Source organism: Cystobacter fuscus (assembly GCF_044360685.1).
GTDB classification, from domain to species: domain Bacteria; phylum Myxococcota; class Myxococcia; order Myxococcales; family Myxococcaceae; genus Cystobacter; species Cystobacter fuscus_C.
This window is the reverse complement of record NZ_CP043491.1, coordinates 8,614,470-8,729,812: the sequence shown is the minus strand read 5'-3', so window position 1 is coordinate 8,729,812 and position 115,343 is coordinate 8,614,470. Positions and strand designations below refer to the sequence as shown.

77 protein-coding genes, 2 tRNA genes and 2 pseudogenes (2 of these 81 cut by a window edge) are annotated in these 115,343 nt (G+C 67.2%); 35 read left to right on the top strand and 46 right to left on the bottom strand.

The window, feature by feature from the left end; translation table 11 throughout:
* The 6 genes from F0U63_RS35685 to F0U63_RS35660 all read left to right on the top strand — a co-directional run.
* Positions 1-1,504, top strand: partial view of a methyl-accepting chemotaxis protein gene (locus tag F0U63_RS35685; protein WP_395837095.1) — the 3' portion only. Its footprint begins 506 nt before the window's first position; the window shows 1,504 of its 2,010 coding nt (coding positions 507-2,010); its start codon lies beyond the left edge, outside the window; the stop codon is at positions 1,502-1,504.
* A 271-nt stretch (positions 1,505-1,775) separates the two neighbouring features.
* The gene (locus tag F0U63_RS35680) at positions 1,776-3,299 is read left to right on the top strand and encodes a hypothetical protein (RefSeq protein WP_395837093.1); all 1,524 of its coding nucleotides are present in this window, start codon (positions 1,776-1,778) and stop codon (positions 3,297-3,299) included.
* Between the two features lie 267 nt (positions 3,300-3,566).
* On the top strand, positions 3,567-4,499 hold the full coding sequence (locus tag F0U63_RS35675) for a transposase (RefSeq protein WP_395837091.1): 933 nt from the start codon (positions 3,567-3,569) through the stop codon (positions 4,497-4,499).
* 317 nt (positions 4,500-4,816) lie between these two features.
* Positions 4,817-5,707, top strand: coding sequence for a subclass B3 metallo-beta-lactamase (gene bla, locus F0U63_RS35670; protein WP_395837089.1), 891 nt, complete (start codon positions 4,817-4,819; stop codon positions 5,705-5,707).
* A 547-nt stretch (positions 5,708-6,254) separates the two neighbouring features.
* Complete coding sequence (locus tag F0U63_RS35665) at positions 6,255-6,566, top strand: hypothetical protein (protein WP_395837087.1); 312 nt, start codon at positions 6,255-6,257, stop codon at positions 6,564-6,566.
* A 20-nt stretch (positions 6,567-6,586) separates the two neighbouring features.
* Positions 6,587-7,057, top strand: a complete 471-nt coding sequence (locus tag F0U63_RS35660) for a GTP pyrophosphokinase (RefSeq protein WP_395837085.1) — start codon at positions 6,587-6,589, stop codon at positions 7,055-7,057.
* A gap of 7 nt (positions 7,058-7,064) precedes the next feature.
* On the opposite strand, the gene F0U63_RS35655 is transcribed toward F0U63_RS35660, so the two are convergent.
* Positions 7,065-7,319, bottom strand: a complete 255-nt coding sequence (locus tag F0U63_RS35655; RefSeq protein ID WP_395837083.1) for a hypothetical protein — start codon at positions 7,317-7,319, stop codon at positions 7,065-7,067.
* Between the two features lie 271 nt (positions 7,320-7,590).
* Here F0U63_RS35655 and F0U63_RS35650 point away from each other — a divergent pair, with 271 nt between their 5' ends.
* Positions 7,591-9,498 carry an endo-1,4-beta-xylanase gene (locus tag F0U63_RS35650; RefSeq protein WP_395837081.1) on the top strand — a complete coding sequence of 636 codons (1,908 nt, stop codon included), beginning with the start codon at positions 7,591-7,593 and terminating at the stop codon, positions 9,496-9,498.
* 288 nt (positions 9,499-9,786) lie between these two features.
* Here the strand turns inward: F0U63_RS35650 and F0U63_RS35645 are convergent, their stop codons facing one another.
* From F0U63_RS35645 to F0U63_RS35635, 3 genes are all read right to left on the bottom strand, one after another.
* On the bottom strand, positions 9,787-10,683 hold the full coding sequence (locus F0U63_RS35645; protein ID WP_395837079.1) for a DJ-1/PfpI family protein: 897 nt from the start codon (positions 10,681-10,683) through the stop codon (positions 9,787-9,789).
* A gap of 86 nt (positions 10,684-10,769) precedes the next feature.
* The gene (locus tag F0U63_RS35640; protein WP_395837077.1) at positions 10,770-11,372 is read right to left on the bottom strand and encodes a transposase; all 603 of its coding nucleotides are present in this window, start codon (positions 11,370-11,372) and stop codon (positions 10,770-10,772) included.
* Positions 11,373-11,687: 315 nt separating this feature from the next.
* Positions 11,688-13,523 carry a hypothetical protein gene (locus F0U63_RS35635; protein WP_395837075.1) on the bottom strand — a complete coding sequence of 612 codons (1,836 nt, stop codon included), beginning with the start codon at positions 13,521-13,523 and terminating at the stop codon, positions 11,688-11,690.
* A gap of 591 nt (positions 13,524-14,114) precedes the next feature.
* On the opposite strand from F0U63_RS35635, the gene F0U63_RS35630 reads away from it, so the two are divergent.
* The 3 genes from F0U63_RS35630 (at position 14,115) to F0U63_RS35620 (ending at position 18,003) form a co-directional block, all read left to right on the top strand.
* Complete coding sequence (locus tag F0U63_RS35630) at positions 14,115-15,710, top strand: hypothetical protein (RefSeq protein WP_395837073.1); 1,596 nt, start codon at positions 14,115-14,117, stop codon at positions 15,708-15,710.
* Between the two features lie 809 nt (positions 15,711-16,519).
* Complete coding sequence (locus tag F0U63_RS35625) at positions 16,520-17,422, top strand: LysR family transcriptional regulator (RefSeq protein WP_395837071.1); 903 nt, start codon at positions 16,520-16,522, stop codon at positions 17,420-17,422.
* A gap of 119 nt (positions 17,423-17,541) precedes the next feature.
* On the top strand, positions 17,542-18,003 hold the full coding sequence (locus F0U63_RS35620; RefSeq protein ID WP_395837069.1) for a DoxX family protein: 462 nt from the start codon (positions 17,542-17,544) through the stop codon (positions 18,001-18,003).
* A 24-nt stretch (positions 18,004-18,027) separates the two neighbouring features.
* On the opposite strand, the gene F0U63_RS35615 is transcribed toward F0U63_RS35620, so the two are convergent.
* Together F0U63_RS35615 and F0U63_RS35610 are read right to left on the bottom strand one after the other, a co-directional pair.
* A complete protein-coding gene (locus F0U63_RS35615; RefSeq protein ID WP_395837067.1) occupies positions 18,028-18,318 on the bottom strand; it encodes a bestrophin family ion channel in 291 nt (96 codons plus the stop codon).
* 291 nt (positions 18,319-18,609) lie between these two features.
* A complete protein-coding gene (locus tag F0U63_RS35610; RefSeq protein ID WP_395837065.1) occupies positions 18,610-19,875 on the bottom strand; it encodes a hypothetical protein in 1,266 nt (421 codons plus the stop codon).
* Between the two features lie 363 nt (positions 19,876-20,238).
* On the opposite strand from F0U63_RS35610, the gene F0U63_RS35605 reads away from it, so the two are divergent.
* Positions 20,239-20,799 carry an AHH domain-containing protein gene (locus F0U63_RS35605; RefSeq protein WP_395837063.1) on the top strand — a complete coding sequence of 187 codons (561 nt, stop codon included), beginning with the start codon at positions 20,239-20,241 and terminating at the stop codon, positions 20,797-20,799.
* Entirely contained in the window at positions 20,796-21,368 is a 573-nt protein-coding gene (locus F0U63_RS35600) for an imm11 family protein (RefSeq protein ID WP_395837061.1), read from the top strand. The genes F0U63_RS35605 and F0U63_RS35600 overlap by 4 nt, the downstream gene beginning before the upstream one ends.
* Before the next feature lie 228 nt (positions 21,369-21,596).
* Here F0U63_RS35600 and F0U63_RS35595 read toward each other — a convergent pair.
* Both F0U63_RS35595 and F0U63_RS35590 read right to left on the bottom strand, forming a co-directional pair.
* Positions 21,597-21,695: pseudogene (locus F0U63_RS35595) on the bottom strand (transposase); the annotation flags it as partial.
* Between the two features lie 78 nt (positions 21,696-21,773).
* On the bottom strand, positions 21,774-22,196 hold the full coding sequence (locus F0U63_RS35590; protein WP_395837059.1) for a MarR family winged helix-turn-helix transcriptional regulator: 423 nt from the start codon (positions 22,194-22,196) through the stop codon (positions 21,774-21,776).
* 71 nt (positions 22,197-22,267) lie between these two features.
* Between F0U63_RS35590 and F0U63_RS35585 the strand changes: the two genes are divergently transcribed.
* The 3 genes and pseudogenes from F0U63_RS35585 to F0U63_RS35575 form a co-directional block, all read left to right on the top strand.
* Positions 22,268-23,305, top strand: coding sequence for an alcohol dehydrogenase catalytic domain-containing protein (locus F0U63_RS35585; RefSeq protein WP_395837057.1), 1,038 nt, complete (start codon positions 22,268-22,270; stop codon positions 23,303-23,305).
* On the top strand, positions 23,302-24,186 hold the full coding sequence (locus F0U63_RS35580) for an alpha/beta hydrolase family esterase (RefSeq protein ID WP_395837055.1): 885 nt from the start codon (positions 23,302-23,304) through the stop codon (positions 24,184-24,186). Before F0U63_RS35585 ends, F0U63_RS35580 begins: the two co-directional genes overlap by 4 nt.
* A 363-nt stretch (positions 24,187-24,549) precedes the next feature.
* Positions 24,550-24,912 (top strand): annotated as a pseudogene (locus F0U63_RS35575) (helicase-related protein); the annotation flags it as partial.
* A gap of 30 nt (positions 24,913-24,942) precedes the next feature.
* Here F0U63_RS35575 and F0U63_RS35570 read toward each other — a convergent pair.
* The 4 genes from F0U63_RS35570 to F0U63_RS35555 are packed head-to-tail and all read right to left on the bottom strand — an operon-like array spanning position 24,943 to position 29,337.
* Positions 24,943-25,200 carry a hypothetical protein gene (locus F0U63_RS35570; protein ID WP_395837053.1) on the bottom strand — a complete coding sequence of 86 codons (258 nt, stop codon included), beginning with the start codon at positions 25,198-25,200 and terminating at the stop codon, positions 24,943-24,945.
* Positions 25,201-25,208: 8 nt separating this feature from the next.
* Positions 25,209-26,198: an FAD binding domain-containing protein gene (locus F0U63_RS35565; protein WP_395837051.1), complete on the bottom strand. Its 990-nt coding sequence runs from the start codon at positions 26,196-26,198 to the stop codon at positions 25,209-25,211.
* A 17-nt stretch (positions 26,199-26,215) separates the two neighbouring features.
* A complete protein-coding gene (locus F0U63_RS35560; protein ID WP_395837049.1) occupies positions 26,216-28,696 on the bottom strand; it encodes a xanthine dehydrogenase family protein molybdopterin-binding subunit in 2,481 nt (826 codons plus the stop codon).
* Positions 28,696-29,337: a (2Fe-2S)-binding protein gene (locus F0U63_RS35555; RefSeq protein ID WP_395837047.1), complete on the bottom strand. Its 642-nt coding sequence runs from the start codon at positions 29,335-29,337 to the stop codon at positions 28,696-28,698. The genes F0U63_RS35560 and F0U63_RS35555 overlap by 1 nt, the downstream gene beginning before the upstream one ends.
* Before the next feature lie 102 nt (positions 29,338-29,439).
* On the opposite strand from F0U63_RS35555, the gene F0U63_RS35550 reads away from it, so the two are divergent.
* Entirely contained in the window at positions 29,440-30,357 is a 918-nt protein-coding gene (locus F0U63_RS35550; protein WP_395837045.1) for a hypothetical protein, read from the top strand.
* Positions 30,358-30,364: 7 nt separating this feature from the next.
* Here F0U63_RS35550 and F0U63_RS35545 read toward each other — a convergent pair whose 3' ends face one another.
* On the bottom strand, positions 30,365-32,227 hold the full coding sequence (locus F0U63_RS35545) for a M4 family metallopeptidase (RefSeq protein ID WP_395837043.1): 1,863 nt from the start codon (positions 32,225-32,227) through the stop codon (positions 30,365-30,367).
* A gap of 142 nt (positions 32,228-32,369) precedes the next feature.
* Here F0U63_RS35545 and F0U63_RS35540 point away from each other — a divergent pair, with 142 nt between their 5' ends.
* Both F0U63_RS35540 and F0U63_RS35535 read left to right on the top strand, forming a co-directional pair.
* The gene (locus F0U63_RS35540) at positions 32,370-33,341 is read left to right on the top strand and encodes a zinc-binding alcohol dehydrogenase family protein (protein ID WP_395837041.1); all 972 of its coding nucleotides are present in this window, start codon (positions 32,370-32,372) and stop codon (positions 33,339-33,341) included.
* A gap of 85 nt (positions 33,342-33,426) precedes the next feature.
* Positions 33,427-33,843 carry an ExbD/TolR family protein gene (locus F0U63_RS35535; RefSeq protein ID WP_395837039.1) on the top strand — a complete coding sequence of 139 codons (417 nt, stop codon included), beginning with the start codon at positions 33,427-33,429 and terminating at the stop codon, positions 33,841-33,843.
* Between the two features lie 56 nt (positions 33,844-33,899).
* On the opposite strand, the gene F0U63_RS35530 is transcribed toward F0U63_RS35535, so the two are convergent.
* The 3 genes from F0U63_RS35530 to F0U63_RS35520 form a co-directional block, all read right to left on the bottom strand.
* The gene (locus tag F0U63_RS35530; protein ID WP_395837037.1) at positions 33,900-34,187 is read right to left on the bottom strand and encodes a hypothetical protein; all 288 of its coding nucleotides are present in this window, start codon (positions 34,185-34,187) and stop codon (positions 33,900-33,902) included.
* A gap of 81 nt (positions 34,188-34,268) precedes the next feature.
* Positions 34,269-39,566, bottom strand: a complete 5,298-nt coding sequence (locus tag F0U63_RS35525) for an AAA family ATPase (protein ID WP_395848478.1) — start codon at positions 39,564-39,566, stop codon at positions 34,269-34,271.
* Positions 39,567-39,844: 278 nt separating this feature from the next.
* Positions 39,845-40,507 carry a hypothetical protein gene (locus tag F0U63_RS35520; RefSeq protein ID WP_395837036.1) on the bottom strand — a complete coding sequence of 221 codons (663 nt, stop codon included), beginning with the start codon at positions 40,505-40,507 and terminating at the stop codon, positions 39,845-39,847.
* A 402-nt stretch (positions 40,508-40,909) separates the two neighbouring features.
* On the opposite strand from F0U63_RS35520, the gene F0U63_RS35515 reads away from it, so the two are divergent.
* A complete protein-coding gene (locus F0U63_RS35515) occupies positions 40,910-42,325 on the top strand; it encodes an ELWxxDGT repeat protein (protein ID WP_395837034.1) in 1,416 nt (471 codons plus the stop codon).
* Between the two features lie 49 nt (positions 42,326-42,374).
* On the opposite strand, the gene rsgA is transcribed toward F0U63_RS35515, so the two are convergent.
* The 15 genes from rsgA to F0U63_RS35440 all read right to left on the bottom strand — a co-directional run bounded on the left by rsgA (position 42,375) and on the right by F0U63_RS35440 (position 69,747).
* Positions 42,375-43,463, bottom strand: coding sequence for a ribosome small subunit-dependent GTPase A (gene rsgA / locus F0U63_RS35510; RefSeq protein ID WP_395837032.1), 1,089 nt, complete (start codon positions 43,461-43,463; stop codon positions 42,375-42,377).
* A gap of 257 nt (positions 43,464-43,720) precedes the next feature.
* On the bottom strand, positions 43,721-43,939 hold the full coding sequence (locus F0U63_RS35505) for a hypothetical protein (protein ID WP_395837030.1): 219 nt from the start codon (positions 43,937-43,939) through the stop codon (positions 43,721-43,723).
* Positions 43,940-44,205: 266 nt separating this feature from the next.
* Positions 44,206-44,826 (bottom strand): hypothetical protein, encoded by a 621-nt coding sequence (locus F0U63_RS35500; protein WP_395837028.1) that lies wholly within the window; start codon positions 44,824-44,826, stop codon positions 44,206-44,208.
* Between the two features lie 53 nt (positions 44,827-44,879).
* On the bottom strand, positions 44,880-46,520 hold the full coding sequence (locus F0U63_RS35495) for a P-loop ATPase, Sll1717 family (protein ID WP_395837026.1): 1,641 nt from the start codon (positions 46,518-46,520) through the stop codon (positions 44,880-44,882).
* Positions 46,521-47,509: 989 nt separating this feature from the next.
* Positions 47,510-48,991, bottom strand: coding sequence for a DUF4340 domain-containing protein (locus F0U63_RS35490; RefSeq protein ID WP_395837024.1), 1,482 nt, complete (start codon positions 48,989-48,991; stop codon positions 47,510-47,512).
* A gap of 18 nt (positions 48,992-49,009) precedes the next feature.
* Complete coding sequence (locus F0U63_RS35485; protein ID WP_395837022.1) at positions 49,010-50,638, bottom strand: GldG family protein; 1,629 nt, start codon at positions 50,636-50,638, stop codon at positions 49,010-49,012.
* 8 nt (positions 50,639-50,646) lie between these two features.
* Positions 50,647-51,366: an ABC transporter permease subunit gene (locus tag F0U63_RS35480; RefSeq protein ID WP_395837019.1), complete on the bottom strand. Its 720-nt coding sequence runs from the start codon at positions 51,364-51,366 to the stop codon at positions 50,647-50,649.
* A gap of 41 nt (positions 51,367-51,407) precedes the next feature.
* Entirely contained in the window at positions 51,408-52,409 is a 1,002-nt protein-coding gene (locus tag F0U63_RS35475) for an ATP-binding cassette domain-containing protein (RefSeq protein WP_395837017.1), read from the bottom strand.
* 174 nt (positions 52,410-52,583) lie between these two features.
* Positions 52,584-52,925 carry a hypothetical protein gene (locus tag F0U63_RS35470; RefSeq protein ID WP_395837015.1) on the bottom strand — a complete coding sequence of 114 codons (342 nt, stop codon included), beginning with the start codon at positions 52,923-52,925 and terminating at the stop codon, positions 52,584-52,586.
* Positions 52,926-53,354: 429 nt separating this feature from the next.
* On the bottom strand, positions 53,355-55,136 hold the full coding sequence (gene sppA, locus F0U63_RS35465) for a signal peptide peptidase SppA (RefSeq protein ID WP_395837013.1): 1,782 nt from the start codon (positions 55,134-55,136) through the stop codon (positions 53,355-53,357).
* Between the two features lie 163 nt (positions 55,137-55,299).
* A complete protein-coding gene (locus F0U63_RS35460) occupies positions 55,300-59,388 on the bottom strand; it encodes an ELWxxDGT repeat protein (protein WP_395837011.1) in 4,089 nt (1,362 codons plus the stop codon).
* A gap of 75 nt (positions 59,389-59,463) precedes the next feature.
* Positions 59,464-64,773 carry an AAA family ATPase gene (locus F0U63_RS35455; RefSeq protein ID WP_395837009.1) on the bottom strand — a complete coding sequence of 1,770 codons (5,310 nt, stop codon included), beginning with the start codon at positions 64,771-64,773 and terminating at the stop codon, positions 59,464-59,466.
* 288 nt (positions 64,774-65,061) lie between these two features.
* The gene (locus F0U63_RS35450; protein WP_395837007.1) at positions 65,062-65,916 is read right to left on the bottom strand and encodes a tol-pal system YbgF family protein; all 855 of its coding nucleotides are present in this window, start codon (positions 65,914-65,916) and stop codon (positions 65,062-65,064) included.
* Positions 65,917-65,947: 31 nt separating this feature from the next.
* Positions 65,948-67,714, bottom strand: coding sequence for a protein kinase (locus tag F0U63_RS35445; RefSeq protein ID WP_395837005.1), 1,767 nt, complete (start codon positions 67,712-67,714; stop codon positions 65,948-65,950).
* Positions 67,715-68,238: 524 nt separating this feature from the next.
* Positions 68,239-69,747 carry a DUF4214 domain-containing protein gene (locus F0U63_RS35440; RefSeq protein ID WP_395837003.1) on the bottom strand — a complete coding sequence of 503 codons (1,509 nt, stop codon included), beginning with the start codon at positions 69,745-69,747 and terminating at the stop codon, positions 68,239-68,241.
* Positions 69,748-69,967: 220 nt separating this feature from the next.
* Here F0U63_RS35440 and F0U63_RS35435 point away from each other — a divergent pair, with 220 nt between their 5' ends.
* Positions 69,968-72,652, top strand: coding sequence for an ATP-binding protein (locus F0U63_RS35435; RefSeq protein WP_395837001.1), 2,685 nt, complete (start codon positions 69,968-69,970; stop codon positions 72,650-72,652).
* Positions 72,653-73,019: 367 nt separating this feature from the next.
* Positions 73,020-74,000 carry a Kelch repeat-containing protein gene (locus F0U63_RS35430; protein ID WP_395836999.1) on the top strand — a complete coding sequence of 327 codons (981 nt, stop codon included), beginning with the start codon at positions 73,020-73,022 and terminating at the stop codon, positions 73,998-74,000.
* A 21-nt stretch (positions 74,001-74,021) separates the two neighbouring features.
* On the opposite strand, the gene F0U63_RS35425 is transcribed toward F0U63_RS35430, so the two are convergent.
* A complete protein-coding gene (locus F0U63_RS35425) occupies positions 74,022-75,500 on the bottom strand; it encodes an ATP-binding protein (RefSeq protein WP_395836997.1) in 1,479 nt (492 codons plus the stop codon).
* Positions 75,501-75,680: 180 nt separating this feature from the next.
* Between F0U63_RS35425 and F0U63_RS35420 the strand changes: the two genes are divergently transcribed.
* The gene (locus tag F0U63_RS35420) at positions 75,681-76,358 is read left to right on the top strand and encodes a B12-binding domain-containing protein (RefSeq protein WP_395836995.1); all 678 of its coding nucleotides are present in this window, start codon (positions 75,681-75,683) and stop codon (positions 76,356-76,358) included.
* A 256-nt stretch (positions 76,359-76,614) separates the two neighbouring features.
* Positions 76,615-78,213 carry a multicopper oxidase family protein gene (locus F0U63_RS35415; RefSeq protein ID WP_395836993.1) on the top strand — a complete coding sequence of 533 codons (1,599 nt, stop codon included), beginning with the start codon at positions 76,615-76,617 and terminating at the stop codon, positions 78,211-78,213.
* A gap of 415 nt (positions 78,214-78,628) precedes the next feature.
* On the opposite strand, the gene F0U63_RS35410 is transcribed toward F0U63_RS35415, so the two are convergent.
* The 6 genes from F0U63_RS35410 to F0U63_RS35385 all read right to left on the bottom strand — a co-directional run bounded on the left by F0U63_RS35410 (position 78,629) and on the right by F0U63_RS35385 (position 85,585).
* A complete protein-coding gene (locus F0U63_RS35410) occupies positions 78,629-79,933 on the bottom strand; it encodes an aspartate kinase (RefSeq protein WP_395836991.1) in 1,305 nt (434 codons plus the stop codon).
* 11 nt (positions 79,934-79,944) lie between these two features.
* Positions 79,945-80,808 carry a class I fructose-bisphosphate aldolase gene (locus F0U63_RS35405; RefSeq protein WP_395836989.1) on the bottom strand — a complete coding sequence of 288 codons (864 nt, stop codon included), beginning with the start codon at positions 80,806-80,808 and terminating at the stop codon, positions 79,945-79,947.
* 50 nt (positions 80,809-80,858) lie between these two features.
* Positions 80,859-82,109, bottom strand: a complete 1,251-nt coding sequence (locus F0U63_RS35400) for a 3-dehydroquinate synthase II (protein WP_395836987.1) — start codon at positions 82,107-82,109, stop codon at positions 80,859-80,861.
* A gap of 123 nt (positions 82,110-82,232) precedes the next feature.
* On the bottom strand, positions 82,233-83,450 hold the full coding sequence (locus F0U63_RS35395) for a phenylacetate--CoA ligase family protein (RefSeq protein WP_395836985.1): 1,218 nt from the start codon (positions 83,448-83,450) through the stop codon (positions 82,233-82,235).
* Positions 83,451-83,472: 22 nt separating this feature from the next.
* A complete protein-coding gene (locus F0U63_RS35390; RefSeq protein ID WP_395836983.1) occupies positions 83,473-84,225 on the bottom strand; it encodes an amidohydrolase family protein in 753 nt (250 codons plus the stop codon).
* Positions 84,226-84,253: 28 nt separating this feature from the next.
* Positions 84,254-85,585 (bottom strand): phenylacetate--CoA ligase family protein, encoded by a 1,332-nt coding sequence (locus F0U63_RS35385; RefSeq protein ID WP_395836981.1) that lies wholly within the window; start codon positions 85,583-85,585, stop codon positions 84,254-84,256.
* A 426-nt stretch (positions 85,586-86,011) separates the two neighbouring features.
* Here F0U63_RS35385 and F0U63_RS35380 point away from each other — a divergent pair, with 426 nt between their 5' ends.
* Positions 86,012-86,338: a hypothetical protein gene (locus F0U63_RS35380; RefSeq protein WP_395836979.1), complete on the top strand. Its 327-nt coding sequence runs from the start codon at positions 86,012-86,014 to the stop codon at positions 86,336-86,338.
* 104 nt (positions 86,339-86,442) lie between these two features.
* Here F0U63_RS35380 and F0U63_RS35375 read toward each other — a convergent pair whose 3' ends face one another.
* Complete coding sequence (locus F0U63_RS35375) at positions 86,443-87,150, bottom strand: Coq4 family protein (protein WP_395836977.1); 708 nt, start codon at positions 87,148-87,150, stop codon at positions 86,443-86,445.
* A gap of 525 nt (positions 87,151-87,675) precedes the next feature.
* Here F0U63_RS35375 and F0U63_RS35370 point away from each other — a divergent pair.
* The 4 genes from F0U63_RS35370 to F0U63_RS35355 are packed head-to-tail and all read left to right on the top strand — an operon-like array spanning position 87,676 to position 98,077.
* Positions 87,676-93,348 carry a hypothetical protein gene (locus F0U63_RS35370; protein ID WP_395848477.1) on the top strand — a complete coding sequence of 1,891 codons (5,673 nt, stop codon included), beginning with the start codon at positions 87,676-87,678 and terminating at the stop codon, positions 93,346-93,348.
* Positions 93,349-93,359: 11 nt separating this feature from the next.
* Positions 93,360-95,399 carry a YncE family protein gene (locus F0U63_RS35365; RefSeq protein WP_395836975.1) on the top strand — a complete coding sequence of 680 codons (2,040 nt, stop codon included), beginning with the start codon at positions 93,360-93,362 and terminating at the stop codon, positions 95,397-95,399.
* A complete protein-coding gene (locus F0U63_RS35360) occupies positions 95,380-96,495 on the top strand; it encodes an SCO family protein (protein WP_395836973.1) in 1,116 nt (371 codons plus the stop codon). Before F0U63_RS35365 ends, F0U63_RS35360 begins: the two co-directional genes overlap by 20 nt.
* A gap of 13 nt (positions 96,496-96,508) precedes the next feature.
* A complete protein-coding gene (locus tag F0U63_RS35355) occupies positions 96,509-98,077 on the top strand; it encodes an ABC transporter substrate-binding protein (RefSeq protein ID WP_395836971.1) in 1,569 nt (522 codons plus the stop codon).
* Here the strand turns inward: F0U63_RS35355 and F0U63_RS35350 are convergent.
* Positions 98,025-99,233 carry an MFS transporter gene (locus tag F0U63_RS35350; RefSeq protein WP_395836969.1) on the bottom strand — a complete coding sequence of 403 codons (1,209 nt, stop codon included), beginning with the start codon at positions 99,231-99,233 and terminating at the stop codon, positions 98,025-98,027. The genes F0U63_RS35355 and F0U63_RS35350 overlap by 53 nt on opposite strands.
* 205 nt (positions 99,234-99,438) lie before the next feature.
* Between F0U63_RS35350 and F0U63_RS35345 the strand changes: the two genes are divergently transcribed.
* Positions 99,439-100,428 carry a LysR family transcriptional regulator gene (locus tag F0U63_RS35345; protein ID WP_395836967.1) on the top strand — a complete coding sequence of 330 codons (990 nt, stop codon included), beginning with the start codon at positions 99,439-99,441 and terminating at the stop codon, positions 100,426-100,428.
* Between the two features lie 10 nt (positions 100,429-100,438).
* Here F0U63_RS35345 and F0U63_RS35340 read toward each other — a convergent pair whose 3' ends face one another.
* Complete coding sequence (locus tag F0U63_RS35340; protein ID WP_395836965.1) at positions 100,439-101,281, bottom strand: helix-turn-helix domain-containing protein; 843 nt, start codon at positions 101,279-101,281, stop codon at positions 100,439-100,441.
* A 133-nt stretch (positions 101,282-101,414) separates the two neighbouring features.
* Here F0U63_RS35340 and F0U63_RS35335 point away from each other — a divergent pair, with 133 nt between their 5' ends.
* A complete protein-coding gene (locus F0U63_RS35335) occupies positions 101,415-102,152 on the top strand; it encodes an SDR family oxidoreductase (RefSeq protein WP_395836963.1) in 738 nt (245 codons plus the stop codon).
* A gap of 33 nt (positions 102,153-102,185) precedes the next feature.
* On the opposite strand, the gene F0U63_RS35330 is transcribed toward F0U63_RS35335, so the two are convergent.
* Both F0U63_RS35330 and F0U63_RS35325 read right to left on the bottom strand, forming a co-directional pair.
* On the bottom strand, positions 102,186-104,276 hold the full coding sequence (locus F0U63_RS35330; protein WP_395836961.1) for a methyl-accepting chemotaxis protein: 2,091 nt from the start codon (positions 104,274-104,276) through the stop codon (positions 102,186-102,188).
* 159 nt (positions 104,277-104,435) lie between these two features.
* Complete coding sequence (locus F0U63_RS35325) at positions 104,436-106,547, bottom strand: 7TM diverse intracellular signaling domain-containing protein (RefSeq protein ID WP_395836959.1); 2,112 nt, start codon at positions 106,545-106,547, stop codon at positions 104,436-104,438.
* Between the two features lie 410 nt (positions 106,548-106,957).
* On the opposite strand from F0U63_RS35325, the gene F0U63_RS35320 reads away from it, so the two are divergent.
* Entirely contained in the window at positions 106,958-107,176 is a 219-nt protein-coding gene (locus F0U63_RS35320) for a hypothetical protein (RefSeq protein WP_395836957.1), read from the top strand.
* Positions 107,177-107,314: 138 nt separating this feature from the next.
* On the opposite strand, the gene F0U63_RS35315 is transcribed toward F0U63_RS35320, so the two are convergent.
* Both F0U63_RS35315 and F0U63_RS35310 read right to left on the bottom strand, forming a co-directional pair.
* Positions 107,315-107,391, bottom strand: a tRNA-Asp gene (locus tag F0U63_RS35315).
* A gap of 23 nt (positions 107,392-107,414) precedes the next feature.
* Positions 107,415-107,486, bottom strand: a tRNA-Val gene (locus tag F0U63_RS35310).
* 194 nt (positions 107,487-107,680) lie between these two features.
* Between F0U63_RS35310 and hemE the strand changes: the two genes are divergently transcribed.
* The 3 genes from hemE (at position 107,681) to fadJ (ending at position 112,424) form a co-directional block, all read left to right on the top strand.
* On the top strand, positions 107,681-108,718 hold the full coding sequence (hemE, locus tag F0U63_RS35305) for a uroporphyrinogen decarboxylase (protein WP_395836955.1): 1,038 nt from the start codon (positions 107,681-107,683) through the stop codon (positions 108,716-108,718).
* Between the two features lie 161 nt (positions 108,719-108,879).
* The gene (fadI, locus tag F0U63_RS35300; RefSeq protein ID WP_395836953.1) at positions 108,880-110,184 is read left to right on the top strand and encodes an acetyl-CoA C-acyltransferase FadI; all 1,305 of its coding nucleotides are present in this window, start codon (positions 108,880-108,882) and stop codon (positions 110,182-110,184) included.
* Positions 110,184-112,424: a fatty acid oxidation complex subunit alpha FadJ gene (gene fadJ, locus F0U63_RS35295; protein ID WP_395836951.1), complete on the top strand. Its 2,241-nt coding sequence runs from the start codon at positions 110,184-110,186 to the stop codon at positions 112,422-112,424. Before fadI ends, fadJ begins: the two co-directional genes overlap by 1 nt.
* Before the next feature lie 62 nt (positions 112,425-112,486).
* Here the strand turns inward: fadJ and F0U63_RS35290 are convergent, their stop codons facing one another.
* Entirely contained in the window at positions 112,487-114,412 is a 1,926-nt protein-coding gene (locus F0U63_RS35290; protein WP_395836949.1) for a CocE/NonD family hydrolase, read from the bottom strand.
* A gap of 120 nt (positions 114,413-114,532) precedes the next feature.
* Between F0U63_RS35290 and F0U63_RS35285 the strand changes: the two genes are divergently transcribed.
* Positions 114,533-115,343, top strand: the 5' portion of a protein-coding gene (locus tag F0U63_RS35285; protein WP_395836947.1) for a hypothetical protein. It continues 320 nt past the right edge of the window; the window shows 811 of its 1,131 coding nt (coding positions 1-811); the start codon lies at positions 114,533-114,535; the stop codon falls past the right edge of the window.

The window sequence follows — 115,343 nt, the reverse complement described above, 5'->3', positions numbered from 1 at the left end:
GAGGGAGACGATCGTCAACCCCTACCTCTACCCCGTCGCGGGGAAGCCCACCCTGATCACGAGCATCACCGTGCCCATCCTGCTCGAGGGCAAGTTCGTCGGGACCGTCGGCGCGGACATCTCTCTCGAGCAGATCCAGAAGCACATCTCGGAACTCACCCCCTTCGGCACGGGGTACGCGTTGCTCGTCTCGAACAATGGCGCGTTCGTCGCGCACCCCTCGGCGGAGCGCCGCGCGAAACCGCTCGGCACCTCGTCCGCGGATACCCTGGTGAAGACCGCCCTCTCGAGCGACAGCGCGTTCTCCGGCCAGGTCGACTCGGAGGTGCTCGGGGCCCGGGCCATCGAGGTGGTGGTTCCCATCCGTATCGGTGAGACCGTGACGCCCTGGGCGCTCGCCGTCATCGCTCCCCTCGACAAGGTGCTCGCGCCGGCTCATGAACTGCGCCAGTTCACGATCGGATTCGGGGCGCTCGCGCTGCTCGCGCTCGGCGGCGCCGTCCTCCTCATCATCCGCCGCGTCACCAGGCCGCTCGAGACGATCTCCAGCGTCGCCACCCGCATCGCGAACGGCGATCTCACCGGAGCGCTCGACCACCGCTCCGAGGATGAGGTCGGTATCCTCGCCGACGCGTTCCGCTCGATGCGCGACCGGCTGGCGCAGGTGATCGGCGAGGTGCGCGAAGGAGCCGCGGCCCTCTCGTCGGCCGCGTCACAGCTATCGGCCACCTCCCAGTCGCTCGCGAGCCGTGCGAGCCAGCAGGCCGCCACCTTCGAGGAGATGACCACCAGCCTCGATGGCATGAGCGCGTCCATCATCAAGAACGCCGACAGCAGCCGCCGGGTGGAAACGATCGCGTCCAAGGGCGCGGCCGACGCCCAGAAGAGCAGCCGGGCGGTCGCCGAGACGGTGGAGGCGATGAAGCAGATCGCCTCGCGCATCTCCGTCATCGAGGAGATCGCCTATCAGACGAACCTCCTGTCCCTGAACGCGGCCATCGAGGCCGCGCGCGCGGGCGACCACGGCAAGGGGTTCGCCGTCGTCGCCTCCCAGGTCCGCAAGCTCGCGGAGGGAAGCCAGAGCGCCGCGAAGGAGATCAACTCGGTGGCCTCCAGCAGCGTGAAGATCGCCGAGCAGTCCGGCCAGCTTCTCCACGCGCTCGTCCCGTCCATCGACACCACGTCGCAGCTGGTGAGGGACGTCGCCGCCACGTCGAGCGAGCAGTCGTCGGGCGTCGGGCAGATCAACAAGGCGATGCTCGGGCTGAACGATGTGACGCAGCAGAACGCGGCGGCCGCCGAGGAGCTGTCGAGCACCGCGGAGGAGATGGCGGCGCAAGCGGCGAGTCTGCTGTGCCTGGTGAGCTTCTTCCACCTGGGCGAGGCCGAGGTCCATGGCCGGGGGCGCGGCCGTCACGGAGCGCGGGCTCTCGGGAGCACGCGTCCCGGTCTCGGGCTGCTGCCCGCCGCCATCGTGGCGGAGAAGCACGACCACCGCGTCTGAGGTTACTTCCCCGAGCACGCCGGCAAGGACTACGAGGACAAGCGCCCAGGTGAGCGCTACGTCGCCGAATCCAAGGACGTAGACGTACCCCTTGAGCAACCCGGGGCGGGCATGGGCGGCAGCATGAGGTGTTGCATGGGCGCCGCGCATCTCCCTCTGGAAGACCGTCAACGCCATCCAGTCACAGTCGACGGAAAGTTGCATGTGTCCTCTCTTTCCACGCCCGCATGCTGGATGGCTCTCCTGGGCTCTTCCGGGGTAAGTAGCAAGAATGATCCGAGCCTTTCTTCTTGGAGCAGTGCTCTTGCCGCTGCCCGTGCTCGCCGAGATGCCTGTGCTCACGCGGACGGCCTCGGCGGATCTGGATGGAGATGGCAAGCCTGAGTCCATCACGCTCGACGTGAAGGACTCCACGTTCGTGCTGAGCGCCGGCAAGGCACGGGCGGAGGGACGTTTCGAGGGGCCGGTGGAGGGCTTCACCGTGGTGGATCTCGCGAGCGATGACCCTCGCCGCGAGGTGTTGCTCAAGGGTCAGGGCGCAGGGGGCGTCCCCGCGTACCGTCTCTTTCGCCTGACGGGTGGCGCTCTCCGGGAGCTGGCACTGCCTCCGGGCCAGCCAGGCATCTCCGGAAACCGCATCCTCCTGGCCGATGTCCCCATGGCCTTCTGGGTGCGGCGCGACAAGTACCTCTATGACGCGGCGAAGCCAGGCTTCACCGAGGTGCCCCAGCCGCTGTACTTCGTCGGCAAGGGAGTGGTGCCGCAACAGGCTCTGAAGCTGCTCGTGTCTCGTGAAGGCAACAGCGTGGTGACCGAGGTGGCGGCGAAGACTCCGGTGGTGGTGCTCGCCTTCAGCCCCGCACCGGACGCCGCTCGGGATGACGACTCCCAGGGCTGGTACGTCGTCCTCACGCGCCAGCACCTGCTCGGCTGGGTGCGACGCACGGCCCTGGGAGCCACTCCGCTGGTCCAGGACACGCCCGACTTCCCCTTCATCAAGCCAGGGGCTTTCCACGAGGAAACCGAGCTGAAGGAACTTGCCAGCAGCCTCGATGCAGACCTGAACGGCGACGGGCAGGCGGAGACCCTCCGCATCGAGAAGCTGCCAGAGATGGCCCACGCGCCATCCCGTGATTCGGAGGAGGCCGCCTGCTGGCAGGACGACAACGCCTTCAAGGTCTCCATCGGAAAGGCGAGCCTGAAGACAGACAGTGGCCCCTGCCTCACGGTGTCCTATGCCGGCATCGTCGACCTCGACACACGAGATCCACTCAAGGAACTGGTGGTGGTCGCGGATGGACGCCCCTCGTTGGAGAACCAGTACTTCCTGTTTCGCTGGACGGGACGAGCGCTCGAGCCGGCCTTCAGGCCATGGCCGGGCCCGGACCAGCTGGGCGCGTTCCCGGGAAACGGCACGGTGCTCTTCGACGCGGACGGCTTGCGCTGGCGGAGCATGGAGCGCTGGGTCTACGGCGCCCAGCAGAACAAACTGCTCTCCCCGCCCCAGGAGTGGACCTACATCGGCTGGAACCACACCGTGAAGCAGTCCTTCGCGCTCTCGTTCGCGCCCGCGAAGGGCAGTGCGGTCATCGCCAATGTCCGCGTTGGCAGCACCGTCACCCTGCTCGCCCGAGCGGAGGTGGGGGCGACGGAGAAGACGCCTCACCGGGTCTCCGGGAGCAACGCGGCTCCCCGTGGCGGAGAGATCTGGCTGCTCTTCAAGTCGGAGACGGGCCTGGTGGGATGGGTGCTCGACAAAGGCCTCAAGCTCATGCTGGAGCCTTCGTTGGGCTGAGCGCGGCGGCCCCCCAAGAAGCCGCGGGCCTTCATCGACTTCGTCGGCCCGCTGTTCCCCTCGCCGCTAGGGCCCCCGAGACGGCCGAGACGGTGTCAAAGGATTCCCCGAGACGGTGTCAAAGGATTCGAAACGAGGGATTCGCGCCCCCGAGACCCCGAGACGGTGTCAAAGGATTCGAAACGAGGGATTCGCGCCGGAACGGAGGACTTGGAGTTGGCCCACGGGGTGCATCCGGCCCGGCGGAGTGCACGAGGGGGGAGGGGGATGGGCTGGCCGTTGAGGATGTTCCGGGAAGAGGGTGTCTATTTCGTCACGTCCAGGTGCTTCCAGGGACGGCTGTTGCTGCGTCCCAGCGCGGAGATGAACGAGGTGGTGGGAGGCGTGGTGGCACGAGCCGTCCAGCACAGCGCCGGTACCGTCCGGCTGCACGCCTTCACCTTCGCTTCCAACCACTTCCACCTGCTGGTGTGGGCGCGGGGCGCCGCGCTCGCCTCCTTCATGCAGTATTTGCGCTCCAATCTGTCCAAGAAGGTGGGCCGACTGGTGGACTGGAGCGGCAGCTTTTGGGAGAGGCGGTACTCGGCGGAGCCGGTGCTGGACGACGTGGCGCTGGTGGGCCGGCTGCGCTACGTGCTGGCCCACGGAGTGAAGGAGGGGCTGGTGGAGAGGAGCGCCGAGTGGCCGGGCCTGACGTGTCTGCCGCAGTTGCTGGGGCCGGCGCGGCGGGTGTTCCGGTGGTTCAACTGGACGAAGCGCTGGAGCAAACGGGGAAGCGAAGAGCAGGCAGTGGGGGAGGGGCGCTTCGCGGAGGAATGGGCCGAGCTGGTGGAGTTGGAGCTGGCGCCCCTGCCGTGCTGGAAAGGACTGGGGGAGGAGGAGAGGCAGCGTGCGGTGCGGGCACTGGTGGAGCAGGTGGAATCCGAGGCTCGCGAACGGGACAAGCCCGTCCTCGGGGCAAGCACCGTGAGGGCCCAGCACCCGCATACTCGGCCCGAGCATCTCAAGCGCAGCCCGCGGCCATTGGGGCATGCCTCCACGCGTCAGGCGCTGAAAGAGTTGCGTGAGCAGTACCGGACCTTCGTCGCGGCGTTCCGAGAGGCGGCAGCTCGGTGGGGACGAGGGGATTTCGCAGCGCCCTTTCCGCCTTTCTCCTTCCCGCCGCGGGTGGTGCCAGAGCGCGTCGCTCGAGTTCTTTGACACCCTGGGCTGGGCTGCACTCAAGGAGCGCGGAGGCTCGGGCTCGGCGGTCCGGCCCGTTTCCTACGGCCCGCCCCGGGGCTGAGGCGTCCTGGCCTCACGGAGCCCGGATGCACCCCGCCGTGCATCCGGTGCACCCGCGCGGATCGCGTCCACGAAGCCGCGCCGGGTGCGGTCGAGTGGAGGCGCTCTGTGGTGTCCGGCACACGGACCCGCTGCGACCTCGGAAGGAAGAAATCCGGGCGGACGGCCTGGAGCTCGCGGCAGGCTCCTTGCACGGGGGGCGGCCTCTCCCTCCCCTTTCGGAGCCAACCCCGATGCGACTGCTCGCCTTGCTCATCCCGCTCGTCACCGCTGCAACCCCCTCCGTCCCGCCCGACACCGCGCCCATCGAGTGCGGCGACTGCGCGGAGTGGAACCGGCCGCAGGCGCCGTTCCGCGTGTACGGGAACACGTACTACGTCGGCGTCGCGGGGCTGTCGTCGGTCCTCATCGACAGCGGGGAGGGCCTCATCCTCGTCGACGGCGCACTGCCCCAGTCCGCGGAGCGCATCGCGGAGGGCGTGCGCGCCCTGGGCTTTGAGATGCGTGACGTGAAGTGGATCCTCAACTCGCACGCGCACTTCGACCACGCCGGGGGCATCGCGGCGCTGCGGCGGATGAGCGGCGCCAAGGTGGCGGCGAGCCCGGCCGGGGCCAAGGCGCTGCGCCTCGGGTCGGTCACCCCGGATGATCCCCTGGCAGGCTACGGGGCCTCCACGCGCTACCCGGCCGTGCGGGACGTGGTGACGGTGGCCGACGGCGGGACGGTGACGCTCGGCAAGGTCGTCGTCACCGCGCACCACACGCCGGGGCACACCCCCGGCGCGACGACGTGGACGTGGCGCAGCTGCGAGGGGGAGCGCTGTGTGGACGTGGTGTATGCCGAGAGCCTCACGCCTGTGGCCGCACCGCGCTTCCGCCACGGCGCCGACGCCGCCCGCGTGCAGCGGTTCCGCGGCAGCATCGAGAAGATCCGAACCCTGCCGTGTGACGTGATGATCCCCACCCACCCGGGGGCAGGCCGCTTCTTCGAGCTGCGGGCCCGGAGCGAGCGCGAGGGGCGACAGGCCTTCATCGACCCGGGGGCGTGCCGCGCGTACGCGGACCGGGCGGACCAGGGGCTCACCGCGAGGCTGAAGAAGGAGGCGGAGGGCAAGGCCGAGTAGCGGCTGACTGGGCACAAGACGTGGCTGTCTTGCACCCCTGTCCCCTCACGGAACCCGGATGCGCACCACCGTGCATCCGGGTTCGGGGCCCGCCGCGAGCCTGTCGCAACGCAGCCGCTCGCGCCTATGCGTTGTGTCCTTCAGACGCCTCCAGCGCGGTCGGAACCCGTCAACGTGGGCCCACCGGGGATCCAATCCGCCGAGGTGTGACCAGAGGGGTGGCACCGCCTCTGCTCCGGCCCGGCGCACAGCCCGCCCGTCACCCTCCAGCGGCCCTTCTCAACCCCTTTGCACCAGCCCTCCCACTCAAACAAGGCCCCCATTCCGCCTATAGGCGCATGCGCCCGACCTCTCGTCCGCCCCCTGCCAAGTCGCGCGTGCGACGGGCTCGTGGATGTTGCGCCGGAAGTGAGCATCCAGCGACATGACCTCGTCGGCAAGCATGTCCATCGGGATGAGGAGCAGCATATCCGCGGAGACCTCGTGGATATGCATCCAGAACAGGGCGTTGTCCCTCCAGCGACGCAGCGTCCTGCCGTCCTGAGCGATGCAAGCCTTCGCTTGTACCCTCAAGCGAGGGCGGCCAGGGCAGGGGTGTGCCCCAAGGGGTTGTACCGTCCCATGTACCGGCGCGGCGCGCGGCCTTGCTGGCCCCGTCAGCGGCCCTCCTCGGCTCCTCCGCTCCAGCCCTCACCCTCCACATGGCTTCTCTCCCGCCTATACGCTGCGGCGCCTGGCGGCCAGCAACGCACCGGAAGGCTGGGCGGCGATGGTGCGCGACGTGGTCGAACTGGACCAGGCCAGCGCCACCCGCATGTACGGCGACGCCCTGCCGCCGGGCCTAACGCTACTGCGCTGATGAAGACCTCAAGGAAAACCATGAACCAACCCATCCCACTCGAGCGCCTTCTCGAACGCGCGATCTCGATAGCAGAGCAGCAGCACGCCGGACAAACGGACAAGGCAGGCCGCCCTTACATCGAACACCCGAAGCGCGTCATGCAGGCCATGGAAAACGATGCCGAGCGCATTGTGGCAATCCTGCACGACGTCATCGAAGATACGGACCTGACGCTCGACCAACTCGCGGCCGAAGGCTTTCCCGGCCACCTGCTCGAAGCGCTGGATTCGGTGACGCGCAGGGATGGAGAAACCTACGAAGCTTTCATCGCCCGCGCGGCGGCGAATGCGATTGGCCGCCGCGTCAAGTATGCGGACCTTCGGGACAACGCCGACTTGTCCCGCATTGCGGCCCCCACGGCTGCCGACGTGGCAGGACGGAAAAATATCGTCGCGCGCTGGCCCAGTTGGATGCCGCATAAATACGGCAACCTCGCCTGGACGCGATAGCCGGGTATCAGGCAGGCGCCACGTCTGGCGCCGCCGTGGCGGCACTGGCAAGGGCCGCCTGGTCAGTCCACCCCCGCCGCTGCAGGTGGCACACGCTGACGCACGCCAGCGCCGGCACCACCAGATTCAGTACCGGCACCATCATCATGAGCAGTAACAGCAGGCCGAGCATGAAGATGGCCGGCTTTTGCGCCGCAGCCAGGTCGCCCCGCTGTTCCTTCGACAGCACGCCCGCAGCCGCCGGTGCGTACAGGAAGCGCACATTCCAGGCGGCGAGCAGGCGCAGCAGGAGTACGACGCCCCAGACAGAACACTTAAGGGTCGTAAAACGAATGGCAAAGGCGCCCTACATCGAAGAAGGCAGACTACGACATCTGCTCAAGGTTCGAGTATGCCTACATTAAATTCAAGACTCCTTGGGAATTAGGAAAGGCGCCGCGTGCGCCCGATTCTGACTGGTCGAGCAGCGAATGATGTGCAACTGTGGAGGAAGTGAAGATGGCTGAAACAAGATCGACAAGGAGATGCCTGCAATGGCCATGAAACTGTTGCCAGCCCTGGGTTTGGCGTTCCTTCTAAGCGCGGCGCTGGCGGCTTGCGGGGGGAGCGCGGCTGACTCGACCGCGGTCCAGTCTCGTAAGCTCACCCGAGTCAACGATGCCGCCACCGCGAAGGTGGAGTTGCTGCAAGCGCCTTACAACTGGAGCCAGTTCTCGGGCACGGGCTGGGACGGCAAGACCCTCACGGTCGTTCCCCTCGACCGCAAGATCCGCCCGAAGACCAGCGGCAAGTGGTATCTGAATCCGCCGATCAACCTGATGGGGCCGCGCCTCGATTTCACGGCGAATTTCTCCGTCGAGATCGAGGTCGACGCAGCCGTCCATCCGGACAAGGGCGCCTTCGTCGACCTTTACGGCAGCCTGCCGATCGGCTACGACGAATGGCGCATCGACGGCCGCAACGTGCGCCTGGGCCTGACTCGTGGCGTGGCCCAGGTGTGGGTCGACATGATCAAGCAGGACTTCAGCGCCCAAGGCCTGGGCCCGCGCGTCACCTTCGGCGTTAACCGGCAGGGAACGGCGCTGATTTTCAGTGTCAACGGCAAGGAGATCGGCCGCTTCAAGGAATCCGACAACCACCCGGTGTTCAGCAAGGGCAAGCTGTATTTCGGCGCTGACGCCGAATTGGGGGGCGGCTTCTCGATCACCAGCATCAAGGCGCAAGACGCGCAGATCGCCGACAACGGCGCCGATATGCTGCGGGCCTACACCCCGCCTGCGGACTCGCTGCGCTCGCTGGCGCAAGGTCTGCCCAAGCCTTTGTGGATCGGCGCGGCCGCGAACGCCGACGCGCTGCTGTCGGATGCGAAGTACGGCCAGGTCCTGGCCGAGAACTACTCGATGATCACGCCGGAAATGCACTTCAAGTTCCAGGCCATCCACCCACAGCCTGACCAGTACGCGTTCGCCGAGGCCGATGCGCTGGTGGCGTTTGCGGTGAAGAACAACATGCGCGTGCACGGCCACACGCTGGTGTGGCACGAGGCGCTGCCGCAGTGGATCTGGAGCCTGTACGACGCCCGCAACTACCCGGCGCTGCGGCAAGCGCTGATGGACCACATCACTACCCTGGTCACGCGATACAAGGGCAGTGTGCACGAATGGGACACCCTGAACGAGATCTTCTCGTACGAAAGCGACGAACCCTACGGCCTACGCAGTGGCGCCGAAGACGAGAACAACCTCTCGGTCTGGTACAAGGCGTTCGGCCTGCAGATCTACATCGACGCGCTGCGCAAGGTGAAGGAGATCGATCCCAGCGCCGAGAACTGGATCAACGAGTTCGGTATCGACCAAGCCGGTTCGGCTGACAAACTCGACAACATGATTGCCTTCGTGCGCTACATCAACGGCCTGGGTTATGGCAAGCTGGTTGACGGCATCGGGTTCCAATCACACAACTACGACCCCGACGACGATCCGTCCCTGGCCGCCGATCTACGGGCGGCCATGCAGAGGGTGATCGCGCAGGCGCATGTCAAGGTGCGCGTGTCGGAGCTCGACGTATCGGACGCTTCCAGTCGGCCCACGCTGTTCTCCGACAAGCTCGCCGTGTGCCTGCAGTTCCAAGCCAGCCCGGGTTGCGAGAGCTTCGGCACGTGGGGCTTCACCGATCGCTACGGCTCCATGTCCGGCCCGGTAAACGCAGGTGGCAAGACGAACTACCTGTCGCCCAACTGGGGCGCGGAACTGGCGGACTCACTGCCCTTCGACGAATCGTACGGGCGGCGCTCCGCGGTGGACTACATGCGCAGGGAGCTGAAAAAGGCTGGTCCCCCAAGCCGGAGCGGAGGAGAGGAGAGTGGCGCCCCAGGCCGAGGCCAGCACGGAGCCGATGAAGGAGAAGACGCCGCGAGGAGACCAGGCCGAGTTGCTCAGTAGGACGTTCGCGCTGGACGTGTTCGCCTGCGCCCGCTGTGGAGGCAGGCGAAAGGAGCTGGCGGATGTGACGGCCCCGGCAGGGGTGCGCTCGATAGTGGAGCACCTGGGACTTGCCACGCAGGCTCTGAAGCGGGCCCCGGCCCGGGGACCACCCCAGCAGGCGTGGTGCTGAACCTGGCGCAGCCGCTGTCCATACGCCCCAACTCCCTGCCTCTCTGCTCAAGCGGGGGCGGCCAGGGCAGGGGTGTGCCCCAAGGGGTTGTACCGTCCCGTGTACCACCTGCCTCGTTACTTCGGCATCGCCTGGCTCACCTCTTGGACGAACTGGGCATGTTGGACACTCATCGCCCCCAGCCACTCCTTGGCCCGCTTCACGATCTCCGGGTCCGCCGTCTTCGGCGACCCGGAGTTGAAGGGAGGCGCTGGATCGTACTCCATCGCGAGCTGGCTCAGCTTCGCGACATCCTCTCCGACAAGCTTCGCCAGGAGAGTCAGTCCGAAGTCGATACCCGCCGTCACGCCCCCCCCCGACATGCGGTTGCGGTCCACGACGACCCGTGCGTCAACAGGCTTGGCCCCGAACAGGGGCAGGAGGTCGCGTGATGCCCAGTGGCTCGTTGCTTCGTACCCCTTGAGGAGCCCCGCCGCCCCGAGCACAATCGAGCCCGAGCACACGGAGGTGACGTACTTCGCCCGCGCACCGCGGTCCGCGATGAAGCGGAGCATCGCTTTGTCCTTGAGGACCAGAAAGGAGCCCCCACCGACGAACAGCACGTCGAGATCCTTGGGACACTCGTCGAATGTCGTGGTCGGCAGGATGGCGTTGCCCGTGTCCGCGATGATCGGGTCCTTCGTTTCGGCCACGAGGTACACCTGCGTCGCCGCGTTGAGGGCCGTCATGGGGCCGATCGTGTCGAGCAGGGTCATTCCGTTGTAGAGGACCATCGCGATCTCTGGCCTCCTCCCGCTGTGCATGGGCGGGTGATCGCCTGGCGGACCGGAACCGACCTGCCCCGCCGGTATGGGCTGTCCGGTCCGCTGCCCCTGGGACGCGCAAGCCATGGAGGCCAAGGCTGGGAAGATCAAGGAGGTGGCGAGCAGGCCGCCGAACCGCCTCCGGTCCATTGCCTGCTCGGTCTTGGTGTCAAGCGAACCAACACAACCGTTGACTTCGTTCTCGTTCATGATGTCTTTCTTTGAGAAAGGAGAACACTTCACGCGAACATGCGCTTGCGTTGAGCGGCGATGGTGTCCGCTCCAGGTGTCTGCAATTATTCACGAAGGTTCCAAGGCCGCAAGCGGTCGAGCGGACAGTTTTCGACGGGTTCTGGCCACCCAGGACCCCCGGTGAGGACCTGAGCGCTCCTTTCCCTTTTGTTCCAGCGTTTTGTCCAATTGAACCACTGGAACACTCGCCGAGCCGACCCCAGCAATTGCGGCAAACACGTCAGGCCCGGCCACTCGGCGCTCCTCTCCACCAGCCCCTCCTTTACCCCGTGGGCCAGCACGTAGCGCAGCCGGCCCACCAGGGCCGTGTCGTCCAGCACCGGCTCCGCCGAGTACCGCCTCTCCCAGAAGCCGCCGCTCCAGTCCACCAGCCGCCCCACCTTCTTGGACAGATTGGAGCGCAAATACTGCATGAAGGAGGCGAGCGCGGCTCCCCGCGCCCACACCAGCAGGTGGAAGTGGTTGGAAGCGAAGGTGAAGGCGTGCAGCCGGACGGTGCCGGCGCTGTGCTGGACGGCTCGCGCCAGCACGCCTCCCACCACCTCGTTCATCTCTGTGCTGGGACGCAGCAACAGCCGTCCCTGGAAGCACCTGGACGTGACGAAATAGAGCCCCTCCTCCTGGAACATCCTCAACGGCCAGCCCATCCCCCGCCCCCGCGTGCACTCCGCCGGGCTGGATGCACTCCGTGGGCCAACTCCAAGTCCTCCGTTCTCGCGCAAGTCCCTCGTTTCGAGTCCTTTGACATCGTCTCGAGAGTCCTTTGACACCGTCTCGGCGCGCAAGTCCCTCGTTTCGAGTCCTTTGACACCGTCTCGGCGTGAGCCATACGCTCCACCGTCAGCGCCAAGTGCTCGCGGAGCGGGGCGGGGCCCCGGGGGCACTATGCCTCCAGGGTCTTGCGCCAGACGTCAGCCATGAGCGCGTCCAGACGTTAAACCGGGGCAGGCTCAACTCCGGCGTCATCCGCCCGCGTGGACGGCGAAGACGTCTCGCAGCCCCGCGACGAGCGCATTGCCAGGATCCGGTTCGCCGAGCGGCCCCAGCGCGTCCCGCAGGGCCGTGAAGAGCGCGTGGACGTGGCGGGCGTTCGAGCCATGCCAGTTCAGGTCCCAGACGATGTTCTCGCTTCCCTTCCGGAAGTTCTCCAACGCCGTGTCATAGGGCGCGGCCGTGGGAATGTTGATGCGCAGCAGCAGTCGCAACAGTGCGATGACCTCCGTGAAGTCATACTGGCCCGACTTCGCGTCGTGGAAGGACTCGAGCCGGACGTACTCCGAACGGAACCAGTAGCCGATGTAGGCAGCGGCCTTCCCCGCGCTGTCCTCCACGCTCACGGTGAGCTGCGAGTGGAGGTCCGGGTCCACCTCGGTCACCAGGGACTTGCGGACGGTGACTGTCCGCAGGGAGGTGCTGTCGAAGCGGCGCCTGGGCAGCGTGCGCAGCGGTGTCCCCTCGAAGGTCACCACCTCCAGCTTCGGCAGCCGCGTGAGGACCTCCGGGAAGTCCCACATGAGCTGGACCCGACTCCAGCCCCCGAAGGCCCTCCAGACGTAGGAGTATGGGTTGTTGACCAGGTTCACCGTTCGCAGCTCGACGCATTCCGCGAGCGAGTCCGGCAGTCGCCAGAGGCAATTGCTCTCAAGGTCGAGCACCCGGAGCTTCTTCAGCGCGCCGATGGACTCCGGCAACGTCCGCAAGCCATTGCTGCGTACATCCAACTCGCGCAGCTCCGTGAGCTGCCCCAGGGCTTCCGGGAGCGTGCGCAATTCATTGCTCCGGAGGTTGAGTTTCTCCAGGCGGCGGAACTGGAACAGGTCGTCCGGCAGCGACGTGAGCCCCTTGCCCTCTAGCGTCAGGCTCTTCACCTTGTCGGGCTCCGCCATCTTCTTGGAGACCAGCTGACGGAACGCGTCCCGGACGCTCGTGAAGACAGGGCGGGAGATGGGCTTGCCCGCGCTCAGCAGGTTCCGTGCCTTGTCGAGCAGGACGCGCTCGTCGGCCACCACCGCCGGAACGAAGACGCCCTTGGCGTCGTAGGGGTCGTCCGACGCCTCCACGCCGGCAGACACCGCGAAGACCTTCGAGCCCCGGCCCCGGTAGCACCAGGCATCGACGGGGCCCTCCACCTGGAGGGTGTACTCCGAGGCGACGGTGCGGGCCACGAGCGCGCCCCCCACGGAGACACTGCCGTGGTTGTAGACCGCCACGAGGTCCCCGGTCATGACGTCACCGGTGACGCGCAGCCGCGAACCGCCGATCGCGATGCTTGTCGCGACAAGGTTGCCGTGGACCTGGAGGAACGGCCCGAAGTCGTTCTCCCCGTTGAACAGACAGCCTTCGACGGTGAGGTTGCCGCGCACGATGAGCCCGACGAAGGGCGACGCGTCCGGGTCGTCCAGCGCGAAGATGCCCCGGCGGAAATCGAGCCACAGGCCGTGGGGCACGACGATGTCACCGGAGAGGACGAGGACGCGGTCCTCATCCTCCTCGGAGTTGCCCGGGACCTGCACCGAGTCCTTCACCTGCGCCCAGGTGGTGGACTCGAAAGCGAGGTCGCTGGACCAGGCGCCCTTCGCGACCCGGGCGGTGACCTGCTTGCGTACGAAGGCTCCGGCTTCCTCGGTGGAAGCGAAGGTCCGCGACTCGCGCTTGCCGTCCGTGCCGGCTTTGCCGTGGTGCAGCTCCAACTGCTCGCCGTGCCAGGCATAGGACCAGAACCCACGCGTCTTGCCTTCCAGCCCCTCGAGTCGCATCGACAGGCGGGGCGGGGCCACGGGGAGTAGGGGAGTCTTCATGGGTCCCGGCTTCTATCGTGAATCCCTCCGGCTTCGTGGCCTATATGCTGCGCGGCCATGAGCCTTTCCAAAGAGGAGTTCCTGCCCCGAGCTCACCCAACGCCGTGCGCGCCCTTGTGGAGCACCTGTCACTGCCCACGCGGACTGCTTGCGCTGGCGGCAGCGCAGAGGCCACCCCAGCACACGTGGTGTTGAGCCTCGAGCCGTCACGCTGCCAAAGACGCCCACACCCCTGTGGCCGCCCCCTGGAGGGGCCCTCTGGGCCGGCGTGTGCCCCATGGGGCTGCACCGCGTCTCCTCTGGTCCGGCACACAGCCCGCATCACACCCGTCCGCAGCCCTCCTCGCCCCCTCGGCTCCAGCCCTCTCCCTCCACTCGGCCCCCATTCCGCCTATACGCCAACATGTTTTTTCGGGTTTTTGTGCAAGAACTGCGAACAGCCTGCGTCCCACGGAGAGAAGGCGAGCGGGGCCATGGGTGGCCGTGGTCGAGGTGCGCGCTCGCGCTTGTCTGCCTGCGTCCATCCTTCGCACGCGGGGAGACAGGCATGGCCAAGAGCCGCCTACGGGTGGCAACGCTGGAGCGTTCGACATGAAGCCTGGTTTGAAGTGCGACGTGGTGGTCTTGAGGGTGGCGCTGGTGTGCCTCGCCTTGGTGGGCTGTGGTGGCGGAACGGCCGACAGCGGCACGCCTTCTGGCTCGGAGCCACTCCCCGAGTCCGCACCGCCAGCAGCGCAAGCCGTGCCCGACTCCGAGTCGGCTGACTCCGCACTCGCCGCGGAGGGATGGGAGACGGTCGCGAACCAGTATCAGACCTTCACGTTGGACAAGCCGTCGACCGTGAGATTCGGGCTGGGTGATACCTGGGTCACTCGGGAGTTGGCCGCGGGCCGCGTGTACTGCTTTTTCGACCCGGACCCCGCGCCCGGCAAGTTCAAGACGTGCCAGCGCAGCACGCAGCCGGCTCCGGTGAGCGAGCCGGCGCTCAGCCCCGCGTGTGCCTCGTTCTATGCACCCGACTTCGCTCTCACCAGCACCCGTCAGGCCTCGCCGATCCCCACGGTGGCGAAGCCCGCCAAGGGCGTGGCGGTTTCGGAGCCCACCTACAAGACATGCGTCGTGCGCGCCACCGACCACACCGCTGACGGCGTATCGGGCTTTGCCCGAAACGACTATTCGCGCCGGCAGGCCTTCAACGCGAACAGCACGAAACAGCTGGTGGCCGCCCTCGATGGGTATTGGCATGTGTATGACGCCAACACCCACGTGCGCCTGAAGCAGCTGTCGGGCCCGGGTGGCGACGCGGAGCCGCAATGGCACCCGACGAATCCGGACCTGCTGTACTACCTGCCCACCGTTGGCATCGGCATGAAGCTCCACGAGCTGAACGTCTCGACCGGGGCCTCCCGCGTCGTGGGCGACTTTGGCGCACGGTTGAAAGCCAGGTGGCCGGCCGCGATGGCGGCATGGACGAAGTCGGAAGGTTCCCCCTCGGCGAACGGACGCTACTGGTGCTTCATGGTCGACGCGAACGACTGGATCAGCGCTGGGGTGTTCACCTGGGACCGCGACACCGATACCATCCTGGGCACGTACGACACCCAGGGCGAACGTCCCGACCACGTGAGCATGTCCCCCAGCGGTAACCACTGTGTGGTGTCCGGCGATGGTGCGCGGGGCACGGTGGCGTTCTCGCGGGACTTCAGCACGAAGACCCAGCTGCTCGCGACGTCCCAGCACTCGGACCTCGCGCTGGACGCCAATGGCGACGATGTCTACGTGGCCATCGACTATGGCTCCAACGCGGGCGACGTGTTCATGGTGAACCTGCGCACGGGCGTGCGCACGGCGCTGTTCTCGACGTACCTGAGCGGCACCGCGACAGCGTTGCACGTCTCGGGCAAGGCGTTCGCCAGGCCCGGCTGGGTGGTGGTCAGCACCTATAGCGACGGTGGCGGCTCGCTGCAGTGGCTGCACCGCAAGGTGATGGCCGTGCAGCTGAAGGCCAACCCGACGGTCTACACGCTGGCGCACCACCGCTCCACGCCGAACGGTTACTGGACTACGCCGGTCGCCAGCGTCAACCGCGACTTCACCCGGGTTGTCTTCAACTCCAACTGGGGCAGTGGCAGCGACACGGACGTCGACACGTACGTGGTCGAGATTCCGGCGGGCGCGTTGAAGTAATGCCGCGGCACGTTGCCAATGCATGAGGGCCCCTCGGGGCCCTCTTTGTTCGAGCGGCGCGCCTTGGGGCCACGCCCCAGATGTGGCGCCGCGTGCGTCCCCGAACGCCTCGGACGCGGCGGCGCTGGTGGCCAACGACGTCGCAACGCATAGGGCGAATAGAAGGACTGTTGAGGGGAAGGGCTGGTGCGGAGGGGCCGAGGAGGGCCGCGGACGGGTGGCGCCGAACTGTGCGCCAGGCCGGTGGACAGGCTGTGCAGCTCCCTCTGGGCACACGCCTGCTCAGGCGGGGCTCCCCCCCAGAGGCGAGGCAGAGGGATTGGGCCTGTGGGCATGCGGCCCGGCGCTCAACACCCCGCGCTCCGAGGTGGCCCCCGCGCTGCAGCCCGCTGAAGGCGAGGTGGGTATTGATTGCGGCCCCCCCAGCCAGGCAAGCGCCGGGTATTGGCATACCTGACGGAACCCAACGCCGTGCGCGCCCTTCTGGAGCACCTGTCACTGCCCACGCGGCCTGCTGCCGCTGGCGGCAGCGCGGGGGCCACCCCAGCACACGTGGTGTTGAGCCTCGAGCCGTCACGCTGCCAAAGACGCCCACACCCCTGTGGCCGCCCCCTGGAGGGGCCCTCTGGGCCGGCGTGTGCCCCATGGGGCTGCACCGCGTCTCCTCTGGTCCGGCACACAGCCCGCATCACACCCGTCCGCAGCCCTCCTCGCCCCCTCGGCTCCAGCCCTCTCCCTCCACTCGGCCCCCATTCCGCCTATACGCAGGTCCTGTCCTTCCTATACGTCTCCGTGGCAGCCTCCCACGGGTGAGCGAACCCCTCTTCGATGACCTGCTCGGCCTCGCGTGCTTCGCTCGCGTCGTCGAGCATCGCTCGTTCACCCAGGCGGCGCAGGCGCTCGGCGTGTCCAAGTCCGTGGTCAGCGCGCGGGTGGCCCGGCTGGAAGCCCGCGTGGGCGAACCGCTGCTCATCCGCACCACGCGCAAGCTCACCGTCACCGACGCGGGCATGGGCGTGTACGCGCACTGCGCGCGGATGCTCCAGGAGGCTGGGGCCGCCACGCGCGGGGCTACCGACGCGGGTCGGGGCACGCTGCGCATCAACGCGCCCGTGAGCTTCGCGCAGATGTACCTCGCCGGGCCCATGGCTCGCTTCCTCGCCACGCACCCGGACACCCACGTGGAACTCGTGCTGAGCGACCGGCTGGTGGACCTGGTCGAGGAGCGCGTGGACGTGGCCATCCGGATCACGCGCCTGCGCGACTCCAACCTCGTGGCGCGCAAGCTGGCCACCACGTCGCTGCACGTGTGTGCGGCGCCCGTGTACCTGGAGCGCCGGGGCACTCTGGAGCGGCCCGAGGACCTGCTCCACCACGACTGCCTGCGCTACACGCACCTGCGCGCCGAGGACGAGTGGCGCTTCTATGGCCCACAGGGCCGCATCCGCGTGCCGGTATCCGGCTCGCTGTCCACCGGAAATGGCACCATGCTTCGCGAGGCCGTGGCCCAGGGCATCGGCCTCGCCATGCTGCCGCGCTTCATGGTGGACGAGGACCTGCGCTCGGGGCGGCTCGTCACCGTGCTCGACGACTTCGCGCCCCGGCCCATGGGCATCCACGCCATCCATGCAGCCGGCCGGACTCCCGCCCCGCGCCTGCGCGCCCTGCTCGACGTGCTGGCCGCGGAGTTCCGCTCCGCGCGCTGGGGGTGATTGTCCGGCACGCAGAACAATTCGTTCTCGGCGCACCCCTTCCGGCCGGCCGGTGCGGAAGGCATTTCATGGGGCGTGTGAGGGGAACGCATCCCCTCCCGTTCCAAGGAGTCGCCGTCATGAGCCGCATCGAGTCCGTCCTGTCCTCTCCCGCCGCCCGCGACGTGGGGCCCACCGTGCTGCGCGTGGCCCTGGGTGCGGTGTTCCTCGCGCACGCGGGGGCCAAGGCCTTCATCTTCACGTTCGCGGGTACCGTGCAATTCTTCGCGGCCCACGGCTTCCCCGGGTGGACGGCGTGGCCCGTGTTCCTCGCGGAGCTGCTTGGCGGGCTCGCGTTGGTGGCGGGCTTCCGCACGCGGTGGGTGGCGCTCGGGCTGGTGCCGGTGATGCTCGGCGCACTCAAGCCTCACCTCGCCAACGGGTGGATGTTCACCAACTCGGGTGGCGGCTGGGAGTACGTCGCGTTCCTCCTCCTCGCGCTGGTGGCGCAGGCGCTGCTGGGGAGTGGGCCATACGCGCTCGATGGCGCGCGAGCGCGGCGCGTGGCCCCGTCCGGCCGCACGGCGAGCGCGGTGGGGTGAAGCCCAACGGAAGGAGCAACTGGGCTACTTGAGGATGAAGTCCTGGGGGCGCAGCGGCTCGGGCTGGGGCTCACCCAGGGCCTCCAGCAGGTTGATCTCCCCCGTGCGGGCGAGCGCGAGCACGGGCAAGTCATTGGGGGCATCCCCGAAGGGCTCCTCCAGCTCGTCGCTCAGCCGGTCCAGGCCGAAGAACGTATAGGCAATCATGGCCGCGAGCACCGGTGCGAACCATCCCATTGCCTCGGCGAGGCCGAAGGGCAGCAGCAGGCAGAAGAGGTACGCGGTGCGGTGGAGCAGCACGGTAGGAGGGGGCAAGTGGAAGCCAAGGCTCGAACCCGGGGCACGCCTGCGCTGGGGGCGCGAGCCGTGAAGGCGCAGCACCCGCATACCCGGCCCGAGCACCGCAAGAGAAGCCCGAGGCCGTTGGGCCATGCCTCTACGCGGCAGGCATTGAAGGAACTCCGCGAGCAATATCGGGCCTTCGTCGCGGCATTTCGAGAGGCAGCGGCGCGGTGGAGTCGGGGAGATTTCCTGGCCTGCTTTCCTCCCTTCTCCTTTCCGGCGCGTGTCGTGCCTGCTCGAGTTCTTTGACACCCTCCCCGCGACTCAGGGCGTCCCGGTCCGGGAGATCCGCTCGATCACCAGGGAGGTCTTGCCCGCGGGGAGTTCCTGACGCTCGATGAAGCCGTGGTCGTCCAGCTCCACGTGGGTGCTCAGCGAACCCATCTCCATCGTGGCGGACCGCGGTCCCGCTCCGGTGCGCGGCTTCATCACCACCGGGGTCGGCGAGGAGGGCTGGTTGGCGGGGATCCACATTGCCGCCTCCACGGGCGTGCCGTTCTTGAGCAGGCCCTCGCGCACCCGCTGGGCGAACCCCACCACGCTCAGCAATTCGCCGCCCATGCGCGTGTGCACGTCCTTGCCGTCCAGTTGGCCCTCGAGGACGTAGCTGCCGTCCTGCTCGCGACGCACCCGCGCCTGTTCGGCGGGCGCGTCACCGAGCCGCTTGGAGTAGCTCTTGCTCACGACGGCGCCGGTCTCGTTCGAGTGCTCCTGGCGGGAGGTGTCCTGGTAGCGAACCTGGGGAGGAGCACCAGGACTCACCAGGGTGGAGTTCTCCTCGAAGAGGATTCCTCCCTCCTGCGCCTTGAAGAGGGCGAAGGTCTGAAACCCGATGACCTGCTCCCCCACGCGCGCCACCTGTACTTCGCTGTAGTAGGGCGGGACCGGCTGCTCCTGCGCGGTGGAGAGCACTCCGGTGGCCACGGACTCGGTGACGCGCTGGAAGGTCTGGCTGTAGCCCAGCGCGTCGTGGACGCACGCCTTGGCCAGCACGGGGTCGGCGTGCACCATCACCTTGAGGCGGCCCACCTTGCCCTGGTGGGAGTAGTCGGCATCGAGGTAGAGCGCCGGGCTCCCCGCGTAGGCCTTCACGTCGGTGGCGCGCACGCTCTCCAGCTTGACCTTCTCCAGGAGCGACTCGATGAGCAGCCGGGCCGCGGCCCCCGCGTCGATGGGGTTGGGATAGAGGAAGCAGGAAATGGGAACGTGGCTCCCCATGGGCAGGGTGAGCAGGGAAACCCCATTGGACTGCGTCTCCACGGTGGGCTCGCTGACGGCGAGCACCTCTCCCCGGAAGGCGGCTTCCTGGGACTCCACCCTCGTGCGCGTCAGGGGTTCCTTCACCTCGCGGGTGAGCGCCTGCCGGGGGGAGAGCCCCTGCGCGCCCGTGGGCTCCGAGGCCGCCGCTGCGGCGGGAGTCGAGGGCGCCGCCTGGGAGTTGCGGGCCTGGGCCTCCCTCAAGCGGATGGCGGGAGGATGTGATGCACAGCCAGCGGACAGCACGAAGCACAACGGAATCAGTCGTTTCATGGTGGGCATGCCGCCCCTCACGCGGGGTGTGGGCGCGGCCTGACGACGGACTCTCTCATCTTTCAATACCGACTGCGTCGCCTTCATGTGTGGCACGCGCACGCCGGAGTTCGGCGACGCCGAGTCAAGTCCCTGGATTTCCTGTGGTTTCCATCTTCCGAAAGTGGCCTTTTCTGGTTTCTGGACCCTGCTGTGTCCCTCGGGGGAATGGAGATTCAGCCGCTCGACGCCGAGGCGGCTGAGACGCCGCCAACAAGGTCCACCCTGGCGCTGTCTGAATGCTCAGCACGCGCGGCGGTTTCGTGCACACTCGAGCCGTCGGCGTCAGCGCCGGGAGGAGGTGGACTGTGGACACGGCTCGGCATGCCCCGGTACGCCCTGACGAGAAATGTCACACTGCAGGGGGCGCCGGTCGTGCAGGGGGCCGATGCGCAGGTGCTGGTCGTGGTCGGAGAGGCAGCGGCTGCGGAGACCTCTGTGGCGAACGGGACGGTCCTGCTGATGGGGGCTCTGCTGGGCACAGAGGCCTCCGCAGCCAAGGCAGCCATCAAGGCGGTCCGGACAACGGGAGGCTGCCGGGAAGACAACAGCAAGGGTGATGCTCCAGAACACCACATGGCCACCGACAAGAATGGAAAGGCCGAAGTCAGAGGTGGCCCCTGGACACCACAGTTCGAATCTCTCTTCGAACGAGCCGGCATGAGCCTCAATGATCCAGCGAACAAGCTCTTTGTTATTGGCCATAAGGGGCCTCACCCCGAGCAGTACCATCAAGAGGTTTATGACCGTCTGACTGACGCAATCAAGCTGTGCGCAGGGCCAGACGAATGCAGGCGCAAATTCACCAATGCGCTTGATGAAATTGCTGGCGACATCTGCAGGTCTGGATCACGACTCAATAAATTCGTTACAAAGAATCCATGAGCAATCAGGATAGATATTTCCGTCTAACGGGCGACGTACACATTCCGGGGCGTTGGTATGTTCAAGGCCCATGGGACGCTGATGGAAGGAGGATCATTCCCGGGCGGCTACAAGAGGGAAATGCTTTGAGCGTGGACTGGATGCCCTTCTTCTCTGTGCGTTACCCCGGGCAGGCACTCGATTATACAGAAACAGAGGCCACTGCTGTTGTAAGCCATCGCTTTGTTTCCCTGTGCGAGCAGCTAGGCATCCAGAACGACGTGCAATTCATCCCGGCACGAGTGGAAAATAAGTCCGAGCAGTATTTCATCCTCAACACACTCCGCATCATCAGGTGTATTGATGAGGCTCGATGCGAGGAGGTTTCATTTTGGGAGCCCAGGCATGGAGAGCCAGAAAGGGTGGGCGAATACCGGAACGTCGCCGGCCTGAGGATAGATCCGACGAAGGTGGGCGGCGCTCATATCTTCCGTCCTTGGGGCTGGACGGTGGTGCTGATCGTCTCCGAGCGCGTCAAGCTGGCCATGGAGGAAGAAGGCCTTTCCGGTGCCAAGTTCATCGAAGTGTGACTGGGCGCCTTCCGCTCGTCGCCTCCTGTGGGAGACACTCCTGTTCCGGTAGCGACACTCTGGGCCTTGGGTTCCCCCTGCGCACGCACAGCGTCCGTGGAGGCGGACCCCCCCGTGTTCCAAGCGGCGGCGGCTCGGTGGCGGCGGGGAGACTTCTCGGTGAGTTTCCCTCTTCACTTCGTCCCGCCGCGTGCCAGATCGCTTCGCTCGAGTTCTTTGACACCCTCTCCGGGCCACTTGGGGGACGCTCTTGCCTCCCTCGCGCACCAGCCGGACCGCCTCGGCCTTGAACTCCGCGTTGAAGCTCCGTCTTTTTCTTCGCTCCATGGACACTACCTCCCGTGTAGCCGACTTACGAGGTATGTCCACAAAAGCGGATCAGTCCCAATGTCCTCAGAACGTGTACTACTGAATCAGGCGCGTCAGCAGCGCGAGCAGCTCGGCGCGCTCGCGCTCGGTGAGTCGAGCGAGCGGTGAGGCATCGCTCACGACCCGCATGAGCCGGTCGCTCACCTGGCGCCCGAGGGGCGTGAGGCGAAGCAATCGCTTGCGGCCATCTCCCGGGTCGGGGACGCGCTCGGCGACGCCCGACTGCTCGAGCTGCCTCGCCAGGAGGGTCACGTTCGACGCGTCACAGGTGAGCTGCTCGGCCACCGCGCTCATGGAGAGGCCCTGGTCGCTCCGCCTCAACGTCCAGAGCACACCGGAGGCGAACTCCGTCAGGCCGACCTCCTCCAGAAGCCGTGCCGCTGCGGCGCGGTGGATGGTGGTGAGCTGGTTCATGAGTGCCGCGATCTCCGGGATCGCTTCGCGGTCGCGCGCTGCCATGCTCTCTTCTCCTTGAGTCACTCAAGTATCTCTGTTACTCCTTGAGTCACTCAAGCATACCGGAGTGAGGCATGAATCGGTACATTGATGGCGAAGTGGTGATTGCGTCGAAGCGGGGTGGTCCCGAGACGCTCGCGGTGAGGCCGCGCCGTTTTGCCGAGCCCCGCGCGGGGCGGGTCCTTGTCGCGGTGGAAGCCGCGGGCGTCGCGTACGGAGATCTGCTGCTGCGCGAAGGGCTGGTACCGGGGGCGGCTTTCCCGGTGATTCCCGGATACGACGCGGTCGGCGTGGTCGAGGCCCTGGGGGCGGACGTGACCGGGGTGTCGGTCGGCGACCGCGTCGCCGTGCGGACGGACGGAACGGGCGGTTACGCGTCGCACGTGGAGGCCACGCCGGCCTTGATGGTGCCGGTCCCGGCCGCGCTGAGCGGGGAGGTCGCGGTGGCGCTGGTGCTGAACTACACGACCGCCTGGCAGATGCTCACCCGGGTCGCTCCGGTCGGGGCGGGCGGAACGGTCCTGGTCCACGGCGCCTCCGGTGGCGTGGGCGGCGCGTTGGCGGAGCTCGCCCGGCTGCGGGGACTGCGGGTGCTGGGGACCGCCTCGCCGAGCCGGTTGAAACGGTTGGAAGACCGGGGAGTGGTTCCACTCGATCGCTCGGGCGATTGGGCGGCGCGGGCGCGCAAGCTGACCCCGGCCGGACTCGATGCGGTGTTCGACGCCGAGGGAGGGGCCGTCGCGAGGCGCTCGCTCGGCCTCCTCGGACCTGGCGGCCACCTGGTGGTGTACGGAGCGTCGGGGAGTCTTCGGGGCGGAAGGAGGAGCCTGCTCGGCCTCGTCCAGATGGCGCTCACCTCCCCACTCCTGTCCGCGCTGTCCCTCTTCATCCGGGGCGTGGGCGTGAGCGGCTATCTCTCCTCGTCGTTCGTGCCGGCCCGCCCGGCTTGGTTCCGCGAGGATCTCACGCACCTGCTCGAGCTGGCCGCTCGGGGGGAGATTGCTCCGGCGATGGGTGCACGGCTGCCGCTTCGTGACGCGCCGGAGGCCCATCGCCTCCTCGCCACCGGGACGGCCGGCAAGCTGGTGCTGCTGCCGGGAAGTGCGGCATGAGCGGCGCATCCCGTTCGCGCGTGACGGCGCACCGACGTGAGCGGGTCGTGGACGGGCGCGCTCGTTCACTGCTCGAGGTCACGTCCGCCGGGAAGACGGCTCCCCCGACACGCCTGCTGATCGCCGTCCATGGTTCGAACCAGACCGCGGCGAGCTTCCGGGACTTCACCGGCCGGACACTCGACGACTGGAGCGGCCACGGTGAGCCCGTCGTCTATCCCGAATCGTGGAAGCGGGGCTTGTGGAACGACGCCCGGGTGAGCACGAAGAGCCGCGCCCGGCACGAGGGCGTCGACGACATCGCCTTCCTGCGAGCCCTCGTGGACGACTACCGGGCGCGTGGGGTCGAGCACGTGTATGCCCTCGGGTTCTCGAATGGCGGTCAGCTCGTGATCCGCGCGCTCCACGAAGCGCCGACCTTGTTCGACGCCGCGGTCCTCGTCGGCGCGACCCTGCCGGCGCCGGGCAATCTCCTGCCGATGCGGGAGCCCGCGGTGAGACCGGTGCCGATGCTGCTGGTGCACGGGACGCGGGATCCGATCGTGCCCTATGCGGGGGGCATGGCGAGCCTGTTCGGCTTCCGCCCTCGCGGGTTGATGAGCTCGTTCGACGACAGCGTGAAGTACTGGGTCGAGCGCGCCGGGATCCGCCACGAGCCGCGGGTCGTGAACCTTCCCCGGAGCGACGCCACCAGAACCACCGTGGTCCGGCGCTCGTTCATCCAGGACGGGCACGCCGCCGTCCTCGCGGTCACCATTGAGGACGGCGGTCATGTCTTTCCGAACCGGCACCGTCCGGCATTTCGCCTCATGGGACGGACGAGCGCCGACCTCGACATCGCGCGAGAACTCGTCGCACTGCACCGGGCTTCCCCGGAGTGAAGCCGGGGGCCGCTGAAGACGAACCCACTGAAGCGGGGGGAGTTCGACGAGTTCGTTGTCTGTTCCAACGGGACAGGGTGAGCCTGGACATCTTCTGGCTCAAGGACGAGTCATTGGAGGACTCAGCGAACCTTCCTGAGCCGGATGTCGTTGCCGGAGAGATCGTGGACGACTTGCGTGCGGCCCTGGAGCCGTGCGAGGCGAGCCGGAGAAGGTGTCAAACGACTCGATCGGCACGTCCTGGAGCCGGGAGCGCGGGGGACGGGAGAGGGCCAGTTCGCTCTGTCCCACCTCGTTCTCGACGGGGACTCGCCGTACGAGGTGCCTGACACCTTCCCGACACCTTCCCGACACCTTCCCGGGCTGGATGGGAGCACGGCCAATCGCGGCGGCGTGGCCGAGCGGTTCCAGGCTCCGGAGGGCCCACCGGTGATGTTGATTTCGCTCAAGGCGGGCGCCACGGGACTCAACCTCACGGCGGCGGACCACGTCTTCCTGGTGGACCCGTGGTGGAACCCGTCGGTGGAGGCGCAGGCGGCGGACCGCGCGCACCGCATCGGCCAGCAGCGGCCGGTGATGCTGTACCGGCTGGTGTCCCGGGGCACGGTGGAGGAGAAGATCCTCACCCTGCAGGAGAAGAAGCGGGCGCTCTTCGAGTCCGCGCTCGGTGGCGCCTCGGGAGGGGCGGCCATCACTCGGGCGGACCTTATGCAACTGCTCGACTGAACTAGGGAGCAGCCCCGTGCGGAACGGGGCTCACTCCAGGATGCGAGCCTCCTCCTCCGGCTCGTCCGTGGGAGGGCGGAAGCAGACGCGCCCCTCTCCGCAGGCATGCGGATGGACCAGGTCGTCATCGGGCCCCACGCACTCTCCCGTCGAGACGCACCAGAACGTCGCGGTCGACTCGAAACCCGTCTCCCACGCCACCGCCGCGTCGTAGCGCACGCCCGGAGTTCCCTTCGAGCGCACACGCCGGCAGACGCGCGGTGGTTTCTGCTCGGTGTTCGAGTCCATGGGCTCCCTCATGCCTTCGACGCGGCGACCACCGTCCTGCGGATCACCGCTTCGAGGATCGGCACCTTGTAGGCGTTCTTCGACAGGGGCGTGGCGCCGCTCACGGCCGCCTTCGCCGCCTGCCGCGCGAGTTCCTCATCGAGCTTCTTTCCCACGAGGAGCTTCTCCGCCTCCGCCGCCCGCCGGGGCGTGGGCGCGACCCAGCCCAGGGCGATGGCCGCCTGCCGGACGACCTGGCCATCCATCTGGAGCACCACCGCGACGTCGCAGATCGGCCAGTCGTAGCTCTCCCGCTCGCCCTGCTTGTGGTACGCCGCCTTCGTTCCCGCGGCCGGCGCCGGGATGCGCACGCGCGTCAACACCTCGTTCGGCGCGATGACCGTGTCGCTCGGGCGCTTCGCGTCCGGTGGCAGCAGGAAGTCGGACATGGGGACCACGCGCGTCTTGCCTCCGGGTCCGCTCAACTCGACCGAGGCGCCATAGGCCACCAGGGCCGTGGCCGGGGTGGAGGCGTGCACCATCGCCGTGCGCTGGTTGTCGAAGATGGCGTGGTACTGGTTCTCCCCCGCGCGGATCCGCTCGAGTTCGTTGCCTCCCACCTGGTGGAAGTACTCGTTGCGGAAGTACCAGCAGCGGGGCCGCTGGAGGATGTTACCGCCCAGGGTGGCGGCATTGCGCACCTGGGGCGTCGCGGCATGCTCCGCCGCGTCCGCGAGCGCCACGAAGCGGCGGCGCACCTCGGACTCCCGAGACACCCGGGTCAACGTCACCAGGGCGCCGAGCTCCAGCCCCTGTTTCGCGTCGAAGCGCACCCCGTCCAGGCCCTTGATGGTCTTGAGGTTGACCACCCGGCGCGGGGACACCACGCCGCCCTTCATCAGATCCAGCAGATCCATCCCGCCGGCCTTCGCCACGACCGGCGCGCGCTCGCTGCCTTCACCCAGCAGCGATATGGCCTGCTCCACGGATTCAGCATCCACCCATTCGAAGCTCTGCATGCGTCCTCCGGTCCGGTTCAGCCGCGCAGCGCCGCGAGCACGTTCGCGGGCGTCATCGGGAGCGCGCGGATGCGCTTGCCCGTCGCGTTGTAGAAGGCATTGGCCACCGCCGCCGCCGTGGCCACGTTGGCGGGCTCGGCGACTCCGCGTGCATCCGTCGAGGACTGTGCCCCGAGCTGCTCGAGCAGGATGACCTCGATGTTCGGCACCTCGCGCGCGCCGACGATCTTGTATTGATCGACGTTGGCGTTGAGCTGGTGGCCGCTCGCGGCGTCCAGGTGCCGCTCCTCGTAGAGCGCGTAGCTCACGCCTTGAATCACCCCTCCGAAGATCTGGCTCTCGGTGAGCTTGGGATTGATGGGACGCCCGCAGTCGTGCACCGCGACCATCCGCACCACCTTGACGATGCCCGTCTCGGTATCGACCTCGACCTCGGCGAACTGGACGCCCCCAATGCCATGCCGGCTGATGCCCAGCTCCGGGGTCACGGCCATGTACCCTTCGTAGTCGTCCCGGCGCTCGGCCCGGTGGGAGATCTCCTGGAACCGGGCCTTCTTGACCGCCTCCCGGAACGGCATCGCCGACGAGGGCTTGCCCTTCACCATCACCTTGCCCCCCGCGAAGACGATGTCGTCCGCGTTCGCGTCGAGGACGGGGGCGAGGCGTGTGGCCAGATCCCGGGCACAGTGCCAGGCGGCGTTCCGGGCGGCGGGAGTCAGGGAGCTGGTGACCCGGCTCCCACCGGAGGCGGGCCCTCCTGGATAGCGGGAGTCGCCGATATGGGAACCGACCTCCTCGGGGCGCAGGCCGAACTCCTCCGCCACCACCTGGGCCAGGATGGTGCGCGTCCCCGTGCCGATGTCCTGCGTGCTGCTGAAGGCCTCGACGGAACCATCGCCCATCACCCGCACCTCGCACGCGGCGTTCCGGTGGACGAGGTAGAGCCACTGGGACTGGGCCACTCCCATGCCCCGCTTGATGGCTCCCTTGTCCGAGCCCGCGGGCCGCCGCTTGCTCCAGCCGAACCGTTCGGCGCCCACGCGGCGCTCATGGGCCCGGGCCACGCAATCATCCGTCCCGGAGATGTCGATCTTCTCCCGGAGCGCGAGCGGATCCATCCCGAGCTTCTCGGCCAGCTCGTCCACGGCCTGCTCCAGGCCGAAGATGCCCTGGACCTGACCGGGTGCCCGGAAGGCGGCGCAGGGCCCCGTGTTGGTGAAGACGTCGTACTGCTCCACGTGCACGTTCGGGCAGGAATAGAGGGTGGAGTGGGCGAAGCCGACCCCCGCGCCTCCGGCCACGCCTCCGCTGCCATACGCCTGGAGCTGGAGCGCCACGAGGGTGCCGTCGCGCTTCGCGCCGAGCTTGAGCCGTTGAATGCTGTTGGGACGATTGCCGCCCGAGACATGCTCGTCCCGGCGATCCAGGATCATCCGCACTGGCGCTCGGGCCTTGCGCGACAGGTGGATGGCGAGCAGCCCGAAGTTGCCAATTCCATACTTCGCGCCGAAGCCGCCGCCGGTGAAGTCGCTGATCACCCGGACCTTGTTCTTCGGCAGATCGAAGTGCTCGGCCGCCTCGTCCCGGACGCTGGCGATGTATTGGGTGGACGCGTAGAGGGTGAGCCCCTCGTCCCGCCAATCGGCGACGATTCCGTGCGGCTCCATGGGCACGTGGGTCTGCACCTGCGTCCGGTACTCCGCTTCGACCACCACGTCGGACTCGCGAAACCCCTGGGCGACATCCCCGCGTGGGCCCACACCCCGGGGCTTCGTGTCGGGACCTCGCACGTTGCCCTTCTGGGGCAGACCCGGAGGCGCCCCGCCACCTCCCGCCGTCGCCGGCTGCTCGGTGGGGCCGGGGAAGACGCGAGGCGCGTTCTCCTTCATCGCCTCCTCGATCTGGGTGACGTGGGCCTGGGGCTCGTACTCCACCTTGATCAGCCGCGCCGCGGCCTCGGCGTCGCGGGGGTTGTCGGCCGCGATCGCCGCGATGGGCTGGCCCGCGTAGCGGACCGTGGGGTAGCGATTGCCTTTTTCCGCCTTGGGGTCGCGCAACTGCGCGGTCGAGAGCACGCGCTCCAGGATGTGAATGGCCCGGACCCCCGGGGCACGCTCGGCCGCCGTGGTGTCGATGGACTTGATGCGCGCATGGGGCAGCGGCGAGACGACCCACTTGCCCCAGAGCATTCCAGGAAGCTGGATATCGAAGGTGTAGCGGGCCCGGCCGGTGACCTTCTCGACTCCGTCCAGACGGGAGACGGGCTTGCCAATGGACTTGAGCTTGGAGTTCTCGGGGAGGGGAGGGGGCTCGTCCTCGGGGACGCGCCGGGTGACCTCCTTCAATCCCTGGCCGACAATCCCATACGGGAGTGCCTGCTGCCTCGAGGGCCCCGGGTTCGGTGGCGGCGGCGGCTGGGGACCCGCTTTCGGGCCCTTCTGTCCGTCGGTGGAGGGGCCAGCGCCCTGGGTACCCGTGGTATCCTTGACGTCTTGCATCAGCTGTTCCCCTTTGTCTTTCCACCCGCCTGGGCCGCCGCGAGGGTTGCCTTGAAGACGTTGGGATAGGTGCCGCACCGGCACAGATGACCGCTGACCGCCTGCTTCACATCCTCGAGCGTGCACTTGGGATTGCGCTCGACCAGCGCGGCGCAGCTCATCACCATGCCGGGCGTGCAGAACCCGCACTGAAGCGCATCGTTCTCCACGAAGGCGCGCTGGACCGGGTGGAGCTCGTCACCCCGGGCGAGTCCCTCGATGGTGGTGACCTTCCGGCCCCGGGCGTCCAGGGCAAGTGTCATGCAGCTCGCGGCGACCTCGCCATCGAGCCACACCGTGCAGGCCGAGCAGGCGCCGCGGTCACAACCAATCTTCGTCCCCGTCATGCCGAGGTGGTTGCGCAGCACCTCGGCCAGCGTCGTGGCGGGGTCGGCCTGGACGGCCACGGTGCGGCCATTGACGGAGAGGGAGAGTGAGGCGGGCTCGGGGCCCAGCACCGGCGGAGCGGATGCTGCCGCCTGCGCGGTGGACTGGGCCAGCGTGGCGGTCAGCGCGGACGCGCCCGCACCAGTGAAGAAATCCCGCCGGCTGAGTCTGGGCAGGGCGGGCTTGGGGTCGGAGTCATCATCGGATGGGGCCAATGTCGAACGCTCCTCTCGCGCATGAAACTACCGGAGTCCTTCTCGCGCGGCCCAGCGGGAATCCGCACCTGGCGTGAAGGGAGTCATGTTAAGGACAGTCACATGCGACGTCCCTCGCTCTCTTCCAAACGCTTCATGCTCCAGGCCCGTCGGCGCGGTGCTCGTTTCACGCCCGTGTTGCTCTTTGTGTTGAGTGCCTGCCAGGAAAAGGCACCGGTGGCTCCTCGGCCTCCCGTCGAGGCTCCTCCCGTGGCACCCGTGGCCGAGGCCGCTGCTCCCGACGCGGGTTCAACCGGTGCCCCGGCCAGCCCCCGGCCCGAGGCGCCCGCCGAGGCGAGCCGCACCTTCTCGCGCCTGAAGGGCTCGCCGCGTCCCGCCTGGTTTCTCTGTGATGGGACGAACCGGCCCCGGATCGCCGTCGTCGAGCGCGACGAGGGGGGCTCCACCGCCACTCTCACCTGGGTGGAGAAGCGCGAGGGCGCTCCGTCCACCCAGCAGACCTACGCACTGGGAGAGGTGTCTCCCGGAGCCGGTCAGCGCTTCTACCCCCTGCTCCAGGGCGGCAAGGAGGTGGGCCATCTGCATGCGGTCAACCCTGGCATGTTGCCCGAGCCCGACCGCGCGCTGATTCCTCCCTTCGTGAGTCTCCAGGCGGGCGGGGTGGACCTGTCCTGTCGTTGGATGCTGGGCGTGCGGGTGCTGGGCTTCGATGGCACCCGAAGCGTGCTCGTCACCCAGGAGGGCAATGGGTTCACCTACCAGTCCTTCGACTTCGCCGCCGCCGCCAAGGCGAAGCAGACGCGGGTCGAGGGTTATGGCCAGACGACTCCAGCCTCGCGGACCGTCTCGGGGGGCACGGAGGAGCGCAACCCGGACGGGTCCACCTTCACCTTCCGCAACGAGGGTTACACCTATGTCCTCCGGGCGGGTGGGGAGGCGTCATTGGAGGTCTTGAAGGACGGGCGCTCCGTGCAGCGCACCGACCTCCTCGCCTGGACCTACGCTCCGCCTCCTCCCTGAGCCCGGGTCAGTAGGAGCCCGTGAGCGACACACCCGAGAAGGTGCTGTAGGCCCGCAGCATCACGTAGATGCGGGTGGCCGCGGTCTTCGCCGGGATGCTGCACGTCTCGGCATTACCCGCCTTGTACGGGCGGCAGTCGTACGAGGTCGTGGTCGGGGTGGCGCCGGCCTTCACGTACAGGTCCGAGTCTCCCGTGCCGCCACTCACGACGAACGAGGACGCCGTGTTGGCCGGAACGTCCAGGTAGTAGTGCAGCTCGCTGCCCGTTGAAGCAGTCAGGCCCGTCTTCGCCACGCCGTTGGTCAATGGGCTGGCGGTTGGGGGCGGCACCACGACTCCCACGCCCACCGCGGTCCAGGCCGCCGCCACGGAGGCGATCTCCGCCGAGGTGTAGCCGAGTGCCGTCGCGGCCTGCCCGGTGTACGCCTTCGCCTGGGCGAAGGTGGTGGAGGCCGTGAAGTAGTCCGTGTTGGCCTTGTAGAAGATGCGTCCGGCCTTCTCCACGCCAATGCCCGTCACGACCGTGTTGCTCTTGCCCCGCGGGTGCGTGCCGCCCTTGGTCAGGAGCGCATAGGCCAGGTTGCTGATGCCCGAGCTGTAGTGCACGTCCTTGCTGCCCGCGCTGCTCGTCCAGTAGTCGAGCGAGACGCCGTCCTTGGCCGGATCGTCCAGGTAGCGGAGCGCGTCACCCGGGGTCCCCGGCGTCCAGATGTCCTCGCCAATCTTGTAGATGTCCGGGGCCGTGGACCAGGTGCCCGAGGCCCAGCTCTCGCACACGCTGGCGAAGATGTCGGACAGGGACTCGTTGAGCCCGCCGGACTCGCCCGAGTAGGTGAGGTTGGAGGTGTGCTCGGTCACCGCGTGGGTGAGCTCGTGCGTGGTCACGTCCTTGTCCAGACCGAGCGCGAGCGAATTCACCCCATCGCCATCGCCGTACACCATCTGGGTGCCGTCCCAGTAGGCGTTCACGTAGTTGGTGCCGTAGTGGACCGTGGCCTTCAGCGTCGCGCCCGCGTTGTTGTACGAGTCGCGGTTGAACAGGGTCTTGTAGCAGTTATAGGTCTCGCCCAGGTTGTCGTAGGTCGTGTCCACGACCACGTCTCCCGTGGGGGGATCTCCCTCCTTGCGCACGACGGTGTTGGTCTTCGCCGAGTAGATGATGCGATTGAGCGCCGTGTGGACGTCCGAGTCGCGCCGCTCGATGGCTCCGTTCACCGCGTTGACGAACACGTGATCCCGGATGGGCAGCGTCGCGCCCTCGCCCGTCACCACCACCTCGTAGACCAGCTTCAGCGTGTCGTCCTGGCCGGAGCGCACGTACACCAGACGTGGCTCGCCCTCGGTGGCGAGGTGAAGGCCCGCGGTGGCGCTCAGGGCGGCGCTCCTCGCGGCGTCGCCGGCGATGCTCGGCCGGGTGGGGGCCTGTTCCCCATCACGCGCCGAGCCGTTGGCCGCGTAGACGAGGCCGCTGGCGTCCTGGTGGAGGATGAACTCTCCGCCAATCACCGGCAGTCCATTCTTCGTCTGGCCATAGCGGGTATGGGTGTGGCCCTGCTCGTCCCGGTGCGAGCGCGTCCGCACCAGGTCGGAAGCGTGCAGACGGAACACCGCGGCGATGTTCGACAGCGACGAGCCCGCGGCGAGCCCCTGAGGGGCGCCCAGCCGGCCCTTGATCATGAACGGAACGCCATCCTCGTGCGAGCCCACGACCTCGGCGGAGGGAAGCGCCGCGAGCGCCGCCTGGACGTCTCCGGTCGAACCGAAGCCGGCTTCATTGGCACGCGCTTGTCCGGCGGGCGCTTCCGACAACTCCGTTCCACAACCCGAGACGGCGAGCGAGAGGCAGGCCGCGAGCATCCGAGTACGCATCTGGTGTTTCCCCCTTGAGAGCCATGGCGGAGCGCCACGGTGAAGCAGTATGACGGAACGTGAAATCAGTTATCAATGGAATAACATTTACTTCAGTGAAATCCCGTTCGAAGCCGCGGGAGGGCTGTTACGAGGACGCGCCATGAAAGCGATTCGCTACCACCACATCGGGGGCCCCGAGGTCCTGCGGCTCGAGGACGTGCCGGAGCCCGAATTGGGGCCAGGGGAGGTCCGGCTCCAGGTCCACGCGGCCGGCGTGAACTTCGCGGACACGGAACGGCGCCGAGGGCTCTATGACACGAAGGTTCCCCTGCCGAGGATCCTCGGGAGCGAGGCGGCTGGAGTGGTCCGCGCGGTGGGGCCGGGGGTGGACGAGGCCCTCCTGGGGCGGCGGGTCGTCACGCTGACGACGGGCTGCTACGCCGAGTTCGTGAAGGCCCCCGCGAGTGGTCTCGTCGCCCTGCCAGACAAGGTGTCCTTCGAGGAGGCCGCCGCGGTGCCGGTGCAGGGCCTGACGGCGTACCATCTGCTGCACACGGTGGCCCGGGTGCGGAAGGGCCAGTCCGTGCTCGTCCATGCGGCGGCGGGGGGCGTCGGGGTGCTGGCGGTGCAACTCGCCAAGGCGCTGGGGGCGCGTGTCTTCGGCACGGTCTCGAGCGAGGCCAAGGCCCAGCTCGTCCAGGAGCTGGGAGCCGACGAGGTCATCCGCTACGACCGCGAGGACGTGGTGGCCGAGGTTCATCGGCGCACGGAGGGCGGGGGCGTGGACCTCGTGCTGGACGCGGTGGGCGCGAGCACGTGGGAGGCGAGTCTCCGGGTGCTGGCTCCCTTCGGACACCTGGTGAGCTATGGCTCGGCGAGTGGCCGGCCTCCCGCCGTGGACGTGGAGTCCCTCTATGAGAAGTCACTGAAGGTGAGCGCGTACTGGATGCACACGCCGCATCCACCGGGGGCGCATCACCGGGCCCTCGAGTCGCTCATCCGCGATGTCGCGGACGGGAGGCTTCGGATCCTCATTGGCCTGAAGCTCCCGCTGGCCGAGGCGATCGAGGCCCACCGGCGGCTGGAGGGTCGGGAGACGGTGGGCAAGGTGGTGTTGACCGTGGCGGGGTAGGGCCGCACGGGGCCATGACGAAACGGTGACGAACACATGGACGGGCGTCGGCCAACGCCCTCCAGCGTCCACGTACGGTGGCCCCATGGGAATGAATGTCGGCGGTGGCCCGGGTGGCATCAAGAGTGAAATCAATGTCACTCCACTCGTGGACGTGGTGCTCGTGCTGCTCATCATCTTCATGGTGGTGATGCCCGAGATGCGGAAGAACAAGGGCGTGTTGCTGCCCGTGGCCAAGAACGCCACGGAGGAGAAACTGGGAAAGCCCCTCATCCTCTCGGTCACGCCGGACAAGAAGATGTACGTCGAGGACGAGCACTGCGCGGATGCCCCGGCACTCCAGACCCGGCTCCGCGGGGCCCTGCGCGAGCAGCCCTCCCGCCGGCTCCTCCTCAATGCGGACCGGAAGCTGGACTTCGGGGTCGTGCGCGAGGTGATGGACGTGGCCCGCGCCGCCGGGGCGAAGGGCGTGGCCATCGCCGTGGTGGATTCCTCGGAATGAGGACCGCGCCACCTTGAATCTCACGCGGATGTGCCTTCACCTCCGCCAGAAGGGCGTTACGCGGGCGGTGCCTGCGTTCGCCCCGCGCGGCGGCTCACGAGCGACGCCACGCCCCACCACACGGCCGCCCAGAAGGCGACAACCAGGATCCACCCCAGCGGTGATGGCCCGGGCCATCCACCCGACTCCGCCTGTCCGAAAACGGGGAGGCCCACCGCGCGCAAGGCCATGAGGGGCAGGTAGATCGAACCGGCCATCGCGGGCGCGAGGGCCTCGGGAGCAAAGGCGGTCACGAGGACTTGCAGCGTCATCAGCGAACCCCACAGCACCAGGCGCAGTCGCATCGTTTCACGGCCTCGACATTCGGGTGGCTGGCGATCTTGTCGCGCTCCCACGGGGACACTGGGCGAGCCTCGGCGAGGTTGTCAATCCTCCTCTTTCCTCCCCAGGGGAAGCTCGAGCGTGGCGGTGGCGCCCTTGCCGGGGCCGTCGCTCTCCAACGTGAGGTGCCCGCCCAGCATCTGCGCCGCCAGCGCGCTCGAGTGCAGGCCGAAGCCATGGCCATGCTTGCGCGTGGTGAAGCCGTGCGTGAAGAGCCGCTCGCGCGCCTCGGGAGCGATGCCCATGCCGTTGTCCACCACCTCGATGCGGGCCTTGTTGCCCTGGGCGGTGAGCCGCACGTGCAGCCGCCGCTGGCTCTCGGGCAGCACGTCCAGCGCGTGCTTGGCGTTGCTGATGAGGTTGATGAGGATCTGCAACACCTTGTGCTTGTCCACCTGCACCTTGGGCAGCACGGCCAGCTCGCGGGTGATGGTGATGCCATGGCGCTTGAGCGAGGCCATCTGGATGCGCAGGGCATCCACGACGAGCTGGGCGAGGTCGCACTCCACCGCCAGGACGGCGGTCTTCGCGTAGGTCTGTTGCACCTGGACGATGGCGCGGATGTGCTCGATGTTCCGGCCCATCTCCTCCACGTCTCCCAGCAGCTTCTCCTGCTCGCGCAGCAGCTCCTCGGACAGCTCGGCGAGGTAGTCGGGGATCTGCCGGCCTCGTGAGTCGTCCGTGAAGAAGTCCGCGAGTTGCGCGCGGTGCTCGAGGATCATCGAGGAGATCTGCTTCACCCGGCTCACGCGCGAGGAGCCCACGGCCCGGCGCAGCATCTCCACGTTGATGACGGCGCTGGTGAGCACGTTGCCCACGTTGTGCAGCACGTTGGAGGCCACCTCGCTCATGCCCACCTCGCGCGCCGTGTCCACGAGCTGGGCCTGGGCCTCCTTCAACGCGCGCGTGCGCTCCTCCACCCGCTGCTCGAGCGCATCGTTGGCCCGGCGAAGGGCCGTCTCGCCAAGCTTCACGTGCTCGTACAGCCGCGCGTTCTCGATGGAGATCGCCGCCTGCGAGGCGAGGTGGCTCAACAGGACGAGCCGCTTCGGGTTGAAGGCATTGGTGACCAGGTTGTTCTCCAGATACAGCGCTCCGCAGAACACCTCCTGACGCATCAGCGGCAGGCACAGCACCGAGCGGGCCTCACGGCCGCGCAGGTACTCGTCGGAAGAGAACGGATGGGGTTGGGCGGCGTCGTCGATGTGGACGTGCTCGTGGGTGCGCTTGACGTAGCCGATGATCGTCCAGGGCAGCTCCGGGGCCGCGTCTTGTGCCCCGGCCAGCACGGCGCTGTCCTCCGGCAGGCCGCCGGAGATGGCGGCCACCGAGAGCGTGTTCCCCTGGGGCAACAACAAGGCGCCGCGTTGGGCCCCGGCGTTCTCGATGGCCACCTGCAGCAGGGTCGTCGCCAGCTGCTCCAGGACGATCTCCCGGGAGATGGCCTGCTGTGCCTTGACCACCGTGAGCGCGTCGAGCTGGGTGGCGTCCGTGGTGGCGGTGGTGGCGTCCCCGACGTCGGTCGGGGAGGGCTCGAGGCCAGGCCACTGGGACTCCAGGTGACGCACCTTGCCCAGGGCTCCCCATTGTTGGTACGCCGCCCGGGCATCGCGCGCGAAGGAGAGGGCCGCGGTCGTCGCCCGCCGCGCGCGCCAGAAGTTCGCCGCGAGTTCGGCCGCGATGCCGGTGTTCTGGGTGAAGCCGTTGTCGCGCGCCGAGCGGATGGCGTCCTCATAGGCGATGATCGCGTCATCCAGCTTTCCCGTGAGCCGGCACAGCTCCGCGAACACCATGCGCTCGGGACCGCGGAAGGTCTCGGGGCAGCTATCCGCCCAGGCCGCGAGCTGCCCGTGGTGCCGCTGGATGGCCTCGAGGGTCTTCTCCCGCGCCTCGGTCGCCTCGCTCTCGCAGGTCGCGGCCAGCGTGAGGGCGCGGTAGAGGTGGAAGTCCATGATGTTGATGCTTCCCCTCATGACCCAGATGTACCCGGCCACCTGGTTCGCGGCCTCCAGCGCTTCCCCGTAGGCGCCGCACATGAAGCGGGACTTCATCTTGGTGAGCCAATAGGTGCTGCGGGGGCCGTTGCGCGAGGACACCAGTGACGCCTCGACCTCCTGCTCGTCGAAGTCATCCCCGCTCAGCGTGTCGAACGAGCGCGAGTGCCCGCGCAGCTGCTGCACGTAGCGCTGATGGAGGCGGATCATGTCCCGGGCATCCGCGACCCCCGTCCTGTGCGCGAAGTCGCCTCGTACGACCGTCTCCTGGTAGACGTCATCCAGGTGGTGCCCCATGACGAGCCGGTTGATGACGCTGGAGGAGCCGCAGTAGCAGGCGACATAGAACTCTCCCTGCTGGACCGCATGCTGGAAGCCCTCGAGGACGAGCTGATGCGTCACGGCCAGGGGCTGGGCCCAGTAGTTGATGAACTGAAGGCTGAAGAGCACCTTGGCCCGTTGATCGGACAGCTCGTGGCGCTCGAGGTGCTGATGGGCGAGCAATCCCAGTGCATAGCCCTCCCGGTAGTGGTTGAAATGGGCTCCGGCCATCACTCCCAGCCAGCTGAACCCGGACAGGGCGGCCTCCGTGAAGCCGTGCCGGAGCGTCAGCGCGACCATCTGGCTCAGGTTGATGATGAGCAGGTGGGGATCGGTGAAGAAGGTCGACGAGAAGAGGTACAGGAGGGCCTTCATCGCCAGCTTCATGTCCGGATCCGTCATGCGGGGAAGCGCGTCGAGGCTCTGGAGGGGACGTTCCCTGAGCAGTGCCCGCACCTCCTCGTAGGCGGTCGTCGCCTCCTGGGCGGAGGGAGCCGCGGGCAGCGGCATGCCCAACAAGGCCAGACACTCCAGGATGCAGGCGCTGGCTTGCTTCATCTGGGCCATGCCCACGTAGAGGTCACTCAGCAGCAGGTATGTGGCCACCTTGTCCGCGCGGGTGGGCGCCCGGGCGAGGAGACCCTCCAGCAGCCGGCCCGTCTCGGCGGGATTGCCGCTCATGAGCTCGCACTGGGCCCATGCGAGCCGCACCTGGAAGGCCAGCGCGGCGTCCATCTCCCACGGGTCCCCGGGGATGAGCGAGAAGGCCCTCGTGAAATAGGAGATGGCGGGGCGATGCGCGATGGAGGCCTTGGCCTTCATGCCCGCCTCGGCGTTCAGCCGCGCGAGGCGGTGGCGCTCCGCGGGTTCATGGATGAGTTCCACCGCGTCGTTGAGCTGGCTCACCACGTCGAAGAGCTTCTGGCGCAGCTCCTCTGGCGGGAGGCTGGCGAGCAGCGTCCGGCCGATGCTCAGGTGGATGGCCTTTCGCTCCTCCGCGGAGATGAGGGCATGGGCCGCCTGGTGGATGCGATCATGCAGGAAGCGGAACTGCTCCGGGCCGTCGAGCATCAACAGGCCCTCCTGCATCGCGGGGCCGAGTCCCCGCTCCACCTCGTCTTCGCCTTGTTGCCCCGTCAGGGAGTTCAACATCGAGAGGGAGAAGACGTTGCCCACGCACGCGGCCAGGCTCAGCAGGCGTTGGACCCGCGTGGGGAGCTGGCGCAGCTTGGCCACCATGAAGTCGACGACATTGTCCGAGTAGCCCTTGGCCTGGACGCGCTCGGCGTCCCACTCCCAGGTGTCCTGGGGCGTGCGGGTGAGCAGGCCATCCTGGTCGAGCGCCAGCAGGAGCTGGTTGATGAAGAAGGGGTTGCCGCCCGTCTTCTCGCGCACCAGCGCCGACAGGGGGACGACGAGCTCCGGACCCGCTCCGGGCAGCGCATCCGTGACGAGCTGCTGGACCTGTTCCTCGCTCAGCGGCTCGAGCCGGAGGTCCGTCACCCGGGCGCCTGACTTGTGTGCCGCGTCCACCGTCAGCATCAGCGGATGCGAGGGCGTGACCTCGTTGTCCCGGTACGCTCCGAGCAGCAGCAGGGGGGGCGTCTCCGGATGGGTGAGCAGGTGTTGGAGCAGCTGGAGGCTGGCCAGGTCCGCCCACTGCAGGTCATCCAGGAACAGCACCAGGGGGTGCTCCGGCGTGGCGAAGACGCCGAGGAACTGGCGGAACACCCGCCTGAAGCGGTTCTGTGCCTCGGAGAGCGTCAGCTCCTGGACCGGGGGCTGCCGGCCCACGATGCGCTCCAACTGGGGGACGAGCTCCACCAGCACCTGGCCATTCTCCGCCCAGGCCGCCTGGAGGCGCTCACGCCACCGGGCCAGCTCCTCGTCGCTGCCCGCCATCAACTGATGCACGAGCCCGCGGATCGCCTGGGCCAGCGTCGCGTAGGGGATGTCGCGCTGGAACTGCTCGAACTTGCCGCTCAGGAAGAACCCACGCCGCTGCACCACCGGCTTGTGCAGCTCCCGCACCACCGAGGACTTGCCGATGCCGGAATAGCCGTGCACCAGCATGAGCTCGGCCGCTCCTCCCCGCGCGACGCGCTCGAAGCCCCGCAGCAGCGTGGAGACGTGCGTCTCGCGCCCATAGAGCCGCTGCGGCAACTGGAAGCGTTGGGGGAGGTCCCGGGTGCCCAGGGGGAACGCCTCGAGCGCTCCGTCGCGGCACTTCTCCAGGTCGATCCGCAGCCCCTCGGCGCTCTGGTAGCGCTCCTCGGCCGTCTTGGCCAACAGCTTGAGCACGACGGCCGAGACGGCGGGCGGCACGGCGGGGACGAGTTCGTGGGGAGGCTTCGGACGTTGGGCGATGTGGGCGTGGAACCACTCGAGCGCGTCCCGCCCGTGGAATGGACGGATCCCGGTGAGCAGCTCGTAGAACGTGACCCCGAGCGAGTAGAGGTCCGTGCGGTAGTCCACCTGGCGATTCATCCGCCCGGTCTGCTCGGGCGACATGTACGCGAAGGTCCCCTCGATGAGGGAGGCGGGCGCCGCCTCCTGGTGCTCCACGCGTTGGAGCGTGGCCACCCCGAAGTCGATGAGGCGGGCGCCGCCCTCGGGCTCGGCGATGATGTTGGCGGGCTTGATGTCCTTGTGGATGACGCCGTGGCGGTGCACCTGCGCGAGGGTGGAGGCCAGCGAGAGGGCCAACTCCAGGAACCGGGGCACCTCCATGGGTTGGCCCACGAGCTCGGCCAGGGGCTCGCCCCGTAACCGCTCCATGAGGATCACGGGACGGCCGAGCAGGTCCTCCTGCGAAAAGGCGCGGACCACGCCGCCCACCTCCCGCAGCCGCCGCAGGATGCCGAACTCCCGGCGGTAGCGCTCGCGCTCACGCAGGCTCGGGGATTGGACGGCGGGGGTCTTGATGATGACCGGCAGGCCATCCGACTCACGCACCGCGTGGAAGAGCACGCTCGCGCTGGTCGTGCGCAGCGTACCGAGGAGCTTGTACCCTGGGATGTCGAGCATCATGCGTCGGCCGGGGCGCTGACACGCTTGGGCGCAACAGTATGGGGTGTAACAGGGTCGGAGGGACTCCGTCATGCGCATCCACTCCGCTGGCTCGTTCCCCCCCCGCGCGACCCGGACTGCTGGCATCTCCAGGGACAGACCCCGAGTTCAACCCCCAGGAGGTGGCCGTGACGGCGATACGCGCAGCGGGACTCCTCGCCGGGATGCTCCTCCTCCTGCTGCCCTGGCCCTCGTGCGGGCGTTCGCCCTGGAGCCGCCCTGGCAGGTCGGGCGGCTCAGAAGTCGAAGGTCGCGAGCGCCTGCGCCACCACTCCGGTGGGGGCGGTGCCGCGCGGCGAGCTCCAGCCCACCAGGCCCTGCAACTGGAAGCCCTTCCACACGTAGGACGCGGTCGGGCCGACCACCAGTCCGAAGGGCCGCCCCACGTCCTCGGGCGTCTTGAACTCGTCGACGAGCTCGAAGTGCACGCGCCCCTCGATGCCCGTGCGGAAGGCGGAGGTGAGCCGGTACGACGCGAGCGAGGACGCCTCGAAGTCCACGTCGCCCCGGTGGCCCAGGCCCTTGCCGACGAGCAAGTTTCCCGTCAATCCGGCGCGTCCGAGGGTCCTCCCGAACGCCAGTTTGGCATCCAGTTCGGAGCCCGTGGATTCCATGCCCACCGCCCTGAAGCGCACGAGGGCCGTCAGGTTCACCGGCGCGACGGCCTCGGAGAGCAACTGCCAGCGCACGGAGGCCGTGGGCGTGAACGAGCCTCCCTGCCATTGGGAGGAGACGCCCAGCGCGAGGTTCGTGACGGGGGACCACAGCAGCGATGCGCCCAGGCTCGTCACGGAGGAGTCCGCGCCATCGTCCGACTGATCGAGTCCGCCCCCGGCGCTGACCCGAACGGTGCCCGCGTCAGGCACCGCGGCGGCCTCGGTGAGGAGCGTATCCCGCATGTTCCAGTCGTCTTCGGCGGCGCGAGCGAGCACGGGGAGCCCCAGTGCGAAGGTCACAAACGTCCGCGAGATTGTCTTCATTCAGTATGAAAGCGCTCATTGCTTCGTGGCGGACAAGAAGGGTGGAACCCCGCAGGCGAGGACTGTTCATTCGCGAGCACCTCGTCGAACCCCGCGGCAGTCCCAGACCGTCGAAGCGAATGAGGCTCCAAGCAGGCGAGCTGGGCCGTCCCTTGGGAGCACTTGGCGCAAGGCTTGACGCATCCCACCCTTGCCTCCCAGGCAGCGGAGGGGTGGAGCATGGCGATGTGGCGTGAAGGAATGGGGTTGTTCCTCCTGACATTGGGTGTGGGTTGTGGCGGTCCGCTTCCGGACGAAGGGGAGGAGGCCGCGACACGGGAAGTGACTTCCGCGCTCCTGTGCTCTCCGGACGAGGCGAGCACCCAGCGGGTGCGCACCATTTTTCCCCCCACCGAGTTCATCCCTCGCTTGTCGTCGGCCCCGGAGTCCTTCGAGGAGTTCCGTGGCCAGCTCTACTTCGCCGCGAACTTCGATGACGGCCGCAGGGCCCTGTGGAAGAGCGACGGCACGGAAGCGGGGACCGTCCTGGTGAGGGAGTTCCCGGTCACCGAGGCGCACATGACTCCCTCGGTGCGCGATCTCACGGCCTCTCCGTCCCTGCTCTTCTTCGAGGCGGCGGATGTCGAGCACGGGTCGGAGTTGTGGGTGAGCGACGGGACGAGCGGCGGAACGCGGCTCCTGAAGGATCTGACGCCCGGAGTGGAGAGCTCGTCCCTGTCGCAACTGACGGCGCTGGAAAGCCGGCTCGTCTTCTTCCGGAATGTGTATGACCCGGAGTCCTCGTCGTCACGCGGCGAGCTGTGGTCGTCGGATGGCTCCGAGGCGGGCACGGTGCGGGTGCGCAACCTCCCCGAGGGGACCGAGGTGAGCAACGCGGCGGGCCGGTTGGGCGGCGCGCTGCTCTTCTTCGCCCGGGACATGTTGGGCACGGCGCTGTGGAGCACGGACGGCACGGTGGGGGGGACGGTTCGCCTCAAGCGCCTGGATGCCGGACCCGACAGCGCGTACGCCAGCGAGCTGCGCATCTCCGGCGGGCACGCCTTCTTCTCCTTGGTTGAACCGACCGGCGACACCGAGGTGTGGAAGACGGACGGCACGGCGGCCGGGACGGTGCGTCTGAAGACCTATGGCCCCACGCGCGGCGTGCGCCTGCTCGACGTGCTGGGCTCCTACCTGTACCTGACGACGGCCTCGTACAGCACCCAGTACATGGTCCTGAACCGCCTTCCGGTGGCGGGGGGTGACTCCACGAGCATCTTCACCTTCCCCAACCCCTACGTGAGCCAGGGGGCGGCGTTTCCGTACGTGACGGACGTCAGTGTCGCTCCCCAGGGCACGAAGATCTTCTTCTCCTTCTACATTGGCAGCGAGGGTCCCGCGCCCCGCGACACGCAGCTCTGGGTGACGGATGGGACGGCCTCGGGCACGACGCTGTTGCGCCGGCCGTTGAGCCTGTCGGACGAATACGGCTCACCCGTCTACGCCGTGAGCGACGAGCTCGTCTTCTTCAGCGCCTACGAGCAGGAGTCCGCGGGCATCGAGCCCTGGGTGTCGAACGGCACGCCCGGGGGAACGCGGCGGTTGGAGGACATCGCGCCCGGCATGGAAAGTTCCTACCCGCGGGAGTTCTTCCGCTTGGGGGATCGCGTCTTCTTCAGTGCCTTCGACGAGACCCAGGCCAACCAGTTGTGGTCCACGACCCTGCGTGACGCGTGCGTGGCCCCGGTGCGCGAATAGAAAAGGGAGGGGGGCCCACACCCGGAACGGTCCGGGCCCCCTTCCGTCCTCAGTCCCCTCGCCGCTTGGAGCGTGAGTGCTCCCTTCCGGCCCGGGTGAGGATCTTCATGTGGCGCTGGTGCTCGCGCCGCGCGGCGGCGTCCGACTGCCGGGCGTGGTAGGCCTGCTCGCGCCGCAGCTTCTCGAAGCTCTCGAGCCGCTCCACGTCGAGCGCTCCCTCGTCCATGGCGGCACGCACCGCGCATCGCGGCTCGCCCCGGTGGGTGCAGTCCCGGAAGTGGCAGTGGACGGCCAGCGCCACGATGTCCGCGAACGCCTGGCCGAGCCCCTCTTCCTCTCCTCCCCACAACCCGAGCTCGCGCATCCCGGGCCCATCGATGAGCAGCCCGCCGTGCGGCAGGAGGAACAGCTCACGGTGGGTGGTGGTGTGGCGGCCCCTGTCGTCCGCGGAACTCACCTCCCGGGTGGCCAGACGCTGCTCGCCCAGGAGGTGGTTGACGAGGGTGGACTTGCCCACGCCCGAGGAGCCGAGCAGCGCTCCCGTTGCCGCGGGGGGCAGGTGGGCGCGCAGTGCCTCAAGGCCCTCTCCGGTGTGGGCGCTCAACGCGAGCACGGGGACTTCGGGGGCGAGCGCCTCGACCTCACGGACGCGCTCGGCCACCTCGGGGGTGAGGTCCGCCTTGCTGAGGACGACCACGGGCGAGGCCCCACTGCTCCACGCCAGGGTGAGCGCCCGCTCGATGCGGCGGGGATTGAAGTTGCCATCCAACCCCGTCACGAGGAACACCACGTCGAGGTTCACGGCGATGAGCTGCCCCTCGTGCTCGCTGTCGGCTTCACGCCGCATGAGGACGCCGCGGCGCGGGAGCACCTCGTGGATCAGCGCCTCGCCCGGGCCCGAGGGGGGTTGCAGCGCCACCCAGTCCCCCACGGTGGGCAGGGCCTGGGCGCCGGAGGCGTGGTGGAGGAGCCGTCCCGAGGGGCGCGCGAGCAGACGATGCTCGGAGGTCTGGACGGTGAGCAGCCCGCGCTCCTGGCGCACGACGCGGCCGGGGACGAGGGATGGGGAAGAGCTGTCGAGGACAACGGAGAACGTGTGGGCGAGGGATGGACCCCAGCCGAGGGATTCGAGGAACACGGTGAAGGACTCCGGGCAGAGCGGTGCCTGCGGCGCACCTGAGGACTCGAGGGCACCCAGCAAGGAGCGGGACCGCGCTGCGTCGGACCTTCGGGGCCTACTCGGCGGCCCGCGCCCCCTGGGCGAACAGGACAGCGACCGCGGCAAGATCAAGGGCGGCGTTCATGGTTTCCTCCAGGAGGTTCATGGGGCGGCGTCCATCGCCACCCCGAAGTTCAACATACCGTGGGCGCGCTTCCCTTGCCCAGGCCCCACGCTCAGGGCCCTCCCGGGTGGGGATGCCTGCGCGTGGTGGGAGGTGCCCTGTCGTGCCTACTGCATCTGCCGTGCGCGCAGCTGGGCCTCGAGCTGGGGCCTCCCCGAGGCATCTCCGGCTTCTTGAAGAGCTGGAGTCCCTGGGCGAGCCGTGTCGTCATGTACTCGGACAGCGCGTAGGCCAGTGGGTCGATGGACGTCCGGGCGTACAGCTCCTTCACGCCGGCCGCGCTCCCGGGCGCCTCGGTGCGTGCAGTCGCGGATGTGGCAGTGGGCATCCAGCGCCACGAGGTCTGTGACTGCCTGACCCATCCCCTCTTCTTTCCTTCCCACCACCCGAGTTCGCGCACCCCGAAGGCCCAAGGCAGGTAGCTGGTTAGTATAGGCAGAAGATTGAGGTGCGCTCGAACCTAGGCAATACATCTCGGTGTGGATGTGTCTTGAATTTTCTACCAATGTCTCTTGTATTTTTTTCGTCCAGGGTTTTTTACACTTGTTTGTTAGATTGTGCTGGCCGCTTCTTGATGAACGCACCGTACATGGCGATGCCGGCAAAAGCCAAAATTAGTATTATAAAGCAAATTAAGCATCTCAAATACCAAGGAATTTCTTCGGGGAGCCATAAAGACAAGGCGGAGCCCAGAAAAAAGAACCAGACACCAGCGTAAATAGGCACTGTCCAGGCTTGTTTTTCCTTTCCCCGTCGATATTCGATAGCGCCGATCAGCAAGAGCAATATTCCCAGAGGCGTTCCGGCTAAGGAACGGCCGATAATTCCGGCCCAGCTCAAGGCTCCATCAAAGGTCTTCGGCCAGTCAGGAGCATATGCTGAAATTGGAACCAATTTGTGTTCCGTGACGCTTGCTACTAGAGAATCATATGCAGGCAGCAGTTCGGGGTTCGAAGAGATGCCATCTTTTTTGAGTTCCTGTAGTTCTTTGAGTAGAGCAATTTTCCGTTCGGTGGAATTCAGGAAAACATGCCCGCTCATTGATTCAAAAAGGTAAAAGCCGAGCATTGCAGCAAAAATGATGAACAAGAAAAACAATAGCCTGCCGAAACTTGGCTTGAGGAAGACAGCTTCTAGGCTTGAGAATATCTCATTCATTAAGCGGTTTTCGTTGATGGGGGTGGTGTGTGCCTATGTTGTTGATTTCGTGGCTACTTTGATCTTTGTCTGTGCTGGACGATTAATGCGCGCCAAAATGCTGGATGGATGTTGATCTTCACTTCTTCATGAATTTCCGCAGTGGATATGCTTCTTCTTCCACCCGAAGACCATGTTATTCCTTCGTAGGTTTCAAGCTTTAGGCCGACAACACCTACACGAAAGAAAACTTGGATTAATATTGGCCTGAACTCAGCGGAAGACAGCTCTGCATTGGCTACCTTTTTGGCTGCCTCAGACAAAACATCGTCGGTAGTAAGTTTTTCATCGGCTGCCACGTCAAGGCAAATTTGCTCGATTTCTCCGCTCTCAATATCCTCAAGGGCAAAGCGCTCAGGTTTTCCCTTGATTAAGTCGACGAACTTTAAAAAGTTTGGGTAGTCTGAACTCCATTCGTCAGCCAGCGCACGCAACCTCAGCCGAGAATATTCGCCTTCGGCCTCGCGTACTTCATCTGCCGAGATAGAGGAACGGTTGTCTACTCGTTTGATGCATTGATTCAGAAAAAGGATGGCGTCTCGCGGACGCATTAGCGTGCGGTTCAAGAAATACTCGACAGATGATTCTTTTTGGATCCGCTCCGGTAGTATGTCTGCGAGAGTGAGACTCTGGTTTAGGTAGCGACGCTTCCCAAGTAATGTAATGCGCTTGTCTAGAAGTTCTACGAGTTGAGCTTTGTTCCACTCTATGTCAAGGAAGAGCGATTGGTATTTTTCCTCCTGGAACCCAGAGTCCCTGGTCTCTTGAAAGACCTTTTCACAAAGGTCTCGGCGGAGGGCCACTACTATTTTGGCATTCTTGACTTTTCTGAAGTCACGAACGGTTTCGATTAGAGCTCGAATCAATCTGTGGCGCAGGTTGTCTTCAACCCAGTTTTCATCCAGGCGATCAATTATTATGTAGTACTTTCTCATTCCCTCTTCGAGGGCTTCAGCTAGCAAGTCCATTACATCGGAGAGCTCCCTTATCTGAACTTTGTTGACAATCGCCTGTGCTCGGGCTGCTGCTTCAATTCTCTCTTCTTCGGACATCGTGTTTTTGCCCTTGATGCCGAGTTGCACGATATCGCTTTTTATTCCAAGTGCGCCCTGTAGCTCCTTTTCTAGTTTTGATGTCGTTTCTTTGATCCGATAGTCGGTTTCTTCCCAGAATTTTTCTCCCCATGCCTTGAGGTAGTCGAGCGCTTGCTGATGGCGTTTGTTGTTGCCAAAATAGGATTTCAGCCACTCCCAGACATTTGTCGGCGGGGATGCTTTGTCGCTAAAATGCCGTTTAAGCAACTCTACGGCGAAAACATGTCGCCACAATAGACGAAAAAATATATCGAATTTTACACCGAGTCCTCCAACAAGGGCCAATATTGGCGAACTCGATATGTAAGATAGAGACAAACTTTCAGGGGATATTTCTATTGACTCGGCATTGTCCGACTGAGCGCTTCCAGCGGCAAGTAGAGATAAGAGGGCCGATTTCCCTGTCCCGGTATTGCCGACAACAATTCTTCGGCTGTCGTCAATGTTTTTTAGTGTTGATAAGTAGCCGGTGTCAATAAAGCACTCGACCAGATAGTCTTGATCCTCGATTGCGTCTGCGCATCCAATGATGTCTAACGATTTGAATTTGAAGGGACCCATAAAGTTCTTTGGTCTGATGGTCTTTTTTTATATGAGTGTTTATATGAGCGCAGCCAGTGCTAGGCGATAGAGTGGACTATTTACCCATGCGATGAACGTTAGTACCAGCCAAGCACGCAACCAAGCCAAATTGCTTCTCGCGTATGCATTCTTATTACCTACTTGGTGGTGGAATTTTCTTGATGCTCTGCGTCATCGCTGGTCGAACTCGACTTCATGCCCAAGGCTTGGGCATGGCACATAGGCCGGAGGGTCATGTCCTCCACGTGGGCGGTGGCCTCTTGTTAAGAGGTAGAAGGGCCGGTTGCTATTGACAAAGGGTCTTGAACTGCGCCGATGCGCGGGCTGAGCCGTTCTTTGGAGGGCACACGCCTACCCTAGCTGCTGTCACATGAGGAGCGGAAACAAGCGCTGAAGTGTTTGCTTTGGGCTCAACACTCCGCAGTTGGGGAGATGGTACGAAGGTTGAGCCTCTGGGCATAAATATTGCTTGTTCCCGTTGTGAGTCTGCTGGGAGTAGGTAGCGAAGGTATGCCCGCTAATGCTCTTGGCCCTTTCGCGCCCATCTCAAGGGATATTTCTCTCGGAGAATTGCCGAAGGTCTGAGGGGCGTAACTCTGTGGAATCGTGTGAACGACCTGATGCTCGTCCACCTTGGCATCCGTGGAGCGGCCGACCTTGAAAGGACGACTAACTCGCCCTGACGGGCATCATCTTCGTGTTCGACCAGCATCCGGCAGGAGGCTGGCAGCGGGCCAAGGCTCCCAACTAGAAGGCCCTCGCTCTCCGCTGCCACCAATGTCCTCGCCTCTTGCAATCCCGGCTTTGCCCTGACTGCCCAGCGCGTTCATCTCATCCAAGCCACGGTCCGGAAGACGCAGTAAGTTCAAACGGTGTGGATAATTACGGTCTCTGCCATGCGGCGCCCCCACAGAGGATGTGGAGCCTGCATGCCAAAGATGGCTCCAGCTTGGACACGCATCTTGTTCCTACTGCATCTGCCGCGCGCGCAGCTGGGCCTCGAGCTGCTGGCGGACCTCCGGCGGGAGCTGATCCAGACCGCCGATCTGGCTGGGGCCGCCCCGGGGTAGCTCCGGCTTCTTGAAGAGCTCGAGCCCCTGGGCGAGCCGCGTCTTCACGTACTCGGGCAGCGCGTACGCCAGCGGATCGAGGGAACTGCGCGCGTAGAGCTCCTTCACGCTGGCCTCGCTCCCGGGCGCCTCCTTGCCCAGCCGCAGCGTCTGCGGCGGCGCGGCCTCGAGGGAGATCTCGACGAGCGCCGCCGGGGTGTTCACCCCCAGCTGGGCCTCGCTCGGCGTACCGTCGACGACCCGAGCCGCGTGCAGCGAGCCGAGCCACGAGAGCACGGACTCCACCTGGCTGGAGTCGAACTCGAAGCCCGCGGGCAGCGTCCTCGGTTCGATCACCTTCCACTCCGTGCCCTCCCGGGCCACCTGGACCGAGGTCGAGCCCGCCTGGAGCTTGAACCGGGTCACCTTGGGCTGCTCGAAGTGGAACAGGCGCAGGTCGCGCAGGTCCATCAGGCGCTTGCGCAGGGTGTCCGCGCTGTAGGCCGGGAGCTGGTACACCTGGGGATCTCCATCGAGCCGGGCGGCCACCAGCGCTCCGTCCTTGCCCGCGGGGGCGAGGTGCACGGCGATCGTCTTGCCGTCCTTGAGCTTCGCCTCGACCGTGTCGTGGGCACCGCCCAGGCCCGTGGCCGGGTCCGCCGCCGCCTCTCCCTCGAGGAAGTCCTGGGCGCTGAGCGAGGCGAGCTGCCGCGCCACCTGATCGGCGAGTCCCGGGTCGAACCGGAAGTTCGGGGGAAGCGCCGTTCCTTCCGCCACGCTCCACTCGCCCGGCCTGGTGCCGGCGTTGAGGGTCAACACCTCGCCATCCTTCGAGCGCAGGGTGAGCTGGGTGAGGTCCTCCGGCTTGAGCGAGAGCAGGGCGCGCTTGCGCCAGCCCTTCACGTCCTTGCGCACCGTCCAGTCCAACCGGCCGCGAGCGACGAACACCTCGTTCTTGCCCGCCTCGCGCACGTAGGCGCCTCCGTTCCTGGCGGACTTGCCGAGCACCAGCTCGATCGCCGGAGCCCCTGTCCGCACCACCTTGAGCTTGAGCCCCTTCGCGTCATCGAGTTCGTACTCCGCGTGGGTCTCCACGCGGTCGGTCACGAAGTCCGGGTGGCGCAGCTCGCCCAGCGCGTCCAGGGCGCTGGTCACCAGGGACTCGTCCGCCGCGTACTTCTGCTCTGGCCTGGCCGGGTCCACCACCCGCCACCCGTCGCCCTCCTTCTCCAGACGGGCCGAGCGCGCGCCGCTGAGTTCGATGGAGGAGACCTTGTCCTTGTCCACCCGGGGCAGCTCGAGCTTGCGCACGCCCTCGCTCACGTGGTCCTCGCGGGTGGCCAGCACCGCCACGAGCAGCACGGCGAAGATGCCCAGGACGATGATCGTTGTCTTGTTCATCGTGTGTCCTCCAGCGGATCAGACGGTGACACGGCTCCGGCTCGACTCGCGCATGCGCCAGCGCACCAGGCCGAAAGCCGCGAACAGGAAGGGGATGCCGAGCACGTTGCCGTACTTCACGGTGTTGCGCGTGGCGTCCGAGATGTCCTTGTCCAACGGCGCCTCCGCGAGGCCGCGGGTGCGCATGTTGAGCAGGGCCGAGTCGAGCAGGAGCCAGTCGGCCACGTTGAGCAGGAAGGCCTGGTTGGCCGAGCTCATGAAGTCATCCCACAGCGCCGCCGAGCCACCGGCGACGATGACGCGCGGCTCGCCCTTGCTCTCCGCGAGCAGGGGCGTGGCGGAGCTGACGTTGGCCTGGGCGGCGAAGTGGCTCTTGAGCTTGCCGGACACCTGGACGATGAGCGGGTAGGGACCGCCCACGGAAGGGGACTCGTTGCGCCAGTCCCGGCGCGGGTCGATGTTGAAGGGCTTGGACTCCAGCCAGCTCGTCTTGGAGGACTTCGCGAGCACCGTGCCCTGCACGCCCTCGGGCGTCTGGAGCGAGACGGACGTGGTGAAGGGCAGCAGCACGCCGCCAATGCCCTTGGACACCGGGCTGTCCCCCTCGAGCTGCGCGAGCAGCGGGATGAACGGGTAGGGCACTGGCATGTCGATGACCATGAAGCCGCGCCGCTCCTGCATGGACAACTGCCCGGAGCGCGCGTCCGCCACGAGCTGATCCCCGAGCTTTACGCCATACGTGGCCAGCAGCGGCGCCAGCCCGTGCTCCGCCTCGCTCTGCTCGAAGGTGCGCGGATCCACGCGCAGGGCATCCAGGAAGAACGCCGCGCTCTTGCCTTCCATGAGGAACTGATCGATCGCCTCGAGCTCGTTGGGCTTGAGCGCCGTCCGGGGCCCGATGACGAGCAGCGCGTCCACGCTCTCCTCCACGCGCTTGTTCTCCCCGAGGTTCACCGGACGCACCTCGTAGAGCTGGCCGAGCAGCATCTTCAGGCGGCCGAGCTTGTCCTGGAGGCCCGGCTCGTCATGCCCTTGCAGCACTCCCAGCACGGGCGTCTTCGTGCGCGTGAGCTTGCGCAGGAGCAGGGTGAGGTCGTACTCGAGCGTCTGGGTATCGGCCACCACCGGGATGACTTCCTTCTTCTCCTGGTGCTTGATGACGATGCCCATGTAGGCCCGCTTGGTCTGCACCTGGTCGTCCTCGACGACGCGGACCTCGACGGGCTGGATGCCCTCCTGGGCCAGCTCGCGCTCCACGGACGTGGGCTCGCGGAAGGTCCGGCCGAAGATGTCGCGCTTCGTCTCCCGCTTCGCCTCCTTGTCGGCGTCCGTCTCCTGCGTCATGGGATCCAGGAACTCGAAGCTGAGCTTGCCCCGGGACGCGGCGCGGTACTCCTCGAGCAAGTCCCGCACGTAGCGCGCGTTGCTCGAGTACGGAGGGGGCAGCTTGTCGGTGAAGTAGGCGGTGACGGTGACGGGATCCTTCAGCTCCTCCATCGTCGTCCGGGACGCCTCGGACAGGGTGTAGGTGTGGTCGCGGGTGAAGTCCAGGCGCTTGAAGGCGCGCAGACCGAGGATGTTGAGCAGCACCAGGCTGCCCACGATGCCGAGCAGCAGGACGGTGGCGTTGAGGGTGTTCTTTCTCATCGCGGGCCTCACTGACGAACGTTGCTCAGGGTGCGCGTGGTCAGGGCGAGCCCCACCACGGTGAGCGTCACGTAGAAGAGGACATCGCGGGAGTCGAGCACGCCCCGCGCGATGTTGTCGAAGTGGTAGTCCACCGAGAGGTATTGCAGGACTTCCGAGAGCGTCTGCGGCAGCACCACGGCGAACTTGTCGACGAAGTAGAAGGCGAAGCAGAGCACCAGGCCGATGATGAAGCCGACGATCTGGTTGCGGCTGAGCGCGCTCGCCCACAGCCCGATGGCCAGGAAGCTCGAGGCGAGCAGCACCAGGCCCACGTAGCCCATCACTACCGGGCCCCAGTCGAACGAGGCGCCCGGCGCGGTGAGCGCCGCCACGCTCAAGGGATAGGGCAGGGTGAGCAGCAGCCCCACGCCCACCATGCCCAGGGCCGCGAGGAACTTGCCTGTCACCACCTGCCAGTCATTCAGGGGCAGGGTGAGCAGCAATTCCAACGTGCCGGACTTGCGCTCCTCGGCGATGAGCCGCATGGTCACCGCCGGGGCGAAGACCACGAAGAGCACCGGAGCCACTCCGAAGAAGCCTCGCAGCGAGGCCTGGCCCGCCACGAACAGCGTACTGAAATAGAGCCAACCCGCGGTGAGCAGGAAACCGCCGAGCACGATGTAGGCGACCGGCGAGTTGAAGAAGCTCCTGAACTCACGCCGGGCGACGGCGAGTGTCGTTCCCATTCGCTACCTCTCGTGAGATTGAAACGAAGTCTGGACGGACGTCACGCCGCGTGCGGCGTGGCCTCGGACGGGGCACGGGCCGGGGTCCCGCTCCTGGCGGCTTCTCCCCCGGTGAGCTTGCGGAAGGTCTCCTCCAGGCTCACGTGCCGGCGCTTCACCTCCAACAGACAGAGGTCATTGCGCACCGCGGTGTCGAAGAGCGCCCGGCGGATGTCCTCCGCGCCGTAGCGCAGGCTGAAGCCGAGCGTATCTCCGCCCTCGGCCTCCGCGCCCTCCACGCCGGTGACGCCCGGCACCTGTTGCAGCACGGCGCGCACCTGCTCGGGCCGCAGCGGGGCTCCCGAGCGCGAGGCGAGCACCACCGTCACCGAGCCTCCCTCGGAGGTGGTGAGCCGCTCGGGCGCGTCGTCCGCCACCACCTTGCCCTCGCTGATGATGAGGACGCGGCCGCACGTGCTCTGCACCTCGCTCAGGATGTGGGTGCTCAGGATGACGGTCTTCTCCCGGCCCAATTCCTTGATGAGGTTGCGGATCTCCACGATCTGGTTGGGATCCAGGCCCGTGGTCGGCTCGTCGAGGATGAGCAGATCCGGATCATGGAGGATGGCCTGGGCGAGTCCCACGCGCTGCCGGTAGCCCTTGGACAGTTGTTGGATGTCCTTGCCCAGCACACTGCCCAGCCCACAGCGCTCCACCGCGGAGCGGATGCGCGCCTGGCGTTGGCTCTTGGGCACGCCGCGCACGTCGGCGATGAAGTCCAGGTAGTCCCGGACCATCATCTCCTCGTACAGGGGATTGTTCTCCGGCAGATAGCCAATCAGCCGCCGCGTGGCGACCGGGTCCTCGCTGACGTCGATGCCATTGACCTGGGCCACCCCCGAGGTCGGCGTGACGAAGCCCGCCAGGATCTTCATCGTGGTGGACTTTCCGGCGCCATTGGGCCCCAGGAATCCCACCACCTGCCCCCGGGGGACCTCGAAGCTCACCCCACGCAAGGCCTGTGCGGTACCGTAGGACTTCGTCAGCCCTTCGATGCGAATCATCGGTTGAGACACGATATCTACCTCGTGAAGCGACCACATGAGTCGATGTGGGGCCCACCTAAGACGCCCCACGGCACCTGTCAACGTGGCCGGAAACGAATTCTTCCCAGGTGTGTCTCGGACCCCCTCCCTACCCCCTGGGCGGGGGCGGGAGGGGGGTCTTCCAGCGCCTCGTCATTGGGCGGCCCGGGTGTTCAGCGCCTGGCTTTGGAGCACCGCGTCAGCCAGGCTCAGGACGGCCCGGGTCTGGACGACGAGCAGCAGGGCCAGCATGACCAGCACAACGAGGATGAACGCCCCTCGCTGCTTCTGGGGGAGCTGGGGAATGCCCTTCTCGAAGAAGAGCCAGGCGAACAAGAGGGTGAACCCGGTCGAACTCCCAACGACCGCGGTATGGAATCGCTCGGGAGGCGCGGCGTTGACGACGAGCGAACCGGCGACCAGCAGGGCGATCGTGGTGGTTCTCAGCTTGCGGGACACCAGTGCCTTGGTGATGTGATCATGGGTGTCGAGCATGGGTTGCTCCGTGCGTCGAAGAAGAGGGGAGGCCGTGAGTTCATCTCCGATCCGCTTCAGGCCCGCGCACGCGCACCCATGCCCATGCTCCATCCCGAGGGGGGTGAGCAAAGCAGGAACATGTGCCCTGGGCTGAATTCAGCCGGGCGCTGTCCAGAAGGGATGGGTGGCGTCAGTGGGTCTGGGCGGTACCAGAGCAGGTGGGCGCGAGAAGGACGCGTCGCGTGCCGCCCATGGCACCAAGCAGGTTGCCGCACAGCCAGACGTGGTGACGACCAGTATCTACGTTCCGCTGCTCTGGATACATGGCTATCGTCCTCCGTCGGCAAGGGGTTGGTCTTCTAGAAGGAAAGACTCCCATGCGGACACTTGTGAGCGGGCCGTATCCCGCTCACCCTCGCGGCGAGGACGGGGCCATGGCTGGCCACGCTAGTGGATGGATACCTCGAACGGCATGCGGGCGTAGACGCCGGCCGGGTCGTTCAGGGAGCGCAGCACCTCCACCTGGCGCTGCACGTCGGCCATCAGCACGTCCACCGCCGAGCGGGCCTTGGGCCGGGCCTCTTCGTTCAGGGACTCCGCGAGCTGCTCGGCGAAGGACTTGCGGCCCTTGGGCATGTCCATCCGGTAGTCCTTGCCCACGCCCGCCTTCTCGGCGGCGAAGCGGGCCGCGTCCTCCAGGGTCCCGAACTCGTCCACGAGCCCCAGCTTCTGGGCCTGGACCCCGGACCACACGCGGCCCTGGGCGATCTCCTTGAGCTTCTCCCGGTCCAGCTTGCGGCCCTCGGACACCTTGTCCAGGAACTGCTCGTAGACGCGATCCGTGAGGGCCTGGATGCGCGCCAGCTCCGCCTCTCCCTGGGGCCGCGTGACGGTGCCCAGGGTGGCCATCCGCGCTGTCTGCACGCCATCGAAGGTGACGCCCAGATCATTGGCCAGCTTCTGGAAGTTGGGCAGCAGTCCGAAGACGCCAATGGAGCCCGTGAGGGTGTTGGGCGCGGCGAAGATGCGGTCCGCGTAGGTGGAAATCCAATAGCCCCCGGACGCGGCATAGGTGCCCATGGAGACCACCAGGGGCTTGGTCTTCTGGGTGAGGATGACCTCGCGCTGGATGAGGTCCGAGGCGCTGGCGCTTCCGCCCGGGCTGTTGACGCGCAGCACCACGGCCTTCACGTCGGGATCCTGCCGCAACTTGCGCAGCTCCCGGCTGAGGCGATCCCCGCCCACCTGATCCGAGCGCCCCTCTCCATTGACGATCTCTCCCTCGGCGTACACCACGGCGATGCGGTTCTTGCCCTTGCCGGGGTGGACCTCGGTGCCGGCATAGGCGGCCAGATCGATCTGGTTGAAGCTCTTGTTCTCGGAGTCGGTGCCCGACAGCTTCTTGAGCTCCTCGAGGACCTCGTCGAAGGAGGCGACGCGGTCGACGAGGCCGGCGGCCTGGGCCTCGTCGGGCAGGAGCATGCCCTTGTCGTCCGCGAGGGCCTGCAGGGCCTCCGGGGTCAGCTTGCGATCGGGGGCGACCGTGGTCTTCCACTCGGTCCACAGGTCGTCCAGCAGCACCTGCATCTGCTCCCGGCTGGGATCGCTCATGCGGTTGAGGAGGAAGGGTTCCACCGCGGACTTGTACTTGCCGACGCGGGTGACCTGCACCTGGACGCCGAACTTCTGCAGGGCGTCGCCGAAGAACGTGGTCTCGGACGCCAGGCCATTCATCTCCACCTCACCAGCGGGGTTCACCATGAGGGGCGAGGCGACGGAGGCCAGGTAGTAGTCGCGCTTGGCCCAATTGACGTTGTAGGCGAGCACGGGCTTCTTGGCCTTGAAGCGCTGCAGCGCGCCGCGGAACTCGCGCAGCGCGGCGGGGCCCGAGCCGTACCCGGCGGGCGTGAGGTTGCTGGTGATGTAGAGCCCCACGATGCGCTCGTCCGCCGCGGCCCGGTCCACGGCCGCCACGGCGGTGGCGAGCGCCAGGGTCCGGCTCTTCTCTCCCTGGAGGGCGGTCTGGAGGGAGTCCGACAAGCCCGGCGCACTGGCGTGGTCCAGCAGGTTCATGTCCAGGTCCACGACGAGCACGGCCTTGGGCGGCACCGGGGGCTCGCTGGATCCACCCACCACGGCCACGAAGCCCACGAACAGGAAGACGACGCCCACGACGAAGACACCCAGCGCCACCAGGCAGGCGAAGAGCGTCTTGAAGAAGTCCTTCATGTATTCACCCCGAAGAAGCGCCCAGCATGCCGCGACGGCCGCCCGGCGCGGGAGGGAAACCGCACCTCCACGCCGTTCTTCGACGCGCGCGGCCGTGTCCGCGGGAGGCAGCTTCGCTCAGGGAGGCCGGAAACACCCCCCTGAGCGTCGACTGTCCGTCACTTCAGGCCGAACGGGGACCACGCCGCCGGGCGAGCGCCAGCAGCACCAGGCTCGCCAGCCCCATCCCGCCCGTCGTTCCCGCGCCCGGGGTCGCGCCGCAACCTCCATGCGACCCGGGCTGGACGGTCACGGTATAGGTGCACCGCGCCACGTTGCCCGCCGCGTCCCGGGCGGAGAGCTCCACGGGGGTGACGCCCGGTGGGAAGAGACTCCCGCTCGGGGTGGAGGACTCGAGCACGAGGGCCTCCGTGACGAGGTCCGTCGCCTGGGGGCCCGGCAACTCCACCGCGACCGGCTCGCGCGTCCGGGTGCTCAGGTGGATGTTCTCCGGGCAGGTGAGCCGCGGCGCCGTGGTGTCGCGCACCTGCACCGTGAAGGCGCATCGGGTCTCGTTGCCCGCCGCGTCCCGGGCCTGGGCCTGCACGAGCGTCTCCCCGAGCGGGAAGACGTCACCGGAGGAGTGGCTGCTGTGCGTTTCCACCCGCGAGACCACGTCCGCGGCGGTGGGCGGTGAGAAGTCCAGGCGTGCTCCCTCGGGCCCGGTCGCCTCGGCCTGAAGTGGCCCCGGACAGGTGAGCGAGGGGGCCGTGGTGTCGCGCACCGTCACCGAGAAGGTGCAGCTCGAGAGGTTGTTCGCCCCATCCGTCGCCGTCGCCGTGACGCGGGTGGTGCCGGGCGGGAAGAGGCCCCCGCTGGGCCAGTCATGGGTCACCTGGGGGTGGGACGCCGCGTCCGTCGCCGTGGCCTCGGGATAGGTGACGTACGCGCCCTCGGGCCTCGTGGCCTCGGCGAATTGATCCGCCGGGCAGGCCACCACCGACGCCGTGGTGTCGCGCACGGTGACGGTGAAGGAGCAGGCGTTGTGATTGCCCGCCTCGTCCGTGGCGGTCACCTTCACGGAGGTGCTCCCCTGGGGGAAGGTGCCGCCGGAGGCATGGCTGAGCGTGACGAGGGGCGTGGCGGTGACCGCGTCGGAGACCCGAGGCGAGGGGAAGGAGAGGAGCGCGCCCTTCTCACTCATCGCCTCCACGGTGGCGCTCGACGGACACACCACCTGGGGCGGTGTGGTGTCGCGCACGAGCACGGTGAAGGTGCACGTCGCGGTGAGGCCCGCGTCATCGCGCGCGGTCGCCGTCACCCGGGTCTCCCCCAGCGGGAAGAAGCCCCCGGGGGGCGTGCTGTAGGTGATGGCGGGCGAGGCGGTGGTGTCGTCGGTGGCCGTCGCGGCGAAGCGCACGGGAGCGCCCCGGTGTTGGAGCGCCTCCGCCGTCACCGGGAGGAGGGGGCAGGAAATGGTGGGGGGCGTGGTGTTGGTGAGCTTCGCGCGCTCGAGCAGCCAGGGCTCGCGGCCATGCACTCCGTCCTCGGCCGTGAACACGACGGAGTCCTTGTAGCGCGCGAAGTTCGAGGGGGTCGAGCCCAGGGCCCCGGGAGCAATCTCCTGGAGCAGTCCAGTTCCGGCCGGGGTGCCATCGCTCTTCCACAGCTCCATGCCGTGACTGCCGTCATCGGCGGTGAAGAGGAGCAGTCCTTCATCGGGCAGGGGGAAGAGCACCTGGGCGGACAACCCATGACCCTTGCCGGGATTCGCATCGGTGATGCGCGTGGTGCCCTCGGGGGTGCCGTCGGTGCGCCACAGCTCGCGTCCGGAGAGCCCATCATCGGCGATGAAGTAGAGCCAGCCGCCGAGCACCGCCAGCGAGGTGGGTGAGGAGCTGGCGCTTCCCGGGGCGAGGTCCGTGACGAGGGTGGTGCCGGCCTCGGTGCCATCCGTGCGCCACAGCTCGCGTCCGGACGTGGCCTCCGTGGCGACGAAGTAGAGGAAACCGCCGAAAGAGGTGAGGAACCTGGGCTCGGAGTAGTCGGCCCCCGGGGTGAGATCCTTGACGAGGGTGGTGCCGGTCTCGGTGCCATCCGTGCGCCACAGCTCGCAGCCGGAGCCATTGGTGGCGGCGAAGTAGAGCAGGCCGCCGTGCTCGGTGAACGAGACGGCGGGTTGTCTGCTGCTGCTGCTGTTGACGCAGCCCAGGGCGAGCGACTTGACGCGCCAGGTACCGGCCTCGGTGCCGTTGGTGCGCCACAGGCCAGAGCCCTCGGTCGTGCTGGCCGTGAAGTAGACGGCATCGCCCAGGGGGGTGAAGCCCCTGGGCCTCGAGGAATAGTTGGAGACGGGGTAGAGGTCCTTGACCATCTGGGTGCCCTCGGAGGTGCCGTCGGTCTTCCACAACTCGGTGCCCTCGGCGTCGGTCCTGCCGGCGAAGTAGAGCGTCCCCTGGTGGGCGACGAGGGGAACGGGGAAGCCCGCCTCGAAGTCCAACTGGGCGCTGCCCAGGCCGGTGACCTGGTCGCCCCGTGCCATCGCCAGTCCACTGCGCTGGTGGTTGAAGTAGCCGAAGTAGACGGCGTCGTTCATCACCGTCAACTGGGTGGGGCCCGGGTCGTCGAAGAAGTAGTCACGCGTGGCCATCTGGAAGATGGGGAGGGTGCCCGCCGCCGTCCCGTCACCGCGCCAGAGCTGATTCTGTATCCGCTCCTCATAGGTGACGAAGTAGAGGTCATCGCCGAGCTGGGTGAAGCGCGTGGCGTCCGAGCTCAGCGTGGGCTTCAGCTCCGCTCCGAGGGGGGCGGTCTCTCCGGCCAGGCCCCTGCTCTTCCACAGGACGTTCTGCCCTTCGTAGGGCCCCGCGAAGTACAGCGAGTCATCCATCACCGTGAGCGAGTGCGGATTGGGTCCAACCCAGGGGTCATTCTTCGGGAAGAAGTCGCCGAGGGCTCGCGTGCCTCCCATGGTGCCATCGCTGCTCCACAGCTCGTAGCCCAGGGTGTTGTCATAGGCGATGAAGTAGAGCCTGTTGTTCAGGGCCCGCGGGTCCTTGATGGTGCTGGCGCTCGTCCCCGAGAACTCCCTGAGGTTCACGGTTCCCCGGGCCGTTCCATCCGTGACGTAGAGCGTCCGCGTGGAGCTGTAGGGTCGGCCGTACGTGAAGAAGAGCTTGTCTCCCACGGGGATGAGGGACTCGAAGATGTACGTGGAGGAGGGGTCGCTGCCCTGGTCGTAGGGATCGAGATCCGCCACCAGCACGGTGCCGGCCTCGGTTCCATCACTCCGCCACAGCGCCAATCCGCTCACACCATCGTTGGCCGCGAAGTACACCCCATCGCGCGCGGGGGTGAGCAGATCGATGGCCATGTTCGTCGGGCGCGTGGGGATGGTCTTGACGCGGACGGTGCCCGCCGGCGAGCCATCGCTCTTCCACAGCTCCCCGCCGGAGGCGAAGAAGAGGCTGTCACCCCAGCGCACGAGCGGCGTTCCCTGGCCGTCCCGGGTGATGCGCGGCGAGGTATCGATCATCTCCGCGCTCGTCTCGGAGGCATCCATCCGCCACAGGCGTGGGTGGTGGGGCTGACGCGGCTCGGGGCCGATGAAGTAGACGGCCTCTCCCAGCGTGGTGAAGGCTTGGATGTAGCCCTCGGTCCACTCCCGAGACGGGTCGGCGCGAACGGTTCCCTCCGGGGTGCCATCGGAGCGCCAGAGCTGATAGCTGCTCCCTCCACACCGCCTCACCCTGAAGATGAGCTGGCCCCTGCTCTCGGCGAACCCGCTGGCGGAGCTGTCGTCGGGACCCGGGCAGATGTCGGCGAGGAGGAAGGTGCCCTCGGGCGTGCCGTCGGTGCGCCACATCTCGCGGCCGTGCACGAGATCATTGCCCATGAAGTAGGTGAGGCCCCTCAGGTGGAAGTACTCGCCGAAGTAGCCTGTCTCGTACCCGGGAACGAACTCATGCAGCAGCCAGGTGCCCTGGGTCGTGCCGTCCGAGCGCCACATCTCCTGCCAGGTGGTGTCGGTGTAGGCCGAGAAGAAGAGCGTCGAGCCCGCGGCCACGATGCTGGCGGGAACGTAGGCGACTCCGCCTCGTTTCCTCTCGCCCAGATCCTTCAGCAAGACCGCGGGCCCCGCCGCGCCGCCTGTCTCGACGGACGCTTTCCGCTCCGTGAGCGGAGGCGTGGACTCGTTTGTTCCAGGAGCCGAGCAGGCCCCTCCCCCCGCGGCACACAACGCCGCCAGAACCCACTTCTTGAACATTGTCATTCCCTAGGTAGACCCCCCCTCCGGCCTCGGGGGAGGAACGGCGCGCGTATCCAAGCACATCGTTCCCGGAAGGAGTTACGCCTTGTGCTCGGGCGTGAACGGAATCTCCAGGGTGGCCGTGGCCCCCTTGCCGGGGCCCTCGCTCTCCAGCGTCAGCCGTCCCCCCAGCATCTTCGCCGCCAGCGCGCTCGAGTGCAGGCCGAAGCCGTGGCCGTCCTTGCGCGTGGTGAAGCCATGCGTGAAGAGCTTGCCCTGGACGCCCGGCGCGAGGCCCACGCCGCTGTCCGCCACCTGGATGCGCGCCCACCCGTTGTCGGCGGTGAGCCGCACGCGCAGGTTCCGGTGCTGCTCGGGCATGGCGTCCATGGCGTACTTGGCGTTGGCCACGAGGTTGACGAGGATCTGCATCACCTTGTGCTTGTCGATCCGCACCCGGGGCAGGAGGGCGAACTCGCGGGTGAGGGTGACGCCGTGGCGCTGGAGCGAGGTGAACTGGATGCGCAGGGTGTCGTCGACGAGCTGCGCCAGGTCGCACTCCTCGGTGAGCAGCGGCGTCTTCGCGTAGGTCTGCTGCACCTGGACGATGGCGCGGATGTGCTCCAGGTGCCGGTTCATGGCGTCCAGGTTCTCCTGCAGGTTCGTCTGCTCCTTGATGAGCTCGGAGGCGAGCGCGGACACGTAGTCGGGCAGGCGGCTGCCCCGGGGATCCTTCGTGAGGAAGTCCACCAACGTCTCGCGGTGCTCCTCGAGCAGCGTGGCCACCTGCCGCACCCGGACGACCCGCGACGCACCCACCGCGTGCCGCGTCGTCTCGAGGTTGACGACGGCGCTGGTGAGGACGTTGCCCACGTTGTGCAGCACGTTGGAGGCGATCTCGGACATGCCCGCCGCGCGTGCCATCTCCACCAGCCGGGCCTGGGCCTCCTTGAGCTCGTGGGTGCGCTCGTCCACGCGCCGCTCCAGCTCGTCGTTGGCGTCGCGCAGGGCGGCCTTGGCCTGGTGGATGTCGGCGTAGAGCCGCGCGTTCTCGATGGAGATGGCGGCCTGGGAGGCGATGTGCCCGAGCAGCCGCATGCGCGCCGGGGTGAAGGCATCCGCGGTGAGGCTGTTCTCCAGATAGAGCACGCCGACGAGCTCTTCCTTGCGCAGCAGCGGCAGGCAGAGCACCGCCTTGGCCCGGCCGCGCTCGAAGTAGCTGTCGGAGGCGTAGGGATGGGGGCGGGAGGCATCCCCGATGAGCACGTGCTCGTGCGCGCGCTTGACGTAGCTGAGGAGGGACCAGGGCAGCTCGTACGTGGAGTGGTCCTCCGGGATCATCACGGCGCCCCCTTGCGCCACGTGGGAGATGGCCACCAGCCGCAGCTTGTTGCCGAGCGGGCGCAGCAGGGCGCCACGCTGGGCGCCGGCGTTCTCCATGGCCACCCGCAGCAGGGTGGACACCAGTTGTTCCAGGACGATCTCCCCGGAGATGGCCTGCTGGGCCTTCACCACGGTGATCGCATCGAGCTGCGTCGCGGTCGTGTCCGTGGCGCCGCGGTTCGGAGTACTCGCCGCGCTCGCGAGCGAGGGCCATTGGTCATCCAGCTGCTGCACCTTGCCGTGGGCTCCCCACGTCCGGTACGTCTCCCGCGCCTCGCGGGCGTAGGCCAGGGCAATGCTCTTGATCCCCCGCTTGAGCCAGAAGCGCGCCGCGAGTTCATTGGCGAGAGCGACGTTCTGGAGGAAGCCGTGCTCGCGTGCGGAGTGGAGCGCCGCATCGTAGGCGTGCATCGCCTCGTCCCACTGGCCCAGGCGGTAGGCGAGTTCCGCGGAGACCAGCCGCTCGGCCGCGCGGAAGCTGCCGGGGTTGTTCTGCGCCCAGATCTCGAACTGCCGTTGGTGCCGCCGCATGGCCTCGAGGTACTCCCGCCGTGTTTCTGGCGCCGCGTCCTCGCAGCAGGCGGACAGGGCCAGGGCGCTGTAGAGGTGGAAGTCGACCAACTGGATATGGCCGACCGAGGACCAGATGAGTGCCTCGGCTCTGGCCGACACCTGCCTCGCCTCCTCGTACCGGCCGCACATGAAGCGCGACTGCGTCTTGGTGATCCAGTACCAGCACGCCATGGTGCTCATGTGCGGTGTCGTCGACAGCCCGAGCTCGAAGGACTCCTCGTCGAAGTCCTCACCGCTCAGTGAGTCGAAGGAGGGAGACAGCCCGCGCAGCTGCTGGATGTAGCGCTGGGTATGCTGGATGACTTGCTGGACGGCCTGGTATCCGGCCTTGCGCGCGAAGTCCATGCGCGCGATCGACTCCTGGTAGACCTCCTCCAGGTCGTGCCCGTGGGCGAGGCGATCCGTGACGATGTGGTTGCAGCAGTAGCAGGCGGTCTGGAAATCGCCCGCCGGAACGGCCAGCTGGAAGGCGTTGCGGATGTATTCCAGTGACAGGGTGAGGGGCTGGGTCCAGACGCTGATGATCTCCATCGAGTAGAGGCTCCTCGCCCGGGAGGAGGAGAAGCCGTGGCGCTCGACGAGGGCGAGGGCCAGCTCGCCGAAGGCATATCCCTCCCGGTATCGCCCGAACAGGTCGCCCATCGTGATGCCGTACCACGCATACCCATTCGTGACGGCCTCGCTGTTGCCGTGGCGCAGGGAGAGGGAGACCATCCGGCACAGGTGCAGGACGAGCAGATTGATGTCGGTGAAGAGCGCGGGGGTGAACAGCGCGGCGAGGACGCTCATCACCACCTGGATGTCCGGATCCGTCATGAGCGGCAGCTCGACGAGGCTCCCGATGGGGCGCTCTCCCAGCAGGGTCCGCACCTCCTCGTTGGCGGCCTCCACCTCCTCCCAGGAGGGGTGGAGGGACATGGGCATGCCCAGCGAGGTCAGGCACTCCAGCAGACAGGTCACGGCGCGCAGGGTCTCGCTGGTGGCGAGGTGGATATCGCTCAACAACACGGACACCGACGCCAGCTGCGCGGGGGTCCGCGCAAGGGGGCGGAGCGCCTCCACGAGCTGGCGCGCCCCGTTCGTGTTGCCGCTCATGAACTCGCTCGTCGCCTGCTGGAGGCTCAGCTGGAAGGCCAGCGCGTGTTCGCTCTCCCAGGGGTCCGGCAGCAGCGAGAGGGCCACCGTGAAGTAGGTGACGGCCGAGCGGTGCGCCGTCGAGGCCTGGGCCTTCCTGCCCGCCTCGGCGTTCAGCAGGGCGACCCGGTGGCGCTCCTCGGGGAGCACGAGCAGCTCCGCCCCGGCGTTGAGCTGGTTCACCACGTCGAAGAGCTTCTGGCGCAGCTCCTCCGGAGGGAGGCTCGCCAGCAGGAGACGGCCGATGCGCAGGTGGATCGCCTTTCGCTCCGCCTCGGGAATGAGGGCGTGGGCCGCCTGCTGGATGCGGTCGTGGAGGAACCGGTACTGCTCCTGGCCCGTCTGCATCAACAGGCCTTCCTGGAGCGCGGGCTCGAGTTCCCGAGCCACCTCGTCCTCCGGTTTGTCGGAGATGATGGCCAGGGTCCGTGGCGGGAAGGCATTGCCCGCGCACGCGGCCAGACGCAGCAGGTGTTGGGTCTGCTCGGGGAGCTGTCGCAGCCGGCCCACCAGGAAGTCGACGACGTTGTCGGAGTAGGCCCGCGCCCGGATGCCCTCCTCATCCCACTGCCAGCGCCCCTCGGGCGTGCGGGTCAACAACCCGTCCTGGTTCAGCGTCCGCATGAGCTGGAGGAAGAAGAAGGGGTTGCCTCCGGTCTTGCGGTGCACCAGGGCCGACAGCGGCTCGATGACTTCCTCCCTCCCCGCGCCCGGGAGCGCATCGGTGATGATCTGCCGCAGCTGCTCCTGGCTCAGGGGCTCGAGCCGGAGTTCGGCCACCCACGCGCCGCTCTTGCGCAGCTCCTCCCGTGCCAGCATCAGCGGGTGGGAGGGGCTGACCTCGTTGTCGCGGTAGGCGCCGATCATCAACAGCGGCGGGGTGTCCGGGTGGGTGAAGAGGTGCTGGATGAGCCGGAGGCTGGCCACGTCGGCCCACTGCAGGTCGTCCAGGAAGATGACGAGCGGGTGCTCGGGGGTGGAGAGCACCCCGAGGAAGCGCTGGAAGACCCAGTCGAAGCGGTGTTGCGACTCGGCGGGTGTGAGCGAGGGGAGCGCCGGCTGCTTGCCCACGACGAGCTCGAGCTGGGGGACCAGATCCACGAGGAGCTGCCCGCTGCCCTCCCACGCCTCGCGCAGTTGCCCGCGCCACGCCTCGAGCTCCGCGTCGGTGCCGGCCAGCAGCTGGCGCACCAGGCCACGGATGGCCTGGGCCAGGGTGGCGTAGGGGATGTCCCGCTGGAACTGGTCGAACTTGCCATCGAGGAAGAGGCCTCGGCGCTGCACGACGGGCCGGTACAGCTCGTGCACCACCGCGGACTTCCCGATGCCGGAGTAGCCGCTGAGCAGCACCAGCTCCGGATGTCCGCCCCGGGCAATCCGCTCGAAGGACTGCAGCAGCGTGTCCACCTGCGCTTCGCGCCCATAGAGCCGCTGGGGCATCTGGAAGTGGGTGGGGATGTCGTGCTCGCCCAGGGCGAACGGCTCGATCTCTCCCCCCCGGCCGAGCGCCTGCAGGCAGCGCAGCAGGTCCGCCTTCAGCCCGTCGGCGCCCTGGTAGCGCTCCTCGGCCACCTTGGCCAGCAGCTTCATCACGATGGCGGACAGGGCGGGGGGAATGGCCGGGACGCGCTCGTGCGGCGTTTTCGGGGTCTGCGCCATGTGGGCGTGGAACCACTCGAGCGCATCGCGTCCGTGGAAGGGAAGGGTGCCGGTGAGCAGCTCGTAGAAGGTGACGCCCAGGGAGTAGAGGTCGGTGCGGTAGTCCACCGAGCGGTTCATCCGTCCGGTCTGCTCCGGGGACATGTAGGCCAGGGTCCCCTCGATGAGCGTGGCGGGGACCGCCTCCACGTGCTCCACGCTCTGGACGGTGGCGCTCCCGAAGTCGATGATGCGCGTTTCCCCCGAGGGCAGGAGGATGATGTTGGAGGGCTTGAGATCCTTGTGGATGACGCCGCGGCGGTGGATCTCCGTGAGCGTGGACGCCAGGGAGATGGCCAGCTCGAGGAAGCGCTCCACCCCGAGCGGTGCCCCCACGAGGTCGGACAGGGCGGAGCCGCCTTCTTCCTCCAGCAGCAGCACCGGCCGCCCGCCGCTCTGCTCGTGGCCCAGGGACCGGGGGACGCCGCGCACCTCACTCAGCCGCTGCAGGATGGCGTGCTCCCGGCGGTAGTCGTCGCTCTCGCGAGTGCCGGGGTGCGTGGACACGGGCATCTTGACGATGACGGGCAGACGATCCGAATCACGCACCGCGCGGTACAAGATGTTCGTGCTCGTCGACTTGAGCTTGTCGATGAGCGTGTAGCCAGGGATGCCGACCATAGAAGACTGTCCACTTTGGTTGAGCCCGTGCTCCCCGCGCGTCGGCGGGCGACCTTTCGCGACTCGCGCACGGGGCCTGGGTGCTGGCTCGCGGCCAGGGCTCCCATGGGGTGCTGTTGTCGTATTATCGGAAACCGGTACCCGTCGCGGCGGAAAACAATCCGATTCTGGACACATCCCCTTGGCTGCTTGACAGGACCTCGTGGGTTTCGAGCTCGGGTTCATCCGAGTCCCGAGACGAGCGGACGGAAAGGCGCTCCCCATGCGCGCTGCCGCCGAGGGCGGGGGCTAGAGCAGGGGGACGCCCACCCCGGCCGAGGCCGCCAGGATGATACTGCGGAAGCGCTCCGGCGCGCTCACCGCGAGCTTCTCGACGCCCACGTCCACCAGGAAGGTCAGCCGTGACAGGGGCGTCACCCGCACGCCCACCGTGCCGCCCCCGCCCACGCCCACGCCCGTCACCAGCGTGCCGCGCAGGGCGATGCGCGGCTGGATGAGGCCGCGACCCAGGAGGTAGCCCAGCTCCAGTCCCATCCCCCACCGGCCATCGGGGCCGGGAAGCAGCCGCGCGCTGGAGTCCAGTCCTCCGTAGCCCAGGCTGACCCCCACGCCAAACCCCCGGGCGCCCTGGCCCAGCATGTCGACGTAGCCGAAGACCTCCGGACGCAGCCGGAAGGAGGCGTCTGGCCCGGCTCGCGGGGACTGTGGCTCGTCCTCGCGCCATGCCTCGACGGACCGCGACGGCTCGGTCACCACCGCGCTCCGCTGTTGCTCGGCTTCCCGGGCTCGTGCTTCCGCCCGGAGCCGTTCGGCCTCCACGTCCTCCCGCGCCAGGTCCGCCAGCGCCACGAAGTCAGGAGGAAAGCGCCTGGAGTCCACCCGCTGCTCGGGGTGGCGCCGCGCGAGCTCCTCGAGCTGCGCGCGGGCCTCGTCCTTCATGCCGAGCGCATACATCGATGCGGCGAGGTAGGCACGCGCGAGCGCCTGCTCCTTCGCCGAGGCGCGCGGGTCGTCCGCTTCCTGTTGAAGCTTGTCGATCGCCTTTTCGTACTGGCCACGCTTGTAGAAATCGACGCCGCGCGGCTGCGACCACGCGGCCATCGGCGCGAGGAGGACCATCAGGACAAAGGCACGCGGGGACATGGAAAGACACGGCTCCTGATGGAGGGGGGCTCTAATCCTCGAACTGACAGGTGACCTCGAGGGTGGTCTGTTTCCCCGGGTCAATCTCGAAGTCCTGGCGACGCTTCTGGATGGCGTGATTGTCGCGTAGCTCGAGCGTATGCGTGCCGGTGCTAAGCATCATGTCGTGCAGCGGGGGCATCTTCCCCATGTAGCTGCCATCCACGTACACCTCGGCCCAGCACTCACTGACCAGGGTCAGGGTTCCCTCTCCGGAGGGGGCGCGGTTCTTCTTGGCGGTCGTGGTGCTCCGGGTCGTCCGGGAGGGGTCGGGGTTGGTCTTCGGCGGGGCCGAGGAGGGCGCTTCCCCCCCTGCGAGGATGGACACCGCGGTGGGTGTGGTCGCGGGCTGGGTGGACGGCGCGGTCAGGGGCTCGGAGGCCGCCGGGGAGCGAACAGGGCGCGTCTGTGGGGAGACGCCGGGCTTCGGGGCCTCCGGCGTGTGGAGGAACAGGGTCGTGCCCAGGCCCACGAAGAGCATGGCGACGCCCACCGCCACCCGCCGCGCCGTGTGCGAGCCGGGGTTCGGCGCGCGCTCGAGCCGGTCGGTCACGACGGCCCGCGTGTCACGAGGCGGGGTGGTCACCCGGGTCGCGGTGGGTGAGGGCTCGGGGACCGCCGGACGCGACCCCGACAGGGTCCTCGGTGCGGTCCTCGTCTCCACGACGGAGGCGACGCGCCCCGAGCGCCTGCCGCTCGGAGCACGCGGAGCCATTGCCCGGGCGGCGCCTGGCCGGACCTGGGCACGCGGAGCGGGGAGGGGCTCCGGTGCGCTCCGGGGATGGGTGGCCACCTGGGTCGACTCCGCGGCGATCGTCCGGGCGATGAACTTCAGCTGGCGCGCCACTTCCTCCGCCGAGGCCGGCCGCTGCTCGGGATTCTTCGCCAGCAGGCGCAGGACGAGCATATCGAGCTCGGGCGGCAGTCCTTCCACGAAGGACGACGGCGCGGGCGGCGGCGTCTGCACCTGGTGGATGGCCATCTGCATGGGCGTCGCTGCATGGAAGGGCAGCCGTCCCGTGAGCATCTCGAACAGGATGATGCCCACCGCGTACAGATCCGTGCGTGGGCTCACCGCCTGCCCACACGCCTGCTCTGGCGCCATGTAATCCGGCGTGCCCACGATCATGCTCGCGCGCGTCTGGGGCGTGGCGGAGTGGGGCGCCGCGGCCTGCTTGGCCAGACCGAAGTCGAGCACCTTCATGTACTCGGTGCCGTTGGACTCCTGCACCACGAAGAGGTTGCCCGGCTTGAGGTCCCGGTGGATGACGCCCACGCCGTGCGCGGCCGACAGCGCGCCGAGCACCTCGATGATGAGCGGGATGGCCTCGGTGGGCGGCAGCGGGCCCCGGTCATGGAGGACCTCGTCGAGCGGACGCCCGGTGAGGTACTCCATGATGAGGTACTGGCCGAGCCCCGGGAGCGTGCCGAAGCCGAAGATGTCGATGATGCCCCGGTGGCGGATGGCGCTGGTGGCGCGCGCCTCAGAGATCAGATCTCGCGAGCGAACGCCCTCGGAGGAGTCGGGGCGGATGAGCTTGATGGCGACCTTGCGGCCGATGATGGGGTGCTCGCCCTCGTAGACGACGCCCATGCCTCCGCTGCCAATGCGCCGGCGCACCTCGTACTCGCCGATCCGCTGGCCCACCACGACGTCCCGGACGACGGTGGCCTCCCATGCCCGTTCGGATTCGTCCAGGGAAGGCGGCGGTGGCTGACGTTCGTCGCGCATCACCATCTCATCGTCGGAATCGCTCATACCGGCCGCACCTCCTGGGCAATGGCTGTCGTGCGGAAGATCCGTCCGCGGGGACGGGACCGTGAAGGGGAGGAGATCGTCGCGCAACGTGGTGCCCCACGTCCACTCCGCCTCATCCAAGACGGGGACCCTTCCCCCGTGCCGAGCGCGTGGTTCCGAGTTGTCATGGGCCGCGAGAAACCTGCATGCGACGGCCCATGTTAGGGGGGAGCGCTTGCATCTGGGCGCCAACCACTTGCGCCAGGACGCCAACCCTTTTCACCCACCGAGTGGTGGGAGCAGTCCGCGCGTGGCGCCTCCGTGGGGTGGACCCGTGCTGTGAGTCTTTGCCTGGGTCTTTGCCAGATACCTGGAGTGCGGCGGGCGGGGCAGGTGGCCAGGTTCCACGCGGGGAGAGAAGACCCGGCGGGCGTGGAGGCGACAGGGTGTTTGGGAGGGCGGGTGGAAGACCGGGCCCGCGGCCGTCCCCACGAAAGAGGCAGGGGCGGGCCAGCGGGCCGGTGCGAAGCGGCGACAGCGGGCGCCTAGAGCCCGTGCCGCGTCTTGTACTCGTTGCTGGAGATGAGGGACTCCACCACGTCGCTTCGTGTCGCTCCCGTCTGCAGGGCGTTCACGTAAGTGGCGAGCCCGGAGGCATCGGGATCCCTGCCCAACAAGACCGCATACGCATAGGTGACGAAGTACGTGTTGGACATCGCGTTCAGTGTCGACGCGGGGGTGTAGTTCCCCGTGGCGAGTCTGTTGGTGCGGTACTCGTTGGAGTTGAGGAAGGCGACCTGCACTTGAATGCGGGTCATGGAGCCATTGTTGAGGGTGTTGGTCCAGGTGGTCATCCCCGACGCATCGGCCACGCGCCCCAGGAGGATTTCGTAGAGGTACTTCACGTAGTCCGCATGGGTCATCGAGTTGGCGACCACGGGAGGTGGCTGTCCACCCGCCGCGGCCTGGTTCGCGTTGATCTGCGCATCGGTCAGCAGTCCACGGCTCGTGATCGTGGTCCTCTCCGCCGCGCTGAGGCTTCCGCCAGCGAAGGCGGACACCAGGAAGAGGTGGACCTTGGGCGTGTTGAGGTCATACATCAAACCGAAGCGGCTCTCGGACATCGAACCGAGCTCTGGCTGATCCAGAAGCTCATAGAAGGAGACCGACTCCAGGTTGACCTTCGTCTGGGACAAGATGATGTTCAGATGCTTCGTGACGCCCCGGAAGCAGGCCTCGGTCATCGGCTTGCCGGGGAGGTTCTCGTACGGGGTCCTGCTGCCATAGGGCGTGTTGGGGTCTCCCGCGTAGATTTCCGCGCAATTGAATTCATTGATCCTGACGGGCTTGTTGAAACGGGCCATGTTGGCGAAGAGCCCGCCGGAGCCGAACCAGGGGTCCGCGTCGAGGCTCGGGTGCTCCTGCCAGGGGTAGATGTGATAGCCCAGCACATCGAACTCCACGCCTTGCGAGACCATGAAGTCGATGAAGCCATAGCCACGGCCGATGAACCCCAGGATGATCCGCAAGGGAACCCCGGAGCTGGCCCGGACATCCTTGATGGCGCGGGACATCCCACGGTTGACGGCGGCCTCACGCCGGCCACAGTCGGTGTTGTACGGCGAAGCATCCATGGCGGACGAGCCGGGGGCGATCCGCAGTTGCCGCTCGTTCTGGAGCTCCCAATCCCGGATCAGATGCTTCATCTGATTGACGATGTTCCGGGTGGCATCATAGGCCTGCTGTTCCGTGGCCTGGGTCCCGCAGGTGTAGCTGTTGTTCTTCGGATCGTACAGCATGGCTTCCAGCTGGATGCCGCGCTCCTTGAAAGCCGTCACGACCTGGGTGAGCCAGTTGATGTCCGACTGGGGAGAGATGTCCAACCGGACGGAGCGGATGTTCCTCTGGCTCAGCACCAGTGCCGTCTGTCTGGCCTGGTCCACCGTGCGGACATGCGCTGGATGAAGATTCACTCCATAGGTCAGCGCTTGGGCCGTTGAAGACCACGCGAGGACCAGCAGGCCCAGTGCTGAAAGCAGCTTGAATCGATTCATGACTCTCCCAGGAATAGCGAACTGGACAGCCCTGTCGCATATTTCCCGTTTTGGAGCAATGATTGTTTTCTTGCTCATACTTCTCTCGTGGTGTCTTCCCACCTGTGGCTGCTCAGCACCGCACGTTCGGTTCGGCCGGCGCCCCATCCCGTTCCGTGATGGACGGTTGCTTTCCATGGCGCCTGAGTCCGCGTGAACGACTCTGTTAGACACGCGCGGCATGCGAACCGATGCCACCCAGCCGGGGCAGTTGGCCGATCTGACCCACTGCGACAAGGAGCCCATCCACATCCCTGGCCGCATTCAGGCTCATGGGGTGCTCCTGGTGCTTCGGGAACCCGCGTTGACCCTCGTGCAGGTCAGCGAGAACGTCGCCGATTTCCTCGGGATATCGGTCGGGGCGCTGCTCGGACAACCCCTGCGCTCCTTTCTCCGGGAAGATCAGCTCGCCCCGCTGCTGGAGTGTCTGCATGGGCACGGTCTCACCGAGCCCGTGCGGCGCGACCTCGTGCTGCGCACTCCCACGGGGGAGCGACTCTTCGACGCCATCCTTCACCGCCACGGTGGGGCGCTCATCCTGGAGCTCGAGCCCTTCTCCCGGCAGGACGACGCGGCGGCGCTCGTGGCGCCCTACCAGCAGGCCCGTGAGGCGCTCGCGCGGCTCAAGGCCGCCACGAGCCTCGACGAACTCTATCGGATCGCGGCGAGCGCGGTGCGCCGGCTCACCGGCTTCGACCGGGTGCTCATCTACCAGTTCGACCCGGAGGGCAACGGCGAGATCGTGGCCGAGGAACGGGATGCGTCCCTCGACGCCTTCCTGGGCTTGCACTATCCCGCCTCGGACATCCCCCGGCAGGCCCGGCAGCTCTATCTGCGCAACTGGCTGCGGCTCATCCCGGACGCGCACCGTCCCACCGCCGCGCTCGTTCCCGCCCTTCATCCCGACACCCGGCAGCCCCTCGACCTGAGCGTCTCCATCCTGCGTGCCGTCTCGCCGGTCCATATCGAGTACCTGAACAACCTGGGCCTGCGGGCCTCCATGAGCATTTCGCTCATCCGCGCCAACCAGCTCTGGGGGCTCATCTCCTGTGGTAACCACCAGGGGCCCAAGCACGTCCCCCATGACCTCCGGGTGGCGTGCGAGCTGGTGGGCCAGGTCCTCTCCCTGCGGATCTCCCTCCTCGAGGAGGCGGAGTTCGCGCGCGAACGGATGCGCCTGCGGTGGCTCACGGATCGGCTCACCGAGCAGATGGCGGTGGCAGTGGACTTCCGTGACGGGCTTCTGCGGCATCAGCCGAACCTGGGCGAGCTGTTCGAGTCCTCGGGCGCCGCCCTCTGCTTCGGGGGGGAGTGCTCGCGCCTGGGGCGGACGCCGAGCGAGGACGAGCTGTGGGCCCTGGCACGGTGGCTCGACGCGAACGTCCGCCTGCCCGTGTTCCACACCCATGCGTTGTCGCGGCTGTTCCCCGCGGCCGAGCGGTACAAGGACATGGCCAGTGGGCTGCTCGCCATCCGCGTCTCCAGACACCAGAGCCACTACGTCTTGTGGTTCCGTCCGGAGATCATCCAGACGGTGACGTGGGGCGGAGATCCTCGCAAGCCGGTGGAATTCGGCCCGGACGGGCCCCGGCTGCACCCGCGTAAGTCCTTCGCGCGATGGAAGGAACTCGTCCAGGACCAGTCGAGGCCCTGGCTCGCGCAGGAGCTCGAGGCGGCACATGAGCTGCGGCGGGCCATCATGGACGCGGACCTCAAGCGGCAGGTCCTCCATGAGCAGGAGGCCCGGGCCGAGGCCGAGGAGGCGCGGCGGTTGTTGGCCTCCCTGACGGAGGCCATCCCCCAGATGGTGTGGTCCACCGATCCCCTCGGCAATCCGGACTTCTACAACAGCCTCTGGTTCGAGAAGACCGGGTGCTCCCTGGACGCGGCCCGGGGTCAGGGCTGGGCACAGGTCCTCCATCCGGAGGACCGGCAGCGCACCCTGCATGCGTGGCTCGAGGCCACCCGGACGGTACGGGACTTCGATATCGAACACCGCTTTCGCATGGTGGATGGGAGCTACCGTTGGCAGCTCTCCCGCGCGCTGCCCGTGCGGGGCCCGGATGGGCAGGTGACGCGCTGGTTCGGGACCTCCACGGACATCGATGACCAGAAGCGCGCCGAGGAGGAGCGCTCACGGGCCATCCTGGCGCGCGAGGAAATCCTCGCCATGGTCTCCCATGATTTGAAGAACCCACTGGGCGTCATCCTGTTGTCCACCGCCCTGATGCGCCGCTCGAAGCTCGAGGGCGAGCAGGGCGAGCAGCTCCGGGGACACCTGGAGAAGGTCCAGCGCGCGGCCGAGCGGATGAACAGCCTCATCCGCGACATCCTCGATCTGGCGCGCATCGAGGCGGGGCACTTCTTCATCGAGCCCGTGCCACACCCGCCCTTCGCGCTGATGGACGAGGCCATCGAGCTGCTGTTGCCCCTGGCGGCCCAGAAGGGCCTGCGGCTGGAGCGGTACGGGTGGAGTGAACCCCTCGGCCCGGTGTCCTGCGACCGCGAGCGGATCCTCCAGGTCTTCTCCAACCTGCTGGGCAATGCCATCAAGTTCACCCCGGCGGGTGGCGAAGTGCTCGTCTCCGCCGAGCCGGGCGAGGGCTCCGTGCGCTTCTCGGTGAAGGACACCGGGCCCGGCATTCCCCCCGAGCAGCTGCCCCACCTCTTCGATCGCTACTGGCAGGCCCGGGACAAGGCGCGCATGGGCTCGGGGCTCGGGCTGTTCATCTCCCGGGGCATCATCGCCGCCCACGGCGGCCATATCTGGGTGGACAGTACCGTGGGTGTGGGCAGTACCTTCTCCTTCACCCTGCCGCTGGAATCGGCACACGATCGGCCCCTGGGGACAAGTCAACCAGGATGAACCAGACACTTCCGGCCGCATGAGTGCGCATGGTTCAACAGCCGACGCACCCGCGATTGAGCCCTCGTCCCGCGCTGCCTAGCTTTCGCGGCACCTCGGATCTGACTGCTCTGGAACACATGAGCGTCAGCGCCGGGGCCACTGCCTGCGGGGGTCGTCGGACATGTTCATGAAGAAGACCATTCGTCGTGGTGCCGTGCTGGCCTTGCTCGCGGCGCTGGGTGGGTGTGGGGCTCCGGGACTGGACGGGGCTGAAGACAGACAAGACATGACGAGAAGGCCGGTGGCCTCTGGCTCGGCCTCGAGTGACGGTGAGGCACCCGATGCGCCGTCCTGGGCGGTCACTGGGAGCATGGAGTTGCCGCGCATGTATCACACCGCCACCCTGCTTCCCATGACGGGCCAGGTGCTCGTGGCGGGCGGCTTCAATACCACCACGGAGGCGTACGAGCCGAGAAATGGAGAGTGGTGGCGGGCGGCCAATACCCTCACCACCCACCGCTCGCACACGGCGACATTGCTGCTCGATGGCCGGGTGCTCCTGGCGGGTGGTGGACAGCACCCCCGCACGGGGGTCAACGCGGAGCTGTACGACGAAATCACGGTCCGGTGGAACGCCGCGGGCCGCATGATCACGACCCGCTTCGGTCACACGGCGACGCTGCTGCCCGATGGCCGGGTGCTCGTGGTGGGGGGCACCGACAAGGAGTCCGGCGGGCGCACGCTGAGCTCGGCGGAGCTGTACGATCCGGGCACCAACACCTGGACGGCCACGGGAAGCTTGACCGCGGCGCGCACCCACCACGCGGCGACGTTGCTGCCCGATGGGCGGGTGCTGGTGGTGGGCGGAGATGACAAGAAGATCCGCAAGAACACGGCGGAGTTGTATGACCCGAGCACTGGGACGTGGTCGTCCACGACCAGCATGTGGGCGGCGCGCACCTATCACTCCGCGACCCTGCTGAGCACGGGCCAGGTGCTCGTGGCCGGAGGTGAACCGGACGGGCGCAATGCCTCGGCGGAGCTGTACGATCCGGCCACCCAGACGTGGTCGTCCACGGCCAACATGAACGAGGCACGGCGCTATCACACGGCGACGCTGCTGCCCGATGGCGGGGTGCTCGTGGCGGGTGGCTACCATGACAGCCGCGGTATCCACTTCTCCGCGGAGTTGTATGACCCGGCCACGGGGACCTGGAGCTCCACGGCCAGCATGAACGCGGATCGCTTCCAGCACACGGCCACGTTGCTGCCCAATGGCTCCCTGCTCGTCGTGGGCGGTGTCGGCAATCACGATCAGTCCTCCGCCGAGGTGTATGCGCCGCGGGTTCTCGCGGCCCTGGAGTAGCGAGGGCTCGCTGCCCGTGGCTCATGGCCCCAAGGTCGCGAGGGTGGGGGCCTCGTGCGCCACGGGCACGACGAAGGAGAAGGTACTTCCGTGGCCGGGCTCGCTCTCCACCCAGATGCGCCCTCCGTGTGCCTCGACGAGCCCCTTGGCGATCGACAGCCCCAGCCCGGCTCCCCGTCGATCTCCGTGCCGCATCTGCCAGAAGCGGTCGAAGAGGTGCTCGCGGGCCTCGGGGGGAATTCCCGGGCCGGTATCACTCACCCAGAAGTGCACCACCTCTCCCTCCGCCCGGGCACCGAGCGTCACCCGGCCCCCGGGCGGGGTGAACTTCAGGGCATTGCCCAGCAGGTTGGAGAAGACCTGGAGGATCCGCTCCCGGTCCACGCGCACCCAGGGCAGCACGTCGGGGATGTCGGTGCTCAGTTGGAGTTGCGAGACCAGCGGGCGTACCTCCTCGAGCGCCTCCTGGAGGAGTGCCTCCGCGGGCTCCGGATAGGTCTCCACGGCCAGCCGGCCCGCCTCCATGCGGCTCACGTTCAGGAGATCCTGAATCAACCGGTTCATGCGCTCCACGGAGCCGCGGATGATGCGCAAGGGGGTCTGGAGCCGCGTGTCGCCGACGACGAGCTGGTGCTTCAACAACGTCTGGGCACTGAGGGAGATGGCGTTGAGCGGATTGCGCAGGTCGTGCGCCACCACGGCCAGGACGTCGTCACGCGCCTGGGTGGCCTCCCGGGCAGTCCGGTAGAGGCGGGCACTCTGGATCGCGAGCGCGGCCCGGCGCGCCAGCTCCTCTCCCAGCCTCAGGTCCGCTTCTCCATACCCGTGACGGGGAGCACTGGAGACGAGCACGAGCATGCCCAGGAAGTGTTCGTGGACCAGGAGGGGCAGGCCCATGAGCGAGCGCGGGTTCAGCTCGAGCAGGAGCCGGAGGTGCTCCTCGCTTCGCACGAGGGACTGGAGACTCCCGGAAGTCACCTCCGGCAGCACCCAGGGCCGCCGCGTCTCCAGCAGGCACGAGAGCAAGGACGGGCCACGCCGCTCCAGCGCCATGCGCTCCAAGGCCTCGGCGAGTGGTGCCTGGTTCGCGTCACGATGCACCGCTTTCAGCCGCCGGGGTCTCCAGTTCTCGGTCTCCAAGGCGAGCAGGCAGCAGTCCGCCAGGGAACCCACCGTCAGCGCGGCCACGTTCGTGAGCGTTTGTTCATGGTCCAGTGTCGATGCGAGGCGAGCGCTCATCTCGCTCAGGACGCGGCTCTCCCACTCGCGCCGCTGCGTCGCGGGGGTCGAGGCCTCTCGCTGCCGCGACCCGAGCAGGACCCCCACGCCCAGTGTCAGCGCCATCAGCACCGCCACCCACGGCAAGCGCCAGCCCTCCGTGTGTCTTGGGAACATCACGGCGAGCACCAGGGCGAGGGCTCCCAGGACGAGGAGCCCCGACAACATCCTCCTTCCCGCGGTCTCCCAGGAGAGCCGGCGCATGTCTTTTCCCTCTCCCATGAGCCCTCCTGACCAGAGGGACTCTGGCGTCCTTCAAGATGGGGCGGGCGGAAGATATTTCCAATCCCAACGCACGGATGGGATAGAGGCGGGCAGGGCGGCGCCAGGGCCTTCTCCCTGTCGCGAAGGAGGACGTCATGGCTATGTTTGGCTTGGAGGAGGCGCGTGCCGGGGGGAACCATGGAACAAAGCCAGCCAGCGGAGCTTCGCTTCCTTCGCCTGCTCGCGTCCTATATCGCCACGCAACTGGCGGGGGACCTGCGGGGCTCCCTGCGTCTCCTGGATGAAGCCTTGGCGAGGGGTGCCTCCGTCACGGAGCTCCAATGCCAGGTGATCCAGGCGGCGCAGCGAGAGCTGGGCCGCCTGTGGAATCAAGGTTGCATCGACATCGCCGAGGAGCATCGGGCCACCGCCATCTCCCAGGTGGCGCTCGCCCACCTCTTCGCCCGCGCCCAGCCCGCGCCCGCCCGGGGCGTGAGCGTGGCGGTGGCCTGCGTCGAGGGAGAGCTGCATGAGATGCCTGCCCGCCTGTTGTCCGACTTCCTGGAGCTGGCGGGCTTCACCGTGATGCACCTCGGAGCCAACCTGCCCACGGACAGCCTGGTCTCGCTCCTCGAGCGAGAGCCGCCGGACGTGCTGGCCTTGTCGGTGACGATGCTCTTCAACATCCCCGCCCTCCGGCGGGCCGTCGCGGAGGTCCGCGGGCGGCTGGGCTCCGCTCTGCCCATCCTTGTGGGAGGCTCCGCCATCAATGCGCTCCCGGGGCTGGTGGAGGAACTGGGCGTGGCGAGCGCGGGTCCGACCCCGGCCGAGCTGGAGTCCGCCGTGCTGCGCGCGGTGGCGCGACGTCTTCATTGAGGAGCCGGTGGGGCTCTGGCGCCAGGTCCCTCCCAGGGATGGTGCTTGCCCGGTCCCTTCTCGTCTCGGACGGCCGGGCAATCCATTATCAACTTCAAGGCGTTGGGGAATGGAGTTTCCGTTCCCGCACGTCGTGGCAGTTTGATGGAGAAAACTCCAGCGATTCCCTCACATCATGAATTCAAGCTGGTTCTACTCTCGCGTTCCCCTGTCTGATTGAGTTCAGGGAGAAAGCGCGAGATTGAAATTGGGACTCTTGAATCTCCGACGTGGCGGTCTGCCGCTGCTGGGTGTTGGCTTGATGGCGGGTGCCGCCGCCGTCACCCTTCCAAAACCGTGGCCATGGCCGAATCCAGGGCCTGGTGGGCCTGGGTCCTGGCCGCAGGGCCAGAAGGTTTCTCAGGAGCTGGTCGTCAAATACGGCACCAATCGCATCTGCCGGACCATGGAGCAGGGCGTCTGCAAGCAATGGGACAGCGTGAAGTTGCGCTCCTACAATGGGGGGCTCGTCGGACCGACCATCGAAGCGCGGCCCGGCAACACCGTGAGCATCCTCTTGGACAATCAGCTCCCGCTGGAGCCACCTCTGGGGGTGGAGCAGCTGCTCCATCCCACCCCCAACATTCCGCACGGCTTCAACACCACCAACATCCACACCCACGGGCTGCACGTGTCTCCCGTGGGCAACTCGGACAACGTGCTGCTGGCCATCGGCCCCCAGAAACGTTTCGAGTATGAAATCAAGATTCCCGAAGACCACCCCGCCGGGACCTACTGGTACCATGCCCACAAGCACGGCTCGGTGGCCTTGCAGGTCTCCAGTGGCATGGTCGGTGCCTTGATCGTCCGCGGCGACATCGACGAGCTTCCCGCCATCAGGAATGCCCGGGAGCAGCTCTTCGTCTTCGAGCAGATCCCCTATGTCCTGACGGAGGATCCCGAAGCGCCGGGCACGCAGATCAACATGGTGGAGAGCTACGACCAGTTCATGCCGGGGCGATGGGAGGAGTCCGGCCTGCGCACCCTCATCAACGGGGAGTTCATGCCCACCTTCAAGCTGCGGCCGGGCGAGACGCAGCGCTGGAGGTTCATCCATACGGGCACCATGGAGGCGCTCCGGCTCCGGCTCGTGCGCGAGAGCGATCAGAAGGCCGTGATGACGCAATACCAGATCGCCCACGATGGCATCACCACCGGCCGCCTCGACGCGGTCCAGGAAACGGAGATGTTTCCCGGCTACCGGGTGGACGTGATGGTGAGGGCCGGTGCCGTGCAGGAGACCTACCTGCTGGTGGATGAGGCAAGCGCTGTCCAGGACTCGCTGCATGGCCAGGAGGAGTCGCGCAAGGTCCTGGCTCGCGTCGTGGTGGAGGGCAGGAGCGGCGGCATGATGCCGCTGCCCAGCCCGACCGATCTGGCCAGGCTGGTGCCCTTGCAGCCCCTCAAGGACCAGGACGTCACCGGCACTCAGGAGGCGCACTTCTCCGTGGATTTCAGCGCCACCCCACCCAAGTTCATGATCAACGGCAGGCCATACGACCCGAACGAGCCGCCACGCCGGCTCGAGTTGGAGGCGGTGGAGGAGTGGCACCTCTCCGCCTCACCGCAGCTGGGTCATCCCTTCCACATCCACGTCAATCCCTTCCAGGTGATGCTGGGCAATGGAAAGGATGTCTGGAAGGATACCCTCTTCATGAAGCCGGGTGAGTCCTTCCGGCTGCGCACCCGCTACTCGCGCTACATCGGGAAGTTCGTGCTGCACTGCCACATCCTGGACCATGAGGATCTGGGGATGATGGAGGTGGAGGAAATCGTCCCACCCGGTTCGACGAGCAGTAGCGAGCATCCCCACTGAGTCCAGCACCGGGCTGCCCTGAAGGTGTGGCTTGGGCAGCCCGGTTCGTGGCCTCCAGCTCCACGCGCCCATCTCTCAGGCCGGGGTGCTGGAGGTGAGAGGCCCGGCGGACGTCTCGCCGATGCGGTGCTCCGGGCGCTCTTGAGGAGATGTCCGTCCGGGGTGCGCGCCTGCCCGCATCGGGCTGGCTGGGCTTGCCCACGCTCACGTCCATCTCGGCCACCAGGCCCGCCACCTGCTTTGGGTGACACTCCGGGGCCAGGCCCGTCCTCCCGGCCGCGCACCCGCTCGAGGCGCGCTCCATCGGGAAGTCCGTGCCGCACTGCACCGCTACATCCTGGAGACCCCCGCACCGGGCCGCCCTGGAACCAGGGCCCGGGCAACCCGGTGCGGGGTCTCCCCCTCGGTCCGCCGCTCAGGCTGGAGCGTTGGCCGTGAGCGCGTCGGCGGAGGTCTCGCTGGTGAGCTCGAAGGTGTCATGCAGCAGGCGGATGGCGTTGTCCGCCTGGCTCGACTCCAGCAGGCAGCTCACCCGCAGCTCGTTCACCACCAGGCCCGACACGGCGATGCCCTGCCGGTTCAGGCTGCGGCACAGGCGGGCGGCGATTCCCGGATCCGAGCGCAGGCCAATGCCCACCAGCGACACCTTGGCCAGGTTCGACGACACCCGCAGCTCACGGGCACCGAGCCGCTTGGAGAGCTGCTCCAGGCGGGAGCGCACGCGCAGCAGCTCCCCCTCGGGCAAGGTGAAGGAGATGTCCGTCCGGGTGCTCTCCTGGCCGCAGCGGGCATGGCAGAGCATGTCCACGCTCACGTTCAGCTCGGCCAGCAGGTCCGTCACCTCCGCCAGCTGCTCCGGGTTGCACTGCACCCCGAGCAGCTCCACCCGGGCCTGCCCGCGCTCGCACGCCAGCCCCGTCAGCTTCCGGGCCTCGAGCACCTGCTCCCGGGCGACGATCCGGGTCCCTTCCTCCTCCGAGAACGTGCTGCGGACGTGTACGGGTACTTTGTATTTCATGGCGATCTCCACGCTGCGCACCTGGAGCACCTTGGCTCCCAGGGACGCCAACTCGAGCATGTCTTCATAGGCAATGGCCTTCAGCTTCCGCCCGGAGGGACAGACACGGGGGTCGGCCGTGTAGACACCATCCACGTCCGTGTAGATTTCACAGACATCCGCCTTCAGCTCGGCCGCCACCGCCACCGCCGTGGTGTCCGAACCGCCGCGCCCCAGGGTGGTGATGTTGTTGTGGGGATCCACCCCCTGGAAGCCCGCGACCACGACGATCTGCCCCTGGGCGAGGGCCCGGCGGATGGGACCCTGCTCCACCCGCTGGATGCGGGCCCGGGAGAAGGCGCTGTCCGTGAGCACCGGCAACTGGTGCCCCAACAGGGAGAAGGCCCGTCCGCCCGCTGCCTGGATGGCCAGTGCCGTCAGCGCCACCGACACCTGCTCTCCCGTCGACGCGAGCACATCCAGCTCCCTCGAGTCCGGCAGGGGGAGGACCTGGTGGGCCAGCTTCAACAGCCGATCCGTCTCGCCAGCCATGGCGCTGACCACCACCACCACGTCGTTGCCCGCCCGCTGGCTGGCCAGCGCGATACGGGCGATGTTGCGGATGCGCTCGACACCCGCCACGGACGTCCCCCCGAACTTCTTCACGACGAGGGGACGCCGCTGGTTCTGGAACGCCAATCCCCCCGTAGGGGGATGGCTCATGACCGTGGGCTTCATTTCACGACCTCTTCCACCACGGGGGACCAGCGCACCGGGGGCGCGTGGTCGGGCAGGGACCAGGAGAGGGTGGGCTCCGGCACCACGGTATTGCTCCCCAGGATCACCTCCTGCAGACGGCTGAGCGTGGCGCGGGCGGACTCCCGCTGGAAGATGTTGCGTCCCACGCACAGCCCGGTGGCGCCGAGGCGCACCACCTCCTCGGCCATCATGAGGATCTCCGCTTCCGAGCGCATCGCTCCCCCCGCGAAGAACACGGCGGTGTGCTCCTTGATGCCCTCGAGCAGCGTGGGCATCAGCGCCAGGTCATCCGGTGCGGCCAGCTTGAGTGCGTCCGTGCCCAGCTCCACGCACGCGCGCATCAGGTGCTTGAGCCTGTTCACGCGCTGCTCCTGCGCGTCGCAGGAGACCTTGTCGTAGAGCATGGTGAGCACGGGCAGGCAGTACTGCTGGGCCTCGTCCACCACCGCCCCGAGCTGGGCCAGGTTGTGGGCATCGTTCTTCCCATCGAAGTTGAGCTGGAGGGAGACCGCGTCCGCCCCGCAGCGGAGTGCCGCCTCCACCGAGGTCAGCCGCTCCTTGCGGTCCGGTGTCGGGGCGAGCGACATCATTCCATTGAGGTGGATCATGACGCCGATGCCATTCAACAGCCCGTGGCTCCCGAGCCGCTCCACCATTCCCTTGTGGGCGATGATCCCCGTGATGCCCGGATGACCTATCCAGCGCGACAGCTGCTCCACGCTGGCCAGGCCCTCCACCGGTCCAATCGTCAGCCCATGATCCATGGGGACGATGATTCCCCGTCCGCTCCGGCGGTCCACGAAATGCGACCAGCGGATGCGTTTGGCGGTTCCATTCATGATGACTGTTTCCTCCTGCTTGAAATGAAGTACTTCGATGGGGATGCGGCTCAGGTCTCGATGATGTGCTCGTCGACCTTGATGCCCACGTGCCGGCCGGGCGTGGCCAGGTGGCCGAGCACCTTGTCGCCGGGCTTGAGGGCGGTGATGTTCAACGGCTTGGCATCGTCGGAGAAGATCCGCACGTGCCAGTCGTCCTGCATGATGGCGTTGATGCGCTCGCCGCTGGCGAACTCGACCTCGATGAGGCGCAGGGGCCGCACCTCCGTCTTCATCCGGCCGACGCTGGAGCGGCGCGTCTTGCCGGTGTGGTCCACCAGCATGATGGACGCGCCCGCGCGCAGCTCACTCATGTAGTCCGTGCGGTTGTTGTAGTTGTAGACGTAGCTGTGCACGGCACCGGCGTTCACCCGGAAGGGGCGCAGCTCCATGTACGGCAGGAAGAAGACCTCGGGGCAGCACAGGATTCCGCCCTGCGAGGTGGAGCCCACCAGCATGCCCTCCGTCGGGGAGAAGAGCGTCGTGGTGTCGATGCAGCTGCGGTAGCCCATGCCGATGGGCACGCTGCGCACCACGCTGGCCACCTCCACCTTCGTCGCCGCGCGATCCATCCGGCCGAGCCGCGAGACGAACTCGCTCAGCGCCCCGTGGCTGCGCGGCGAGAACATGACGCCGTCCGCGCCCACCTCCATGACGCCCAGGGTGACGATGGCGTCATCCACGTCCGTCGGGGTGTTGATCTCCTTGATGAGCACGGTGCGCGTGGCCTGCAGCGAGGCGATCACCAGCTCCAGCGGGATGTTGGTGGGATCCCGGAAGCGGACCATCAGGTAGGCATGGTGGACGCCTTCCTGGATGGACGCGTGGAGGCTGGCCCCGTCATCCACGTAGGCGCGGTAGCAGGTGTTGAACCCCAGCTCCGCGGCCTTCTGCAGCACCTGGACTTCGGGGCTCGCCACCACGAAGCTCTGGCCGCCCTGGGGCAGGGTCTTGAGCCGCTCGAGGTCCTCGAGGCGCGGGGTATGGAGCACCTTGATCACCCGCGCCGGGAGGGCTGGAGCGAGCGCGGCCACGTTCTCCGGGTAGAGGACGACGCCGGTGTAGGCCTGGTTGACGACCCGCCCGAGCATGCCCTCGCAGTCCGCGGGAGTGGCCAGCCCGGCCGTGTCGAACCAGACGATGAGCGAGCCGGCTTCCTCCACCCGGTTGCGGTCGCCCTCGACACGCTCGAGGCGGATGCGCTCACGCTTCTGCATGTTGACGGAGTCGTTGTTGACGGTGTTGGTCGAGATAACGTCCATGATTGTGTGTTCTCCACCCGGCATGTCCGTGATGCCTGCCGTCCGCGGCGAGAGAAGCGCCGGGGATGAGTGACGCGGACGGAATGGTTTGTCTTTGAATGACCGCCCCCTCGGGGGGCGGCGTTACGGCGTGCTCACGTAGATGGGCTTGCCCGCCATCCCGAACGAGATCGGCTCCTGGCGGTCGTAGAGGGTCCCCTTGGGAACCAGGTCGACCTTCAGGCGCAGGCCGTGGTGTTCCTCCAACTGGGAGAGGAGGGCGGGCCGCAGCGAGTCTTCCTCCCGTTCCTTCTCCACCGTGAAGTGCATCTGCCCGTCCGGCGAGGAGGACACCCGCCAGAAGCGCCGGCTGGGCAGTTGGGAGACGATCTCCTCCAGCTCCCAGAGATCGACCGGCCTGCCCTGGCTCCAGAGCAGGTCCTCCACCCGGCCGCGGACGATCAGGGTCGAGTTCTGGCCACACGCGCAGGGCCGCTCCACGCGCTGGACGCGGTCGCCCGTGAGGTAGCGGATCATGGGCGAGGCCCTCCGGGTGAGCGAGGTGATGACCGAGTAGCCCGTCTCGCCCGGGGCCACTTCCTTCTCGAGCCGCTCGTCCAGCACCTCCATCAAGAAGTGCTCCTGCCAGGGATGGAGCTGCCGCTCGTGGCAATCCATGGCCTGGGGACCCGTCTCGGTCATCCCATAATTGTCATACACGGGCACCCCCCAGAGCTCTTCCAGCAGCTTGCGCCGGGCCTGCGTCAGGGGCTCCCCGGCGCAGCAGAGGGCGCGCAGATGGGGAAAGTCCCGGCGGAGCACGAACCCCGCCATCTCCGCGGCCTCGGCGATCATCACCGCCGACAGGGAGATGGTGGCGAGCACGGTGACTTGCAACTTCCTCATCAGCTCGACCACGCGGGGCAGCGGGGTGATGGAGGTCCGGCTGTCGGCGGGGATCGCACAGGCGCCCTTGTGCTGGACGGCCCCCTGGACGAAGTGCCCGATGGTGGAGAGGGCATAGGGAAAGCGGATGAGCACCCGGTCCCCGGGCTTGAACCCGACGCCCCACTCGGAGAAGCGAGAATGGATCTCCGCGAGGTCCTCGCCGCTGAACCAGGCGGAGACGGGCGTGCCCGTCGTCGCGGAGGACTCGTGGTATTGCAGCAGCTTTTCGGGCGGGACACAGATGAGGCCGTGCGGCGACTGCCGGCGCAGATCCTCCTTGGTCGTGAATGGGAGCCGCTGGAACTCCTCCCAGGAGCGGAGGGGCGTGCCCGGCAGGCGCTCCTGGTAGAAGGGGGCGCCCCGGGCGTGCCGCAGCACCTGATTGATGATGTCCATGCGTTCTGACGTGGCCATGGGTCGGGTTCCCTCGGAGTGGTCAATCCAGGTGGAGCAGCTCGCGGATGTTCCTGCCCAGGATCTGCTCGCGTTCCCGGTCGGTGATGGGAAGCAGGAGGACCTTCCTCAGCTCCAGGGAGGGGTGGGAGAGGGGGAACTCGGAGCCGAAGATCACCTTGCTCGCCCCCGTCTTCTTCACCGTCTCCACGACGTGCAGGTAGCTGCTGAGCGACGTCTCGAGGAAGAAGTTGTCCAGCTCGGCGGCCATATGGGTCGCCTCCCCGTCGGTGGGCAACTGTCCCATGTGCTCCAGGATGAAGTTCGTGCGGGGGCACGACCTGGCCAGCAGGGCGTAGTCGCTGGTGTTCGCCCCCGGCCGCCAGCCATTGTGGGAGACGACGGGAACGCCATACTCGCCGCACAGCCTGGCCAGCTCGGCCATCGAGTCGTCCGTGAAGGAGAACTTGTGGACGAGGGGAGACACCATCAGGCCCCGGAAGCCCTGCTCCAGGTATTGCTCCAGCTTCTCGGCGGCCTGGAGATCACACGGATTCACGCAAGCCATTCCAATCAGCTTGGGGCTGGATTGGACGCAGTTCCCCACGTATTCGTTCTTCGGAACCGCGTCCGGCTTCTTCTGGCCAGACACGAATTCGCTCATCTTCCTCACGTCCAGCATGCCGCCCGGACAGATGACGGCCTGGTCGATACCACTCTGGCTCAGCACTTCCAGGTACTGCTCGGTGGCGCCATAGGTGGTGGGGGAGACGTGTGCATGGGCATCGACGATCATGGAAGGATTCCTCTGGTGGTGGGGTGGATCACTCGCGGACGACGCGGACCGCCTTGGCCGTCGGGCGGGGCAGGCGCTCGACGAGCTCGATGTCGAAGGACAGGCCCGTCGAGAGCTTCATCCGGTTGGCGAGCGTGGTGGCCAGCTCCTGGGAGGGTTTGACTCCTTGAACCAGCTCGCAGCGGATCTTGATGCTCGCGCTGTCCGACTTCGGCATGACGAACTGGAACCAGTTGCCGACCTCGGGCATGCGCATCAGGTGCTCCTCCACGAAGAAGGGCGAGAACGGCTGGCCACGGAAGTGGAGTTGATCGAACGCGCGGCCCTTCATGTAGAAGCGGGTGAGCGTGGAGCCGCAGGCGCACGTGTCGGTCCGCAGGCTGCCCAGGTCTCCCGTGCGGAAGCGCAGGACCGGGCTGTCGTAGCGCAGGAGCGCCGTCACGACGATCTCGCCCACCTCTCCCGGGGGCAGCACCCGTCCGGTCTTCGGGTCCACGATCTCCATGAGGACGTGGGCCTGGGCCAGGTGGTAGCCGTCATGCGCGTCACACTCGATGCCGAGCTGTCCGCACTCGAGCGAGCCATAGAAGTAGTTGGCCGTGGTCCCCCAGATCTTCTCCACGCGCTGGCGGAAGGCGGGCGAGCAGCCTTCGCCGGTCAACCACATCTTCTTGAGCCCCAGGCTCTTCAGATCGAAGGAGGCCTTGGCCGCTTCCTCCGCCAGGGTGATGGACCAGGAGGGGCTGGTGACGACGATGGAGGGACGCAGATCCCGGATCATCTTGATGGTCTTGGCGGGCGTGGAGTAGGCGCCGCCCTTTCCGGCGGGGATGACCGTGGCCTGGTAGCCATCCATGAAGGTCTTGTGGAAGGCGAGCCCCGCGGTGCTCATCTCGTACGGGAGGGCATTGAGACACACGTCGCCGGGTCCGACGGGGAACAGCTTCGTGTACCGGGGGGAGAGGTCGTGGAGCAGGAAGTCATTCCACGTGTACGTCATGTAGATCTCCTCTCCGCCCGTCGTCCCCGTGGACACCTGGACGAGCACGACGTCCTTCTTGTCGCACGTCAGCAGCAGCCAGGGCTTTCCGCGGAGCTCGTCCTTCGTCAGGAAGGGGAGCCGGGTGACATCCGAGAGCTGCTGGAGGTCATCGGGAGAGACCCCGGCGCGGATCATCTTCTCCCTGTAGAAGGGAGAATGGTCATACGCTTGCTTGACGACGGCCTTGAGGGCCTCGAACTGATAGCTGGCCAGCTGCGAGGGAGGCATGACGTCCGCCTGCCCCTCCCCGGAGAAGTAGTTCGCGATGACCGGGGGATTCCGCAGGCTCCTCAATCTCTCTTCAAAGCTCGCGCGCATGTCTCTACACCTTCCTTCTGGAAGCCAATGGGGTGGGCGTCAGTTTGGAGTTGTCCGTGCTTCCGCGAAGGCCTGCCAAGGCCTTACACTCTCATCCCGAGACTTCAGCGGAGGCGGCGGAGGCGTTTACGGGCCTCAATGTAGACATGGCCGGTGAGTGCGCTAGCCCGGCCCAGGAGGCTGGATTCATTCACGAATCTGGCGCGACTTCAGGGCAGGGAGCCCCCTGGGGCGGGACAGGCAGCCGTGTTTGGTTGGAATTCATAGGTGACTGAGATTGAACGCGGGGCGGACCCACGGTTGGCGGTTGCGGAGTTCACTGGCCGACGCATCGCCACGGGATTCGGGGGGAGGGTGATGCGCATCCGGCTGGCGCTTCTGGCATCCTCTTTGTCATCCCCGGTTCTCAACCGAAGGAGTCACGACATGAGCGTCCGTACGCTGTTGTTGGTCCTCTCCACCTCCGCCGTCTCAATCCTCACTGGCTGCGCCACCGGCCAGACGGCGGCTCGAGAGGGCACCGCCGCCGCCGCCAGCACCCCCTCGGAGGTGGCCGAGGGCGAGTTCAGGGGATGCCGCTGCTCGCTCAACGTGAAGGCCGAGGACGGCTCCGCGCAGGCCGCGGCGGGCAGGGGTTGTCAGTGCCCGCATTGCTCGCATGGCGCCAGTGGCATCGCGGGGAAGGGCCCCTCATGCGGGTGCTGGCATCACGGCAAGGGCGACCAGGTGCAAGCCCAGGAAGGCGCGCCCTGAAGCGGGAACTCGCACGCGCGGGCACGAGGGATTGCTCCCCCATGTCCCGGGTCGTTGCGAGCTGATGGGTTAGGGGGGAGGTGGAGGGAGCCGAGACCATGGTCTCAGGCTTGGACGGTCATCGCGGAGAGCCTGGTACGCTCGAACTCGCGGAGAATCGTGTCCACCTTGTCGAGTTCCAGGCCGAAGGTGGCGCGCACCTCCTCCAGCGGTCTGTCCAGCAGCGTCTTCCAGTCCGTGCCGAACAGCCGCCTGGCCCGCCGCCCCAACAGCCACCCCCTGACCACCTGCGGCATCGCCACCTCGCACAACTCGAAGTTGTTCAGGAAGGTGAAGCACAGGCCGGCCACGAAGACACCCATGGAAACGCGGGAGCCGTTCTGGGCGAAGTAGAAGGCCTGAAGCCCCATTTCTCCCTCGGAGGTCGTGGGGAAACCCGTCACCACGTGCCACAGGTCGTGTGTCTCGAACAGGTGGGCCTTCACGTAGCTGGCCGCATCCGGGGCCTCCAGTACGCGCAGCAGGTTCGGGTCCAGGTTGCTCTCACGCAGATGGTCCACGAAGGTGCGCCCCAGCGTGCCCTTGGGAAGCCGGCCCAGTGCCTCCATATCGATGCGTCCCAGCCGGGGACGCTCCCGCAGCACGCGCGCGAGCTGCGGATCCCGGGACATCCGCGCCACGGCCTTCTGCGCCGCATCCGACGAGGCGTACAGCGCTTCGATCAAATCGAAGACCCGATCGGGCTCATTGGCATCCCGGATCATGGCCAGGGCGGCACGACTGGCGCGGAGCGTCTTGATGAGATTTCGCATGATGGATCCCCTCGTTCGCACTCCACACGCCCAGGATGGGCGCGATTGTGCGAGAAAAACCTATTCATCCTGCCCAACCTCTCGCGGTTCATCCCGCGGTACCGGGCTCCATCCGGATTGCAACAGCTCGCGGGCGGGGGGAGGTCCGCTCGTTTCAGGAAGGAGATGAGTCCATCCGTCCCCGGGGCGATTTTTTCGTCGCCTCGCTCGGGGTACGAAGGCTCGGCTTGGCGATTTGTTGGCAGCTACAAAAATAGATGCCTGGAAGCTCATGCGTTGATCGCGTCCCTGCCATGAGGAGAAGTCGGTGAGGTAGTCCGCCGAGCGCTTCATCCGCCCGGACGAGGGTGTTTCCGTCCGAGGAAGTCGAGCCACCGCGCGTTGACTGGCACACTTCCCGCAGCACCCCGGGGCTATACTGACGGTCCCGGCTAACCGTTACAAACCATTCAGGCTGTTCTGCGCCCGCCTCCCTGGCAGGGCTCATGAATGGCCGAATGTGACGGGGGGTGTGCCGTGAAGCGCATGGTGGCGATCGTGGGCTTGCTTTTGTTGGGGGGGTGGTCCGCCGTGGCGGAGGAAAACCTCCCGAAGTCCGGGCCGACCGAACGCGAGGGTACGCCGCTCGTCCCGCCTCCTGTCTGCGCGAGGACCCTCACCGCCAGTGTGGCGGTGCTGGACCAGCCACTGATGTACAACCGTCTGGGCGCGCAGAACGTCAATGGAATCATCTATGCGCTGACGCGCGACTTGATCAACCAGGACACCGGATTGCCACTTTCACGGGGTGGCGAGGCGGTGCCGGGCCGGGTCACCCTGCGCCCGGACAAGCGGCCACGTCCCCTCGTGCTCCGGGTCTCGGCGGGTGACTGCCTGCGGGTGCATTTCCAGAACCTGCTCACGCCCCTGGCCAACCCCAGGTCGGTCCCCAGCATCATCAACCGGCTCAAGTTCCTGCTGCCCATCGACGACCAGGTGGCGGATCGCTTCGCGAGCTTCACCGTTCCGGGCCTGCAGCTCGTGAGTTCCATCGCGGATGACAGCTCTTTCGTCGGGCGCAATGACAGCAGTCTGGTCGCCCCGGGCGGGAGCGCCACCTACACCCTCTTCGCGCAGCGCGAGGACACGTTCCTGGTGACGAGCTACGGAGCCACCTTCGGTGGAGAGGGCACCCATGGCAACGGCGCCAATGGCATGTTCGCCGCCATCAACGTGGAGCCGCCGGGGGCGAGCTTCTACCGCAGCCAGGTCACCGAGGAGGAGCTGCGCCTGGCCACCACGGGCACCACCCCCACCGGCCAGCCCGCGCTCAACTACGAGGCCGTCTACCCCTCCACCGAGCCGTGGCTCGGCGAGGGCAAGGCGGGGCTGCCCATCCTCGACATGCTCACCCCCTCCGGGGAGCTGGTCCACTCGGACGTCAGCGCCATGATCGTGGGCCCTCTGCCGGATGGCGGTTTTCCTCCCAACACCTATCCACTGGAGAGCGTGGACCGGCGCAATCCCAGCCTGCCCAACCGGCTCCAGTCCTTCCGTGAGTTCACCGTCATCTTCCATGACGAGGTGGCCGCCGCCGACGCCTTCCCCGGCTTCTTCGAGGATCCCGTCTTCCGTCACACCCTGGCCGGGGTGCGAGACGCCTTCATGATCAACTACGGCTCGGGCGGCATCGGTTCGGAGATCATCGCCAACCGCCTGAGCGTGGGACCCATGCATGACTGTCTGGACTGTGCCTTCGAGGAGTTCTTCCTCAGCTCCTACACGGTGGGAGACCCCGCCATGCTGGTGGACGTGCCCGCCAACATGGGCCTGGAGACGCTCGCTCCGGGGCAGGCGCCGCCGCCAGGCACGACGGGGCCCAAGGCCACCCGGGCCTTCTTCCCGGATGACCCCAGCAACGTCCACCACAGCTACACCGGCGATTTCGTCAAGTTCCGCAACCTCCACATCGGCCAGGAGCAGCACGTCTTCCACCTGCACAACCACCAGTGGCTCTTCAACCCCAACGACGACAACGCCAACTACATCGACTCGCAAGGCATTGGCCCGGGCACGGACTACACCTATGAGATCAACTTCGGCGGCTCGGGCAATCGCAACAAGACGGCGGGGGACGCCATCTTCCACTGCCACTTCTATCCCCACTTCGCCCAGGGCATGTGGGAGCTGTGGCGTGTGCATGACGTCTTCGAGGGGGGGACGAAGCTGGCGGCGAGTGGAGAGCAATTCCATCACAAGCCCTTCGGGTTGCAGGATGGGACACCCGCCGCGGGCGGGCGGGCCCTGCCGGACGGAGAGATCGCCGCGGGCACCCCCATTCCGGCGGTGGTTCCCCTGCCGGGCAGGCCCATGGCGCCCATGCCCGGGCGTGTCGAGGTGGCGGCCAATCCTCGCACCACCACGGCCTCCACCTTCCACGGCCTGACGCCGGGAGCCTCCGTGCCGGTGGGCAGCAACGCCCGCGTCGTCGAGCGCGACGTCAACCCGGGCTTTCCCTTCTGGGTGGCGAGCATCGAGAGGACGGTGGGCCAGCGCACCACGACCCCGCCCCTGGACATGCTCACGGAGGCGGAGGCCGCCGCGCTTCAGGAGGGCTCCAACCCGCTGTTCGCCGGCCGCGCGGACCTGGTGCCCAACGCGGGTGGATTCAATGGGGGCTTGCCACGGCATGTCCTGGAGGGAGTGGCCGCTGGGGGCGAGGCCGTGTCCACCTTGAGCCGCCTGGATTTCAGCAAGGAGCTGGTCCGTGCCCGGCCGGTGTACTTCCCCGAGGAGGGCACGGACGTGGAGCAGACGGCCATGGCCTTCCATGCCCAGCGCAACCACCCGAGCACCGCGCTGCTGCGGGACGGCAGCACCGTGGCCGGCTCCTTCGTCACCAACGGAGGCCCTCCCGTGCCCAGCGCTCCCTACCATGAGCCCTGCGTGGATGATGAGGGCAACCGGATCCTGACCGGCACGCAGCCCCGCTTCTTCGACGGCAAGGGGGGCACGAGCTTCACGGGCACCGTCCGGTTCGGCGCGCTCAACCCTCGCGTCTACAAGGCCGCCAACATCCAGCTCGACGCGGTCTTCAACAAGGCTGGCTACCACTACCCCCAGGAGCGCATCATCACCCTGTGGGAGGACGTGCAGCCCACCCTCGACAAGCAGCGGCCTCCCGAGCCCTTCGCCATCCGCTTCAATACCTTCGACTGCGCCAAGTACCTGCACACCAACCTCATCCCCAGCGTCTACGAGCTGGATGACTTCGAGGTCCGCACGCCCACCGACATCATCGGCCAGCACATCCATCTGCCCAAGTGGGACCTGACCAGCGCGGACGGCGCGGCCAATGGGTGGAACTACGAGGATGGGACGCTGGCTCCGGGCGCGGTGCGCGAGCGCATCGAGGCCATCAATGCCTACAACTCCACCCCGGGCAACACGCCGGTGCCCACGCTGGACGGCCGCACCCAGCTCGAGCCCCTGCCACACCCCTTCTTCGGCGCCGGCCCCAATGGGACCTGGCTGGGGGCTCGCACCACCATTCAGCGTTGGTTCATCGATCCGGTCTTCAACTCGGATGGGGTCGAGCGTGGGTTGGGCGTCATCTTCACCCACGACCACTACGGCCCCTCCACCCACCAGCAGATAGGGCTCTACGGCTCGGTGCTGGTGGAGCCCGCGGGCTCCACCTGGAAGCACGCCGAGACCGGCGTGCCGCTGAACACCCGGGACGATGGTGGGCCCACGAGCTGGCAGGCCGCCATCCTCACTGGGGATATCAACGGGGATGGCTCCGATGACAGCTTCCGCGAGTTCTGGCTCATGTCCAGCGACTTCCAGCATGCCTACGAGGCGGGGGTGTATGTCGGAGCAGGGCCGGACGGCATGCCGGATCCGGCGCTGACGGCCACGCCCAACACCTTCCGCCAGGCCATCGCCCCGCCCGTCCGGCAGCAGGCCAACCCCGTGTTCCCAGACCTGGTGGTCAACGCCGCCGTGTGTCCCGGCGGAGTGCCGCGGCCCTGCCCCCAGGCCATCTCCGTGGATGATCCGGGCTTGTTCCTGGTCAACTACCGCAACGAGCCGACGGCCCTGCGCGTCTACGATCCGCGGCGGCTGGGGCCGGATGGCAAACCCGGCGCCCAGGCGGATGGCCTGGCGGGAGATCTGGCCTTCGCGCTCCAGACGCGCACGGATCGCGCCATCCCCGCGTTCAACACCCGGCTGGGCAACACCCCCTATCCGCCGCTCACCGGGGACATTGGCCGGGGCGATCCCTTCACCCCCATCATGCGAGCCTACACCGGTGACAATGTCCGGCTGCGGGTGCAGATCGGAGGGCATGAGGAGGAATTCAACACCACCCTCCATGGGATGAAGTGGCTACAGGGAGGCTCCAACTATGGGTACGCCCCCAACTCCGGTTGGCGCAACGCCCAGGTGCATGGCATCTCCGAGCAGTTCTCCGTCGCGCTCTCGCTCATGCCGCTGCTCGGCGGTGGTTCCGAGGTGGACTACGCCTACGCCACCAACGGCACCACGGATGGTTTCTGGCAAGGCGTGTGGGGCGTCGTGCGCTCGTACCACGAGCCCCGGTCCGACCTCTATGCCTTGCCCAACATGAAGATGCCGGCATGGATTGGCAATTGGGAGGAGTACGGTGTCCCGGGGGAGAAGGCAGGGGAAGAGGGGGAGCAGGCCGGTGGGCAGGGCAGGGAGATCAGGGGTGGAGCCTGCCCACTTGCCGCGCCAGTGCGCCGGTATGACATCACGGCGGTACTGGCCAACACCGCGCTGGGCAATCCCCTGAACGTCACCCTCGTCCCCGAAGATGACTCGGCGACCCAGCACGTGGGCGCCCCGCTCGACCCGAAGGGCGGCACGCTGGTGTACAACCCACGGCGCACCGTGCTGGACAATGGCAGATCCGGGCCGCTGCATGATCCCACGGCGATCCTCTATGTGCACACCGAGGATCTGGAGCCGCTCTCCGGCGCTCTCAAACCAGACGTGCCCGTGGAGCCGCTCGTGCTGCGCGCCGCGGCCGGGGAGTGCATCGAGGTCACCCTGCGCAACCGGCTGCCGGAGGCGCTGCCCGATCTGGCCAACCTCATCTCCCTGGCGAGCGTGGTCAACCGGGACCGGAAGGGGGCGCAAGGGGTGACGACCTTCAACAACAACCTCATCCGCCCCTCGAGCCATGTGGGGCTGCACCCTCAGCTCGTGGAGTATGACGTCGGCTGGGCGGATGGCACCAACGTGGGCAGGAATCGCGTGCAGACCGCTCCACCGGGCGGCACGGTGCTCTACCGGTGGTATGCCGGGGATGTCCGCGAAGCGGGTTTCGTCTGGGGCGAGAAGTCCAACCGCGTCAATTTGATCAACACCCCCATCGAGTACGGTGGCACCAACCTCGTTCCGGCCGACAAGATCAAGCAGGGCCAGAAGTCGCTGGTGGCGGCGCTCGTCATCGAGCCCACCGGTTCGGTGTGGCGGGAGGATGCCAACCGGCACAGCGCGGCGAGCGTGGGCCCGGATGCCAATGGAGACGGGCTGCCGGACAGCGTGAGCTTCCGCGACTTCACGGTGGTGTGGCAGAAGCAGCTCGGCCACCGCTACGCGGATGGCACGGCCGTGGAGAACCTCGACGCCGAGGGCATCATCGCGGAGGACAGTCAGGACTCCGGGCACATGGCCATCAACCATGGCTCCGAGCCACTGTGGTTCCGCTTCGGACTGCGGCCCAACGCGCCGCTGGGGAACGAGCCCGGGGGCCTGGGCGCGGTGCCCAATGCCCACCTGGCCTACAGCAACACGTTGGCGGGGGGGGATCCGGTCACGCCCGTGTTCACCGTGGCCGCGGGCCAGCAGACCCGCATGCACCTGCTCCAGCCGCACGGCAACTTCCGTGGCTCCACCTTCCGGCTGCACGGCCATCAATGGCAGCGCGATCCGTATGTGTGTCCGGGTTCGGCCTACCTGGGCCTGCCAGGGCTGTGCACCCCCACCGACGTGGCTTCTCAGGCGTTGGGCCTCAATCCCGTGGCCTTCTACCGCAACGGCCAGGAGGGACTCCTGCCCTATACCCACTATGAGATCCTCCTGCCGAGCGCTGGAGGCATCAACGCGGTCCCCGGGGACTACCTGTTCCGGGACTATGAGAGCTTGGGCAATACGGATGGCCAGTGGGGCCTCCTCCGGGTTCAGTGAGGAACATGGCCATGACTCCGAATGACGAAGAGGCCCGGCGCTCCCGGGCCAAGGTGTCCGTCGCCGCGCTCGCCGTCCTGTGCATGGCGGCGCCCGTGGCATTCATTGTCCCCGCGCTCAGCCCCGCCCCGCCCCGGACGGAGCCGGCCCTCCCCTCCGAGCCCACCCAAGGCCCGCAGCGGATCGTCAAGAACGGGGTGGTGGTGGAGTTCTCCCTGCTCCACCCCGGCGATACCAGCGATCCTCCGAGGCCGCTGATGGAAGGGGATGAGGCCGAGGTCCGCCTGCGCATGACGGATGCGAGCAGTGGTCTTCCGCTGCGGGGCCTGTCTCCCTCGGCGTGGATGGATCTGGGCCGTTTGCTGTCGGACAAAGCGGACGCGCAGCAGGAGTGCAAGGATCGGGTCGGTGTCTATCTCAAGGGCCTGGTCGGTATCCGCCCGCTCATCGACCTCAACAGCTACTACCTGCTGGTGCTCAACAAGGATCCGAGCATCTCCGTCATTGATCCGGTGGTGGGAATGACGGGCAATACGAGCCTCTACACCACGGTGGTGCTCGAGCGCCCGGGCGCTGACTGGGTCAAGAGCCTGGATCAGAAGAGGCTCTACGTCTCCATGCCGAGGGCCGGGGCGGTGGCGGTGGTGGACACGAATGCGTTCCAGGTCGAGGCCCGGGTGTTGGCGGGCGACGAGCCCACCCGGGTCGCCCTTCAGCCCGACGGGCACTATCTCTGGGTTGGCAATGACGCCAGTGAACCGGCTCGGAGCGGTGTCACGGTGATCGACACGCAGACCCTGAAGCCCGCCGCGAGGATCGCCACCGGGCGTGGGCACCATGAGATTGTCTTTTCCAGCGACGACCGCTACGCCTTCGTCAGCAACAGGGACGAGGGCACCGTCTCCGTCATCTCCATCGCTCGGTTGGAGAAGGTCAAGGACCTGAAGGCGGGCACGCTCCCCATCTCCCTGGCGTACTCAGCGCTCTCCCGCGTCCTCTACGTGGCGGATGGGAAGGAGGGGACGGTGACCGCTTTCGATGGCGCCCGCCTGGAGGAGGTGGCACGGCTGTCCGCGAAGCCGGGCCTGGGGCCCATGCGCTTCTCCCAGGACGGGCGTTGGGGCCTGATCGTCAACCCCTCCGAGCACACGGTGTACGTGGTGGATGCGGCGGAGAACCAGCTCGTGCATGGCATTCCCGTGAGCGGGCAGCCCTACCAGCTCGGCTTCACCCGGGCCTTCGCCTATGTGCGGCTGCTGGACTCGGAGCGGGTGGAGATGATCAACCTCTCCTCCTTGGGCAGGGGCAAGCAACCCACGGTGCAAGGCTTCGCCGCGGGCCAGTCCGCCCCCAAACTCGCGGGGGACTTGAGCATCGCCGACTCCATCACCCAGGCCTCCACCGAGGCGGCCATCTTCGTGGCCAGCCCCTCGGACAACACCACGTACTTCTACATGGAGGGCATGAATGCGGCCATGGGGAGCTTTGGCAACTACGGGCACAACGCCCGGGCGGTACAGGTGGTGGACAGGAGCCTGAGCGAGGTGGAGCCTGGCGTCTACTCGGCCCGGCTGCGGCTACCGGTGGCGGGTCGCTATGACGTGGCCTTCCTCCTGGATGCACCGCGGGTGCTGCACTGCTTCCATGTGGAGGCCAAGGCCAACCCGGCCTCGAAGAAGGCGCTCGGCGCGCTGGAGATCGAGTATCTGGACGCGTCGGCGCGGCTGGCGGTGGGCCAGAAGCCGCTGCTGCGCTTCAGGCTGCGCGACGCCTCGACCCACCAGCCCGCCACCGGGTTGGAGGAGGTGAAGGTCCTCACCTACGCCGCTCCGGGGCGGCGGCGGGCCGAGGTGGCCGCGCGGGAGGTGGGCGAGGGCGTGTATGAGGTGGAGCCTTCTCTGCCGGACGCGGGCTCGTACTACCTCTACGTGTCGGTGCCCGAGTTGAAGCTGAAGTATGGCGATCTGCCCTACCGCGCCCTCTGGGTGGGGGGCATGACGCAGAACCAAACCAAGAGAGAGGAAGAGGCCCGTGGTCCACGAGCGAACTAGCCTGGCGGTGGTAGGTTTCCTGGGGGTGCTGCTGCTGGCGGCGGTGGCTCATGCACAGCCGGCCTCCGCCTCCGCCGAGGTCCGCCTCGTCGACGCGGAGTTGCTCAATCAGGAGGGCGTGCCCGTCTACTTCAACAGTGATGTCCTCGCGAACAAGATCATCGTCATGGACTTCGTCTTCACCTCCTGCACCACCGTGTGCCCCGTGCTCTCCTCGCTCCTCGCCAGGGTGCAGGACTCACTCGGCGAGCGCTTGGAGAAGGAGGTGAGGCTGGTGTCCGTCTCCATCGATGCCACGCGGGACACGCCCGCGCGGTTGAAGGCCTACGCCACGCGGTACAAGGCGCGTCAGGGATGGACCTGGCTCACCGGGGACAAGCAGGACGTGGCCCGGGTGCTCGGGGGGCTGGGGGCCTACACGCCTGATTATAACAACCATGCGCCCATGGTGCTGGTGGGAGACATGCGCACGGGCAAGTGGGTGCGGCTCAATGGCTTTCCCAGTCAGGAGGAGATCCTGGCGAAGGTGGATGAGCTGGCGGCGGCCCGCCGGAACAGCAGGGCCGTCGAGCCACCTCCCAGCACGGGCTCGGCCTCCCAGCCCGAGGAGAAGTCCAGGCGCTACTTCACCGATGCGCCCCTGCTCACACAGGAGGGCAAGACGGTCCGGTTCTACAGTGACGTGTTGAAGGATCGGGTGGTCGTCATCTCCTTCTTCTTCACGCGTTGCCAGACCGCCTGTCCGCTGCTCACCCAGAAGCTCCTGCAGGTCAAGCGGGAGCTGGGCGAGCGGTTCGGCAAGGAGGTGCACTTCCTGTCCATCAGCGTGGATCCCGCCTTCGACACGCCCCAGGAGTTGAAGAAGTTCGCCCACCGCCACCAGGCGGAGACCGAGGGGTGGACCTTCCTCACCGGGAGCAAGGAGGACGTGGGACAGGTGCTCGGCAAGCTCGGGCAGACCGTGGGAGAGATCGAGGATCACACCACCCTGTTCATCGCGGGGAATGTCAGGAGCAGGCACTGGGTGCGGTTGCGTTCGGACTCGCCCGCGGTGGCCATCGCCGAGCGGTTGAGAGATCTGGCTGGGCGTCCGTGAGCGGGGTTTCTGAATGAGTTTCAGGCGTGGTGGCTGGTGGTTGGTGACACTGCTCTGCTGCGGGGCCGGGCGCCCGATGGGGCTCTCGGCGCGGGAGCAGGCGGGCAGGAAGATCTACCTCGAGGGGGAGAGCCCCACGGGGAGGGAGATCTCGGCGGAGATCGGAGTCGGAGCACGCCTGCCGGGCAGCGCCGTGCCCTGCGCCAACTGCCATGGAGAGGAGGGTCTGGGCCGTCCCGAGGGCGGGCTGTTGCCCCCGGAGATCACCTGGTCCCAACTCACCAAGCCCTATGGCCATCTCCACCCGAATGGCAGGAAACACGCCTCCTTCTCGGACAAGGGCGTGGCCCGCGCCGTGACCGAGGGAGTCGACCCCGACGGCAACCGATTGGACCCGGCCATGCCTCGCTACTCCATGTCCGCGGAGGACATGACGAGCTTGCTGGCCTACCTCCAGCACCTGGAGGAACAGGGCGATCCCGGGCTGACGGAGTCGGAGCTCCGGCTGGGGGTGGTGCTCCCCACGCGCGGCCGGTTGGGCGAGGCGGGCAGGGCCATGGCGGGATTGTTGAGCGCCTATTGTGACGCCCTCAATGCCTCCGGAGGGATTCATGGGCGCCGGCTCGAGCTGGTCCTCGCGGAGTATGACAGTGATCTGGGCACGGGCCTCTCGAGCGCACGGGAACTGCTGGCTCGGGGTTCTGTCTTCGCGCTGCTCAGCGGGCTGGTGCCTGGGGCGGAGAGGGAGCTGGCAGTGCTGGCCGAGCAGGAGCGGGTTCCCCTCATCGGTCCGCTGACGCCGTGGACGTGGGAGGGCGGGCCTCCCGGCCGCCAGGTCTTCTACACCCTCTCCGGGATAGGGGAGCAGGTCCAGGTGCTCGCCGAGTATGCCGCCAAGGCGCTGCTCACGCACGGGCCTCGGGTGGTCATCATCCACCCGGCGCAGGAGAGCCTGGCCGAGGCGGCCCGTGCGGCGCGCGGGCGGTTTCGAGCGCATGGCTGGGAGCGGGTCGAGGTGCTGCGGTACGAGCGCGGCCGGTTCGATCCGGAGGTCGCCACGCGGCTGAAGCGGAGCGGTACGCGGATTGTCCTGTTCCTCGGCAATGAGGAGGAGTTGGCGGCACTCCTGGGCAAGGCGCGGGCGTTGGATTGGGCTCCCTATCTGCTGCTCTCGGGCTCCCTCTCGGCCCGGGCGGCGGCGGAGGCACCCGCCTCCCTCAATGGGCACCTCTTCCTCGCCTACTCGAGCCTGCCCTCGGACGAGCGGCCCGACGCGGTGGCAACCTTCAATCGGCTGAGGGCCGGGGTCCACGCCTCGGAGCGCCACCGGCTGCCCCAGGTGTCCGCGTATACGGCCGCGGCCGTGTTGACCGAGGCCCTGCGCCGCACCGGCAGACAGCTGAGCCGGGCCCGGCTGCTCAGCCACATGGAGGGTCTGTATGCCTTTGAATCGGGGCTGGTGCCTCCCGTGAGCTACGGGCCGGATCGGCACGTGGGCGCGCGGGGGGCCTATGTCGTCACCGTGGACCTCACGACTCGTACGTTCCGTCCGCTCGGCGGGTGGAGGGCGCTGAGGCCCTGAGCCCCGGCCACAGGCGGACCAGCAGGGCCGCCAGCGCCGAGGCGGTCGCCAGCAGCGTCACCGCCACCCATCCCCACCGGGCCAGCGCGAAGCTGCCGCTCGCCGCGCCGATGGACATGCCGATGAACATGCCGAAGATGAGCAGGGCGTTGATCCTGCTGCGCGCGGCGGGATCGATGCCAAAGACAATCGTCTGATGCGCCACGAGCGTGATCTGGACGCCGAGGTCGAAGCCGATCGCGCTGGCGGCGAGCAGCCACAGCCGGGCGTTCGGTGCGAGCCACGGCGAGGCGAACATCGTGGCGAACGAGAGCGCGGTCAGAGCAGCCCCCACGCGCGTGACCACTTCGGGGCCGAAGCGATCCGCCATGCGGCCCGCCACCGGCGCGCCCAGGGCTCCGGCCGCGCCAGCCAGGCCAAAGGCACCAGCGGCCGCGCTGCCCAGGTGGAACGGTGCGCCATGCAGCATCACGGCGAGGGTCGACCAGAACGCACTGAAGCCAACCGAGAGCAGGCTCTGGGCCATCGCCGCCCGGCGCAGGGCACCATGCTCGCGCCACAGGCTGGCGAGCGAACCAAGCAGGGCCGCGTACGTGAGCGTGCTGGTCGGGCGGAAGCGGGGCAGGCCGCGCCAGGCCACCAGACCGATCAGGGCCACGCTGGCGGCGGCGATCATGTACATGGCGCGCCAGCCGAGGTGCTCGGCGACCACGCCGCTGATGACCCGGGACAGCAGGATGCCGAGCAGCAGGCCCGTCATCACCGTGCCGACCACCTTGCCGCGCTCCTTCTCGGGCGCCAGGGTCGCGGCGGCCGGCACGATGTCCTGCGCCAGGGTCGCCGTCAGGCCGATGGCGAGGCTCACCGCCAGCATCAGGCCGATGCCGGGGGCGATGCTGCCCAGCAACAGCGCCACGCTCAGGACGGCGGCCTTGATGAGGATGATGCGGCGCCGGTCGAAGCGGTCGCCGAGGGGCGCCAGCAGCAGGATGCCCAGCGCGTATCCCAGTTGGGTGAGCGTGGGCACGAGGCCCACCGCGGTGTCCGAGGCGCCGATGTTGGCCCCCATCACTCCCAGCATCGGCTGGCTGTAGTAGAGCGATGCCACCGACAGCCCGGCGCCCGCGGACAGCAGCAGGCGCAGGCTGCCCGGCAACCTGTTGCCTTCGTGGCGGATGGAGGCCGCCGCGGCCATGGTTCCGTTTCCAGCGGTACTATGTACGGTGCGAATGAAGGACATGATGTCACCCCGGGCGCTGCGAGTTGAGGCAAGTGTGTGCCAGAGGGATGGGCATCGGTAGTAGCGTGCCTCGCACAGCGGATATACGCTCCACGTATAAGCCAGCTCGAGCCACGCTCTCATGCCCAACCCTTCGAAGCCGCCTCGGCCACGTGTTTCCCGGATACGGAGTCCTCCACCCGCCGCGCCGGCCACCGCCGACCGGCTCGAGCTGATGCAGACCTTCCTGCGCATCGTCGACGCCGGCAGCCTGTCCTCCGCCGCCGCGCAGTTGGGCACCACGCAGCCGACGGTGAGCCGCCGGTTGCAGGCACTCGAACGCTCGCTCGGGCTGCGGCTGCTCCAGCGCTCCACCCACGCGATGAAGCTCACCGAGGACGGTGCGCGCTGCTACGAACGGGCGAAGGAGTTGCTGGCCAGCTGGGAAATGCTCGAGGCCGATCTGCGCGGCGCGAGCGATGAACCGGAGGGCACGCTGCGCGTCGTGGTGCCCCACGCGTTCGGACAACAGTTGCTGGTGGGGCCGCTGACGGAATACCTGAATCGCCACACGCGGGTCTCGGTCGAATGGCTGTTGCATGACCGGGCGGTGGATTTCATCGCGGACGGCATCGACTGCGCCATCCACGTCGGCGAGGTGCATGACCCCAGCGTGGTGGCGATCCGCGTGGCCGAGGTGCCGCGCATCGTCGTGGCCGCGCCGTCCGTGCTGTCAGGCGTGCCCGTGCCGACCCATCCCGACGAGCTCGCGCGGCTGCCCTGGCTGTCGCTGCGCACGTTCTATCGCAACGAGGTCTCGCTGACCCACGTGGCCACCGGCGAGGTCCAGTCCGTCGTCTTCCTCCCGCGCCTGAGTACGGACAGTCTCTACGCCACCCGCAGCGCCGCGGTGAATGGCCTCGGCGTCTGCGTGGCCTCGGCCTGGGTGCTCCACGAGGACATCATGAGTGGCCGACTCGTGCACCTGGTGCCGCGCTGGCGGGCCGCTCCCTTGCCGATGTATCTGATCTACCCGTCTGCGCGGTTCCATCCCGCGAGGCTGCGCACTTTCGTGGAGTTGATGCGGGAGAAGATTCCGGCGGCGGTGGCCGTAGCCACGGGCGGGACCTGAGCCGGCACCGTCACTGCACGGCGCGCGCGAACTGGCCCGGGGTGAGCCCGACGATGCGCTTGAAGTGCCGGTTGAGCTGGCTCTGATCGTAGAGCCCCACCCGGAGCGCGACCTCCGAGGGAGTCAAGCCCTGGGTGAGCAGTCCCATGGCTCGGGAGATGCGCAGGTGGGTGAGATACGCGTAGGGCGGTATCCCTACCTCTTCCCGGAAGGCGCGGCACAGGTGGAACTTGTCCAGTCCCGCCTGCTCGGCCAGGGCGTCCAGCGTGATGCCGTGCTCCAGGGAATCCTGTAGCGCCTCGAGTGCCCGGCGGACGGGCCAGCGAGCACACCGCTCCGGCTCGTTCGTGTCACCGAAGCACCTGACCAGCGCCTCAATCGCCTCGGTCAACGCCGTTTGGAGTTCCAGGGGGTTGGATGCCTCCATCCGGTCCTCGTGAACCAGGGAATGGAGACGGACGAAAGGGACCGCCGTGGGTTGCTCACGCTCGAACTGTACCCGCCGCAGGTGGGAGGAGGCCGGGTAGCCCAGCGCCTCACGGGCTTCGGTGACGAGCGCCTCATCGAAGGAAATCACCTGGAAGTGGGAGCGACCCTCGCGGCGCAGATCCCGGTGGACCTGGCCACTCTGCTTGAGATCGAGCGTGCCGGGAGCGGTGAACCGGACCTTGCCGAGGCCCCACCACTCAGAGCGGCCCGTGTAGGTCATGGTCACCGAGAAGCGCTCCTTCACGGAGCGCCACAGTCGTTCATCGGTCCTGTAGCGCGTCACCCGCACACCCGGCAGCTCGGGGGGAAGGAAGACCCGGATGGAGAGCGGGCCATCGGAGACGGCGCGAAGGGGAGGGCTCACCCCTCGATTCTACCGCGAGCCGCTACCGGGGCTTGGGCGTTCTTGGCGGGAGCTGTCGCGCCAACAATGCCCAAGCCCGCCGCGCGTCCGCTGTCTACTCCTTTGCCCCGCGAAGACTGGAAGGGAGAACGTCATGTCGGGAATCAAAGACAAGGTCGTTGTCATCACGGGCGCGAGCAGTGGAATCGGTGAGGCGTCGGCGCTCCTGCTCGCCGAGCGCGGTGCGAAGGTCGTACTCGGCGCGCGCCGATTGGATCGCATCGAGGCGCTCGCTGCCCGTATCGCGGCAGCGGGTGGCGAGGCGGCCCATGCACGCACGGGTGTCAGACGTCGCGACGACTTGAGCAGCCTCGTCAAGTTGGCATGTGAGCGGTACGGCAAGCTCGACGTGCTCATCAGCAATGCCGGTGTCATGCCTGTTTCTCCCCTGGACGACCTGCGCGTCGAGGATTGGGAGGCGATGATCGACGTCAACATCAAGGGGGTTCTGTATGGCATTGCCGCGGCGCTGCCTGTCTTCCGTGGGCAGGGGTTCGGGCATTTCGTCAACATCGCTTCCACGGCGGGACATCGCATCGTGCCGACCCAGTCGGTCTACTGCGGCACGAAGTTCGCCGTGCGTGCCATCTCCGAGGGGTTGCGCCAGGAGGCTGGCGACAAGCTGCGCGTGACGATCATTTCGCCGGGCTTCGTCCGGACGAACTTCGCGGACGGCGTGACGAATCCGGAGGTGAAGGCCCAGCTCGCCGTCATGCGAGACAAGCTCGCGATGCCGCCGGAGGCGATCGCCCGCGCCATCGCGTTCGCGCTCGAGCAGCCGGCCGATGTCGATGTGAACGAGATCGTCATCCGTCCCACCGCGCAGGGGTAACGGCGGCAGGCCGGGTCTGGCCATGTCTCGTGGTCACCGTCGAATAGAGGCTCTCCGTTGCAATGCAGGTAGAACGCTCGCGGGCCCGGCTCCAGTCTCCAGCCCGCTCGCTGTTCGAGCTTCGCGATCTCCTCGGGTGTGGCTGGGCACTCCATGGCGGCTGACCTGCGTCGCAGGCGGGATGGCGCGGAGCATGGGGTGGACATCGGTCTCTCCCACGCGGAAGAAGCTCACCATTCGCAGCAGGCTCTGCGCCTGCGCCGCCATCTCCTCGGCGGTGCTCGACAGTTCCTCGGCTGACGCCGCGTTCCGCTGCGTCACACCATTCAGCTCGCTCATCGCCTTGTTGAGCTGACCGACTCTCGACGACTGCTCGCTCGATGTGGCGGCAACGTCCTTCATCAGATGCGACGTCGTACCGATCGCCGGGACGAGCTCGCGCAACCGTTGGCTCGAGTTCTCGGCGATCTTCACACTGTTCGACGCAACGGAGACGATCTGCTCCGCGGCGCGCTGGCTTCCCTCCGCGAGCTTGCGGACCTCGGACGCGACGACCGCGAAGCCCCTTCCTTGCACACCCGCCCGCGCGGCCTCGATGGAGGCATTCAGCGCGAGCAGGTTCGTCTGATAGGCGATCTCCTCGACGACGGAGATGCGCGAGGTGATCTGCTTCATCGCCTCCACCGTCTCGGCCACTGCCCGGCTGCTCCCCTCGGCGTCGACCGCTCCCTTGTGGGCAATCGCCTCCACCTGACGGCTGCTGTCGGCGTTCTTGCGGATGGACACGCTCATGGACTCGAGGCCGGCCGTCATCTCCTCGAAGGTGGCGGCCTGCTCGCTCGTGCTACTCGCGAGGGACTGCGACGTCGTCGATACCTGGGATGCGGCCGACGAGAGCGCCGCCGCGCCGTTGCGCACCTCGCCAATCACCTGCGCCAGCCGGTCGCGCATCGAGCGGAACGCATCGGCGAGAATGCCGATCTCATCCTCGGACCGGTGGTCGAGAGCAACGGTCAGATCGCCGTCCGCGATGCGGGTGGCGACGGAGGAGATCGTCTCGAGCGGTTTCGTGACGCGGCGGATCACGAGGAGGACGGCGAGACCGAGCGCGAGGAGCGAGAGCGCTCCGAGAACGAGCGTGAACTGGCTCAGCGCGTGAGCCGGCGCGAGCACCTTGTCCAGGGGGGCGAAGACGGCGAGCGCCCAGGGCGTCACGGTCCTTCCCATGCGGAGCGGGACCACCACCTCGATCGTCCCGGTGCCGAGCACCTCGGAGGGGACCCGCGCGGTGCGCACGCTGTCGCTCGAGAGAGCGGTCTTCACCAGTTCCTCGGCGGGGGACGTGCCGAGTTGGTTCCCGCGTCGCTCCGCGGACGGATGCGCGACGAACGTACCGTTGTTCGAGGCGAGCACCGCGTACCCCGTATCGAAGGGGGTTATCTCCGAGACCTGCTTCTGGACCTGCTCGAGCGAGAGATCGGCACCGACGACACCGATGACCCTGCCCTCGAGCAGGATTGGCACGGAGACACTCGTGAGCAGCACGGGCTTGCCAGCCACGGTGTAGACGTAGGGATTGATGATCGTCTCTTTCCCGCTCCTGCGCGCGAGGAGGTAGTAGTCGCCCGCGCCTTGCTTCTCGTAATCGACCAGTGGCTCCAGCTTGATGTGTCCGCTGCCGCGGTTCCAATACGGGATGTAGCGTCCGGTGGAGTCCGTGCCCGGCGTGTTCACGTATTTCGCATCGAGCCCATCGAATGCGTTCGGCTCCCACGCCGTCCAGAGGCCGAGGATCTTGGGATTCTCCTCGAGAACCTTCTGGAGTGACGTGTCGGCGAGATGGCGATTGGTCAGACCGGCGGCCTTCTGGGCCTCGAACACCTGCGCGAGCGTCCGGACGGGGATGATCGCGGCGTCGAGTTCCGCGTGGATGATCCGCGCATGGCGCTCGGCCATCTGCATGGCGGTCTGACCCGCCTGCTCCTCGGCGACACGCGAGGACTGGTGGTTGACGACGAGAACGAGAATGCCGAGCGCGATACTGATGACACCACAGAGGGCGACGAGGAGTTTCGCCGCCAGGCTCCTGGTGAATCGCAGGGGAGGGGGAGTTTCCTGGTTCATCCAACCCAGAAGTAGAGCATGGGGCGCGTGGTTGATTCCGAGCACACCGTGGGAGTCAGCGCTCGGCTGGCGCCTCGCCATTTTGAAGCCGTCGCCACCCACGGCTACGCTTCGCAGGGGCCGCGGCGCCGAAGCACAGGCCTCCCCACCTTCTTGTGCTCATGCTCCTGCTCCACTTGGGGCAGCACGCGAGGGGAGAAGGGGCAAGGTAATGACGAAGGTGGTTCCCTTGTGCTCCGTGCTATCAAACTCCAGCGTGCCCGCATGCCGTTTGGTGATGATGCCGTAACTGAGCGATAGCCCGAGCCCGACCCCTTCCCCAGGTGGCTTGGTCGTGAAGAACGGCTCGAAAATCCTTTCACGCGCCGCAGCTGGAATCCCGGTTCCGTTGTCCTTGATGCGAATCTCCACATGGCCGTCCCCTCCGTGAGTGGAGACGCGAATGGTCGGGACATATCCGTTGGGCGCTCTCTTGTGCTGCTCGCCGACAGCATGGAAGGCGTTATTCAGAAGGTTGAGCAGCACCCGCCCCAGTTCCTGGGGGACGACATCAACCGGGGACAGTCCTGGATCCAGCAGGGTCTCGACCGAGACGTGGAAGCCGGACCGCTGGCTCCAGGTGCCGTCGTGGACGAGTTCGATGTGCTCTTCAATGAGCCGGTTGAGGTTGGTCCTGCACCACTCTCCCGGCCGCGCGGTTGCATGGTCCAGCATGCCGCGGACGATTTCATTCGCGCGCCCTCCATGCTCGGCAATCTTCTGGGCTGACTGTCTGCAATCGCTGGTGAGCATCTCCAGGACAGCCTGTTTGTCTGCTGGCAGGCTTTTGACCTCTTGCAACAGCTCATCCATCATCTCCAGCAGCGAGAGCGAGAAGTTGTTGATGAAATTGAGCGGGTTCTTGATTTCGTGTGCGACTCCCGCCGTCAGTTTCCCCAAGGAGGCCATCTTCTCGGCCTGGACGAGCTGATCTTGCTTCCGGAGGATCTCCTCGTTGGCCTGCCGGAGTTCGATGTTCCGCAACCGGTGGATTTCACCCTCGAGCGCCTGGCGCCTGGCAAGCTCGTTCTCTTTCTTGGCTTCGCTGATTCGATTCGCCAGCGCGAGCGCGAATAGAATCATTTCCACCGCCGAACCCGTCAGCATGAGGTGCTGGGTAAAGATGTTGTTGGGCACCCACCCATTGTTGACGAAGGGAACGAGAATACCTGCTACGCCGAGCATGCTCCAGCCAGCGAGGAAGAAGCGCGCCGGTTGGAAGCCACGCCTCCAAACGGCGATAGGAACGATGAACATCAGCGGGCTGTACATCAGCGCCAGGACGCTCAGCGTGATTTGTGATACGCGAGCGGGTACGAATACAGCCAGGGCCGCGGAGATGCTGCTGACCGCGACCAATACGAGCACCGCCCGGTCCAGCCTGGGCACCGTTCTGTGGGTATGCAAGAACGAGCGTGCGAACAGCGCACCGAAGATGCACCCCAGATGCCCAAAAGCAGGCCAGAGCCGAGCCCACCAGGTGCCCGCTTCGGGAAAGTATGTATGGCCAACCGCCTTGAAGGCCAGCCCGATGAAAGCGCCAAAGAAAATGATGTAGAGGATGTAGTAGAGGTACGCCAGGTCCTTCAGGAAGAAGTACAGGATGGTGTTGAGCAGCACCATGCTGGCCAGGATGCCGACGTAGATCCACCATGGAATAAAACGATCCGCGTTTTCTTGTATCAGCCTGTCGCTCGTCAGGATGGCCGCGGGTATCGCCACGATGGAAGACGTTTGAACGCGGATGTAGACGGTGAGCGGTTCCGTGTTGGTCTCGGGCAGGTGGAAGACAGGGTCGCGGTGAGGGATCTCCCGCTCTGCCCATGGAACCAGCACCCCAGCGCGCCGGACATCGAAAGACCCGCCTGGCCGCTGAAAGTAGACGTCTACATGCTCCAGGTTCGGGTCCCTCACCGCCAGGCGCCAGCGTCGCTCTGGCGACTGATCCTTTTTGAGATAGGAGAAGCGCACCCAGTAGGCGCTGCGAGAGAAGCCGTATTTGGGCAGGTCCACTGGCGAGCGGATGAAGCGATGGGCGAACTCGGCCCGAGATACCTCCTCGATGGTCAGTGCCCCTGACTCATCCTCCAGCACGGACATGTGCTTCCCGACGTACCAGATGTCCTGGGTGCCCTCGACCACGACATCCGGTGGAGCCGCCAAGGCGGCGGACACGTGGATGAAGAACAGGAAGAGCGCGATGAGCTTGGGGCTCCCCAAGTACTTCACCATGGGATTGAGCACGGAGCTGGGAGCGGGGGGGCCACATGCTGCTCGCTCCGCCACGCTGTATCTTCCTGGAAGACGCCACATTCATGGCGACATTACCAAGAGACGCATCCCGCCCCCATACGCCGGGGCTGGCGCGGAGGGGCCGAGGAGGGCCGCTGACCGGGGCCGCCCGAGCAGCGAGCCTGATTGGTGGGAGAGGCTGCTCGGCCCCTCGCGGTCCGCTGCCGCTCCGCCGCCTGGGTGGCGGCCAGGCCCAACTCAATCGTCGCGAAATGCCGAACAGTTCCTGGAGTGTGGCGACCGTCAACGCGTAACTGGACCGCGGCGACCGTCAACGCGTAACGTGATCCGGCTCCGAAAGGAGCGTCAATGATGTCGTGCTGCTCCAACCATCGAAAGGGAGTGTTCTCGTGAAGCTCAAGCTGCTCACCGTGTCCCTGGCCGCGTTCAGCGTCTCATTTGGAGCCACCGCGGCGTTTGGGGCCACTGAGGCGGTGGGCGATCTGATCGTCTGCTCAGGTGGCGTTTATTGCGAGGACGTGCGTCTGGAATGCATTGCCTCCGGCAACAGCCAGACCCTTTGTGATCGGCAGTGGCGCTTCTGCGTGCTCGACGCCTGCCCGCAGTAACCCGGAGGCGGCGCTGGCGCGCCGACCGTCGCCGCGATGCTCCGGGCCGGGTCGCCGGCCTTCGCCCGGGGCGCGGTTGAAGGGTAGGGGGCCGGAAAAGCGAAGGGCCCGGAACCTTTCGATTCCGGGCCCTTCTATTGGCGAGGAGTACGGGACTTGAACCCGTGGCCTCCGGCGTGACAGGCCGGCGTTCTAACCAACTGAACTAACTCCCCACAGCGACTTCACTCGACTGACTTGGGCGGAACAGGGATTGAACCTGTGACCCTCGCCTTGTAAGGGCGACGCTCTACCGCTGAGCTATCCGCCCTCTCGCGCGTCACCGCGTTGCGACGGGGCGGCTTTTATCGAGCCCACCCCGACCCTGTCAAGCATACCTTTTCCGGGGACGATTCATTCCGGGCCCGCCCGTCACGGGCGTTGACCGGGACGATTCCTCCTGTGACAACCCTCGCCCCCCGCTCGCCCCCCGAGGGACCTGGGGTGCCACCCGGAGTGTCCACCTTGAACGACCGCCTCCTTCGCGCCGCCCGCCGCCAGCCCACGGACACCACCCCCGTGTGGCTCATGCGCCAGGCGGGCCGCTACCTGCCCGAGTACAGGGCCATCCGCGGCAACATCGCCTTCCTCGATCTGTGCAAGCACCCGGACCTGGCCGCCGAGGTCACCGTCCAGCCCGTCACCCGCCTGGGCGTCGACGCGGCCATCATCTTCTCCGACATCCTCATCCCCGTGGAGGCCATGGGGATTGAACTGGAGCTGGGCGACAAGGGGCCGCACTTCCCCAACCCCGTGCGCTCCGCCGCCGACATCGAGCGGCTCGCCGTGCCCGACCCCGTCCAGGGCACCGGCTTCGTCGCCGAGGCCATCCGCCGCACCCGGCGCGCCCTCAACGACTCGGTGCCCGTCATCGGCTTCTGCGGCGCCCCCTTCACCCTGGCCGCCTACATGGTCGAGGGCGGCGGCTCCAAGAGCTACATCCTCATCAAGCGCATGCTCTTCGAGCAGCCCCAGCTCGTCCACACGCTCTTCGACAAGCTCACGCGCACGCTCATCCCCTACCTGCTCATGCAGGTGGAGGCCGGCGCGAGCATCGTGCAGATCTTCGACTCGTGGGGCGGCGAGCTCTCCCCGTGGGACTACGAGCGCTTCTGCCTGCCGTACCTCACGCGCATGGTGAAGGAAGTGCAGGCCAAGGGCGTGCCCGTCATCGTCTTCGGCACCGGCATGTCCAACCACCTGCCGCTGCTCAAGCGCACCGGCGCGGACGTCATCGGCCAGGACTGGCGCACCCCCCTCGACGAGGCCCGCCGTGTGCTCGGCCCCGACGTGGCCGTGCAGGGCAACCTGGATCCGCTCCACCTCTTCCTGCCGCGCGAGGAGCTGGAAGCGCGCGTGGTGGACATCCTCCGGCGCGCGGGGCCCGTGGGCCACATCTGCAACCTCGGCCACGGCATCCTCCCGCCCACCGATCCCGAGGCCGCGAAGTTCTTCGTGGATGCCGTCCACAAGCACGGCTTCGCGCTGCGCCAGTCCCCGTGAGCGGCCGGGTTGTGTGATGCCGGACACCCCGGAGTCCCCCTCTCCAGGCGGGCCCCGGGGCAGGGGAGCGCGGGGTTGATTCCAGAATCAATCTCCCGTTGACGCGCCGCACCACCGCTCATTAGATGGGCCTCACCCCCGCAGGGAAAGGTGAGGCACACATGTCACGCGAGCAGCAACGCAACGGTCACCGCAGGGTGGCCATCGTCCGCGGATTGCGGACGCCCTTCACGAAGGCGGGTACGGACTTCGCGCGGCTCACCGCGTTGGACCTGGGCCGCATCGTGGTCCAGGAGCTGGTGCAGCGCTCGGAGATCGATCCGCAGGAGATCGATCAGGTGGTGTTCGGGCAGGTCATCCCCACGCTCACCGCGCCGTCCATCGCGCGCGAGGTGGTGATCGCCGCCGGGCTGCCGCGCAAGATCGATGCCTTCACGGTGTCGCGCGCGTGCGCCACGTCCATCCAGGCGATGACCACGGCGGCCAACGCCATCGCCCTGGGCGAGGCGGACGTGGTGCTCGCCGGAGGCACCGAGTGCATGTCGGACGCGCCCATCTTCACCAGCCGTCCGCTGGCCCAGGCGCTCATGGCCGCCTCCAAGGCGAGGGATCTGCCCGGCAAGCTCAAGGCCTTCCAGGCGCTCAAGCCGGGAGATCTGGTGCCCGTGCCCCCAGCGATCGCCGAGCACTCCACCGGCATGACCATGGGCGAGAGCGCCGAGAAGATGGCCAAGGAGAATGGCATCTCGCGCGCCGAGCAGGATCAGATCGCGCTCGCCTCGCACCAGAACGCCGCGCGCGCCTGGAAGGATGGCTTCTTCGACTCCCACGTCATGCACGTGGTGGTGCCGCCCAAGTACGAGAAGGTGGCGGACAAGGACAACATCGTGCGCGCGGACACGAGCCTGGAGTCGCTCTCCCAGCTCAAGCCCGTGTTCGACCGCAAGTACGGCACCATCACCGCGGGCAACTCCTCGCCGCTCACCGACGGCGCCGGCGTGCTGTTGATGATGAGCGAGGAGAAGGCGAAGGCGCTGGGCCTGGAGCCGCTCGGCTACCTGCGCTCGCACGCCTTCGCGGCCACGGACCCGGGGGATCAGCTCCTGCAGGGCCCCGCCTACGCCGTGCCGGTGGCCCTCAAGCGCGCGGGCCTGACGCTCGCGGACATCGATCTCGTGGAGATGCACGAGGCGTTCGCCGCCCAGGTGGCGAGCAACCTCCAGGCCCTGGCCTCCAAGGAGTTCGCCAAGAAGGCCGGCTGGAGCGCGCCGGTGGGCGAGGTGGATCGCACGCGGCTGAACCTGTCGGGCGGCTCGCTGTCGCTGGGACATCCCTTCGGGGCCACGGGGGCGCGCATCGTCACCCAGGCCCTGCATGAGCTGAAGCGTCAGAACAAGAACACGGTGCTGTGCACCGTCTGCGCCGCCGGTGGCCTCGGTGCCGCGGTGGTCCTGGAGCGTGCGTGATGGGTGCCATGGTTGCTCAGGAGTCCGAGGTGAAGCAGGGCCTGTCCTTCCAGCTCGAGGGGGAGATTGGCCTCGTGGTGTTCAACCAGGTGGACGAGCCGGTGAACACGCTCTCGCCCCCGACGGGCGCGGCGTTCGCGGCGCTGCTCGACCGGGCGGAGAAGGACGCCGCGGTCAAGGCGCTCGTCTTCATCTCCGGCAAGAAGGACAGCTTCGTGGCCGGAGCGAAGATCGACTTCCTCCAGACCATCAAGACGGCCGCCGAGGCCACCGCCACGTCCCGGGACGGGCAGCGGGTCTTCGACAGGCTGGAGGCCTTCCCCAAGCCGGTGGTGGCGGCCATCCACGGCGCGTGCCTGGGCGGCGGCCTGGAGTGGGCGCTCGCGTGCCACTACCGCATCGCCACCGACAGCCCCAAGACGACGATCGGTCTGCCCGAGGTGCAGCTGGGGCTGTTGCCCGGCGCGGGAGGCACCCAGCGTCTGCCGGCGCTCATCGGCGCGCAGGCCGCGTTGGATCTCATCCTCGCGGGCAAGACGGTGAAGCCCTCCAAGGCGAAGCGGCTGGGCATCGTGGATGAGGTGGTGCCCGTGCCCATCCTGCGCGAGGTGGCGCTGCGGCGCGCCCGCGAGCTGGTGGACGGGTCGCTGAAGGTGGAGCGCTCGCACGGCCAGGGGCTCAAGGCGGTGGCGCGGCAGGGCAAGAAGGGGGGCCTCGGCGGGCTGCTGCTGGGGCTCGCCAACAAGGAGATGTGGACCGAGGTGGCGCTGGAGGACAACCCCCTGGGCCGCAAGGTGCTCTTCGATCAGGCGAAGAAGCAGCTGCGCAAGAAGACGCGCGGCAAGTTCCCCGCGCCGGAGAAGGCGCTCGAGGCCATCCGGGTGGGTCTGGAGTCCGGCCGCGCGGCGGGCCTGGAGGCCGAGGCCCGGCTCTTCGGCGAGCTGGTGGTGTCGGATGTCTCCAAGCGGCTGGTGGAGATCTTCTTCGCCACCACGGCGCTCAAGAAGGAGAACGGCACGGACAAGGCCGACGTGAAGGCGCGCCCGGTGAAGAAGGTGGGCGTGCTGGGCGGCGGGCTGATGGGCGGCGGCATCGCCTATGTCAGCGCGGCGCTGCAGGGCGTACCGGTGCGCGTGAAGGACAAGGACGACGCGGGCGTGGGCCGAGCCCTCAAGCAGGTGCAGGGCATCTTCGACGAGCGCGTGAAGCGGCGCTCGCTCACCTCGCGTGAGTCGGCGGCGAAGATGGCGCTCGTCACCGGCGGCACCGACTACAGCGGCTTCAAGAACGTGGACGTGGTCATCGAGGCCGTCTTCGAGGACCTGGCGCTCAAGCGCCGCATCCTCGGCGAGGTGGAGGCCGTCACGCGCGAGGACTGCATCTTCGCCTCCAACACCTCGAGCATCCCCATCACCCAGCTCGCCGAGGGCGCGCGCCGGCCCGCGCAGATCATCGGGATGCATTACTTCAGCCCGGTGCACAAGATGCCCCTCCTGGAGATCATCACCCACAAGGGCACCGCGGATTGGGTGACGGCCACGTGCGTGGAGATCGGCAAGAAGCAGGGCAAGACGGTCATCGTCGTCAACGATGGGCCGGGCTTCTACACCTCGCGCATCCTCGCGCCGTACATGAACGAGGCCGCGTACCTGCTGGCCGAGGGCGCCGACATCGCCGAGTTGGACCGGGCGCTCGTGGAGTTCGGCTTCCCCGTGGGGCCCATCACCCTGCTGGACGAGGTGGGCATCGACGTGGCGCAGAAGGTGGCGCCCATCATGGAGGCCGCGTTCGGCAAGCGCATCGCGGCGCCCAAGGCCTTCGACAAGGTGGTGGCCGACGGACGGCTCGGCCGCAAGAACAAGAAGGGCTTCTACACCTACGACGGCAAGAAGAAGGAGGTAGACACCTCCGTCTATGAGCTGCTGCCGCATGGCCGTGAGCGCAAGCACCTGGACGCCCAGGAGATGGCCGAGCGGTGCGCCCTGCAGATGGTGAACGAGGCGGTGCGCTGCCTGGGCGAGGGCATCCTGCGCAGCGCGCGGGACGGCGACGTGGGGGCCATCTTCGGCCTCGGCTTCCCGGCGTTCCTCGGAGGCCCCTTCCGCTACGCGGACAGCCTCGGGCCCGCCGAGCTGTTGCGGCGCCTGGAGCACTACCACGACAAGTACGGCGAGCGCTTCGAGCCCGCGCCGGCCCTCGTGGAGAAGGTGAAGGCGGGCGGGAAGTTCTACCCGGCCTGAGGCTCGCTGGCGCCGGGGCGGGAGGCCGTGACGAGGGGCCTCCCGCTCCCGCGCGGGACGTTTCAGTCGTCCAGCGCGGGCAGCACCCCCACCTTGAGCGAGCTGGGGTGCTGTGCCGTGTGGTGGACGCGGTGGAAGGCGCGCACGAAGTCCTCTTCCTTGGCCTCGAAGATGTTGGGCACGAAGGTCTGCGGGTTGCGGTCGATGAAGGGGAACCAGCTCGACTGCACCTGGATCATCACGCGGTGCCCCCGCTTGAAGGTGTGCAGCACGTCGTTGATGGTGAAGCGCACCCGCGTCACCTCGCCCGGCGTGAAGGCCTTGGGCTGGGAGTAGCTCTCGCGGAAACGGCCACGGAAGGGCTCGCCCCGCACCAGCGTCTGTTGGTGGCCCCGATCGATCGAGCCCGGGCCCTCGTCGTGGCCTGGTGAGGCGCCGGGCAGCTTGCCGGGATTGACGTCGATGAGCTTCACCACCCAATCCGCGTCCGAGCCGGTGGTGGACACCCACAGGTCCGCCTCCAGGGGGCCCGCGAGCGTCAAATCCTTCTCCAGCGGCGCCGTCTGGTAGACGAGCACGTCGGGGCGGTGCGCGGCGAAACGCTGGTCCTCGGTCATGTAGTTCTTGGCCCAGCCGGTGGTGAGCTCCTGCGTGTAGGGCACGGGCCTGGCCGGGTCGCTCACGTACTCGTCGAAGGACTCGCCCGTGGCGGACGGGGCCTGGAAGGCGAGGGCGCCCTTGGGCTGGAAGTACAGCCGCTGCTCGCGCACAGCCTTGGGCGGCCAGGTGTCGAAGCGCCGCCAGCGGTTGGCGCCGGTCTCGAAGAGCGTGGCCTCGGACAGGGCGGGAGCCTCACCGCCCTTGAGGTGGTGCTTGAAGAAGGTGAAGCCCAACTCCTGGTAGAGCGGGCTCGTGGGGAAGCCGAAGTCCGCGTCCCCCAGCGACGAGCCGTCCGTGCGCATCCATCCGCCATGGATCCACGGCCCCATGAGCAGGGAGTTGGAGATGCCTGGGTTCTGCTTCTCGATGGCGGCGTAGGTGCGCAGCGGCCCGTAGAGGTCCTCGGTGTCGAACCAGCCGCCCACCACGAGCACCGCGGCCTTGATGTTCTTCAGGTGGGGCAGCAGGTTGCGCGACTGCCAGAAGGCGTCGTAGTTGGGGTGCGCGGCGAGGTCCTTCCAGAAGGCGACGTCGCCCTTGAAGTAGCGCGTGTCCGCGTTGCCGAGCGGGCCGAGCTCGAGGAAGAACTGGTAGGCGTCGGGAGTGCCGTGCTCGAAGCGCTTCCACTCCTCGCTGTCGGTGGGCTGGGGCCGGGGCAGGCCGAAGCCGGAGAAGAAGTTGAAGGCCAGCACCAGGTTGAAGGCGCCGTGGCGGTGCATGTCATCCCAGAACCAGTCGGCGATGGGCGCCTGGGGGGAGATGGCCTTGAGCGCCGGGTGCGAGTCGATGGCGCCCGCGGACGTGTAATAGCCGGGGTAGGAGATGCCCCACTGGCCCACGCGGCCGTTGTTGCCCGGCACGTTCTTCACCAGCCACTCGATGGTGTCGTAGGTGTCGGTGCTCTCGTCGGTGTCCTTGGGGCCCTTCTTCGCGGCCAGGTGCGGCCGCATGTTGACGAACGTGCCCTCGGACATGTGCTGCCCGCGCACGTCCTGGAAGACGAAGATGAAGCCCTCCTTCTCGTAGGCGGCCGTGGGCCCGAGCCGCGCGGGGTAGCGGTCCGTTCCGTAGGGAGCGACGGAGTAGGGGGTGCGAACGAGCAACACGGGGTAGCGCTTGCTGGGGCTCGCGTCGTTGGGGACGTAGACGGAGGTGAAGAGCTTCGTGCCGTCGCGTACCGGGACGCGGTACTCGAACTTGGAGTAGTTCGCGCGGAGGTACGCGGCGCGCTCGTCGACGGAGGGAGAGGCCCTGGGAGGCTGGGCCCACGCGGGCGCGGTGAGCGCGAGGAGCGCGAGCAACGGGAGGAGGCGGAGTGAGGGGTGCATGCTCTGTCCTGGAGAAGGCGCGGCATTGTCGGTGAACGGGGACGGGGCGGAAAGCAACACGTGATGCCGGACGCGGCCCGTCTTGACCGGAGCGCTTTTCTGGATGATGCCTGCGCCGCCATGGAACGTGCCCCCTACCGCGCCCTTTCCCTCGTCATCTTGTGCGCGTTCGTCGCGTGCGCGGCAGCCGTGGGCGCTGGGGAGTGGTACTACCAGCACCACCGCGTGCCTCCGGGTCCCGAGACGGACCTCCTCGGGTACGTCATGGGCGGGTGGTACGCCTATGACTCTGGCTGGTACTCGCACATCGTCGAGCACGGCTACTTCTACAGGCGCGGGGAGCAGAGCTCGGTGGCCTTCTTCCCCCTCTATCCGCTCGTCGTGCGGGCCGTGTACTGGCTCGGGCTCGACGTGCACCAGGCCGGGGTGCTGGTGACGCTGTTGTGCGGGCCGCTCTCCGTGCTGCTCTTCCTGCGCTGGGCTCGCACCCGGGTGGAGCCCACCACCGCCTTCCAGGCCGCGTTGCTGCTGGCGCTCTACCCCTTCACCTTCTTCATCTACGGGGTGATGTACTCCGACGCGCTCTTCATCCTGGTGGTGGTGGCCGCCTTCATCCTGCTGGAGGAGGGGCGCCTGGGTCCGGCGGTGGTGCTGGGCGCGCTCGCCACGGCGGCACGGCCCGTGGCGCCCGCCGTGGTGGTGGGGCTGCTGGCTCGCCGGCTCGAGTGGAAGCGCGAGCGGGGGCTGCCCTGGACGGCCGTGGATCTGCTGCCCCTGTTGTCCGCGCTCGGCTTCGTCTCCTTCATGCTCTACCTGCAGTGGCGCTTCCAGGAGCCACTCGCCTTCGCCAAGGTGCAGGCCGCATGGGGGCAGGTGCCCGGTTGGCGCTCGTGGCTCAAGGTGTCCTGGTTCAAGAGCGTCTTCTCTCCGG

Excerpts from the sequence above, each read along its gene's own strand:
- F0U63_RS35430 (WP_395836999.1), top strand. The coding sequence starts at position 73,020 with ATGTATCACACCGCCACCCTGCTTCCCATGACGGGCCAGGTGCTCGTG.
- F0U63_RS35645 (WP_395837079.1), bottom strand. The coding sequence starts at position 10,683 with ATGAACGAGAACGAAGTCAACGGTTGTGTTGGTTCGCTTGACACCAAG.
- sppA (WP_395837013.1), bottom strand. The coding sequence starts at position 55,136 with ATGAAGGACTTCTTCAAGACGCTCTTCGCCTGCCTGGTGGCGCTGGGT.
- F0U63_RS35500 (WP_395837028.1), bottom strand. The coding sequence starts at position 44,826 with ATGAATGAGATATTCTCAAGCCTAGAAGCTGTCTTCCTCAAGCCAAGT.
- F0U63_RS35460 (WP_395837011.1), bottom strand. The coding sequence starts at position 59,388 with ATGACAATGTTCAAGAAGTGGGTTCTGGCGGCGTTGTGTGCCGCGGGG.
- F0U63_RS35470 (WP_395837015.1), bottom strand. The coding sequence starts at position 52,925 with ATGCTCGACACCCATGATCACATCACCAAGGCACTGGTGTCCCGCAAG.
- F0U63_RS35490 (WP_395837024.1), bottom strand. The coding sequence starts at position 48,991 with ATGAACAAGACAACGATCATCGTCCTGGGCATCTTCGCCGTGCTGCTC.
- F0U63_RS35590 (WP_395837059.1), bottom strand. The coding sequence starts at position 22,196 with ATGGCAGCGCGCGACCGCGAAGCGATCCCGGAGATCGCGGCACTCATG.
- F0U63_RS35335 (WP_395836963.1), top strand. The coding sequence starts at position 101,415 with ATGTCGGGAATCAAAGACAAGGTCGTTGTCATCACGGGCGCGAGCAGT.
- F0U63_RS35330 (WP_395836961.1), bottom strand. The coding sequence starts at position 104,276 with ATGAACCAGGAAACTCCCCCTCCCCTGCGATTCACCAGGAGCCTGGCG.
- F0U63_RS35675 (WP_395837091.1), top strand. The coding sequence starts at position 3,567 with ATGGGCTGGCCGTTGAGGATGTTCCGGGAAGAGGGTGTCTATTTCGTC.
- F0U63_RS35550 (WP_395837045.1), top strand. The coding sequence starts at position 29,440 with ATGCGACGTCCCTCGCTCTCTTCCAAACGCTTCATGCTCCAGGCCCGT.
- F0U63_RS35400 (WP_395836987.1), bottom strand. The coding sequence starts at position 82,109 with ATGGACGTTATCTCGACCAACACCGTCAACAACGACTCCGTCAACATG.
- F0U63_RS35485 (WP_395837022.1), bottom strand. The coding sequence starts at position 50,638 with ATGAGAAAGAACACCCTCAACGCCACCGTCCTGCTGCTCGGCATCGTG.
- F0U63_RS35370 (WP_395848477.1), top strand. The coding sequence starts at position 87,676 with ATGGTGGCGATCGTGGGCTTGCTTTTGTTGGGGGGGTGGTCCGCCGTG.
- F0U63_RS35395 (WP_395836985.1), bottom strand. The coding sequence starts at position 83,450 with ATGGCCACGTCAGAACGCATGGACATCATCAATCAGGTGCTGCGGCAC.
- F0U63_RS35535 (WP_395837039.1), top strand. The coding sequence starts at position 33,427 with ATGGGAATGAATGTCGGCGGTGGCCCGGGTGGCATCAAGAGTGAAATC.
- F0U63_RS35545 (WP_395837043.1), bottom strand. The coding sequence starts at position 32,227 with ATGCGTACTCGGATGCTCGCGGCCTGCCTCTCGCTCGCCGTCTCGGGT.
- F0U63_RS35580 (WP_395837055.1), top strand. The coding sequence starts at position 23,302 with ATGAGCGGCGCATCCCGTTCGCGCGTGACGGCGCACCGACGTGAGCGG.
- F0U63_RS35565 (WP_395837051.1), bottom strand. The coding sequence starts at position 26,198 with ATGCAGAGCTTCGAATGGGTGGATGCTGAATCCGTGGAGCAGGCCATA.
- F0U63_RS35345 (WP_395836967.1), top strand. The coding sequence starts at position 99,439 with ATGCCCAACCCTTCGAAGCCGCCTCGGCCACGTGTTTCCCGGATACGG.
- F0U63_RS35610 (WP_395837065.1), bottom strand. The coding sequence starts at position 19,875 with ATGAAACGACTGATTCCGTTGTGCTTCGTGCTGTCCGCTGGCTGTGCA.
- F0U63_RS35290 (WP_395836949.1), bottom strand. The coding sequence starts at position 114,412 with ATGCACCCCTCACTCCGCCTCCTCCCGTTGCTCGCGCTCCTCGCGCTC.
- F0U63_RS35650 (WP_395837081.1), top strand. The coding sequence starts at position 7,591 with ATGGCCATGAAACTGTTGCCAGCCCTGGGTTTGGCGTTCCTTCTAAGC.
- bla (WP_395837089.1), top strand. The coding sequence starts at position 4,817 with ATGCGACTGCTCGCCTTGCTCATCCCGCTCGTCACCGCTGCAACCCCC.
- F0U63_RS35475 (WP_395837017.1), bottom strand. The coding sequence starts at position 52,409 with ATGATTCGCATCGAAGGGCTGACGAAGTCCTACGGTACCGCACAGGCC.
- F0U63_RS35355 (WP_395836971.1), top strand. The coding sequence starts at position 96,509 with ATGAGTTTCAGGCGTGGTGGCTGGTGGTTGGTGACACTGCTCTGCTGC.
- F0U63_RS35375 (WP_395836977.1), bottom strand. The coding sequence starts at position 87,150 with ATGCGAAATCTCATCAAGACGCTCCGCGCCAGTCGTGCCGCCCTGGCC.
- F0U63_RS35435 (WP_395837001.1), top strand. The coding sequence starts at position 69,968 with ATGCGAACCGATGCCACCCAGCCGGGGCAGTTGGCCGATCTGACCCAC.
- fadI (WP_395836953.1), top strand. The coding sequence starts at position 108,880 with ATGTCACGCGAGCAGCAACGCAACGGTCACCGCAGGGTGGCCATCGTC.
- F0U63_RS35455 (WP_395837009.1), bottom strand. The coding sequence starts at position 64,773 with ATGGTCGGCATCCCTGGCTACACGCTCATCGACAAGCTCAAGTCGACG.
- F0U63_RS35440 (WP_395837003.1), bottom strand. The coding sequence starts at position 69,747 with ATGAATCGATTCAAGCTGCTTTCAGCACTGGGCCTGCTGGTCCTCGCG.
- F0U63_RS35540 (WP_395837041.1), top strand. The coding sequence starts at position 32,370 with ATGAAAGCGATTCGCTACCACCACATCGGGGGCCCCGAGGTCCTGCGG.
- F0U63_RS35450 (WP_395837007.1), bottom strand. The coding sequence starts at position 65,916 with ATGTCCCCGCGTGCCTTTGTCCTGATGGTCCTCCTCGCGCCGATGGCC.
- F0U63_RS35365 (WP_395836975.1), top strand. The coding sequence starts at position 93,360 with ATGACTCCGAATGACGAAGAGGCCCGGCGCTCCCGGGCCAAGGTGTCC.
- F0U63_RS35380 (WP_395836979.1), top strand. The coding sequence starts at position 86,012 with ATGAGCGTCCGTACGCTGTTGTTGGTCCTCTCCACCTCCGCCGTCTCA.
- F0U63_RS35570 (WP_395837053.1), bottom strand. The coding sequence starts at position 25,200 with ATGGACTCGAACACCGAGCAGAAACCACCGCGCGTCTGCCGGCGTGTG.
- F0U63_RS35620 (WP_395837069.1), top strand. The coding sequence starts at position 17,542 with ATGAGCCGCATCGAGTCCGTCCTGTCCTCTCCCGCCGCCCGCGACGTG.
- F0U63_RS35525 (WP_395848478.1), bottom strand. The coding sequence starts at position 39,566 with ATGCTCGACATCCCAGGGTACAAGCTCCTCGGTACGCTGCGCACGACC.
- F0U63_RS35585 (WP_395837057.1), top strand. The coding sequence starts at position 22,268 with ATGAATCGGTACATTGATGGCGAAGTGGTGATTGCGTCGAAGCGGGGT.
- F0U63_RS35325 (WP_395836959.1), bottom strand. The coding sequence starts at position 106,547 with ATGGTGAAGTACTTGGGGAGCCCCAAGCTCATCGCGCTCTTCCTGTTC.
- F0U63_RS35420 (WP_395836995.1), top strand. The coding sequence starts at position 75,681 with ATGGAACAAAGCCAGCCAGCGGAGCTTCGCTTCCTTCGCCTGCTCGCG.
- F0U63_RS35630 (WP_395837073.1), top strand. The coding sequence starts at position 14,115 with ATGAAGCCTGGTTTGAAGTGCGACGTGGTGGTCTTGAGGGTGGCGCTG.
- F0U63_RS35560 (WP_395837049.1), bottom strand. The coding sequence starts at position 28,696 with ATGCAAGACGTCAAGGATACCACGGGTACCCAGGGCGCTGGCCCCTCC.
- F0U63_RS35635 (WP_395837075.1), bottom strand. The coding sequence starts at position 13,523 with ATGAAGACTCCCCTACTCCCCGTGGCCCCGCCCCGCCTGTCGATGCGA.
- F0U63_RS35480 (WP_395837019.1), bottom strand. The coding sequence starts at position 51,366 with ATGGGAACGACACTCGCCGTCGCCCGGCGTGAGTTCAGGAGCTTCTTC.
- F0U63_RS35665 (WP_395837087.1), top strand. The coding sequence starts at position 6,255 with ATGCAAGCCTTCGCTTGTACCCTCAAGCGAGGGCGGCCAGGGCAGGGG.
- F0U63_RS35405 (WP_395836989.1), bottom strand. The coding sequence starts at position 80,808 with ATGAATGGAACCGCCAAACGCATCCGCTGGTCGCATTTCGTGGACCGC.
- F0U63_RS35530 (WP_395837037.1), bottom strand. The coding sequence starts at position 34,187 with ATGCGACTGCGCCTGGTGCTGTGGGGTTCGCTGATGACGCTGCAAGTC.
- F0U63_RS35680 (WP_395837093.1), top strand. The coding sequence starts at position 1,776 with ATGATCCGAGCCTTTCTTCTTGGAGCAGTGCTCTTGCCGCTGCCCGTG.
- F0U63_RS35425 (WP_395836997.1), bottom strand. The coding sequence starts at position 75,500 with ATGGGAGAGGGAAAAGACATGCGCCGGCTCTCCTGGGAGACCGCGGGA.
- F0U63_RS35520 (WP_395837036.1), bottom strand. The coding sequence starts at position 40,507 with ATGCGGGATACGCTCCTCACCGAGGCCGCCGCGGTGCCTGACGCGGGC.
- F0U63_RS35390 (WP_395836983.1), bottom strand. The coding sequence starts at position 84,225 with ATGATCGTCGATGCCCATGCACACGTCTCCCCCACCACCTATGGCGCC.
- fadJ (WP_395836951.1), top strand. The coding sequence starts at position 110,184 with ATGGGTGCCATGGTTGCTCAGGAGTCCGAGGTGAAGCAGGGCCTGTCC.
- F0U63_RS35445 (WP_395837005.1), bottom strand. The coding sequence starts at position 67,714 with ATGAGCGATTCCGACGATGAGATGGTGATGCGCGACGAACGTCAGCCA.
- F0U63_RS35600 (WP_395837061.1), top strand. The coding sequence starts at position 20,796 with ATGAGCAATCAGGATAGATATTTCCGTCTAACGGGCGACGTACACATT.
- F0U63_RS35605 (WP_395837063.1), top strand. The coding sequence starts at position 20,239 with ATGCCCCGGTACGCCCTGACGAGAAATGTCACACTGCAGGGGGCGCCG.
- F0U63_RS35640 (WP_395837077.1), bottom strand. The coding sequence starts at position 11,372 with ATGGGCTGGCCGTTGAGGATGTTCCAGGAGGAGGGGCTCTATTTCGTC.
- F0U63_RS35660 (WP_395837085.1), top strand. The coding sequence starts at position 6,587 with ATGAACCAACCCATCCCACTCGAGCGCCTTCTCGAACGCGCGATCTCG.
- F0U63_RS35385 (WP_395836981.1), bottom strand. The coding sequence starts at position 85,585 with ATGCGCGCGAGCTTTGAAGAGAGATTGAGGAGCCTGCGGAATCCCCCG.
- F0U63_RS35495 (WP_395837026.1), bottom strand. The coding sequence starts at position 46,520 with ATGGGTCCCTTCAAATTCAAATCGTTAGACATCATTGGATGCGCAGAC.
- F0U63_RS35410 (WP_395836991.1), bottom strand. The coding sequence starts at position 79,933 with ATGAGCCATCCCCCTACGGGGGGATTGGCGTTCCAGAACCAGCGGCGT.